This is a genomic window from Janthinobacterium sp. GW822-FHT07H10 (assembly GCF_058798675.1).
Genome location: NZ_JBXAKS010000005.1, coordinates 56,353 through 168,765, shown reverse-complemented (window position 1 = coordinate 168,765; position 112,413 = coordinate 56,353). Strand labels below are relative to the sequence as shown.

Genomic DNA, 112,413 nt, shown 5'->3' with positions numbered 1-112,413 from the left:
CAGCCTGGCGTCCCTGATCAAGCCGAATGCCGATGGCGCCGGCGCCACGCCGCGCGACAGCAGCGCCATGCAGGTCAACCAGCTGTTCTTTACGCGCCAGCTCGTGTGGCAGCCGCCCGATGCGGCGCAGCTGGCCGCTTCCTGGCGCGTGATGGTCAAGACATATGGCGAGCAATACGCGGCCCTGCAGGAACAGGCGCGCGGCCAGCATGTGCCGGGCAATCTGTTCATGGCCGAACAGCAGCCGGCCCTGCTGCGCGAAGGACCGCGTCCGCCCCTGAGCATCGACAGCGAAGCGTGGCGCTTTGCCGTCTACGGCTGGGGCGGGCAACGCTTGCTGCTGCGCGTGCTGGCCAGCGACGACGATGAAGACGCGGCACCGCCACGGCGCGGCGGCAAGGTGGCCCTGCGCGTGGAACTGATCATCCTCGGCATCGGCCGGGTCGTGATCCAGATGGAGCCGGCCGGCGACGGCGTGCTGCTGGAACTGGCCGCCGATGAAGAGGCCGCCCTGCGCCATCTGCGCCTGGCCCTGCCCGACATCGCCGACGCCGTGCGGCGCGCCGGCCTGCGCGTGCTGCGCTGCCGCCTGAACCGTCAATTGCATGCGCAGCGCGTGCATGGCAACTATCCGATGCAGGCGGCGGCCGCCTCGCTGTCGCTGCCCCTGTTCCGCGCCATGGCCGAAGTGGCGCTGCTGCTGACACGGCCGGAAACGGAAGCGGCCGCCGAACCCGACGCCGCCGCGCCGGCCGCCCACGCGGAAGCGGAGGAAGAAGTCTTTGTTTCGAAGGAAGTGGCGGCGCCGCTCGATTACGATTACGGCGACGAGGAAGAGGACGCGGCGCCAGGCGGCACCGTGCTGCTGCTGGCCGACGGCCAGGAGCACGAGCTGCTGCCGCCGATCGACGAGCAGGATTGAGGCAATACCCATAAAAAAACGGCGCCCTTAGCGCCGTTTTTTTTGCCTAGCCCACCGTGCCGATGATGCTCACTTCGCGGTTTTCCGGGATTTCGTTATACGACAGCACGTGCAGGCCCGGCGCGAACAGGCGCGCATAGCGGGCCAGCAGCGGACGGATCTGCGGCAGCACCAGCAGCAGCGGCGGCGTCGCCTGCTGCTTCATCTGTTCGCGCGCCACCGGCATGTTCACTTGCAGCTGGGACAGCAAATGCGGGTCGATCGGATAATTGTCCAAAGTGACCTTGCCCGACTGGCGCGCCTGGTTCAGCGAACCGAGCAGCATGTTTTCCAGCTCGCCGCCCAGGTTGAATGCCTGCATTTCCATCTTCTGGCCGAACAGGCTGCTGACGATCTGGCGCCGCAGCGCGCAACGCACTTCGGCCGCCAGCAGGATCGGATCCTTGGTCGTTTCCGAACTGTCGAGCAAGGTGGTGGCGATGGGCACGATATCCTTCAGTGACACGTTTTCAGCCAGCAAGACGCGGAATACGCGCAGCAGCTGCGTGTGCGTGAGCGCCTTGTCCAGCGCGCCGGCCAGCTTCGGCGACAGCGCCGTCAGGCGCTCCATCATGGCCGACACGTCTTCGTGGCGGAACAGTTCAGGCAGGTACTCGCGCACCATCTTCGACAAGTGCGTGGCGATCACGCTGGGCGCCTCGATGACCTGGTAGCCGAGGCCCAGCGCATGCGCCTTCTCGCTCGGCTCGATCCACGTCACGGGCATGCCGTAGGCGGGCTCGATGCCGGGAATGCCGTCGAGCTGGCCATACACGTTCGGCGACGGGATCGCCATCAGGCGGTCGGCCTGCACTTCCGCCTGCGCCACCACGGTGCCCGACAGCACGATCGCGTACTGCGACGGCTTCAGGGCCAGGTCGTCGCGCACGCCGATGTTCGGCAGCAGCAAGCCCATGGCCTCGGACAGGCTCTGGCGCACGCCCTTGACGCGCTTGTTCAGCGGTTCGCCCTGCGTTTTATCCACCATGCCGACCAGCTTATAGCCGAGCATCACCATCAATGGCTGCACGGCAGGCAGTTGCTGCCACTCCAGCTCGGCCGGACGCTCGTCGCGCAAGGCCGCCTCGATGGCCGCCATGCCGGCCGCGTCGGGCCCCTTCACGCGCTTGGTCAAGCGCCAGGCGACAAAGGCCAGCACGGCGGCGAAGGTCATGAACATGAACCACGGCATGCCCGGAATCAGGGCCAGCGCCACCATCATGCCGGCCGCGCTGAAGATCACCGTCGGCGACGTCAGCACCTGGCCCGCCACCTGCTGTTCGAAGTCGCCCGAATCGCTGATGCGGGTGACGAGGATGGCGGCGGCGGCCGACAGCAGCAGCGCCGGGATCTGCGCCACCAGGCCATCGCCAATGGTCAGCAGCGCGTACTGGCGGAAAGCGTCGCCGAACGACAGGTCGTGCATCAGCGAGCCGATGGCCACGCCGCCGACCATGTTGATGATCAGGATCAGGATACTGGCGACGGCGTCGCCGCGCACGAACTTCGAGGCACCGTCCATGGCGCCGTAGAAATCCGCTTCAGCAGCCACGTCCTTGCGGCGGATCTGGGCTTTTTCCTGGTTGATCAGGCCGGCGTTCAGGTCGGCGTCGATGGCCATCTGCTTGCCCGGCAAGGCATCCAGGGTAAAACGCGCCGACACCTCCGAGATGCGCTCGGCGCCCTTGGTGACGACGGCGAAGTTGATGATCATCAAGATCACGAACACCACGATACCGACGACGAAGTTGCCGCCGATGACGACGTTACCGAAGGCCTCGATCACCTTGCCGGCCGCGTCCGCGCCCGTATGGCCATGCAGCAGCACCACGCGCGTGGATGCCACGTTCAGCGTCAGCCTGAGCATGGTGGTGGCCAGGATCACCGTCGGGAAGACGGAGAAATCGAGCGGCCGCTTGGCCGAGACGCTGACCAGGATGATGATCAGTGCCAGCACGATATTGAAGGTGAACAGGATATCGAGCAGCACCGGCGGCAGCGGCAAGATGATCATCGCCAGGATCACCAGCAGGAACAGCGGCGTGGCGAACTTGTGGCGGCGCATTTCGGCAACCACGCGGTTCAGGAAATTCATGAAGGTACTACCTCGCTCAAATGAGATGGCACGACCACCTCGGTGGGAAATGGGGGCTGGGCGGCGCGCTGCCCAGAACGGAATGCTTTCAGCTGCAGGATATAGTTGAGCACCTGCGACACGGCCTGGTACAGCTGCACGGGGATCTGCTGCTGCACCTGGCTGGTGTTGTAGATGGCGCGCGCCAGCGGCGGCAACTCCAGCGTCTCGATATGGTGTTCCTTCGCCACTTGGCGGATGTACAGCGCCATCTCGTCGACACCCTTGGCGACGACGAACGGCGCCTCGGCGCGGTCCTGGTCATACTTGAGTGCCACGGCGTAATGCTCGGGGTTGACGATCACCACATCGGCGTCGGGCACGGTCTTGCGCACGCTGCGCCGGCCGATCTGCTGCTGCAGCTGGCGGATGCGCTGGCGCACTTCGGGCCGCCCTTCGCTGCTCTTGTGCTCTTCCTTGACGTCCTGCTTGCTCATGCGCTGGTTGCGGGCAAAGAAGAACGCCTGCGCCGGCACGTCGATGATGGCGAACAGGACGAAGACGGAAATGAGCGCCATCAAGCCGTCGAGCATCAGCGACGAGCCATCCAGCATGGCTTGCTGCAGGGGCCGGTGCTGCAAATCCACGTATTGCGCCAGGCTCGAGCGGCTCACGTGCACCAGCACCATGCACAGCACCACCGCCTTGGCGATGGAGATGACAAACTCGAACGCATGCTTGGGCGCGAACAGGCGGCCCAGGTTCTTGGCCGGGCTCAGGCGCTCCATCTTCGGCATCCAGTTCTTCGTGCTGATGACCCAGCCGCCGGGCACCATAGAGCCGAGCACGACAAACAGGGGCACGCAGAACAGCGGTATGACCATCTTGATCAGCAAACCCACCGAGGTGGTAAACGCCATCGACATGGCATTCTCGAGCGCGCCCTTGCTGTCGAGCGGCATGAAGGCCATGGCGAACAGTTCGCGGAAACTTTCCAGGTAGCCCGGCAGCAGGAAAATAAACACCTTCATGCTGATCAGGATGCCGAGCGCCGTCGACAGGTCGCGCGACCGCACCACCTGCCCTTCCTGGCGCGACTTCTTCAGCTTTTGCTGTGAGGCCTTTTCTGTCTTGTCGCCGGTGCTGTTATCCGCCATGGGCCACCCGCATCTGTTCCTGGATCATGTCCAGGACCCGGTTGGTCATGGCGATATAGTGCTCGGGCACGTAGCGCACGATCTGCGCCAGCATCAGCAGGCCGAACACGGTAATCATGGAAAACCCCAGCGAAAACAGGTTCAGCGACGGCGCCACGCGGTTCAGGAAGCCAAAGCCCAGCTGTACCACCATGGTGGAAAACACGATCGGCAAGGCCAGCAGCATGGCGGCGGCAAAGATCCACGCCACGTTGTAGGCCACCGCCTGCAGCAGCATGGGGCCGTAGCCCTGCCCCACGGGCCAGGCCGTGAAGCTGGCGCCGATCACGCCCGTCAGCACCAGGTGGCCGTCGATGGCGAAAAACACGATCATGCACATGATGGTGAGCAAGCCGGTGATGACGTCCGACGACGTGCCGTTCAGCGGGTCATTCATGACGGCCATGGAAAAGCCCACCTGGCTCGACACCAGGTAGCCGAGCACCGACATCACCGACATGGCGAAGTGAAACGCCAGGCCCAGGATGAAGCCGATGACGGCCTGCTCCAGCGTGGCGACGAGGGCGTGCAGGGAAAACGGATCGATCTTCAGCAAGTCCTGCGAGGCGCCCGAGGCTTGCATCACGGGCAGCATCAGGATCGCCAGCACCAGCGACAGCAGCACCCGCACGGGCACGGGCACCATGGCGTCGCCGATCACGGGCGACGCGCTGAGCATGGCCAGGATGCGGCAGAACGGCCACCACACGGCCAGCATGAACGGCAGCACCTGATTGAAAATCTGATCCATGGGCGCGCGGCGCTATCCGACCAGGGTGGCCGCGCGCTGAAAAATGGAAACGCAATAATCCATCAGGTAACCCGACATCCAGCGCCCGGCAAGGATCAGGGCCAGCAAGGTGACCAGCAGGCGCGGCAGGAAGCTCAGCGTCTGCTCGTTGATCTGCGTGGCGGCCTGTACCAGCGCCACCACCAGGCCCGTCAGCAGACCGGGCACGACCAGTATCACCACCAGCAGCATGACGATGTGCAGCGCTTCGATGACGAGGTCGACGGCGACTTCAGGGGTAAACATGCTTCAATAGCCCTGTATGCTGGTGACTAGGGTGTTGACGGTCAGGGTCCAGCCATCGACCAGCACGAACAGCAGCAGCTTGAACGGAAGGGAAATGACGAGCGGAGACAGCATCATCATGCCCATCGCCATCAGCACGGACGCCACCACCAGGTCGATGATGAGGAACGGTATGAACAGCATGCAGCCGATCTGGAACGCCGTCTTGAGTTCGGACAAGACAAACGCGGCCAGCTTGACCGTGAAACTGTGGTCTTGCGGGCGCATCGTCGACGGTTCGCCCGCCAGGTGGGCGATCTGCGCCAGCGCCGCCTTGCTCGTCTGCGCCAGCATGAAGCGCGAAATCGGCACTTCGGCGATCTTCAGCGCTTCCTGCATGCCGATCTGGTCGCGGTCGTAAGGCACGAACGCCTCCTTCCACACCTGGTCGCCGATGGGGCGCATGACCAGCAGGGTCAGGATCAGGGCGATGCCGGTGACGATACGGTTCGGCAAGCCCTGCTGCAGGCCCAGGGCCTGGCGCAGCAGGGACAGCACGATGACGAAGCGGGTAAAGCTGGTCATCATCATGACCATCACGGGCAGCAGCCCGAGCAGGGTCATGACGACGAGGATCTGCATCTTGACCGACAGGTCGGTCTTCGCGCCCGGCACGATGCCGGACAATAAATCCTGCGCGCCGGCGGCGCTGCAGCACAACATCAGGACGGGAACGGCCAGCGCAGCAGCCAGCGTGCCGCGGCGCCGGCTCAAACCGGGTACCGCCAGCTTCATGCTGTCATCATGTCGAGATTGAGGCCGTCGAGGTCGATGACTTTCAGGCCATAGTTCTCGCCGGCCACCACCACTTCGGCGCGGCCGATCGGCGTGCCGTTGACCTTGATCACCAGCGGTTCGCCGGCCAGCATGTCGAGTTCGATCACGCTTTCCGGGCCGATGGCCATCAGCTCCTCGAGCGAGATGCGGGCCGAGCCCACTTCCAGGGTCAGGGTGACGGGAATCTTGCGCATCATTTGCGGAATGTCGCGCCGCGCGCGGGTGCTGGCCACGTCGGAGACGTCGCCCTGGTCGATGATCATATCGTCGCCCAGGTCTTCCAGCAGGGTTTCGCTCTGGTTGGTATCGGTCATATTCATATTATTCGACATCTTCAAATGAGGTTAAACAGAGCTTGCCCTTGTGTTCGGAAACGGCTGCCGTAAACAGACGGGAATCGTCGAGCATCACATCGGTGCGGCTCAGGCTGACGGGGATCACGTCGCCCACGCGCAAGTCGAACAAGGCGCCCAGCTGCACTTGCTTGCTGACCAGGCGGCCTTCCAGCGTCACCTGCAGGCGCGAAGCCAGCGGACGCACGCTGCGCAGCGCCTTCTTCGCCTGCGCGCGCTCCGGCAGCAGGCCGCGCAGCACGTCGGCCATCAGGCGCTTGTCCAGCGAGAACCAGAAGGTACCGCTCTGCCCCGCCTCGACATCGCTGAGCGAGACGGTGACGATCCAGCTGCCGCGCGGCGGATGCACGCCCGACTGCACGGCCACCTCGGCGCTGGCGTCGATGCTGCTGCTCTTGCCCAAGGTGTGCAAATTCTTGTGGATGCGGGCGAACAGGCTGGTAACCAACTGTTGTCCGAGCACCACAGCCAAACGCTCTTCCGTGGCCGTCACGCGCACCTGCGCCGGATCGGGCAAGGCGCCCTTGGCGCCGGCACTACCATAGCGATAGTTCAGGACACTGAGCAATATCTGGCGTTCGAGGGTGAAGCCGGTCTGGCCCGCAGGCGTGGAAAAACTCAGCCAGCGATTCACGCTGTCCTCGTTTTCGACGCGCGACAAGGCGACGGCGTCGATCTGGAAATTACCCCAGTAGCGGCGGTTCATGGGCTGGCGCAGGGCCACGGCCAGGTCGTCGCGCAGCTGGGCGCCGAACACATGCAGCAAATGGACAGGACGTCCAAGCAGACAGGAATCCAGGACTTGATGGCGCACAGTTTGATCTGTCTTGGTAATGGTTGTCATGTAGTGGTCATGTCGGTATTGCGGTGGCAGAACAAATTATACGGATCGCCCGAAATTAAATACAGCATCATCTTGCCTATGTGAACGGCGGCGCAAGCAAACGATTGCGCATCGTATCGCATGCTGGATGACTACGGTGCTGAACAATACATGAAAATCATAAATATTGCCATGTATCAATATTCCTTGAGCCAATCCACTCTTTACTTTATAGTTGCCGCGAGGTAAGCTTATAGCGACATAATTTAGATTTGCAGTGCGCCATTCCGCTTACCTGATTCCGGTTTTTATGGCAGTTTCCAGCCCCTCTGATTGCCACCTGTAGAAACTTTTATCAGCTAGACATTCGTTGTCATGGCCTTGCAAATAGTGTGCGTTCGTCAGCGTGGGTTTGCTTGATACTGCTCGCAGCGGATGGTGTGGCAACTGATAAAACTGATGGGTCCAGGGGCATCGGACCAGGCAAAAAAGGCACCGTGGTGCCGCTTGCGCCGGAATGGCAACACCAGTATTTCTGATTGATACGTCACCGCATATTGAAAGTAGAGGGCAAGATGAGCAATGAACTCGCAGGTCTGATCAAGGCCGATCTGGCAGCACTGAGCAACGACGCGCGCGCCCTGGGCGCCAGCATCATGCCCGCCGCCCAATTCGGCGCAGGGGAAACATCGGGCTTCTCCTTCGCGCAAAGCATGAAAGACGCCGTCGGCAAGATCAACAGCGACGACCGCATGGCCGCGCAAAAAATGAGCGACGTCGACAGCGGCAAGAGCGACGACCTGGTCGGCGCCATGCTGGCCAGCCAAGAAGCGAGCCTGTCCTTTTCCATGTTGATGCAAGTGCGCAACAAGGTCATGGGCGCCGTCGACGAACTGATCAAACTGCCTTTGTAAGCTCCACGCCCCAGCCTCCCAGCGAAAGTTACCCCAAGTGATTACCACCATGAAGTCCGCATTTGCGCGCTGGCGCCTTGGCGCCCAGCCCGCCATCCCGCCTGCCCTGCTGAAAAACCTGGTTCCCATCGTCGTGCTGGCCATCGGCATCACCGCCATGGTGACCATGTATTTCTGGCGCGACCAGGCCAACTACAAACCGGTCTTCGGCGCACGCGAAAAAGTGGCCGTGACGGACATGATGGCAACGCTGGACGCCGAACACATCCCTTACCGCCTGCATCCGGACAGCGGCCAGGTGCTGGTGCCGGACGCCATGCTGGGCAAGGTGCGCATGCTGCTGGCCTCGAAAGGCGTGACGGCGCAGCTGCCGGCCGGCCTGGAGCTGATGGACAAGAACGACCCGCTGGGCGTATCGCAATTCGTGCAGGACGTGCGCTTCCGCCGCGGCCTGGAAGGCGAGCTGGCGCAAAGCATCATGACCATGGACGCGATCGCTTCGGCGCGCGTCCATTTGTCGATTGCGAAATCGACTTCTTTCGTCGCCAGCGACGGCGACAAATCGTCCGCCTCGGTAGTCGTGGCCCTGAAGCCGGGCCGCACCCTGGCGCCGGAACAGATCGCCGCCGTCATCAACATGGTGGCCGGCAGCGTCGCCAGCCTGGCACCCACGCGCGTCAGCCTCGTCGACCAGGGCGGCAACCTGCTGTCCTCGCACATCGACCTGACGGACGGCTTCGACGCCTCGGCCGCCGGCAACGAAGGCGCGAAACGTTTCCAGGATGACATCCGCCGCAACGTCACGGGCCTGCTCGGCCCCGTCATCGGCGAAGACAACTTCAAGCTCAGCGTGACGGCCGCCGTGAACAACGACCGCGTCGATGAAACGCTGGAAAAATACGGCGAAGCCCCGAAAGTGACCAGCGAAGCGATGCGCGAAGAACAGGAGCGCAACCGCACCGTGGCCGGCATTCCCGGCAGCCTGTCGAACCGTCCGCCGGCAGCCGCCGTTCCGGCCCCGGCCGATGCCGCCGGCGCCGCCCCGGCCGATGGCGCACCGAAGCCGTCCGACGATGGCACGGCACGCAAGAACGCCACCACGCGCCAGTACGCCTACGACCGCAGCATCACGCAGATCAAGCGCAGCCGTGGCCGCCTGGAAAAACTCAGCGTCGCCGTCGTCCTCAACAGCGCCGCCGCACCGAATCCAAAAACCGGCTGGACCCCTGCCGAACTGGGCAATATTGAAAAAATGCTCACCAGCGGCCTCGGCATCAACGCCCAGCGCGGCGACAGCCTGAGCCTGACGGCCTTGACCTTCCCCGCCAAGCCGCCCGTGGCGCAGTGGTGGGAAGAGCGCGACACGGTCGTCGACTTCAGCAGCTGGCTGCTGTACGCGCTCGGCGCCGTACTCGGCTACTTCCTGATCCTGCGCCCCCTGCTGCGCCTGCTGACTTCGCGCCTGGCACCGCCAGCGCTGAAACAGATCGATCCAGCCCTGGCCCTGGGTGGCAGCGCCGCCGGCGCCAGCGGCGTGACCGTTGCCGGCGCGCCAGCACTGGGCGTCAACGGCTTGCCGGCGCTGGAAGGCGAAACGGGCGCCGGCAGCATGCCGGTGGTGCCGCTGCTGGAAAACTATGACTTGCCGCCACCTGGCTCGGCAGTCGACGTGATGGTCGACCACCTGAAAGTGCTGGCTGAAAAAGAACCCGAGCGTGTCGCCGAAGTCGTCAAACAATGGATGCAGAAAAATGGCCGAACTCAACAACAATAATTCCCCTGACGCCAACGAGTACGAAAGCGTCAGCCTGAATCCCGTGGAACAGGCAGCCATCGTGCTGCTGAGCATAGGCGAAGAACAGGCGGCCAACGTGCTGCGCTGCCTGTCGCGCGAAGAATTGCTGGAAGTCACGCAAGTGATGTCGCGCATGAGCGGCATCAAGGTCGAGGCCGTGAAAACGGCCATGCAGACCTTCTTCGACGACTACCGCCAGCAAAGCGGCGTGCACGGCGCCTCGCGCAGCTACCTGAAGCGTTCGCTCGACATGGCGCTGGGCAACGATATCGCCAATAGCGTGCTCAACAACATTTACGGCGATGCCATCCGTCCCAAGATGGCGCGCCTGCAGTGGGCCTCGCCGAAATGGCTGGCCGAATACATCGTCAACGAACACGTACAGATGCAAGCCGTCTTCCTGGCCTTTTTGCCGCCCGCGCTGGCCGGACAGATCCTCGACGCCCTGCCCGTCGAAGGCCGCGACCTGGTGCTGCTGAACCTGGCCCGCCTGGACGAGATCGACCGCGACCTGCTGGTCGAGCTCGACGAACTGGTGGGCCGCTGCCTGGGCACGCTCGACACGCAAAGCACCAGCGTGGAAGGCATCCGCCAGGCGGCCGAGATCCTCAACCGCATGCCGGGCAACCGCGCCGCGCTGGTCGAACTGCTGCGCGCGCACGACCCGGACGTCGTGTCGGAAATCGAACTGAGCATGTACGACTTCCTGATCCTGGCCACGCAGAGCGACGTCACGCTCACGCGCATCCTGGAAGACGTGCCGATGGAACAGTGGGCCATCGCCCTCAAGGGCGCGGAACCATCGATCCGCGACGCCGTGCTGAAAACCATGCCGCGCCGCCAGGCACAGAGCTTCGAAGACATGATGCGCCGTTCCGGCCCCGTGCCGTTGAGCCGTATCGAACAGACGCGCCAGGAAATCATGGCCACCGTCAAGGGCCTCGCCGATGCGGGCGAGATTGAAGTGCAACTGTTTGCCGAAGCGGTGATTGAATGAAGCACTTTCGCTCGTATCGTTTCCCGCCGCTGTCGCAGTTCATCGCCGCCGGCCAGCGCAGCGCCAACGAGGATACGGATGGCCAGTGGCAGGCGTCCGTCTCGGAAGGCTTCGAACAGGGCCAGCGCGACGGCTATGAAGTGGGCCTGGTGCAAGGCCAGCAGGATGGCTACGACACCGGACGCAACGATGGCATGGCGCAGGGCCGCGAAGAGGGCCGCAATGAAACGCTGGTGGCGCTGGACCGCCTGGCGCGCCCCGTCGACGCCATTTTGCGCGACCTGAAAAAGGTGCGCGCCGACTACCGCGCCGCGCAGCGCAAGGAAGTGGTCGACCTGGTGGCCAAGGTGGCGCGCCAGGTGATCCGCGCCGAACTGGCGCTGCAGCCCGTGCAACTGCTGGCCCTGGTCGATGAAACGCTGGCGTCGATGCCGCCCACGCGCGAGGAAATCGACGTCTTCCTCAACCCGGAAGAATTGAAACGCATCAGCGAACTCGATCCGAAGCGCGCCAAGCGCTGGAACCTGATCGCCGACGCCCGCCTCGACGCCGGCGAATGCCGCATCAAGGCTGGCGACAATGAAGTCGATGCCGGCTGCCATCAGCGCCTGTCGGCCTGCATGGAACAGGTCAGCAGCCACCTGGCGCTGGCCGCCGAACACGCGGACCAGGGCGCGCCTGCATGATCGCCGACACGCTGCGCAGCTTCGAGATCGGCGACATCCCGGTCGCGACCCCGACCGGCCGCCTGGTCGGCGCTTCCGGCCTGCTGCTGGAAAGTGCCGGCTGCCGCCTGCACACGGGCCAGCGTTGTCAAATTGAAACTGTGAATGGCGAGTGGCTCGATGCGCAAGTGGTCGGCTTCCGCGAAAAACTGTCCTACCTGATGCCGTTCAAGAAGGCCACGGGCCTGACCACGGGCGCGCGCGTGCTGCCCCTGCCCGACAAGGCCAGCCTGCAGATCGGCCCCTCGTGGCTGGGCCGCATGGTCAATGGCCTGGGCGAGCCGATCGACGACCTGGGCCGCCTCGGTGGCGAACACATCCTGGAAGTGACGCCGCCGAAGGTCAATCCCCTGAAGAAACAACCGGTGGTCGAACCGCTGGACGTGGGCGTGCGCGCCATCAACAGCATGCTGACCCTGGGCAAGGGCCAGCGCGTGGGCCTGATGGCCGGTTCCGGCGTCGGCAAGAGCGTGCTGCTGGGCCTGATCACGCGCCAGACGGTGGCCGATGTCGTCGTCGTCGGCCTGATCGGCGAACGGGGCCGCGAAGTGCGCGAGTTCGTTGAAAAGTCGCTCGGTGCCGAAGGCTTGAAGAAAGCCGTGCTGGTGATCGCGCCGGCCGACGAATCGCCATTGATGCGCATCATGGCCACCGAGCTGTGCCATTCCATCGCTGCCCACTACCGCGACCAGGGCAAGCACGTGCTGCTGCTGGTCGATTCGCTGACGCGCTATGCGATGGCCTTGCGCGAAGTGGCGCTGGCCCTGGGCGAACCGCCGGCCACGCGCGGCTATCCGCCATCCGTGTTTTCGAACTTGCCGCAACTGGTCGAGAGCGCCGGCAACGGCGCCCATCCGGAAGGCAGCATGAGCGCCATCTACACGGTGCTGGCCGAAGGCGACGACCAGCAGGATCCCGTCGTCGACACGGCGCGCGCGATTCTCGACGGCCATATCGTGCTCACGCGCGAACTGGCCGAACGGGGCCACTACCCCGCCATCGACATCGCCGCCTCGATCAGCCGCTGCATGGCGCAGGTGATCACGCCCGGCCACATGCAGGCGGCGCGCGCGCTGAAGGCATCGATGGCGCGCCATGCGCGCGTGCGCGACCTGATTCCGCTGGGCGCCTACGTGCCCGGAGCCGACCCCATCACCGACCGCGCCGTGCAACTGCACGCGCCGATCGAGGCATTCCTGTGCCAGGGCACCAAGGAAGAGGCACCGATGGCGCCCTGCATCGAACAACTTGAACAAATCATGGCCTAGGAGCATTTGTGAGCGACTCGCATACCATCCGCAACCTGACCACGCTGGTCGGCCTGCGCAGCACCGAGGTGGAACGCCTGCAGGGCGAAATGGCGGCGCAGACGGCCGTGCGCGAACGCTACCAGAAGAACCTGGAGCGCCTGACGGGCCTGTACACGGATAGCGGCCCCAGCGGCGCCCTGCCCCTGGCCCTGTCCGTCAACTGCGGCAACTTCAAGCAGGCGGTCATGCAGATGGCCGACCAGCACCGTACCGACCTGCACTTGCATGAGGCCAACATGGCCGTGTCGCAGCGCGCGCTGAACACGGCCTGGGCCAAGCGCGAGGTGCTGGACCAGGTGCTGACGCAGAAACAGAAGCATGTTGCAAATGAGCAACAAAGAGTCGATGCCAAGCGCCAGGACGAACTGGCGACGCAATTCTGGTTCCGCGGGCAGGTAAAATGAAGCTTGTGTAAGTTTCTTTCAGGAAAACTTCACAAAACGGGAATGGGGGTCGCCTTGTACCGGTATATCCCTTTATTCAGGAGTCTGGCATGGCAAACGTAATTACTGCACCGCAATACGATCCGATCGTCACCGCAAAAAACCTGGCGACCAAGGCAGTCGCGGCGCAGCAGGACAAGTTGACTAAGCAGACCGCGCTGGCGAACAACACGGCCACGGCGCTGAACAACCTGAAGCTGGCCATGAGCGCCTTCCAGAGCTCGATGACGACCATGAGCAGCAGCACCAAGTCGCTGCTGAGCCAGTCCGCCACCTTCAGCAATACCGCATATGGCAGCGGCACGGCCGACGCCACCGCCGTCGCCGGCAGCTATTCCTTCTTCGTGCAGCAGCTGGCCACGGCCAGCCAGACCTCGTACGGCGGCCTGACCAGCAGCCCCGCCGCCGGCAGCGGCACGCTGGCCGTGCGGATCGGCGACCCGCTGGCCCCCGTCACCGCGGACAACAGCTTTGACATCGACCTGAGCGCCGCCGACAAGGATGCCGACGGCAACCTGACGCCGCAGGAAATCGCCGCCGCCATCAATGGCAACAGCAAGAACAATTCGCGCGTGACGGCGTCCATCGTCACCATCGGCAACCAGGCGCAGCTGGTATTGACGTCTAACCTGACGGGCAAGGAAAACGCCGTCACGCTGGATGCCTCGAGCGTGACGAATACGGCGCTGACCAAGGCGCTGGTGACCGATGCGGCCACCAACATCAAGGAAGTCGTCAAGGCGCAGGACGCCATCGTCTGGCTGGGCGCGAAAGACACGGGCACGCAAATCACCCAGGCATCGAACACCTTCACCAACGTGACGGGCGTGAAGATGACGTTCAGCAAAGCCATGAACACGGGCGACGCGCCGGTGACGGTCACGGTGGCCACCGACAGCGGCGGCACGGCAACCAATGTGCAAGCGTTCGTCGACGCCTACAACAAGCTGAAAAGCGTGCTCGACGGCCTGGCCAGCTCCGGCGATCCGGACAAGAACGTGGCGGCCGGCATCTTCGCCCACGATTCGGGCTTGAACGCGCTGCGCAGCAACATGAACAATCTGCTGCGCCAGAGCATCGGCGGCGTTTCGCTGGTGTCGTATGGCGTGACCGCCAACCGCGACGGCACGCTGAGCCTGAATACGGCCAAGCTGACGGCCAAGCTGGCATCGAACCCTGGCGACCTGGACAAGTTGTTTGGCAACAACAGCCTGTCGGCCCCATCGGGCGTGTTCGGCGGCCTGGACAAGGCGCTGAGCCAATGGAGCAACATCACCAAGGGCCAGCTGGTGCAGCGTCTCGACGCCAATACCAGCCTGCAGAAATCGCTGACCAAGAGCACCGATTTGCTGACGGCCCAGTACAACACGGCCTACAAGCGTTTCCTCGATCAATTTACGCGCCTGCAAGTGATGCAGGAGCAAATGTACAAGACGGTCGACATGTTCGACGCCATGTTCGGCAACGACAAATCCTAAGGCGAGCGTGCCTGCCGCGCCGCCGCAAGTTTAGACAGTGAGAAATAAGACATGTTAAACAATGAAGCTTACGGCAACTACCATGCAGTCAACCTCGATGCGCAGACGTCGCGCGCCTCGCCAGTCGAACTGGTGCTGGTGCTGACGGATGGCCTGCTGGAAGAACTGGCGCGCGCGCGCGGGCATATCGTGGGCAAGCGCTACGAACAGAAGGCGATCAGCCTGGATAAATGCACGCAGATCATCAACGGTCTGTCGAGCTCGCTCGATTTCGACAATGGCGGCGAAGTGGTGGTCAACCTGGCGCGCCTGTACGACTATTGCGTGGCGCGCCTGTACACGGCCGGCATCAAGCTCGACCCTGCCCTGATCGATGAAGTGACTACCTTGATGACCACCATCAAGCGTGGCTGGGTGGGCGTCCAGGCCAACAATGCCTAGGCGCGGCGTCCTGCAACAGCTGAACCGGCAATTGAGCGCCGCCATTGCCCAGAAGGACTGGGATGCGATGGGAAAACTCTCTGCCAGCCTGGCGAAAAACATTCCCCTGCTGGCAGAACGTGGCGCATGGAATGCGCTGGAACAAACAGAATTGTTGCAATTGCGCAAAATTCACGCGCAAGCGGTTAAAATTTGCTCTGAGGAAAAAGAACGCCTGGGTTTGCACCTGGGCGCATTACAGGCAAATAAGGAAGGTTGGGTCGCCTACGCCGCGCTCGGCGAATTCGACTCTGAAGGGTATCAAGCATGATCATGAGCTTCAACACAGCACCGGCGCAGCCTGCGCCGACGACCAACGCAGCACCGGCGCTGCCGGCACTCTTGCCCGGCTTGCCAGGCGGCGCCGCGCCCGCGGGCACGACGGCCAGCGCGCCATCGGCCCTGCCCCTGTTCGCGCAAGTGCTCGATGTGACGGGCGTGACGACGCAGGACACCGCTGCCGTCCCCGCCAACGATGGCGACACCGACACCGACACGGCCAGCAAACCCGACGGCGGCAGCCTGCCAGCGATGGCGCTGCCCGTCATCGGCTTGCCGCTTGCCCCCTTGCCCGTTGCCCTGCCGCAACAGGCGGACGCGGCGGCGGCAGAAGCGCGCGGCGCCGCGGCGCAGACGCAGGTGCAGGCCAGCGCGGCGCAAGCCAATCCGGCACTGAACATCAGCCTGCATCCGGCCGCCGTCACCCTCAGCAGCCAGGCTGTGCCGCAACCGGCGGGCCGCGACACGCGCGAACCGCTGGCCGCCGCCAACCCATTGCCGGCAGCCAAGGGCGGCGCGGACAGCGCCACGGCCCTGCCGTTTGAATCGCTGCTGAAACAAGCCGCCCCCGTCGCTGCCGCTGTCGCCGCCCCCGCGCGCGATGGCGAGCGGGCCGCCAGCCCTGCCGCATCGGCCGCGCCCAACCTGGGCCTGACGGGCGCCGTGGCGAACGCCACGCCGGCCGCCGCCGGCGGCGACACGATCAAGCTCAACGGTTCAGCCCAGCAATGGCAGGAACCGCTGCGCGAGGCGCTGGGCGAACGCCTGCAGACGCAGATCGGCCGCAACAGCGAGCACGCGACGATCCGCCTCGATCCCCCCATGCTGGGCCGCATTGAAATTTCCATCCGCCACACGGCCGGCGCGCTGCAAGTGAATGTCACGGCGTCGAACACGGAAGTGCTGCGCCAGTTGCAGGGCATCGGCGAAAACATGCGCAGCGACCTGGCGCAGCGCCAATATACCGACGTGGCCGTGAATATCAGCGCCACGCCGCGCAGCCCGGCCGCGCAGGCGTTTGCCGAAGGCGATGCGCGCGGCCAGCGTCAGCCGGGACGCCAGCAGGACGAGGCGGAACCGGGCCGCGCCCTGTCCGACGGCACGCCAGCAGGCACATCCTCCAGCAACACTTACGCCATGCATGAGCGAGAGTACAACTGATGAATATGAAAATGAAACTGATAGCCGGCTTTGTCGCGGTGGCCGTGCTGGCCGCCGGCGCGGCCGGTGGCGCCATCTGGTACCTGGCCAAGCCCGTGTCCGCGCCTGGCGCGGTTGCTGAAGCAAAAGCCCCGCCGCCGCCCGCCACGGGCAAGAAGGCGCGCAAGTTCATCACGCTCGACAAGGTCATCGTGATGCTGCGCCGCGGTCCGGGCGACAGCGACACGCACTACCTGTCGGCCGACCTGGTGATCGCCACCACCGAGGAAAAGGAAAAGCTGACCAAGGACCACTTGCCGCTGATGCGCTCGATCGCCGTCAGCACGCTGTCGAGCTTTCCCATGGACAAGGCGCAAACCATGACGGTGGAGCAGTATGCCGAGCAGATCAACAAGGCTTTCAATGTCAGCTATGAACGCGAACAGATGGAAAAGCCGTTTACCGAAGTCATGGTCGGCAAGCTGATCATTGAATAAGCCGACACGCCAGCCGACCTAGTGGGAGATCCCTTGGCCTATGTAGAGCAATACCAGGAAGCGTATGGCGCCGGCGAATATGCGGCCGCCAGCGCTTGCGCGGCCGTGCTCAGTGTTGCTGAAGAGCAACAACATCTGGTGGCGTATGCCCCCCTGGTGAAACGCATCGTGCGTCAGCTCAATTCGCAGGTATCGGGCGCCATCGACCGCGACGACATGGAACAGATTGGCCTGATGGGCTTGCTGGAAGCGCTGCGCCGCTACGGCGTGCCCGACCAGTCCTTCGGCAGCTATGCCAGCCTGCGCATCCGCGGCGCCATCCTCGATGAATTGCGGCGCCAGGATTGGCGCCCGCGCGCCGTGCGCCAGGAAAGCCACCGCCTGCGCGACAGCGTACGCGCCCTGACCCGGCGCCTGGGCCGCGAACCGCTGGATGCGGAAATCATGGCGGCCCTGAAGCTGACGCCGGAAGCGTTTCAAGAATACCAGCTGGCGGAAAACGCCGAGCTGATCGCCAGTTTCGACGAAGTGCTGCAGGAAAGCCTGGGCCAGGCCGACAGCGCACCGAGTCCGGAAGAGCAATTGATGGTGCGGCGCAGCCTGGAGCAGGCCCTGCGCGCGCTCGACGAGCGCGAACAGCGCGTGGTGCAGATGTATTACGAATTCGAATTGAGCTATAAGGAAATTGCCGCCGTGCTGGACCTGAGCGACGCCCGCGTCTGCCAGCTGAACAAGACGGCACTGGGCAAGATGAAAGCCATGCTGCAAGACGATTAACAGTGAAGCGCCAGTTCGGCAATAGTTTCAGTAAAACCCATCAAATTGATGCAGCACAATGACGCAGAAAGGCAGTTGACATGGTAATTATCGGTATCTTAATCGTGATGGGGTGTGTATTCGGAGGCTTCGCCCTGATGGGCGGCACCGTCCACGCGATCTGGCAACCGGTCGAGTTGATCATCATCATCGGCGCCGCCGTCGGCGCCCTGGTGCTGGGCAACCCCAAGCATGTACTCGGTGAAATGCTGCACCAGATGCGCAAGATCGTCACGCACAAGAAGCAAGGCTCGGAATTCCAGCGCCAGTTGCTGCTGCTCATGTATGAACTGCTGCAAACGGCGGCCGGCGGCCTGAAGGCGCTCGACGCCCACGTCGAGGCGCCGCGCGAAAGCGCCCTGTTCCAGCGCTATCCGCTGGTGCTGGAAGAGCCGAAACTGCTCGCTTTCATCGTCGACAACTTCCGCTTGATGGCGATGGGCAAGATCAACGCGCATGAACTCGAAGGCGTGCTGGAGCAGGAACTGGAAGCCATCCACGACGAATTACTGCAACCGTCGAAGTCGCTGCACAAGATCGCCGAAGCCATGCCAGGCTTCGGTATCCTGGCCGCCGTGCTCGGCATCGTGATGGCCATGAATTCCGTGGCCGACGGCGCCGATGCGGCGGAAATCTCGGAAAAAGTGGGCGCCGCCATGGTCGGTACCTTCATCGGCATCTTCTTTTGCTACGGCGTGCTCGATCCGATGTGCAATATGATGAAACAGCTGGTGGGCGAGGAAGGCTCGACCATGGAATGCGTGAAGGTCGTGCTGGTCACACACGTGGCGGGCAAACCGCCGCTGCTGGCCATCGATGCGGGCCGCCGCCTGGTGCAGCTGAACATCAAGCCAAGCTTCGCCCAGCTGGAAAGCTGGATCAATGCGCTGGAAGATGGCGGCGCGGAACAAGAGCAAGGCCAAGGCCGGGGAGGCCGCCGTGCTAAAGCCGCATGAGAAACATGAACAGGCCATCATTAAGCGGGCCGGTCGCAAGCATGACGACGACGGCCACGGCGGTGCCTGGAAGGTAGCGTTCGCGGACTTTTGCCTGGCCCTGCTGTCGCTGTTCCTCGTGCTGTGGCTGATGGCCGCGCGCGAACAGCAGGCGATGAAGGAAATCATGATGGATGCCAGCGCCGGCAGCCGCCAGGGCGAAGGCCAGGGCGTGATGCCGGAACAGAAAGGCGGCCCCCGCGGCAGCCTGATCGAGCGCTTCCCCATGCCCCGCAAGGGCACGGGCGACACGCGCACGGAAGGCAAGCAGATGCATGATGGCAAGGCCGGTTCGGCGCCGAAGAATGAAACCAAGGTCAGCTACCAGTCGCCGGAGGACTTGATGGCCCTGTCGCGCGCGCTTGACAAGCTCAGCGATGAAGCGGGCCTGAAGAGCAATCTGCAATCGGTGATCACGCCCTACGGCTTGCGCGTCATGCTGCACGATACGGACAAGCAAGGCATGTTCGTGCGCGGCAGCGCCGTGCCGACCGACCGCTTCCGCAAGCTGTTGCGCCAGATGGGCCCCGTGTTTGCGCAGATGGAGAACCAGATGCTGATCGTCGGCCATACCGATTCGATGCAGTACGCCAATACCGGCTATGAAGGCTATTCGAACTGGACCCTGTCGGCCAACCGCGCCATGTCGGCGCGCGCGCAATTGCTGATTGGCAGCATGAGCCCGGACAGCGTGCTGCAAGTGGTGGGCATGGCCGACCGCGCGCCGCTGGACGTGAAAAACGCCAGCGCCGGCATCAACCGCCGCATCGAACTGTTAATATTGACGCGTGGCCAGGCTGACAGCATCGCCGCCATGTTCGGCATGGCCGGGCAAAAGGCGCAAGGCGAAGAGCTGCAAGTGGGTGAGCCGGACTCGGGCACGCTGCAACGCCTGCGCGAGAAACTGGGCTTGCCCGCCAAGAAAGAACGGGACGAGCATGCAAATTAAGGGCAAGGGACAACGTATGAAAATCTCCTCCGGCAATACCGGTGCCACCGTGCGCAGCGGCGCCGTGGCCCCTGCCGAGGCAATCGCCGAGAACGCCGGCGCCGGCGCCGTGTCGCCCGGCTCCTCGGCCGGCACGGAAATGCAATCGGCCGTGCTGCAGCCTGCCATGGCCGCCCTGCGCGCCATGCCCGAGATCGACCACGAGCGCGTGGCCATGCTGCGCGATGCGCTGGCCAAGGGCGAATTGCCATTCGACCCGTCGAAACTGGCGGGCCTGATCCAGCGCTTCCATGGCGGCGAATCGTGACCGCGCCGCGCAAGGGCATCACGCGCCAGGAAGCCGTGCGCCGCGTCCTGCAGGGCATGGCCGATGACCAGCTCGGCTACGCCGCGCTGCGCACCTTGCTGGACGAACAATTCCAGGCCGCTTTGCAGCACCAGAGCGCCCAGCTGACGGCCCTGGCCGAACCCGTGATCGCCGCCGTCGAACAGCTCGATGCGCGCCGGCGCCAGCGCGTCAGCCTCGTCACTGCCCTGCTGGGTCCGCAAGGCGATATGGCGCAATTGTTTGCGTTATTGCAAGACGAAGCGCGCAGCAAGGCCCAGGACGACTGGGCGGCGCTGGAACAGATGGTGCTTGAATGCAAGCGCCTGAATGCCCGCAACAGCGAATTTTTAACAGAACAGTACAGCATCATGCAGCGCGTGCTGCATGGCGAGGAAGATACCTATGCGCCAGGCTGATTTTTCAGGCATCCGCGCCACGGCGGCGACGCCATCGACGGCGGCAACGAATGCCGTGCAGAGCAATATGCGCGCGACCAGCGGCACCGCGTCCACCGGCAGCTTTGCCAGCGTGTTCCAGCAGGTGCAGGGCGAAGTGGCCCGTTTCATCGAACAGGGCGGTGGCAACGCCACCACCCTGAACCCGCAGGGCCGCGCCTACCTGGAACAGGGCCAGCCCGTCAATGTGCTGGGCAGCATCAACCAGGGCGGCGAGATCGGCGAAGTACAGCAGCAATTCCTCGCTTCGATCAAGCCATGGACGGAAGAAACGGGCGCGCGCCTGGGCGTGGCGCCGGAAATCGTCGCCGCCCACGCGGCGCTGGAATCGGGCTGGGGCCAGCGTCCGCTGCGCCAGGGCACGGGCGCCGACACGAATAATTTGTTCGGCATCAAGGCCAGCGGCAAATGGCAGGGCGACGTGGCCAGCAATGTCACGACCGAATACGAAGCGGGCAGCGGCACGGCCCTGAAGAAGACCGAGCGCTTCCGCAGCTATCCGGACCAGGCCAGCGCCTTCCGCGACTATGCGCAGGTGCTGCTCGACAATCCACGCTACCGCGCCGCCCTGAACACGGGCGCCGACGCGGGCGCCTTCGCGCAAGGCCTGGCGCGCGGCGGCTATGCCACCGATCCCAACTACGCCGCCAAGCTGACCCAGCTGGCGACGCGCCTGCAGCGCACGGCCGCCGCAGACTGATCGTCCCTTAACGGCCGGGAATCTCGGCCGGCTCCACCACGCCCGCATCGACCACCCTGGCACGTATCACCGTGCCGCTGGTGGCGTTGCGCACGCGTATCACCTCTCCCAGCGCACCGGGATCCATGGCTTCGCCGGCCATGCTCACTTCCACCTGCTCCTTGCGCGCGACGATGCTGACCGCGCTGCCGCGCTTGATCAGCATGGGCGACGCCAGCTGTCCCTGGCGCAGCACTTCGCCGGCGCGCAAGCTGCGCCGGCTCGACAGGCCGACGGCGCCGGGCAAGGAGGAAATACTGTCCGGCACCATCGTCACGTCGCGCCGCGCCAGCACCACGTCGCCGGCCTGCAGCGGCGTATTCGCCGTCACGGGCGCGCTGGTGACGGCCACCTGGGCCGTGACGCTGCCGCGCACGAGCATTTCATAACGCCAACCGTTGCTTCCAGGACACACTGCCACGAAGCGCATGCGCTGTGCGGAGCGGCTGTCGGCCGCCTCCAGCGCGACGGGCGCCGCGCACGCCGGCACGGGGCGCGTGCTTTTCACGACGGCCACCTGGAATTGCGGTTCCAGCAACCCGGCCGTGGCCGCCTGGTGCGCCAATTGCTCACGCGCCAACTGTTCCACACGTGAAAATATATTGTCGGCTGGCAATTCTGCGCGTCCTGCACTACTATATAGGCTGGTCAGTAAAAATAGGCCCGGAAGCAGTATGTGAGGACGTGGCGCCTTGTTTCGGATCATCGTAATGCTGTTGAAATGAATCATTGCTAACCTTAATCAAAGATACTGAAGCGGCATGACCTTACCATGCGTCAACATGACCTGGCTGGGATTTTACCTCCGCACCACCTGTTTTCTGGCCCGAACTGCAAAAAGCACGATCGAATTCAACACAAAGGATGACCATGGGGATTAATTTCAAGGAAGCGCTGGGCGTGCATGCCGACGCACTCGGACTGCGTGCCGACCGCACGCGCGTGCTGGCAGCCAACATCGCCAATGAGAACACGCCTGGCTTCCAGGCCATGGACATGGATTTCGGCAGCGCCCTGCAGCAACTGCAGGACAATGAAGCTGGCCTGCTGTCGACCGATGACGATGCCAGCGCCCTGTACCGCGTACCTTTCCACCCCAGCCGCGACGGCAACACCGTCGAAATCGGCGTCGAACAGGCGGCATTCTCGCAGAATGCCACCGACTTCCAGACCAGCCTGACTTTCGTCAACATGAAACTGAGGGGTCTGTCCAAGGCCATCTCCGGACAATAAGGACCCGCATGAGCTTCCAGGATATTTCCAAGATCGCCGGTTCGGCGATGGCGGCGCAGACCGTGCGCCTGAACACCATCGCCAGCAACCTGGCCAACGCCGATTCCGTCGCCGGTTCCGAAGGCGAAACCTACCGCGCGCGCAAGCCCGTGTTTTCCGCCGTGATGGATGGCCCCGGCGCCAGCGGCGCCGGCGGCCGCGTGCAGGTGCTCGACGTGGTGCAGAGCGATGAACCGCTGCGCAAGGTCTACGAGCCGGGCCACCCGATGGCCAATGCCGACGGCATGGTGTACTACCCCAACGTCAATCAGGTGGCCGAGATGACCGACATGATGTCGGCCTCGCGCGCGTTTGAAACGAATGTCGAAGTTCTGGGCCGCATCAAGTCGATGCAGCAGTCGCTCCTCAAATTAGGTGAAGCATAAGCCATGGAAACGAATCTCTTTACAAACAACAGCAGCGGCAGCAACAGCGGCAGCAACGCCGTCAAGTCGCAAAGCAATGCCACGCAAGACATGTTCACCAAGCTGCTGGTGGCCCAGATCAAGAACCAGGATCCGCTGGCGCCGACCGACCCTAGCCAGTTCGTCAATCAGTTGACGCAGCAGGCGCAGACGGAAGCGATGCAGAACCTGTCGGCGCTGACCAGCGCCAATGCCAGCGTGCTGCAATCGATGCAGGTGCTGGCCCTGGGCGCGCAAGTCGGTTCCGAAGTGATGGTCAACAGCGACACCGTGCAGCTCGACAAGAGCAAGGTCAGCGGCAGCATCGCGCTGGCCGCCGGCACCACCAAGACCACGGTGACCCTGAAAGGCGTCGACGACAAGGAATACAAGATCGAACTGGGCGCCAAGTCGCCCGGTACCGTGCCCTTCACCATCGACCCCGTCGCGTTGGGCTTGCCTGCCGGCACCTATAAAATGACGGTCACCACCAATGGCACTGAAAAGCCGTCGGTCGACATCGCAGGCAAGCTCAACAGCGTGCGCCTGTCGTCCTCCGGCAGCATGATCTTGAGCGTGTCGAACCTGGGCGAAGTCAACCCTGGCGCGATCACCGGCTTCAACGGTAAGACGGCCTGATCCGCCCTCACCTTTCCTGAACACTAATCTCGTCCTTCACTAAAGGAAGTCAACATGAGTTTCGACATCGCCCTGTCCGGTATCCAGTCCATCAACCAACAGTTGAACAGCACCAGTAACAATATCGCCAATGCCGGCACCTACGGTTTCAAGAGCAGCCGCGCCAACTTTTCGGCCATGTACGCCGGTTCGCGCGCGACGGGCACGGAAATCGGCTCGGTCACGCAAAGCATGTCACTCAATGGCGGCGTGCTGAACACGGGCCGCGCGCTCGACGCGGCCATCGACGGCCGCGGCTACTTCGTCACGCGCGATGCGCAAAACACCATGAACTACAGCCGCGTCGGCATCTTCTCGGCCAGCAGCGACGGCAAGCTGATCGATTCGAACGGCCGCCTGGTGCAAGGCTATGCGTCGGTAAAAGGCAGCACCACCCTGGGCACCATGGGCGACATGGTCATTCCGACGGGCCAGATTCCCGCCGTGGCATCGACCAAGCTGGCGTATGCCGCCAACATGTCGTCCGAATGGACCATCAAGGCCGTACCCTTCAACAAGACCAACGAACTGAGCTACAACAGCGGCAAGTCCTCGATTGTCTACGATTCGCTGGGCGCCAAGCACTCGCTGGGCCAGTACTTCGTCAAGACGGCGACGGGCGTGGACGTGCATTACACCTTCGACAACGTCGACGTGACGCCGGTGACGAGCATGACGTTCGACACCTCCGGCAAGCTGGTGACGGGCACGACCGCCTCGCCAGTCCTGCCGACGCCGCCTGGCGCGGCAGCCATGACGGTCGCCATCGACTACACGGGCACCACCCAGTTCGCCGGCGAAGCAACGACCTCGACCGACCGCGCCGACGGTTATGCCTCGGGCACCTACACGGGCGTGGAACTGGCTGACGACGGCTCCGTCGTGGCGAAATACACGAATGGCCAAAAGCAAAGCATCGGCGTGATCGCCCTGGCCACCTTCCCTGACGAAGGCGCACTGACCGCCGTCAACGATACCAGCTGGGTCGCTTCGACCACGTCCGGCACCGCCATGTACGACCGTCCCGGCGTCGGCATGGCCGGCAAACTGGTGACGAGCTCGCTGGAACAGTCGAACGTCGACATCACCTCCGAACTGGTGGGCCTGATGACGTCGCAGCGTAACTACCAGGCGAACTCGAAGGTCATCTCGACCGAGAACGCCATGCTGCAATCGCTGATGCAAGCGCTGTAATCGCCACCACGCAAGGGTAAAGCATAATGGATGCGCTGATTTATACCGCCATGAGCGGGGCCGACCGGGCCCTGCGGGCACAGCAGGTACACGCCAACAACCTGGCCAACATCGAGACGGGCGGCTTCCGCGCCAACCTCGAGGTGTCGACCGCCCAGCCGCTGCAAAACGGCTATGGCTACGACGACCGCCACATGACGCAGACGCAGTCGAGCGCCATCGCCACGCGTACCGGCACCATCAAGGAAACGGGGCGCGAGCTCGACGTGGCCGTCACGGGCAACGGTTACCTCGCGGTGCAATGGCAAAACGGCGAAGCCTACACGCGCGCCGGCGCCATGGACCTCGATGAAACGGGCGCGCTGACCATCAACGGCCGGCCCGTGCTGGGCGAAGGCGGTCCCATCACGATTCCCGAGCACACCAGCCTGTCGATCGGCGGCGATGGCACGATTTCCATCCAGGTACCGGGCACGGCGCAGATGCAGACCGTCGACAAGCTCAAGCTGGTCAACGCGGAAACGGGCGAGCTGACCAAGAACGAGGCGGGCCTGATCGTGGCGCGCAGCGGCGAAGACTTGCAAGCCGACCCGACGGTGCGCCTGCGCGACCGCCACCTGGAAGGCAGCAACGTCTCGGCCGTCGAGGAAATGGTCGCCACCATGAGCCTGAACCGCAGTTTCGAGTTGCAGATGAAAGTATTCAAGGCCAGCGACTCCATGACTGAGTCCGGCAACCGCCTGCTGGGCGCCTAAGCCCAACGCCCATCAAATTATCAGGAGTAAATCATGAATCCAGCAATGTGGATCAGCAAGACCGGCGTGCAGGCACAAGATGCAAAACTGCAAGCCATCGCGAATAACCTGGCCAACGTCAATACGGTCGGCTTCAAGCGCGACCGCGTCGTCTTCGAAGACCTGTTCTACCAGGTCGAGCAGCAGCCGGGCACGCAGCGCGCCGACAACACCCTGTCGCCATCGGGCGTGCAGCTGGGTAACGGCACGCACATGGTCGGCACGCAAAAGGTGTTCACCACCGGCAGCCTGCAAACGACGAGCCGCGAATTCGACGTCGCCATCACCGGCAACGGCTTTTTGCAAGTGCTGCGCCCGAACGGCGAAGCGGCTTACACGCGCGCCGGCCAGCTGAGCCTGAATGAAAATGGCGTGATGGTCAACGCCCAGGGCTTGCCGCTGGTGCCGCAGATCACCGTGCCGAACAATGCCACGGCCATCACCATCGGCGAAAACGGCATGGTCACGGCCACGGTGCCGGGCAATGTGGCCGGCACGGAACTGGGCCAGCTGAACCTCTCCAGCTTCGTCAACCCGACCGGCTTGCTGGCACTGGGCGAAAACCTGTTCCAGGAAACGGCATCGAGCGGCACGCCGACGGAAGGCCGTCCCGGCGAAGGCGCACTGGGCAAGCTCAAGCAATACGCGCTGGAAGGCTCGAACGTGCAGGTGGTCGAAGAGATGGTCGACATGATCGCTGCCCAGCGCACCTATGAAATGAACACCAAGGTGCTGTCGGCCGCCGACAATATGCTGCAATACCTGGCGCAAGCGGCACGCTGATGAAGGCCGCAATGAAAGCTTCGGCGGCCCTGCTGCTGGTGCTGGCGGCCGGTTGCGCCAGCCGTCCGGCCGCGCCGCTGGCGCCCAGCTTTTCCGATACGCCGCTGCCGGTGGCGCCGCGCAGCACGGCGCGCGGCGGCGTCGCCGGCGGCGTCTTCAATCCCGATGCGGGCCTGGCCCTGACCTCGGACAGCCGCGCCTTCCGCGTCGGCGACGTCGTCACCGTGGCCCTGCAGGAAACCACGCAGGCGAGCAAGAAGGCCGGCACCTCGTTCAACAAGGGTTCGTCCGTCGGCGTCGCCGCCGCCGGCCTGCTGGGCAAGACTTTCCCGAAGACGGGCATCGACCTGTCCGCCGACCGCAACTTCGCCGGCGACTCGACCAGCACGCAGCAAAATGCGCTGTCCGGCGCCATCACCGTGATCGTGCAGGAAGTGCTGCCGAACGGCTTGCTGCGCGTGCAGGGCGAAAAAACCCTGACCCTGAACCAGGGCGAGGAATTCGTGCGCCTGCGCGGCTACCTGCGCTCGGCCGACATCGATTCGAACAACCAGGTGTCATCGTTGCGCATCGCCAATGCGCAGATCGCCTATTCCGGCCAGGGCACCCTGGCCGAAGCCAACAAGCCAGGCTGGCTGACGCGTTTCTTCGTCGGCCCATGGATGCCGTTTTAAGGTGACATCATGAAATTTCGCTCCGCCCTGCCCCTGGCAGCCATGCTCGCAGTGCTGTCCGGCCTGTCCCTGCCCGCCAGCGCCGCGCAAGTGCTGCGCAACCTGGTCAGCATCGAGGGCGTGCGCGACAACCCGCTGGTCGGCTACGGCCTCGTCGTCGGCCTAAACGGCAGCGGCGACACGACGCAGGTGAAGTTTTCCAGCCAGTCCGTGGTCAACATGCTCAAGCAGTTCGGCGTCAAGATGCCGGACGGCGCCGAATCGAAAAGCAAGAACGTCGCCACCGTCATGGTCAGCGCCGTATTTCCGCCCGGCTACCGCCGTGGCCAGGCCATCGACGTCACCGTGTCCTCGCTGGGCGACGCGAAAAGCCTGCGCGGCGGTACTTTATTGCTGACGCAGCTGCGCGCGGCCGACAATGAAACGTATGCGCTGGCGCAAGGCAACGTCGTCGTCGGCGGCCTCAACGCCACCGGCAAGAGCGGCTCGTCCGTCACCGTCAACACGCCCACCTCGGGCCGCATTCCGAACGGCGCCAACATCGAGCGTGAAATCCTCAGCGATTTCTCCACCAAGCCGACCGTCACCCTGAACCTGCGCCACCCGCACTTCGAGACGGCCATCAACATCGTCGAAGCCGTGAACCGCCGTTTCGGCGCCGTCGCCACCACCAGCGATGCCACCAGCGTGGAAGTGCTGGCGCCGGAAAACCCGACCCAGCGCGTGGCCTTCATGGCCAAGCTCGAAGCCTTGAGCATCGACGTCGGCGCCGATACGCCGAAAGTGGTCTTCAATTCGCGCACCGGCACCGTCGTCATCGCCGAAGGCTTGCGCGTGAAGGCGGCCGCCGTCACGCACGGCTCGCTGAAGGTCATCATTTCAGAAAGTTCGGCCGTCAGCCAGCCGGCGCCGTTCGGCCGCGGCCAGACCACCGTCACGCCGCAATCGAAGGTGTCCGTCGACCAGGGCAACGGCAATATGTTCAAATGGCCGGCCGGCGCCAAGCTGCAGGCGATCATCGACGTCGTCAACAGCCTGGGCGCCTCGCCCGACGACATCATGGCAATCTTACAAGCCCTCGACCAGGCAGGCGCCATCGAAGGCGAACTGGTAGTAATTTGATGATCAATATCAACGACAGCAGCAGCGCCCTGCCCTCGGCGCTCGACGACCGCTCCCCCGCGGCGGCCACGCCGGCCGATCCGCGCTACGCGGCCAAGGCCACCGAGGCGGCCGTCAAGTTCGAAGCCTTCTTCATCTCGCACATGCTGCGCCAGATGCGCTCGGGCACGCGCGAGATGGCGGGCGAAGACAGCGTCTTCAAGGACCCCATCAACAGCGACATGCTGGAAATGGCCGACAACCTGGTGGCCGACAAGATGGCCGGCCAGCGCGCCTTCGGCATCGCCGACGCCATCCTGCGCCAGCTGCTGCCGGCGGCCAGCGCCCCCGTTTCAGCCAAAGGCGCTGTCAAAACCGACAATATTGCAGCGGCGCTTAATAAATCCGTCTGAAGCGTCGCCTGTTGTAGGTAACAACGAATCCAGGCCTGTCCACCCGCACGCGCCACACTCTTCACGAAAGAACCTTGCCCAATGAGCATCATCAGCAATGCATTGTCAGGCAGTATCGCCGCCCAGGCCGCACTCAATGCGGCCAGCCAGAACATCGCCAACCTGCAAACGGCAGGCTATACCCGCCAGGGCGTGCTGCTGTCCTCGCTTGGCGCCGGCGTCGGCGTACGCTCGGCCGGCAATGGCGTGGAAGTGTCGGCCCTCCTGCGCTTTGCCGATGCCTACAAGAGCCAGCAAATGTGGCGCGCCGCGTCCGACCAGGGCGCCCGTTCGCAGACCCAGCCTTACCTGACGCAGCTCGAACGCGTGATGGGCGACGATGCATCGAGCATCAGCAACGGCCTCGACGGCTTTTTCGCCGCCCTCAACGCGGCCGCCGTCGACCCCACGTCGACGCCGCTGCGCCAGCAGATCATCACGGCGGCCGACGCCATGTCGCAGCGCTTCAACAGCATCAGCACCGTCATGGGCAACCAGTTGCTGTCGGTGCACCAGCAACGTGCCGCCATCGTGCCGCAGGCCAATACGGCGCTGCAGAATATCGCCGCGCTGAACCAGCGCATCAGCACCTCGACGGCCTCGGGCACGAACGTGTCGTCGCTGATGGATGCGCGCGACCAGCTGATCGACGGCCTGGCCGCGCAAATGGGCATCGAAGTGCTGGACCAGCCCGACGGTTCGCGCAATGTCTCGTTGAAATCGGGCCAGCCGCTGGTCATCGGCGGCATCGCCGGCTCCCTGAGCAGCACCATGACGGCGACGGGCGACCAGACCCTGAGCCTGGACTTCGCCAAGTCGACGTACACCCTCGACACCGTCGCCATCGGCGGCCAGATGGGCGGCCTCGGCGAATTCGAACAGAACACCCTGAAGCCGCTGCAGCAGTCGCTGCGCGACATGGCCAGCAGCGTGGCCAGCAAGGTCAACGCGCAGCTGGCCCTGGGCCAGACCATGACCGGCACGACCGGCGGTCCCCTGCTGGTGTACGCGAATGACAAGCTGAGCATCACCGCCGGCTTCAACGCCAAGGACCTGGCCCTGTCGCTGACGGGCGCTGCCGGCGACAGCGGCAACTTGCAGAAATTGATCGACATCAAGAATCAATCGATCAATGTCAACTGGGTGGGTTCGGTCCTGATCAGCGACGCCGACACGCAGCTGGTCGGCAAGCTGGGGATCTACAGCCAGCAGAACCAGGCCTTGCTGAAGACGGCCAATACGGTGCGCGCGCAAGCCATCGACGACTGGAAGTCCACCAGCGGCGTGAACAAGGACGAGGAAGCGATGAACCTGGTCGAATTCCAGAATATGTATCAAGCAAACATGAAGGTCATTTCCGTGGCGAATACCTTGTTTGACGCCACTTTGGCAATGATGGGTTAAGGAGAAGATCATGCGTGTCGCCAGTAGCCAGTACCAATCGCTGATCAATATTTCGCTTCAGCAAAATCAGGAACGCATCAATTACCTGACCCAGCAGATGTCGTCGGGCCTGCGCATCCAGCTGCCGTCGGACGACCCGATCGGCAACGTGCGCATTTCGCGCCTGACGCGCGAGCAAGCCATGGTCTCGCAATACCAGGACAATATCGCCACGGTAAAAGTGCGCCTGCTGAAAAATGAAAATTACCTGTCGAGCATGGTCACCGACATGGGGCAGGCGCGCGACCTGCTGGTCTGGGCCGCCGACGGCGGCAATGCGCCGGACGACCTGAATGCGATGACGCAATCGCTGACGGCCATGCGCGACAGCGTGCTGTACACGGCCAACCTGAAGGACCAGGAAGGCCGCTACATGTTTTCCGGCACCGCCACCGACCAGCCCGCCATCAAGTACGACCCGACGGCCGCCGTGGGCGCGCGCTACACATATATTGGCAACACCGACACGCAAACCGTGGTGGTGGGCAATGGCGTGACGCAGGCGGCCAACGTCGACGTGAAAAACCTGGAAGTGTGGCTGAACAAGATCGACCAGGCCATCACCACCCTCAGCGTCCAGGGCGTCAACGCCAACGATCCGGCCGTGCGCACGGTGGTGGGCGCCGCGCTCGACGGCACGGATGACGGCATGGATTTGCTGGCCGGCAAGATCGCCATCTTCGGCGGCGCGCAAAACATCCTGACCACGCTTTCCGGCAACCTGGACAACGTATCGCTGTCGAACAATACCGCCCTGCTGGACTTGAAAAAGACCGACATGGGCGCGGCCGCCATCGAACTGACCGGCTACCAGACGGCCCTGCAAGCGACCTACAAAGCCTACGCCAAGGTGGGCACCATTTCCCTGTTTGACCTTCTCTGACCATCATGCACATCGCTCAGACCTCTTCCTCCTCCGGCGTCAGCGCCAAGGGCGCCGGCACAGCCCGCGTCGTCGATGACGCGTCCGCCGCCATCAACGGCAGCGCCAGCTCCAGCGCGCGCCCTGAAGCGCCGGCGCCGGCGACGAGGAGTTCGACGGCGAGCCTGAAGCGTGGCCTGAGCAACTGGGATCACCAGCTGCAGGGAGAAATTTCCAACGCCCAGCAGACGCTCGACTACCTGGCGCGCAGCAGCAGCCAGCTGCAGGCGCTGAAAAGCGAGCTGGCCGCCAAGCTGGCCGCGCGCCAGGGCCGCGAGGGGCAGGTCGAGGCGCGCGTGCGCCAGTTCAGCAATACCTGGCGCCAGCGCGCCAGCGCCTCGGGCGGCACGCTCGATGCACAGCTCAGCTACACCAGCCCGCAGCCGGCGCAGCAAAACTTCAGCATCCGCGGCCTGACCATGGCCAGCCTGCAGGAAGGGCCGCAGGAAGTGCTGGCCTTCTCCGTGGGCGGCGCGAACCAGGCCTTGCGTTCCGTGAATATCGAACCTGGTCTCAGCGGCGAGCAGATCATCGCCCGCTTCGACCAGGCGCTGATGCCGTCGGGCATCCGCGTCAAGCAGGGCGAGAATGGCGAACTGGTGTTCAGCACGCCGGAAGCGGCATGGGCCAACGTGCGCGACAGCCTGTCCGTGCGCGGCAGCGGCATCCGCTACCCGACCGGCCAGATGAGCCGCGTGCGCACGGATGCGGAACCGGCCGCCATCGCGCCGGAAGAATGGAATACCGGCGACGTCGAAGCCCTGCGCGCCACCTTGCAGCAAGTGGTGCAGGCGCTGGCGCACCTGCAGCAGGCACGCAGCTCCGTCAGCCTGGCGCTGGCGCAAGCCACCGGGCGGGTGGCGCGGGCGCAGCCGGCGCAGGTCAGCGTCAGCATGGACACGCTGGCGGAAAATTTCACGGAAAAAGCCAGCAAGCCCGGCTATGAATCGCTGCTGGCGATCAGCTCGGCCCTGGTCGGCATCAGCCGCGAGCGCGTGGTCGCCCTGCTGGGACTGGGCTAGGCGCCGCCTGCGCGCCGCGCCGTCACACGGCGCGGCGCACATTAAAATCGGCCCTCCCCTATCTGCCGGCGGTGAAAATCCGTAAGATGCTGCTGGTGCGCCGACGCCATGCGATGGCCGCCAGCACATCCCCGTCATCCACACCCGGAGTTCCCTTGATTAAGACCGTCGCCCGGCTGATCAGTCATGCCCTGCTGGGCAAACGCGGCAAGCAGCCGCTCGATATCGCGCGCGTGCGCAAGGTATTGATTTTACGCAATGACAAGATCGGCGACATGATCGTCACCACGCCGCTGCTGCGCACCTTGAAGCAGCATTATCCCCACTGGCAGATCGACGTGGCCGCCAGTAGCGCCAACCGCGCGCTGCTGGTCGGCTGTCCGCATGTCGACGACGTTGTGATCTGGGACAAGCAATCGCTGCTGCGCGATCTGCGCACCACCATCGCCGAGCTGCGACGGCGCCGCTACGACGTCATCTTCAACCCCTACAACCGTTTTTCGATTCCCTTGCTGTTGCGCATCAAATGGCTGGGCGCCCGCTATTTGACGGGCTTTGCCATCCCCAAGTACGGCACCTCGACGGCCAGCCTGGGCATGTTCGACCATACGGTGCCGTGCGACCGCAACGCGCACATCCTGCGCAGCTACTTCGCCGCGTTTGCCGCCTTTGGCTTGCGCGACATCGATGAGCGCTACGAACTGTATGGCGTCGATGCGCATGCGGCGCCGGTCGATGCGGCCTGCGACGCCCTGCTGCGCGACTACGCGGGCCTGTTTTGCCTGAATTTCCAAGGAAGCAATACGCAACGCACGGTCAGCGTGGCCGACGCCCAGCGCTGCTGCGCCGCGCTGGCGGCGCGCTATCCGCGCCATGCCTTGCTGGTGATCGCCGCGCCGGGCGGCGAAGCGCGCGCCGGGGAAATCGTGCACGGCGCCGCCCGGCCGAATGTGCTGCTGGCGCCCGCGACCGGTCATATCCTGGCGCTGGCGGCCCTGATCCGCCGCTGCGAACTGGTGGTGTCGCCCGACACGTCGGTGATCCACCTGGCCTCGGCCTACGACAGGAAAATCGTCGGCTACTATATCCGCACCGACAATTACCGCTGGTTCTACCCGGCCAGCAGCCGCTACCGCGTCCTGCTGGCGCCCGGCCTGACCCTGGACAGCGTCAGCGCCGCCGACACCGTGGCGGCCGTCGAGCAGCTGATGGAAGGCGATGGCGAGGCAGGCCAGCCCCGTCAGGCAGCCGGCTGAGCAGCCAGCATGGCGCCCAGCTGCGGCGCCGGCAAGGCATCGGAAAAGAAATAGCCCTGCGCATAATCGCAGCCGGCCGCGCGCAGCAGGTCGCGCTGCACGGCCGTCTCCACGCCCTCGGCCACCACTTTCAGGCCCAGCCGCTGCGCCAGCGCGATGATCGCTTCGCACAGGGCCAGTTCGGCATCGCCCTGCCCCAGTTCGCGCACCAGCGAACGGTCGATCTTGAGAAAATCGATATCGAACTTCTTCAGGCAGCCCAGCGAGGCCTGGCCGCTGCCGAAATCGTCGAGCGCCAGCGCCAGGCCCATGGCGCGGAACTGGCGTAGCCGCTCGCTCACCTGGCGCGCCTCGTCGAGCAGCACGCCTTCCGCCATGTCGATCACGATGGCGCCCGGCGCCAGTCCTTCGCGCGCCAGGTGCGCCGTCCAGTCCTGGTACAGCGCCGCATCGCAGCGAAATTCCACGGCGGACTTGTTGATGCTGATCTGGAATGCGGCGCCGGACGCGGCCTGCCACTGCCGGGCCTGGCGCACGGCCTGGCGGAAGACCCAGTCGCCGATATCGATGATCAAGCCATTGGCTTCCGCAAACGCCATGAATTCGGCGGGTGCGAGCAGGCCGCGCTGCGGGTGGCGCCAGCGCAGCAACGCCTCGGCCCGCGCGATGCCGCCGCCCTGCAGGCTGACGATGGGCTGGTAATGCAGCTCGAACTGTTCCAGCGCCAGCGCCAGGCGCATGTCACGCGCCGTGTTGCGGCGCAGTTCGGCCGCCTGCTGCAAGGCCGGCGTGAAATAGCTGTAGCAGTTGCGCCCCGCATTCTTGGCCGCATACATGGCCTGGTCGGCATGGCGCAGCAGGGTTTCCGTTTCCTCGGCGTCGGCCGGATACAGCGCCACGCCCACGCTGGCCGACACTTGCGCGCTGTCGCCATCGAGCATGAAAGGCGCGGCCAGCGCCGCGATCAGCCCCTGCAGCACGCGTTCGATGCCGCCCAGCTGGCCCACGCCGGCCAGGAGGACGGTGAATTCATCGCCGCCCAGGCGCGCCACCGTATCCGTCGAGCGCACGCGCTCGCTGATGCGCCGCGCCGCCAGGCGCAGCAGCTGGTCGCCCTTTTCGTGCCCGAAGCGGTCATTGACTTGCTTGAAATGGTCGAGGTCGATGAACAGCAAGGCCAGGCAAGCACCTTCGCGCTTGGCGCGGCGCGCCTCGTTATGCAGGCGGTCGAGGAACATGTGGCGGTTCGGCAAGCCCGTCACCTGGTCGAAGTTGGCTTGCTGCCAGATGCGCTCGGACGCCTCGCGGTGGGCCGTGATATCGCTGACCAGCGCCAGCGCGCCCAGGTAGCCGCCGCCGGAATCGAAGATGGGATTGGTGGCCAGGGTGGCCCACAGCGCGCTGCCGTCGCGGCGCAGGAACTTGAATTCATGGCGCTCGGCGATGCCGTCCTGGCGCCGCGCGATGTTGCGCTCGAGAATGGCACGCCCCTCGTCGTCCATGAAGGCCACCAGCGGCTGGCCCAGCATGTCCTCGATCTGGCAGCCCAGCATGTGCGCCATCTTCGGATTGACAAAGCTCGTCAGCGCCTGCGCATCGATTTCCCAGATGCCCTCCTCGGCGCTGTGGACGATGCGCCGGAAGCGCTCCTCGCTGCGTTCGAGCGCGGCCAGCTTGCCTTCGGCCTGCTCCAGCACCAGGCGCAGCGTCTGCCCGCCAGGATCGGCGCTGCCCAGCAGGCTGACGGGCAAGCCCGGTTCCGGCGCATCCGGGCGCAGCCGCACTTGCAGCTGGATGCGCTCCGGTTCATCGCTGTTGAGCACGCGCTGCACGAACTGCGCGTAATCGTGGCGGAACGCCTCGTGCACGTAGGAACGGAACAGCACATGGCCGGGGCAGCCGCGCGCCAGGCCGAACAGTTCGGCGGCGACCAGGTTCAGCTGCAGGATCACGCCATCGAGGCCCAGCACGAAATAGGCGACGGGCGCCAGCAGGTACAAATCGTTGAAATACGCCTGTTCGCGCTCGACCCGCACGCGCGCGGGGCTGAAGACGCCGTCGTCGAGCAGGGGGGCGTCAGGCCGCGGCGCGCCGTCGTCGGGACGCGCGGAGGAATCCAGTCCAGGTACCGCATGCGGTGGTTTGTCCATGGCTATCCTTTGCAGCGCCGCCCAGACAATCAGGCGGACACTGCCCCGAGACTAGCACTTAGCCGGCCCAGTGTCGAGCCATGCGCGCCATGGATAACTTTTCTACAACAAGCGCCTCAGCGTCCGTGCGCCATGGGGCGCCGGCGCAAGCCGAAGTCGTGCCCCACCACCAGCAGGGTGCTGGCCACCAGGCTGGACAGGCCCACGATCAGCTGGATCAGCTTATCGTCAGGCAAGATCCACAACGAGGATGCGGGCGTCTCGCAGCCGGTGGCGGCGCTGATCAGGGGCGCCACCCAGGCCGCGTCCGGCGTCACGTCGAGCACCACCGCGCCATCGGCGCTGGTCTGCATGTAGATGTCGCCGCCTTCGGCCAGGGTGAAGCAGATGCCGACGCCCGTTTCCGTGGCGCGGATATTGTCCTGCATGCTGCGGTTATGTTCCTCGATCCACACTTCCACGTCATACGGCGTTTCCAGGTGCTCCCAGGGGCGGGGGCGGAAACGCGGGCGTTCGTCCGGCGTGGCGGGGGACTCCGGGATATTGCTGTCTGCTGCGCCTTGCATGCTCTTGACCTCATCTGCGGTGATACGGCGGAACCAGTTGCCCGCCAGCCCACATTATCCACCGTCTGCCCGTTGCGCGGTATGCCGGCGTGCGCCTTCATTCCATGGAGCCATCAGAAAAACTGACAGCTATCAACTTCAAACATCAGCATGACTGACTTAAAATATGCGCCACTTCTTCTTTACAGGCTTTACATGCAAGGCATCAAGCGCAAAATCGTCTACGTCACCGCCTTTGAAATCATCGGCATGGCCATTTCCACACTCTGGCTGACCCTGCTTTCGGGCGAATCGCCCACCAGCACGGGGCCGCTGGCGATCATGATCACCACCATCGCCGTCATCTGGAACCTGCTGTACAACACGGCCTTCGAATACTGGGAAATCCGGCAAGTATCGCGCACGCGCACCGTGTGGCGCCGCATCCTGCATGCGATCGGCTTCCAGATCACCCTCGTCATCTACCTGATCCCGCTGATCGCCTGGTGGCTCGATATCAGCCTGTGGCAGGCGTTCGTGCTCGACTTCGCGCTGATGCTGATCATTCCCTGCTACAGCTTCATCTTCAACTACTTCTTCGACGGCCTGTTTGGCGTGCCCCTGTCGGCGCAGCAGCCGAAAGAAGAACCCACCGACGTTCAGGCCGCTTCGCTGAGCAACTGAAGAAAGGACCGCGCCGCCATGCCCAGCGGCCGGTCCTTGCACCACACGAGGTGGATAGGCAGCACCAGGCCATTGCCCGTATTCTTGAACGCGACGCGGCGCACACGCCCCGCCGCCAGCGAATCGGCGATGGCCGAGGCGGCGAAATTGCCCCAGCCCAGGCCCGCCTCGACCATGGACAGCGCCATCGGCAAGCTGTCCGTGCGCCAGTAGGACAGTCCCACCACGGGGCGCGCATCGGCCAGGTCCAGTTCGCGGCTGGCCACGATGATCTGGCGCAAATTCACCAATTCCTCGATATACAGGGGCCGGCCCGCCTCGCTGGGTGCATGCTGCGTGGAAATAATCGCCAGCAAGGCATCGCTGCCCACCAGCTGGAACTGCTCTTCATGGTTGATGCGCCCGCCGCCGAAGGCCATGCAGGCGCTGATGCGGCCCCGGTGCAGCATGTCGAGCACATCATCCTGCGGCGCCGTCAGCACCTCGATGTCGAGCAGCGGGTGGCGCTGCGACAAGGCCCGCACGGCGCGCAAAAAAGGCGCATGATCGAGTTCTGCCGCGATGCCCAGCGAAATGCGGCTTTCCAGGCCTTGCGACAATTGCTGCGCATGCAAGTGCAACTGTTTCAGCTGGTCGGCGATCAGGCGCGCATGGGGTATCAGGGCCACGGCGGCCGGCGTGGGCACGGCTTCGCGCGCACCGCGGTCGAACAGGACGATCCCCAGTTCCGCCTCGATATTCGCGATGGCCATGCTGACGGCCGACGGCGCCCGCCGCAAGGCGCGCGCGGCGCTGGAAAAGGAACCGCCGTCGACGACGGCCAGGAACAGTTCGATGTTATGGCTGGACAGTTTCATGGGGCAGGAAGGGAAAAGCGGCACTTTTGCGCGCGCCGGCGGTCAAACAGCAAGGACAAGCACAGGAGCAGCCATGCATCATGCACTCACCTACCGCCGCGGCGGCTATGTATCGGACTTTACCCGCTTTATCGATGGCTATCTGCAAGCGCATCCCGAGGTGCAGGCCAGCCAGCGCCGGGGCTGGCGCATCTTCTGGGAGCGCCCCGTGAATTTCGACGCATGGCGGCGCGCCGGCAACGATAGCGTGCCGGAGCCGCCCTACCACTACGATTAGCGAGCAAGCGCCTGACAACATCGTCGTGGCATCGTCGTGGGCGGCAGCGACTTGCGGGCAGGACTGCAGTCGTACCAGGGCACGGCTGCAGTGGCCATCGCAGGCCGCGCAGCGCGCCGCGCGCGGTTGGGCCTGGCGCTTAGCCTTTCCAGGTGCGCTGCAGCCCCGTATCGGCATGGATCCAGCCGCCACGGGGGCCGGAACGGTAATAGAAGCCCACGCCGCCCTGCTTGAAGCTGCGCACGAGCGAACCGAGCACTTCCGCGTTCAGGTTGGCCACGCGGATGTCGGCGGCACGGCCCGAGATGTGCAGCGACTGGCGCGCGGCCGGCACGCCCGCTTCGCGCAGCCGGCTGTTCGACTCGGCCGTGCGGTAGCCCGACAAAATCTCCAGCGGCTGCTCGATGCCGTAGCGGGCCACGAACGCTTGCGTGCCCCACAGGGTTTCCAGCAGTTTCGGGTCGATCGGCGCCGTCTTCTTGCCGTTGACGTCGCGCAGCAGATGGCACAGCTCCTGATAGGCTGAATCGATGACCTCGCCATCTTTCCAGTACAGCAGTTTCGCCTTTTCATTGCTGGCCGGGCGCACCACTTCCAGCGTGCGCGGCTTGAGCCAGAATTCCAGGTCCAAGGCCTGCGCGTCGAAGATGTCGGGTGGCGGTTCCAGCTCCGTGATGGGCTGGCGCGTCTGCGAGGTGACGGAGCGGTCGATGCTGGCCAGCTGCGTCGGCTGCGGCGGCACGCCCGTGCGCGGGGCGCGCGGCTTGGCGCTGGCCGTGGCCGAGGCGGGAGCGGCCGTGCGCGAGGCGCAGCCGATGAGGGGAGTGGCAACCAGGCCCAACGCGGCCAAGCTCATACCGTGGTGTAGAAAATTTCTGCGCGATGCCATAGTCATTCCAATATAACGATACGAATACTATAGCGTATTGTGCTGCGAAGAAAAACCCTCAATGCCTATCGTACGGGCCTGATTGCGGCCCATGGCGCCTCAGGCGGCAAAAGCGACGGGCGCGATCGCCCCTTTTGCCTGTGCCAGCGCCGTCAGGGGCTTGTCCAGCAAATAGCCCTGGGCCACGATGGGCAAGCCCGTGGCTGCGGCGATGCGCTGCAGCGCGGCCAGCGCGGCCGGCGTGTCGAGGCGCTTGAAGACGACGCGTATCTTGGCCGCATGGCACAGGGTGACGAAATTGGCGGCCGCGTCCTCGTCGCTGAGGTTGCCCGCGTCGAGCTTGAAGGCGTGCGGATGCAGGCGCTCCAGCATGCCCGTGGCCTCGTGCACGCTGGCCACGTTGATGGCCAGGCGGAAACCGTTGCGGCGGTAGTTGTCGGCCACGTAATTGAGCAGCCAGCCCTGGTTCGGCGTAACGGCCGGCAATTGCAGCACGATGCGCTCGATCGGCAAGCCCAGCGCGTCGAGGATGCGCTGGAAGGCGTGGCCATGGTTGCTGCTGACGGCGCTCAGCAGGCGGTCATGCACGTTCAGGTACAGGTCCGACTGTTCCGCTTCCGGCTGGCGGAAGAAATTGATGGCGTGCAGCATGCGGCACAGGCGGTCCAGCTCCACGGATTCATCGTCGCTGGCCGCGTGGTCGAGCAAACGCCACAGCGACAGGCCCTCATCGGCCCTGGAGACGCTGCGCGCCAGGCCTTCGAAGGCCACCAGCTTGCCGCTTTCCAGTTCGCGCAGCGGCTGGAAGGCGCTCGTCATGGTGCAATTGAAGAAGCGCCCCAGCGCCCTGCCCTCGTCATCGAGCCAGACGCTGGTGCCGGCCTGGGTTTGGTGCGACAGGCGGGCCAGGTAGTTTTTCAGGACGGGAAACGGCATGGAGGGCTCCTTCATCGGGCTGCACCAAAGCCCCTCATGGGGACGGCGGTGCCAAAGTGTGCAGACTAAGGCAAGGCGAATCGCAGGAGAACGAATGGTTTCGCCGTTTGATATGCGCCCAGCGCATAAGGGAAAGACAACGGCCGGCGCATAACGATAGTCAGAAACATTCCTTCCCGCCCCCTGGTCCAGGCTTTACTGTTGCCGTGTACCGATATCATCAGGAAGGGCCGCCATGTGCCAGTTACTCGCTATGAACAGCAGCAAGCCCGCCGCGCTGGGTTTTTCATTCGCCGGCTTCGCCGAACGGGGCGGACGCACGGACGAGCACCGCGACGGCTGGGGCATCGCCTATCATTCCAGTAGCGGCTGCACCCTGCTGACGGACCACCTGGCCGCCATCGATTCGCCGCTGGCGGCCACGGTGCAGCAGCATCCCGTCAAGGCGAAGAACATCGTCGCGCACATCCGCAAGGCCACGCAGGGCCGCATCGCGCCGGAAAACACGCACCCGTTCGCCCGCGAGCTGTGGGGCAAGACCTGGTCCTTCGCCCATAACGGCGACTTGAAGACGTGGGCCGCGCCCGCCAATGCGCATTACCGCGCCAGCGGCGACACGGACAGCGAACAGGCGTTCTGCCACTTGCTGGCCAGCCTGCGCGCGCGCTTTCCCGGCGGCGAACCGGCGCGCGGCCTCCTGCGCGCCGCCATCGCCGAGGTCGCCACGGAGATCGCCGCGCATGGCAGCTTCAATTTCATCCTCTCCGATGGCGAGGTGCTCTTCGCCCACTGCTCCACGCATCTGCACTACGTGATCCGCGAATACCCATTTTCCGTGGCGCAACTGATCGACTGCGAGCGCAGCATCGACTTTCGCCAGCACAACCATCTCGACGACCGCATCGCCGTCATCGCCACGCATCCGCTGACGGAAAACGAGGACTGGGTGGCGTTTGCGCCCGGCGAATTGAAACTGTTTGCCGGCGGCACCCTGCTGCAGGCGAGCGAGACGGTGCCGCAAGGCGTGTATATCCAGATCAGTTACTGAAGGGAAATTGTGAGGGAGATGCTCAAACGGAGGAAAAGGCCCGCCGCCGGATGGGCGGGCTGAGGGGAATGGCCGTCAGGCCGAGTTGCAGTTGCAAAAGCGCTTGCGCTTGGGATCGCCGCTGGCCAGGCCGGCCGGGTCGATCTGTTTCCAGCAAAAAATGGTTTCCACGCCATACGGCGAGCGCACATTGCCCGCCTCGACATAGCCCTGCTTGACGAAAAAGGCCTGGCTGCTGGCCGTGCTGTGCAGCTGCAGGGCCTTGATGCCCCACTCCCGGGCCTGCTCTTCCAGGCGTTCCACGAGGGCCTTGCCCGCGCCCCGGCCTTGCGCCTCGGGCAGCAGGTAGCACAGGGCCAGCTTGCCGGCGCGCGTCAGCAGGCCGACGCCGACGACGGCGCCCCGGTCGACGGCGACCAGCGAAAAATTGGTGGGCGAGGCAAACCAGCACGCCACCATCTGCGGTGTTTTATTGCCCAGCCAGGCTTCCAGGATGGCCGGATCATCGCGATGATCGAGGCTGCAGCATTCGACGATCGAGCGTCGTAATACATTGCACGCTTCGAATGCGTCAGTCGATGTTGCAATACGAATTTCAAGACTCATGTACGCTCACAAAATATTCCAGTTGCCGATACAGGCGGTTTTCACCCTGTAGCGCGCAATTCGACTATACACCAAGCGGCGCTTTCGGGTTTTTTCGCGCCACGCCACGGGTCGGTTTTACCCATGGCATGGCGTTGCAGATCAGCGCCCATCCCCGTAGATGAATACGCCCCCTGCCGGGATAAACTCTAGGCCCTGCCACGCATCTTGCCCACGAATGTTTCCAAAAAACGATATCTGTTTTTTAGAGGAAACGGGAATCGGATCTAAGCATATTACGAAAAATTCGTTTCTTTTCCGGCCGGAATTTTAGACTATGTCTATCTATTCTCACAACAAGAGTTCAACATGACCCATACCAACGCCGTATCGACGACCGTATCGACGCTCAGCCAACGCTCGCGCCGCTGGTTCCTGGCCAGCGCCCTGGCCGCCTCCGCTGCCGCCATGAGCCTGCCGATGTCCGCCAGCGCGGCCGAACCGGTGGTCTTGCTGAATGTCTCGTATGACGTCATGCGCGAACTGTTCAAGGACGTGAATCCCGCATTTATTGCTGAATGGCAAAAGAAAACGGGCGAAACCATCACCATCAAGCAATCGCACGGCGGCTCCAGCAAGCAGGCGCGCTCCGTCGCCGATGGCCTGGAAGCGTCCGTCGTGACCATGAACCAGGCCAACGACATCGATCTGCTGGCCGACCGCGGCCTCGTGGTGGCCGATTGGGCAAAAAAATTCCCGAATAACGCGGCGCCGTTCTATTCGACCATGGTGTACCTGGTGCGCAAAGGCAACCCGAAACAGATCAAGGATTGGGACGACCTGGCCAAGCCCGGCATCAAGGTCATCGTGCCCAACCCGAAAACCTCGGGCAATGGCCGCTACACCTACCTGGCCGCGTGGGGCTATGCCGTGAAAAAAGGCGGCACTGAAGCGCAGGCGCGCGACCTCGTCACCAAGCTGTTCAAGAACGTGCCCGTGCTCGACGGCGGCGGCCGCGGCGCCACCACCACCTTCACGCAGCGCGAAATCGGCGACGTGCTGGTGACGTTTGAAAATGAAGTGCAACTGGTGCGCAAGGAATTCGGCGACAACTTCGAAGTCGTGTATCCAAGCATCTCCATCCTGGCCGAGTCGCCGGTGGCCGTCGTCGACAAGGTGGTCGACCGCCGCGGCATCCGCAAGGAAGCCACGGCCTACCTGCAATACCTGTACTCGGAACCGGGCCAGGAATGGGCCGCGAAGCACTTCCTGCGCCCGCGTTCGGCCGCGGTCGCGAAGAAATACGCGGCCAGCTTCAAGCCGATCACCCTGTTCACGGTCGACGATGTGTTTGGCGGCTGGAAACAGGCGCAAAAGAAACACTTTGACGATGGCGGCGAATTCGACAAGATTTATCAGAAGTAAGTTTGCGCCAAAACAAAAAACCGGGACATGTCCCGGTTTTTTTATTGCCACCACGCCGTCACTGTTTCTTCAGCAGCAGCTTAAATTGCGGCAGCCAGCGCTCGCCCGACTGGATTTCGCTGTGCGCCTCGTAGGCGTCGCCCGACGGCGTCCAGCGCGCGCGGTACGTCAGGGCCTCGCCGCTGGCGCCCACGTACTGCGTGGCGGGAAAGTCGAGGCCACCATCGGCCGGCAGCATCGTGCCACGGCTGTAGCCGCCGCTGTTTTCCACGTACAGGAAAGCCACCTGGTTCGCCGCGGCGTCGTGGTAATACGTGGTTTCGCCCACGTAATCGGGCTTGCCGGGGCTGCGCACCGTGTGCACGTCGCGCAGCATCTTGCCGCCATATAGCCACTGGAAACAGTGCTCATCCGTTTGCCTGCCGCCAGGGAACTCGCCCTTCCAGCAATGCCCGGCCAGGAAGGCCATCGGCTGCAGCGCCGCGACGGCTTGCGCCTGCACGGCGGACGAGGATAACAGCAGCAGCGGCAGCAGGATGCGCATGGAGGAACTCCCGTTGGTAAGCGTCCAGTATAGGCGAATAATATGTTTGCGTCAGCGCTGGCGCACGCTTTGCGCATAACGATATGCGCATCGATTCGTGGTCAAAACGGCGCGCGGGCCGTACTCTGGCCATGTCGCGCCGCACGGCGTATTACGGGAATAAAGGAAACATCATGGCTATCTCGGAAGTGAACGTACGCAACCAGTTCCGCGGCAAGATCAAGGAAATCATCTTCGGCCCCGTGGTGTCCGAGGTGGACGTGGAAACGCCGCACGGCATCGTCACCTCGGTGATCACCTCGCGCTCGATCAAGGACCTGGACCTGAAAGTGGGCAGCGAAGTCATCGCGCTCGTGAAATCGACGGAAGTGTCGATCGCCAAGATCCAGTAAGCGCCATCTCCCCATGCGCCGCGCCCCGCCATCCTGGCGGCGGCGCGGTTTTTTTGTCTTACGGCTTGATATACACATACCCTTCCTGCGCCTGCAGGCGGGTCACCTCGGCCACGCCCGACGGCACGATGACGGCTTCGGGCAAGACGCGCTGGCGGTCGATCTTGCGGCCTTCGAGCGTGTTATTGCAGACACGAAATCCCACGCCGCGCCGCGCCAGCTCGCGCACCGCGACGTCGTACGGCGTCCCATCCTTGGCGATGGCGCCATCGAGCAGGAAGTCGATGCCGGGGCCATGCGCGACGAGCACGATGGTCGCCTGCGGACTGGCGTCCAGGTGATTGCGGATATTCCTCAGCGCAGCCGTGGCATTGCTGGCGTCATTGACGTGATAGACGACTTTTTCCGCCTTGGCCTGCGCCTGTGCCGCGCTGGCGGCAGTGCAGGAAAACAGCGCGAGGAGGACGGTGGCGAAGCAGCGGCGAAACATGTTCATGAGATTCCCATTCAGTGGCAGATTAAAAACATTGCCATCATATCAATCCCTGAACAAATACGTAAAGGTCCGGCTGACGGGCAGTTTTTCCGTGCTGCCCCGCAGCAGCACCTGCATGCGCTCGGCGTCGATGCGTTCGGCCGCCAGGATGGCGCTGACATTGACCATGGTGCCGCGGTGGATTTGCCAGAATTGCTCAGGATCAAGCCCGCCCAGTAAATCCTTCAGCGGCGTGCGCACCAGCGCTTCCGCGCCGGCCAGCACGACGCGCGTGTACTTGGTATCGGCCTGGAAGAACAGCACGTCATTGACGTCGATCAAGCGGATCTGCTTGCCCACGCTGGCCTTGATCCATTTCAGTTTTTCGCGCGGCGGCGCCGGCAGCGCCGCGCGCAGCGAGTGCAGCAGGCTGGCCATGTCGGCCGGCTGCGCGTCGAGCTTGTCGCGCAGGCGGGACAGCGCGCGCGCCAGCCGTTCGCCCTGCACCGGTTTCAGCAGGTAATCGACGGCGCCCGCGTCGAACGCGTCGACGGCATACTGGTCATACGCGGTGACAAACACCACGTGCGCCCGCGTGCCGATGCGCTCGGCCACTTCCAGGCCCGACAGGCCGGGCATGCGGATGTCGAGGAACACCACCTGCGGTTCATGCTCGAGGAAGCCGTCCCAGGCATCGTTGCCGTTTTCCGCCACCAGCACGATGCGCGCCTCGGGCCAGGCCAGCGCCAGCATGGCTTGCAGGCGCTCGCGCATCAGCGGCTCGTCTTCGGCGATCAGGATGGTGGCGTTCATGCGGCCAGCTCTTTCGTCATGACATTGATCGGCAACACAATCTCGGCCACCACCCCGCCCTCGTCCCCATCGCGCACCTGCAGGCTGGCGGCGGCCGTGGCCAGCCGCAGCCGGCCGCGCACATTCTCCAGGCCCAGGCCGCCGCCGGGCACGCCGCCCGCGCCCAGGCCCACGCCCGTATCCCGCACGCGCAGGCGCATGGCGCCATCCGCGTCCAGCACGGCCGAGACGGCGATCTCGCCGCCGCGCAGCGACGGTTCGATGCCATGCTTGATGGCGTTTTCCACCAGCGTCAGCAAGATCATGCTGGGCACCGGCGTCCGCGCCAGGCCGGGCGGCAAGTCGAGCCGGAAGGACAGGCGCGCGCCCATGCGCACCTGCATCACTTGCAGGTAGGCTTGCACCACGTCGAATTCCGTTTGCAGCGGCACCTGGTCGGCGCGCATCTCGGCCAGGCTGGCGCGCAGGAAGGCGATCAGGTTGGCCGTCAGCGCGGCCGCCTGCGCCGCACCCTGGGCTCCCTGCTCGGCCAGCTGCTGCACGGCGCCCAGGGTATTGAACAGGAAATGCGGTTCGATCTGCGCCCGCAGCAGCCGCAGCTGCGATTCGCTCAATTCGCGCGCCAGGCGGTCGCGCTCGGCATCCTGCTGCAGCTGCAGGGCCAGCGCCTCGTACTCCCTGTTGCGCCAGACGACGACGATCATGACGGGCACCAGATACACGAGGCCGGAAACGAGCGCGGCCCAGGCGCCCACGCGCGCGCCGCGCTCGAGCGCCGCGCCGACGGAACTGTTGCCCTCCAGCATAGAGCGCAGGATGCCGATGCCGACGCCGGCCACGGCGGGCAAGACCAGCAGCAACAGCGCCTTGAGCTTCTGTTGCGCCAGCTTGCGGTAATTGAACCAGACGCCCAGCACGCCCCACGCCATCGCCAGACCGAGGACATTGCTGAGCACCACGGCCTTGGCCCAGCCTACCCTGTCGGGCAGCAGCAGGTGCAGCGCGACGCCGATCAGGCTGAACAGCAGCACCAGCCTGGCCGCCGCCAGGTAAAAGCCGGCGCCCCGGTACTTGAGCATGAAGGCATGGAATTGCTGGCGCTCGATCGGCGTCAGGGTAACCAGCCGCAAGGCCACCCAGCGCCGCCAGCCAGGCGGCAGCTGGGCCGCCGTATCCGGATGCGCGAGTACCCTGAGGGTTTCATCGTCGTAACAGCGATACCATCCAGCAAATTTTTTCCACATGCTGCGTTCTCCCAGTCGCGTTAATCAGGCATGAACGCAGTCTACGGCGCGCCGTTTCCAGGGCACAGCGTCGGGCGACGAAACACGAAGCGGCAGGCATCAACGACGAAGCGCGCGGCGCGCATCGGGGACGTGCCGGCCAATATTGCTGAAATAATACGAAGTTTCCATAGCGAAATCAATAATTGCGTAACAATTTTCACTCCGGCAAGAATAAGCGCTTTTATTTGCCAAATTGGCCGCAACGCCGCCTGTGGCGCGCCTGTACCGTAGACATCGCTTGATCTTTAATGGTATTGTCTACACTTGGCAAATATTGCCTCCGAGATACATGCCGCGTTCCCTCGCGGCCCTGTCCCGGCTTTGCGCGCAGCGCCCACGGTGGCGCCCCAAAACTGCTTTCCCACATACGATCCCATGCTCAAAAAAATGTTCGCCGCGGTGCTGATGACGCTTTCGACAGCGGCCATCGCCGTGCCTTTCGGTTCCCAGTCGATACTGGTGGTCGAAGACGGCACAGGTAAAGTCTTGCTTGAAAAAAATTCCAACGTGGTGGTGCCCATCGCCTCGCTGACCAAACTCATGACAGCCATGGTCGTGCTCGATTCCAAGGCCAATATGCAGGAAGAGATCAGCATCGACCGCGAAGACGTCGATACGCTGAAACACAGCACCTCGCGCGTGCCCGTGGGCGCCACGCTGAGCCGGCACGACGTGCTGCAACTGGCGCTGATGTCGTCCGACAACCGCGCCGCCGCCTCGCTGGCGCGCACCTTTCCCGGCGGCCCGACCGCGTTCGCCGTGGCCGTCAACGCCAAGATCAAGGCGCTGGGCATGCACCAGACCGTGATCGAAGAGCCGACGGGCCTGTCGCCGAACAACCAGTCGACGGCGGCCGACCTCGTCAAGATGGCCGTGGCCGCCTCGCGCTACCCGGAAATCAGCCGCATCACCACCGATTCGAAGGACGTGATCCAGATCAAGGGCCGCGACGTGGAATACCACAACACGAACCGCCTGGTGGGTGCCAAGGGCTGGGATATCGGCTTGTCGAAGACGGGCTACACGAATGAGGCGGGACGCTGCCTGATCATGCGCATCAAGTCGGCCGGCAAGTTCGCCACCATGATCCTGCTCAACGCGCGCGCCAATTCCGTGCGCGCCATGGACGCCGTCAATATCCGCCGCATGCTGGCGGCCGAGAACGGCATCGAAGAGCCAAAGGTGATGCGCGCCTCCGTCAGCCGGCACAAGAAGGCGCCGGCGAAGCCATCGAAGCGCCGCCGCGCACGTTAAGCACGGCTGAGAAAACGCCCATGGCGGCGTTGCAGTGCCTGGCCGTACTAGTCGTACTGCCTGCGGCACTGCGCCTTGCCCTGAACGTTTTTCAGGCGTGCTTTCATACCGGAAAAATACTTATTTCGCTTGCCGGTTGGTCATCACCACGCCGGCTATCGTCACCGCGCCGCCCACCAGCATCGAGGCCAGCACGGGTTCGCCCAGCAGCGCCGCCGCCAGCACGATGCCGAACACGGGCACGAGGTTGTTGAAGACGGCCGTGCGCGACGGGCCCAGCGCCTTGACGCCCTCGTAATACCAGACAAAGCCGATCACCGTGCCGAACACGCCCAGGTAGCCGATGGCGGCCCACACTTGCCAGCCGAAGCTGCGCCACGGCACGCCCGGAAATTCCACGGCAGCGCCCACCAGCAGGAAAGCCAGGCCCCACATCGATGCATACGTGGTGGCGGCGATCGGGCTCAGGCCCTTCAGCGCGACCCGGCCGATCAGGGTGTAGGCGGCCCAGCTGGAGATGCCGCAAAACATGAAGACCTCGCCGGCGCCGATGCCGCCGCCCGTGCCGTGCAGCACGCCGGCGATATCGCCGCGCGTGATGACGATGGCCGTGCCGCAGAATGCCAGCATGATGCCCAGCCACTTGAAGGAACCGAGCCGTTCGCGGAACAGCATGGCCGAGGCCAGCGCCGTGACGATGGGGTTCAGGGCCACGAACAGGGCCGTGCGGCCGGCCGGCATGCGCGACAGCGCCGCCAGGAAGCACAGGTTATACAGGAAGATGCCCGTCAGGCCCAGCGCCGCCGTCGTCGCCAGCTGCTTGCGGTCCAGGCGCGGCAAGCCCCCTTCGAGTTTCCATGCCAGCACGACCAGCAGCAGCACGGCGACGCCGAAGCGTCCGCTGGCTGCCGTCATCGGCGGCATCTGCTGCGCCAGCACGCGGCCCGCGATAAAGGTGCCGCCCCAGAACAGGGCGACGAAAATCAGTTTGAGGTAGACGAGCGGCGATTGCACGGAAGGCAAGGCGGCTGACGGTACGGCGGTAGTGCGCATGGAAAGTCCTATGATGTCGCTTGTGCAGCGGACGCTGTACGTATATATTAATACTAATATCAACTCATGAAATAATGAGCAAATACTCATAGCTCAACAAAACCACACCATGACCTTCACGCAACTGGAAATTTTTACCCTGGTGGCCGAACTGCACGGCTTTTCCGCCGCCGCCGCGCAGCTGGGCATCAGCCAGTCGGCCGTCTCGCATGCGCTGAAAGCGCTGGAAAAGGAGATGGGCGTGGACCTCATCGTGCGCCACCAGGCCTCGGCCGAGCTGACGGACGTGGGCCGCCAGCTGCTGGTGCGCGCGCGCGAAATCCTCGGCCTGTCGGAAGCCATGCGCCAGGAGGCGGCCGACGTGCTGGGCCAGCGCCAGGGCACCTTGCGCATCGGCTCGTTCGGCCCCACCTCCTCGCTGAATCTGCTGCCCGCCATCACGGCGCAGTTCCGCCTGCGCTATCCGGGCATCGACCTGCGCATCGACGAGGGCGCCGACCATGAAGTGGTGCAATGGATACGCGAGCGCAGGGTCGACGTGGGCTTCGTCGTGCTGCCCGACGAGCGTTTCGACACGGCGCCGCTGGTGGAAGACCAGATGATGGCGCTGGTGCCGCGCAGCCACCCATTGGCGCAACTCGACACCATCACCCTGGCGCAGCTATGCGAAGGGCCGTTCATCATGTCGGAAGCGGGTTGCGCCTGCCTGATCGAGCCGCTGTTCGCCAACGCGGGCCTGCAGCCGCACGTGCCCTACCGCATCAGCCAGGTGATCACTATCCTCGACATGGTCAGCCGCGGCGACGGCCTGTCCATCGTCGCCGAGCTGGCCCTGCCGCAGCGCCTGCGCGAGCAGTATCCGGAGCTGGTCGCCCTGCCATTGAACCCGCCCGTCAGCCGCAAGGTGGGCCTGGCCGTGCGCGACCGGCGCCAGAACACGCCGGCCACCAACGCCTTCTTCGACGTGGCAAAACAGATGGCGCCGACCCTGGCGCCCCGGCGCGCCTGACACCCGACTTAAAAAGTCTCCCACTCCTCGCTGCGCTCCGCCTTGACGGCGGCCATCCTTGCCGGACGGCTGGCGAGGCGCGGCGCGACGGGCGCGCGCACCACGGGCCTGGCTGGCGGCGACATCTGCTGCGCCGGCGCCGGCCCGTCATCGAGCTTGAACACGCTGACCACCTGCGACAGGGTGCTGGCCTGGTCTTGCAGGCTTTCCGCCGCGGCGGCCGCCTCTTCCACCAGGGCCGCGTTCTGCTGCGTCACCTGGTCCATCTGCGCGATCGCCTGGTTCACCTGTTCGATACCGGAACTCTGTTCCACGCTGGCGGCCGTGATTTCGCCCATGATGTCGGTAACGCGCCGCACGCTGTCGACGATTTCCTGCATCGTCGCTCCCGCTTCGCCGACGAGCCGGTTGCCCGTGTCGACGGCGCTCACGGAATCGTCGATCAACAGCTTGATTTCCTTGGCGGCGGCGCTGGAACGCTGCGCCAGGCTGCGCACTTCCGTGGCGACGACGGCAAAGCCGCGTCCCTGCTCGCCCGCGCGCGCCGCTTCCACGGCCGCATTCAAGGCCAGGATGTTGGTCTGGAAGGCGATGCCGTCGATCACGCTGATGATGTCGACGATCTTGTGCGACGAGGCATTGATCGAAGTCATGGTCTCGACCACTTGCGCCACCACTTGCCCGCCCTTGCTGGCCACGCTGGAGGCCGAACCGGCCATCTGGTTGGCCTGGCGCGCATTGTCGGCATTCTGCTTGACGGTGCTGGTCAGTTCCTCCATCGAGGCGGCCGTTTCTTCCAGCGAGCTGGCCTGCTGCTCCGTGCGCGACGACAGGTCCTGGTTGCCGGCGGCGATTTCCGACGACGATATCCGCACCGATTCGCTGGCCGTGCGGATCTTCACCAGCACCACGGCGATCTTGTCGACGAAGCGGTTGAAGGCGCCGGCGATCTGCGCCAGTTCATCGGCGCCGGAAGCGTCGAGGCGGCGCGTCAGGTCGCCCTCGCCCGAGGCGATGTCGTCGAGCGCGTCGCGCACCAGTTCCAGGCGCTTGAGCATCTTGAATACCAGCAGCGACAGCAGCAGCGCCGCCGCACCCGTCAGCAGCAAGGCCGTCACCGTGGCCGTCGTCAGCATCGTCTGCAAGGCTTGCATGGCTTCCTGCTGGTCGAGCACCACGGCCAGCAGCCAGTCCGTGCCCGCCACGCGCGTCACATACAGCTTGCCGTCGCGCCCGCCCAGGCGCACGGCGTCGCTCTGGCGCGCGCTTTCCAGCCGGTTGATCTGCGCGGCCGACAGCGCGGCGTCGAGTTTCGATACCGGCTGCAGGCTCAGTTCCTTGTCGGCGTGGGCGATGATGGTGCCGCCCTGGTCGATCAGGAAGGCAAAGCTGTGCGGCGTCGGCTTGATCGCCACCACGTTCGCGATGACGGTATCGAGCAGCACGTCCGCGCCCGCCACGCCCGTCGGCACGCCCTTGGGGCCCACGGGCGCCGTGAACGACACCACCAGCTTGTGGCTGGCCGCATCCACGTACGGCGGCGTCAGCATCGGCACGCCGGCCTTGACGGTATCCGTGTACCAGGCCCGCGCCGTGGGATCGAAATCGGCAGGACGTCCGGGATGGGTGAACACCGAGCGCTTGTCCGCGTAGCCGATGAACACTTCCGCAAAGTCGCCCGCCTGCTCGGCGATCTGGAAGGCGCGCAGCGGATCGGGCGTCTCGGCCGACATCACGACGGAGGCCATGACCTTTTTCTTGCCATCGACCCATTGCGCCAGCACGGCCGACTGGCTTTGCAGCAGTTGCTGCATCTGCTGGTCCGATGAGGCCAGCATGCTGCTGCGCGTGGTGACGTAATTGGCGACCGAGAGGGCCAGCATGGACAGCACGACGATGGCAACGCAAATCAGCACCAGCCGCGTGCGCAACGATGAAAACATGGTGTACTCCTTGAGTGTGATTTTGATGGTGTAAGACGGCAATGCTGCCGTGAATGCCCGCCCCAGCATTCTCACACAAAAAATTGGAACATTATCACTCAATATCTGGAATACACAATATTTATTACCTCATAGCAACACCCTCGGTCATTAATATAACTGCCATGATTGCATCCTGGTCAAGTTTTCGGCCAGGGGATCGCTCAGCCTATCAATGCGCGCAGCCCGCTGGCGCGCTGCGTGCGGCGCAAGATCGCGTCGAACAGCACGGCTTGCGTGGGCGAGACGAGGGTAAAGAACTCGCGCGCGCGCGTGATGCCCGTGTAAACCAGCTCGCGCGCCAGCATGGCGCCGCCTTCCTGCGGCAGCACCAGCACCGTGTGGCGAAATTCCGAGCCCTGTGACTTGTGCACCGTCATGGCGAACGCCGTTTCCACATGGCGCAAGCGCGTGGCCAGCACGCTGCGCACGTTGTCGCCTTCCAAGAAGTACACGCGCAGGGAACCGGGCCGCGCCGGGTCGCGCAGGGTCAGGCCGATGTCGCCATTGAACACGCCCGTGCCGTAGTCGTTGCGCGTGACCATCACGGGACGGCCCACATACCACTCGCTGCGGCGGATCCAGCCTTCCTTTTCCAGGCGCAGCTCGATGGCCGCGTTCAGGCCCGCCACGCCCCACTCGCCTTCGCGCACGGCGCACAGGATGCGGAACGACTCGAACGCGTGCAGCACGGCGCGCACCCAGTCGTCATGCCGCGCATGCGCTGCTACACCGGCATGCACCAATTCCAGATAGGGCTGATAGCCACCCGGCGCCTCAGGACGTCCGCGCAGGGCCAGGCGCAGCACGTCTTCCTGCTGCGCGGGCACGATCCACGCCACCTTGCCGCCGCTGTCGCGCGCCAGGCACTCTTGCGCGGCGCGGGGCTGGCCCGCATTCACGGCCAGCGCCAGCTCGCCGATCGGGCCGCTGAAGCGGTGGCTGTGGCGCAGCATCACCGTCTGCTGTGCCAGCGCACCGGCCGCCCCCGCAAAACCGGCGGGTATGGTCACGCCGCTGGCCGCCAGCGCGTACGCGATGGTGTCGGGCGCATAGCCGCCCGCCTGCGCGTCGTGGCACAAGTCGCCCAGCACGGCACCCGCCTCCACGGACGCCAGCTGGTCCTTGTCGCCGAGCAGGATCAAAATGGCCGTGGGCGGCAAGGCGTCGAGCACGGACGCCATCATCTCCAGGTGCACCATCGACGCTTCATCGACGATCAGCACGTCGACGTCGAGCGGATTGCCCGCGTGGTGGGCGAAGGCGCGCGTATCCGGACGCGCGCCCAGCAAGCTATGCAGGGTGCGCGCGGCGCCCATGCGCCGCGCCAGCTCCAGCAAGGGCAGCTCTGCGCCCGCCTTCGCCGCCAGGCCTTCCAGGGCCTTGTCGATCGACTGCTTCAGGCGCGCGGCCGCCTTGCCCGTGGGCGCGGCCAGCGCGATGCGCAGCTGTTCCGGCTGTGGCGAGACGGCAAACAGCAAGGTCAGAAGGCTCGCCACGGTGTACGTCTTGCCCGTGCCCGGGCCGCCCGTGATGATGGCCACCTTGCCGCGCAGGGCGATGGCGCACGCCACCTTTTGCCAGTCCGGAGCGCCATCGCTGGTGGGATGGTCGAACAGGATATCGAGCCATTGCCGCACCTGCGCCAGCGGCGGATTCGCCAAATCCTGCGCGCGCGCGGCGATTTTCCCGCCCACCAGGGTCTGGTCGCGCCAGTAGCGGCGCAAATACAGGCGCGCGCCATCGAGCACCAGCGGCTGGCGCACATCGGCGGCGCCCACCTGCCACACCTGCGGCGCAGCGGCCAGCAGCGCGCACCAGCCATCGACAGTGCCCGGCAGCGGGCCCGATACGGCCAGCACGGCGTGCCACAGCTCCTCGCTCCAGCCCAGCAGCTGCGACGGTTCGCTCGCCAGGTCGGCCAGCATCAAACAGCTGTGGCCCCGCCCTTCCAGCTCGGACAGCACCACGCACGCCACACCCACGGCGGCCATATCGGGGCCGGCGGGCGCATCTTCGTCCAGGGTGACGATGAAACGGGCAAAGGCGGCGCTCAGGCGGCGCAGGTGGCCCGCCTCGGCGACGCCGTCGAAATGGGTGAACAAGGCGTCCAGGGCCGCGTCATGCTTCATGGTGTTCCGTTTCTTCCAACAGTTGATCGAGGCCGTCCAGCAGTTCCAGCTGCGGCGCCAGCCAGTAGCAGCCGTGCGTGTCCGCATTCGCGATGCCGCGCAGGAACAGGAAGATGGCGCCGCCCAGGTGCTGGCCGGGGTCATACTCCGCGCCGAGCCGGCTTTTCAGCAGCCGGTGCAGCGCCAGCATGTAGATGGCGCCCTGGATATCGTAGCGGTGCTGCGCCATGCCGGCCGCCAGCGCCGGCGTGTGGTAGGCGGCGTCATTGCTGCCCAGCGCATTCGACTTGTAGTCGAGCACCCAGTAGCGGCCCGCCCTTTCGATGACCAGGTCGGCAAAGCCTTTCAGCATGCCGTGCAGCTGGCGCCGCGGCAGCACGGGACGCGGCGCGCCATCGAGCAGCAATCGCGTGCACAGCTTATCGAGCGCCTCGGTCGACAGGTGCTCGCTGGGGAACCAGAACTCCATCTCCGACAGGGTGCTGTCCAATTCGGACAGCGAAGCGCCGAGCAGCGGCAGCGGCGTGACGGCCACTTCGCGCAGCCAGGCGATGGCGTCTTCCTGGCGGTGGCCCCAGCCGGCCCGCTCGCAGCGCGCGGCCAGGCGCGCGTCGAAACTGGCCGCGTTGACGCAGTCGAAGCCTTCGCTGCCCATCCATTCGAGCTGCTCGTGCAGGAAATTGCCAGGCACGGAACCGCGCGGGAAACGGTGCCATGGCGCGTCGCCCGTTTGCAGCGACGGCACGGCGGCCACGCCCGTGCCATCTTCCAGCAGGGTCTCTTCCAGCGCCCGCTGCGGCACGTGCACGCTGGCCACGGCGCCGATCTGGCGCGTCAGCGAGGTAAAGCTGCCCACCGACCAGTCGCGCTCGAACTCCCCCGCAAACACGGGCGCCGGGCGCAATTCGGGACGCCGCTCGACGCGGTCGAGCACCGTACAGGCGTCGGGCTGCGCCAACGACCCGACGCAGATGGCGTCGCAGCTGCCCGCCACCTGCTGCCAGCGCAGCAGCAGCTGGTCGGTCGGCAGCCTGTCGCCGCCCGTCAGCAAGTAGCCGAGCGCCGATTCGTGCAGGGTGTTGTCCCCTGCCTTGCGCGCCGCCAGCGCCGCCACACCCAGCCACAGGAAGTGGCGCGCGCGCGTCAGCGCCACGTACAGCAGGCGCAAGTCTTCCTCGATGCGCGCCTCTTCCACCAAGGCCATGGCCTCGTCGGACAGCGACAGGTCGAGGCGGCGTTCGCCGTCCTCGCCCGCATACTCGAAGAAGCTGCGGTTGCGTTTATCCACCTTGCGTGCCGTGACGGCGAACGGCAGATACACGAGCGGGTATTCGAGGCCCTTGGACTTGTGCACGGTGATGACCTTCACCAGTTCCGCATCGCTCTCCAGGCGCAGCACGCGCTCGTCACCGCTCTCGCCTTCGCCGGCGATCTGCTCGGCCAGCCAGCGTATCAATGCCTGTTCGCCATCGAGCTGGCGGCTGGCCGACTGCAGCAGTTCAGCCAGGTGCAGCAGATTCGTCAAGCGCCGCTCGCCGCCCGTCTGCTGCAGCAGCATGGCCGGCAGCTGCAATTCATGGATGAAGCGGCGCAGCATGGCCAGCACGCCCTGGCGCTGCCAGATCAAATGCAGGGCTTTGAGCTGCTCGACCCGGCGCTCCCATTCCAGCTCGTCGCTGGACAATCGCGCCAGCTCGCCCAGCGGCAAGCCGATGGTGCGCGTGGCAAACGCGGCGCGCGCCAGGCCGCCGTCGAGCGGGTTGGCCAGCGCCGCCAGCCAGCGCAGCACGTCCTGCGCCTCCTCGCTGTCGATGACGGAATCCTTGTCGGACAGGTACACGCTGGCGACCCTGCGGCGCGCCAGCGCGCGGCGGATGGCCGCCGCTTCCTTGCGGTCGCGCACGAGGATGGCGACATCGGCCGGCTGCAAGCGCGTAAAACCGTCGGGGCCGGCGAAGCCCGCCTGCGGATCGCCCAGCATGGCGACGATGTGTTCCGCGCAGTGCTGGGCGAAATATTCGCGGTAGCCGTCGCCGCGCAGCGCTTCGTCGCTGGCGCAGGCCGCCAGCAGGGCCGGCAGCGGACCGCCGGCGTTCACCAGCCGCTCGTCGCGGCCCTTGGCGTCAACAGCCTCGAACGGCAGCGGATTTTCATCCCCTTTGCGGTAGCGGAAGGCGCCGGCCGGCACTTCGGCGCGCTCGGCGTGCAGGAACAGCTGGTTGACGGCCGCCACCAGCGGCGCCGTCGAACGGTAATTGGTGCCCAGCTGGTAGTGGCGGCCGTTCGTCGCGCGCCGCGCCGCCAGGTAGCTCTGGATGTCGGCGCCGCGAAAGCCGTAGATCGACTGTTTCGGGTCGCCGATCAGGAACAGGCCCAGCGACGCATCGTTGTCGGCGATGCGGTACAGCAGATTGAAGATCTGGTACTGCGCCGGCGCCGTATCCTGGAATTCATCGACCATGGCCAGCGGATACTGGTCGACGATGCGCTGGCGCAGGGCCGCGCCATTCTCGCCGGCCAGCGCGTCGTGCAGGCGCTGCAGCATGTCGGCAAAGCCGAACTGGCGCGACTGGCGCTTCAATTGATCCATGCGCCGCGCAATCGCCGCCGCCGCATGCAGGTGCAGCTTGTGCGCCAGCGGCGTCAGGGCCGCCAGGGCGATCCCCAGCGCCTCCGTATGTTCGAAGCACTCGGGCACCTGCGCCGTGAAACTCTTGGCAAACGCATCCTCGATGCCGAACGGCGTCAGGCGCTCCCACGCCTTGGCCGTGATGGCCGGCTGCAGCAGCAGCGGATCCTGCGCCCACTTGCGCAAGCCATCGAACCATTTCGCCAGGTTTTCCGGCTTCATCTTGACGCCATTAAAACACTTGGGATTGACGGCGCGGTGCTCGTTGATCCACGCCGCCATCCGGTCGGCGCGTTCGACCCAGCCCGCCTTCAAGGTGGCCAGCTGCGCGGCCAGGGCCCGCTGTTCGCGCGCGATCAGGGCCGACAGCGGCTCATCGTCGGCGATCCGCATGGCGCCGGCGCGGCGCGCCAGGTCGCGCACGCCTTTCTTCAGGACGCCGACGTCGGGCCAGCAATCGAGCAGCACCTCGAGCGCCTGCGGCGCCAGCGGATAGACTTGCTGGCGCCAGTAATCGTGGGCCGCATCCTCGAACAGGGCCTGCTCGTCGCTGACCAGCTCCTCGTCGAACAGGCTGCCGCTGTCGAACGCGTGCTCGCGCAGCATGCGCTGGCACCAGGCGTCGATGGTGAAAATGGCCGCCTCATCCATCGTCTCGGCGGCCAGCATCAGCCGGTGCGCGGCCTTTTGCCGTTCGCTCTCGTCCGGATAGGACTCGAGCAAGGCATCGAGAAAGGAGTCGCTGCCGCCGGGCTCGTGGCGGAAATACGCGGCCGCCTCGATCAGGCGCTCGCGCACGCGGTTCGACAGCTCGCGCGTGGCGGCGCGGGTAAACGTCATCACCAGGATATCTGCCGGCAGCAGCGGGCGCACGAAACGGCTAGCGTTGTCGCCATGCCCCAGCACGAGGCGCACGTACAGCGCGGCGATGGTCCAGGTCTTGCCCGTGCCGGCCGAAGCCTCGATCAGGCGCGAGCCATGCAGCGGGAACGCCAGGGGGTTGAGCAAATGGCTCGTCATGCTTCTTCTCCGGCGCCATCGACAGGCGCGCTGATCGGGTCGAGGGTGATGTGTTCGCGCAGCCATTCGGCCAGCGGGCCATACAGCTCGCGCGTGCAGTCCTGCCACGCCTCCTCGAGCGCCAGCGCGGAAAAATCGGGCCACAGGCGCGCCAGGCACAGTTCCTCGCGTTCGCCCGAGACTTCAAAGCCGCCATCGTAGACGGCGCGCGGGTCGCCATCCTGCACCAGCGCCAGGCCCGTCTTGCAAGCCGTCGGCAACGGATGGTTCATGCCTTCGCGCCATAGCGCCAGCAGGGTCGCCAGCGCCGCGCGCGAACTGGCGGCATCGAGCGGCGCCATGCAGACGATGGCGTCGCGCGCCACCAGGTAGCCGGTGACGGAAAGGCCGAGGGCGGCGGCGGCCAGCTGGCGCAGCCACATCAGCATCAGCTTGTCGCCGCGCGCCTGGCCGGCCTTGTTCATCACTTTCGAGGAAATCTGCATCAGCCAGGCCGTTTCCTGCCCGTTGCTGCATAATTTGTCGAGCCAGTCGTCGATCTGCACGTCGCCGAACGCCAGGTTCACGGCGCGCTTGTCGGCCGCCAGCGGGAACGAGGCGCGCAGCGACAGCCAGGCGCTGCGCACGGGCAGCAGCGCCTCGACCAGCTGCTCCTGCACCTGCTGCCCGATCAGGCCGATCGGCAGCACGCCCTCGCGTGCCAGGCGCTGCGCCCGGCCCTGCAGGCTGGCGCGCACGTCGTCGAGCGCTTCCACGGCGCCCGCGTCGTCGAGCATGGTGTCTTCCAGCAGATAGCGCTCGAGCGCATTCAGGCCAAACGGTTCCTCATCCTCACCCAGCATGGCCGCATCGGCAAAATGCACGCTGAGGCGGCGGCGGAAGAAATACTTGACGGGCTGGCGCAGGAAGCTGGCCAGCTCGCCCAGTTTCAGGCGCGTGCCGGGATCGAGTTCGTAGGGCCCCAGCGGCAGCGCCTCGGCCTGCGCCTGCGCGTCGGCATGCGCCACGCGCCATTCGCGCGCATACGTGAGCAGGCCGCCGGCCTCGAAATAGCGGCGGCTGAACGGCTGCAGCGCATGCACGGTCGTCAGGCTGGCCAGGTGGCGGTCCAGCGACCAGCCGGCCGCCAGATAATCGCGCAGCTGCGACACCAGCACGGAGGGCGGCTGTTCGGAATTGTCGCGCACATTGCGCCCCACCCAGCTGACGTACAGCTTGTCGCGCGCGGCCAGCAAGGCTTCCAGCATCAGGTAGCGGTCGTCGTCGCGGCGCGAACGGTCGCCCGGGCGCGCCATGCCCGGCAGCGCCAGCAGGTCGAAATCGGCTTTCTGCGCGCGGCGCGGGAAGTCGCCATCGTTCATGCCCAGCAGGCAGACGACGCGGAACGGCACGGCGCGCATCGGCATCAGCGTGCAGAAGGTGACGCCGCCGGAGACGAATTGATGGTTCAGGGTCGGTTCGTCGAGCGCGCCCAGCCACGCCACGCGCAGCACGGACAGCGGCACCGGCTCGATGAAGCCCGCGTGCTCGCAGGTTTCCAGCCAGCCCTGCAAGGCGCCTTCCAGCTGCGCCAGGGTCAGGCGGTCGCCCTCGTCGTCGGCGTCGAAAAAGGCCGCCAGCAGCGCGCGCGCCTGCTCGCCCCACTCGGCCGGCGTGCGCGCGCCGGCCAGCACGCCGCGCCAGTGCAGCAGCGCCTCGACCAGCTGCGCCAGCGAGCCCGCCAGCGCCGCATCGAGGCCGCCCACTTCCGCATACGGCTCGATGCCGCCAAAGCTGACGCCAACGCCGCTGGCGTAGCCGAGCAGCATGCGCCGCACGCCGAAGATCCACGCATTCTGTTCGCCGGCCGCGCCCAGTCCCAGGCCGCTGCGGTGATGCTGGTCCAGGCCCCAGCGCACGCCGGCCCCTTCGATCCAGGCGCCCAGGGTGACCAGGTCGTCCGGCTGCAGGCCGAAACGGGCCGCCAGCGCCGGCACGTCGAGCAGGTCGCGCACCTCGCTCTGGCGGCAGCGCTGCTGCGGCAGCTGCAGCAGCCACTCGAGCGCGACGAGCAGCGGATTGACGCTGCGGTCCTTCACGTCGCCGATCTCGAACGGGATAAAACGCTCGTCGTTGCGCCGGTACTGGCCAAACACGGCGTGGATGGCGGCCGTGAAGGTGTCGATGTCGGGCACCATCACCACCACGTCGCGCGGGCGCAGGCCCGTCTCGCCGCTATGCGCAAACATGGCAAGCAGCTGGTCGTGCAGCACCTCCACCTCGCGCTGCACGCTGTGCGCCACGTGGAATTCGATCGAGCGGTCGGCCGCCTCGGGCGGCGTTTGCGCGTGTTCGGCCAGCGGGCGCAGTTCGCGGATGGCCACCTGCACCTGCTGCAGCAGGGTCTCGCCCGTTTCCTCGCCGAACAGGTCGATGCGCAGGCTGTCGTCGCGCCCTTCGGCTTGCGCATGCTCGTCGAATTCATCGAGCATGCGGATGAAGTCGCGCCCCTGCCTGCCCCAGCTGGCCAGCAGCGGATGGCTGTGCGCATGCAGTTCTTCGAGCGGAATCTCGGCCAGGTCGGTGCCGTTGCGCTGGCGCTGGCGCTTGTTTTGCGCGCGCAGCAAGTCGCGCCCGTCGATGATGTCGCCCCAGTAGAACTGGCACGGATTGGGCACGGCCAGCACCACCTGCGTGTGGCGCGCCAGCGCGGCCAGCGCCTGCAGGGTTTGATACGGCAGGGCCGACACGCCGAACAGCACCACGCGGCGCGGCAGCTTGCCGACCGCTTCCTCGCCGGCGGCAATCGCCGCCAGGAAGGCGTCATGGATGTCGGCGCGGCCCGTGTCGCGCTCGGCCGCGTCGACATCGAGGCCCACGGCGCGCCACAACTGCGCCTGCCAGCGCTGGTCTTCCCTGAGCGCGATGGACTCGCCGCGCGCCGTGCGTAGCAGGTCACGTCCCGCCGTCCAGTCGGCCAGCCAGTCGGCACGGTAGACCTGGTACTGATCGAACAGGTCGGCCAGGCGCTCGGCCAGCTGCAGCCGGCGTTCGGCGTCGCCATCGGCCAGAAAGTAGCGCAGCGGCGCAAAGACGGGATCGGCCAGCAGCGACGGCAGAAGCCGCATCAGGCGCCACGTCAGCGGCGACTTGTCGAACGGCGACACGCGCGGCACGCGTTCGCGGCCCAGCATGCCCCGGTAGCTTTCCCACAGCAGGCGCGCCGGCAGCGCGATGCGCGTGGCGGCGCACACGCCCATCTCCTCGGCCAGCGCGATCTTCAGCCATTCGGCCACGCCATTCGACTGCACCAGGAAGATGTCGGTCTCCAGCGGCGCCAGCGGATGGTTGCGCAGCCACTGGAAGACGGCGGCGCGCAGCTGCTCCAGCTGGTTGCCGTGCAGGATGAGGAGGCCGGGCGTGACGGGAGTTTGCATGCTGTTCCGATGAATTGGCGCGCCTGCGGCCATCGTGGCGCAGGCGCAAAACGCGTATTATCGCCGCTCCCGCGTCAGGGGGCGTCGCTGGCGGCAAATTCCAGTGAAATTTGTTCGGCCACCTGTGCCAGCGCCGGCTCCAGCGCCGCCAGCAGCGCGCGCGCCTGCTCCATGCCGCCATCGCGGCGCAAGCCTTCGATCGACTGGCACAGCGCGGCAAACGCATGCGCGCCCACGGCCAGCGCCGACGACTTGCTGCGGTGCCCCAGGTCGGCCAGGCGCCCCAGGTCCTGCAGCGCCATCGCCTGCTCCATTTCGGCGATGCCGTCGCGCGCCGTATCCAGGAACAGCTGCGCGTACTTGCGCATCTTGACGCTGTCGTTGCTGAAGGTCAGGGCCAGCGTGGCCAGGTCGAGGATAGCCGTGTCGCGCCGCTCGGGCGCCGCGCGCGGGACCGGCGCCATGCCGTCCGCCCGGGTCGCCAGCTGTCCATGGCCGATGCCGCCACGCAGGCGGAACCATTTCGCCAGCAGGTGGAACAGCAGGTTGGGCGCGATCGGCTTGGTGACGAATTCGTCCATGCCCGCCTCGAGGCAGCGCGCGCGGTCCTCGCTGCCCGCGTTGGCCGTCATGGCGATCACCAGCAGGCCGGACAAAAGCGGGTCGGCGCGGATGCGGCGCGTCGCCTCGAAGCCGTCCATTTCCGGCATCTGCACATCCATCAGCACGCAGTCGTAGCGCTGCCGGGACAGCAGCTCGAGCGCTTCGCGGCCATTGCCGGCCACGCAGACGGTGGCGCCCGCGTCTTCCAGCAGTTCGCAGCCCACCTGCTGGCTGAAGACGTTATCTTCCACCAGCAGGATGGAGGCACCGCGGATCACGCCCAGCACCTCCGGCTCCACCTGGGCGATGCTGTCGTCGCTGGCCGGCACGCTTTTTTCCAGGCGCGCCGTGAACCAGAAGGTGCTGCCCAGGCCCGGCTGGCTGTACACGCCCACCTTGCCTTTCATCAGCTCAGCGAGCTGCTTGCTGATCACCAGTCCCAGTCCGCTGCCGCCATACTTGCGCGTGGTCGACGGGTCGGCCTGGTGGAAGGAGCGGAACAGCTGCGCCACCTCCTCCTGGTTCATGCCGATGCCGCGGTCCTGCACCTCGAAGCGCAGCATGCTGTGGCTGCCGCGCTCCTCGGACTGGCGCACGCGCACGAAGATGCTGGCATTGTCGGAAAACTTGATGGCGTTGCTGACCAGGTTCAGCAAGACCTGCTCCAGGCGCAGCGGATCGCCGCGCCAGCGCTGCGGCAGGTCGAGCGCGATATCGAACTGCAAGGTCAGCCCCTTGACGGCGGCCGCGTCGCCCAGCTGGCTGGCGATATTCGCCAGCAAGGTATCGAGGCGGAAGTCCAGCACTTCCAGTTCCAGCTTGCCCGCCTCGATCTTGGAAAAATCGAGGATGTCGTTGATCAGGCCCAGCAGGTGCTGGCCCGAATGGTAGATTTTTTGCAGATAGTCGCGCTGGCGCACGTCGGCCACCGACTTCAGGGCCAGGTGCGCCATGCCGATGATGCTGTTCATCGGCGTGCGGATTTCATGGCTCATGTTCGACAGGAAGTCGCTCTTGGCCTGGCTGGCCGCGTCGGCCTGCTCCTTGAGCCGGTGCAGCTCCGTGACGTCGGTGGACAGGCCGATCAGCCCCGTCACGGGACCGGGCAAGCCGAGTGGCACCTTCACGCTCCACAGGTGGTGCACCTGGCCTTGCGCGTCGACGAAGCGCTCCTCGCCGACGAACTTGGCGCCGCTGTCGAAGACCTGGCGTTCCGTGCGCTGCGCGGCGGCAGCCGCATCGCCGACCATCAATTCCCCATCCTGGCGGCCGATCACCTGTTCCGCGGAACGCCCCAGGATCGTCGCCGTGCGCGCGTTCACGTAGCGGTAGCGCAGGTCGGCATCCTTCATGTAGACGTAGGCGTCGACGCTGTCGAGCACCGTATCGAGCAGGACGCGCTGCGCCACCGCGCGACGACGCGAGCGGTACAGCGTGTAGATATAGCCATAGATCAGCAGGGTGCCCGCCATGCCGACGGCCAGCGCCAGCCACGGAAAATAGCGGTCGAAGCCGCTGTACAGCTCCGCCTTGCGGACGCGGAAATGGGCTTTCCACAGGCCGCCCTGGTAGGCCACCGGCAGCACCTGGTCGAAATACGCGGCATCGCTGCCGGGCCGGGGCGGCGCCGCGGCCAGGTCGCCGTCATCGTTGAACAGCAGGCGGTCCTGCGGCGTGATACGCAGCACGCCATCGGCGGGCAGCGCTTCGGCGGCGCTGTACAGGGTCAGGTGCAGCGGTTCGAGCGCGCTGCGTTCGAGCGCGCTGTGCACGAGCTGCGCCACGCCGAAGCCGATGCCCACGGACCCCTGGTAGGCGGCGCGGCGCTCGGCCACGCTGCCCTGCGGCATGCCGTTGCGGTACACGGGCAGGCGCATGCCCAGGCCCACGTGCGCGGGCGGCCCCTTGATCATGATTACCTGTCCCGACGCGCTGATTTCGCCGCTGTCGCGCGCCTGGTTCAGGGCCCGCGCCACCAGCGGATTGGCGCCGATATCGACGCCCATGCGTTCACCCAGCAGGGAATCGGGTTCCAGGTAGGTCAGCACCGTGTATTCGGGCCGCTCGCCGGCGGGCCGGATGGTGAAGGCCGGATAGCCGCCCGGCGCCAGGCTGCGGTCCTGGCGCACGGCCTCGATAAAGGCCGCGCGCTGCGCCTGCGTGACCGCCACGGCATAGTTGACCGATTCGATGGCGGGAAACTGGCGCGCGATATCGAGGCCGCCGACATAGTCGTGGAACTGCCGGCGCGTCAGCGGGTCGCTGGTGCGGAACAGGGCTTCGAGCCCGCGCAGCAGGTCGGAATAGCTTTTCACGCGCGTGGCCAGGCTGTGCTGGGCGCCGTGCGTGAGGTTGTCGAAACGCTGCTCGGCATCATCGTTGACGGTGCGCGCCGCCCCCGCATACAGCGCGCCGCCCACCGCCAGTGCCAGCAGCAGTCCTCCCGCCCAGATTCCGATGCCTGATACCGCCCCGCCCTTGCTCAAAGTGTGCATTGTCGATCGCTTATTCCGGTTCCTCGAATGTGGGGCGCAAGTGCGCACAGCACGAGGATACTATCAAAGCCCCCGCCCCACGCGTTTGCGGACGAAAAAAAGCCCGCGCGATGGTTGCCCTGGAAAGCACCTGGTAGCTAGCCCGCCTGCAGCGCCTCGCCCAGGAAATCGCAAAAGGCGCGCACCTTCTGCGGCACATGGCGGCCGTCCGGGTACAGCGCATACACGCCGCGCTTGGCCATGCCGTGCGACGGCAGCACGCGCGCCAGGGCGCCGCTGGCCAGCAGCGGCGCGGCAACGAAGGACGGCAGCGCGCCCACGCCCATGCCGGCCACCAGCATGTCGGCCAGCAGCAGGCTGCTGTCGGCGGAAAAGCGCACGGGCAGCACGATGCTGCTCACCCCTTCCGGGCCGTCGAGCTGCCAGATGCCGGGACTGTCGGCCAGCCGGTAGGCCAGGCAATCGTGGCCGTGCAGGTCGAGCGCCTGCCGGGGTGTGCCGCGCCGCGCCAGGTAGGCGGGCGCCGCGCAGATCATCTGCTCGACTTCGCCCAGGCGGCGCGCCACGAGGGTCGAATCGGCCAGCGCGGCGCGGATGCGCAGCGACACGTCATAGCCCTCGCCGACGACGTCGCGCAGCCGGTCGTCGAGGGTCAGCTCCAGCTTCACCTCGGGATAACGCGCCATGAACACGGGCAGCAGCGGCGACAGCACCTTCAGGCCGAACGACAGCGGCACGTTGACGCGCAATCGCCCCGCCACCTTGCCGGCGCAGCCGCGCGTGGCCAGTTCCAGCGCGGCGATCTCGTCAAGCAGGCGGCAGCATTCGAGATAGTAGACGCGGCCGCTGTCCGACAAGCTCATGCGCCGCGTCGTGCGCACCAGCAGCAGGGTGCCCAGCCGTTCCTCGAGCTGGCGCACCTGCTTGCTGATGGCGGCCGCCGACTGGTTCAGCTCCAGCGCCGCCTTGCTGAAACTGTCGCGTTCTACCACGGCGCGAAATACGCGCATGTGCGCGAGGACATCCATCATTCTTTCCTTCTGGTTAAATATCTTATTATTTTATCGCTGATTATCATTGAAATGGAAAACAATATGATGGTGGCTTCTTCATACACCACTAGCAAGGAGTTCCCATGTCCCCATTCTCTTCCTCCCTGAAAACCCTGCCCTTGCTGCTGGCCCTGCTGGCTGGCGCAGCACACGCCACACCGGTCAGCCCGGCCGTCGCCCTGCCCGAAGTGGGCATCAGCCCCTGGGGCCCGAAAGACGAGATCGGGCGCCTGAACCTGATGACGCCGGCCTCGCGCGCCGCCATCCTGGCCCGCATCGACGGCGGCAGGAGCTATGACCTGGCCGTCGATTTCTATATCGGCATGCCCAGCTGGCAGGCGGCAGGCGACCCGCCCTACCTGATGTGGATGACGCACACGCCGAAAGGCAATGTGGTGGCCGACTCGATGAACGTGGGCGAGCAGATGAACCGCCACGTCAGCTACACGGGCTCGGCCGTCTCCATGTATGCACACATGGGCACGCATATCGACGCCCTCAACCATTTCGGCTTGAACGGCAAGATCTGGAACGGTTTTACGGAAGAGCAATACCTGGGCGACCGGGGCTGGACGGTGACGGGCGCGGAAAAGCTGCCGCCCATCGTCGCGCGCGGCGTGCTGATCGACGTGGCCGTGGCCAAGGGGCTATCGCAGCTGCCCGACAATTACCGGGTCACGCGGCAGGACTTGCGCGCCGCGCTGGCACGCCAGAAGGTGACGCTGGAAAAGGGCGACGTGGTGCTGATACGCACGGGCCGCATGCAGGACTATGAGCAGGCGCAAGCGTACATGGCCAATCCGCCCGGCCTGTCGCTCGATGCCGCCAAATTCCTCGTCGAAGATGGCGGCGCCATGGTAGTGGGCGCGGATAACCTGAGCTTTGAAGCGTTTCCGTCCGAAGTGGCCGGCAACTACCTGCCCGTGCACACTTATCTGCTGGCGCAGCAGGGCACGCCCATCATGGAACTGGTCGACCTGGAAGCCTTGTCGCGCGACAAGGTCTACCAGTTCGCCTTCATCGGCGCCTCGCTGAAATTCCGTGGCGGCGACGCGGCGCCCATCCGCCCCGTGGCCCTGCCGATCCGCTAAGCCGTCCGCTTCAGGCGGAAACGGCCAGCGGCCGGCCCGCGCCATGGTCATCCCAGGCATCGGCGCAGCGCACCACGTCGCCCACGACGATGATGCTGGGACTGCCCAGGCCACTGGCCAGCAAGTCGCCGGGCAGGCTTTGCAAGGTGCCCAGCAACTGGCGCTGCGCCGGCAGGCTGGCCGATTGCACGACGGCCACCGGCGTGCCGGGCGCCATGCCGCCGGCCAGCAAGCCGGCCTGGATGGCCGCCACCCTGGCCACGCCCATGTAGATGACGAGGGTGAGGCCGCTTTGCGCCAGCGCAAACCAGTTCGGCTCGGACGCGCCATCCTTGCCATGTCCCGTGACGAAAATCGCGCCCTGGCTCCAGCCGCGGTGCGTCAGCGGCACGCCGATGCCCATTGGTGCGGCCAGGCCGCTGCTGATGCCGGGTATGACCTCGACGGCCACGCCATGGCTGCGCAGATAGGCGCGCTCTTCGCCGCCGCGCCCAAACAGATAGGGATCGCCCCCTTTCAGGCGCACTACCTGCTGGCCGGCGCGCGCTTCGGACAGCATCAGGCGCTCGATGAACGCTTGCGGCGTCGAGGCGCAGCCGCCCCGCTTGCCCACCTCGACCACGCGCACGCCGGGCGCCGCATGCGCCAGCACGGCGGGATTGACCAGGTCGTCAATCAGCACCACGTCGGCCCGCGCGATGGCTTTCACGGCTTTCAATGTCAGCAAGTCCGGGTCGCCGGGACCGGCGCCCACGAGGGTAACGCAGCCTTGTCGTGCCATGATGCACTCTCCAGTCAGAAAAAATGGCCGATGGCGAACGACGCCGCATACGCTTCCGGCGCGCTGCCGTCCCACAGCACGCCGTCGCACAGGGTCGAGCTGCGCATGAGCACCGTCGGCACGGGCGTCTGCGTCATTTCCGCCGCCTGGCGGTACAGGTCGATGCGGTTCACCTGCCGCGCCACGCCCAGATAGTCGGGTTCGTCGCGCAGCAAGCCCCAGCGCCGGTGCTGGCTCATGAACCACATGGCGTCGGACAGGTAGGGAAAATTGACGGCGCCGCCGTCATGGAACTTCAAACCGTGCGCATCGTTCCAGGTCTTGCCCAGTCCATCCTGGTAATGGCCGAGAATGCGCGGCGCCAGCAGGTCCTGCGACGTATTCAGGTAGGCCGGCTCGGCCAGGATGGCCGCCATCGCCAGCCGGTTGGCATCGCTGGCGTCGATCCAGCGCCCCGCCTCGAGCACGGCGGCGATGAGGGCGCGGCAAGTATTCGGGCAGGCGCGCGCGAACGCGGCGCTGGTGCCCAGCACCTTGCCCGGATGGTCGGGCCAGATATCCTGGCTGGTGACGGCCGTCACGCCCACGCCATCGACGATGGCCTTGTAACCCCACGGCTCGCCCGCGCAAAAGCCATCCATCTGGCCGGCGCGCAAGGCCGCCACCATCTGCGACGGCGGCACCGTCATCACGCGCGCGTCGCGCAGCGGGTCGATGCCGTGCGCGGCCAGCCAGTATTGCAACAGCATCGCATGGTTACCTGTTGGAAAAGTATGCGCAAACGCAAGCGGTCGCCGCATGGCGCGCATGGCTGTCGCCAGCGACGGGCCATCGACGGCGCCCTCGCGCGCCAGCGCCGCCGACACGGTCACGGCCTGGCCGCTGTGATTGAGGTTCATCAGCACGGCCATGTCGCTGGGCTGGCCGCCGATGCCCATCTGCACGCCATACACGAGGCCGTACAAGACGTGGGCCGCATCGAGTTCCCCGCTATGCAATTTGTCGCGCACGCCGGCCCACGACATCTCGCGGCTCAGTTCGATCTTGATGCCGTATTTCTCATCCAGGCCCAGCCTTGCCGCCATGACCAGCGAGGCGCAATCGGTCAGCGGCAAGTAGCCGATGCGTATCGTCTGTTTTTCCGGATGCAGCGATCGCATCACGTGGGCGCTGGCGCCCGTTTGCTCTGTCATACCATTCCTTACTGATAAGTACTGTTTTGCCGCGCCGGCAGGGGCAAGGCCATGCCCATCCAGCAGCAAGGAACGTGCCTGTGCACGCCCTGTCCGCTGAAGCTGGAAACGCACCGGAATGGTGCATTGCACCACCATGTATCAGGAAAGGCGCGATTCATCCCAGCAAGTCTTCCACGTCGAGGATGCGCTGGGCAATGTCCGCCAGTTTCAACTTCTTGTTCATGGCCATGCTGCGCAGGCGCTGGTAAGCCTGCTCTTCCGTCAAGCCGTGGTGCGTCATCAACAGGCCCTTGGCCCGTTCGATGACCTTGCGCTCCTGCAACTTGTGCCGCGTGTCGAGCAATTCCGCACGCAGTTTTTCTTCCTGGCGAAAGCGCGCCAGCGCCACGTTCAGCACGGGCTGGATGCGCTCGGCTTGCAGGCCGGCCACGATATACGCGGACACGCCGGCCGCCATGGCCGCATCGATGCTGGCCGTGGCGCCGTCTTCCGTGAACAGCACGATGGGGCGGCGCTCATCGCGCGTGGCGATGACGATGTGCTCGAGCACGTCGCGCGCATCCGATTCGGCGTCGATGATGATGAGGTCCGGCTGCAGTTGCGCGATGCGCTCAGGGAGGTAGAGGTCGGCTGGCAGCGAGGCGACGATGTCGAAGCCCGATTCCAGCAAGCCGATACGCAAGGCATTGCCACGCCGGGCTTGCGCCGCCAGGGCCACGTCCGCGTGCACGCCGTGCTCGACGATGGGATTGACGACAACAATGCGCAAGGGGCGATCCGGCGCTGGCGGGGTACGGCTGGACGTCATGGGGGCGATCTGCAGTGGCTAAACGATTAACCACTACAGTAAGCAAGAAGCGAACCAGATGGAATTATTTCAGGGTCGGCATGGCAAACTCGGCGCCCGCCGCCGTCGACGCCGGCCAGCGCTGCGTCACGGCCTTCTGCTTCGTATAGAAACGCACGGATTCCGGGCCATGCGCATGGTGGTCGCCGAACAGGCTGCGCTTCCAGCCGCCGAAACTGTGGAAGGCCATCGGCACGGGGATCGGCACGCTGACGCCGGCTTTTTCCATCCCTGCCCGCCTGCGCACGGTGCGTGTACCCGCGCGCCGCGTGCAGTCTGGAGCGGTTTATTTCAGGGTCGGCATGGCAAACTCGGCGCCCGCCGCCGTCGACGCCGGCCAGCGCTGCGTCACCGCCTTCTGCTTCGTGTAGAAACGCACGGATTCCGGGCCATGCGCATGGTGGTCGCCGAACAGGCTGCGCTTCCAGCCGCCGAAACTGTGAAAGGCCATCGGCACGGGGATCGGCACGTTGACGCCTACCATCCCCACCTGCACGCGGTGCGTGTATTCGCGTGCCGTATTGCCGTCACGCGTGTAGATGGCCGTGCCGTTGCCGTACTCGTGCGCGTTGACCAGGTCCAGCGCGGTGGCAAAATCGGGCACGCGCACGATGCACAGCACGGGGCCGAAGATTTCTTCCTTGTAGATCGTCATTTCCGGCGTGACATGGTCGAACAGGCTGCCGCCGAGGAAAAAGCCCTTTTCATGGCCAGGCAGGACGAAGCCGCGCCCATCGCTGACCAGCTTGGCGCCTTCCTTGACGCCGGTGGCGATGTAGCCGGCGATCTTGTCCTTGTGCACTTGCGTGACGACAGGGCCCATTTCCGCCTTCAAATCCATGCCCTGCGTAATCTTTAACGCCGCGATGCGCGGCACGAGCGCCTCGACCAGCTGGTCGCCCACATTGCCCACGGCCACGACAACGGAAATGGCCATGCAGCGCTCGCCGGCCGAGCCGAACGCCGCGCCCATCAGCGCATCGACCGTTTGCGCCATATCGGCGTCGGGCATGACCACCATGTGGTTTTTCGCCCCGCCCAGCGCCTGCACGCGCTTGCCCTGCGCGCAGCCCGTGGCATAGATGTATTCGGCAATCGGCGTGGAACCGACAAAGCTGACGGCGCGCACGTCCGGGTGGTGCAGCAAGCCGTCCACCGCCTCTTTATCACCCTGCACCACGTTGAAGACGCCGTCGGGCAAGCCCGCATCTGTCAGCAGCTGCGCCAGCAGCAGGCTGGCCGACGGGTCGCGCTCGGACGGCTTCAAGACAAAGGTATTGCCGCAGGCTATGGCCATCGGGAACATCCACATCGGCACCATGACGGGGAAATTGAAGGGCGTGATGCCGACGCACACGCCCAGCGCCTGGCGGATCGACCAGGCATCGATGCCGCCCGCCACCTGCTCCGAATACTCGCCCTTCATCATTTGCGGAATGCCGCAGGCGAACTCGACCACTTCGATGCCGCGCGTCACTTCGCCCTTGGCATCCGTGAACACCTTGCCGTGCTCGGCCGTGATCAGGGCCGCCAGCTGGTCCGAATGTTCTTCCAGCAATTCCTTGAACTTGAACATGACCCTGGCGCGGCGCAAGGGCGAGGTTTGCGACCAGGCGGGAAAGGCCGCGTGGGCGGCGGCCACGGCCGCGTTCAGTTCCGATGGCGTGGCCAGCGCCACTTTCGCCGTCACTGCGCCCGTGGCGGGATTGAAAACGTCGCTCGTGCGCTCGGAGCGCGAAGCCATGGGGTTGCCACCGATAAAGTGGCCAATCTGCTGCGTCGTCATTGTGATTCCTTTTATTTGGTGTTCATCAGCCATTCATGGGCCGGGTCGTTCTTGAAGTGCCACACGCGTTTCGGGCCGGCCATCACGTTCAGGTAGTAGCCGTCATAGCCATACGGCACGGTGACGGGGTGGTAGCCGCGCGGTACCATCACGACATCGTGGTTTTCCACGGCCATCGCTTCGTCGATGCTGCGGTCATCCGTGTAGACCCGTTGATACGCGAAACCCTGCTCTGGATTGAGGCGGTGGTAATACGTTTCCTCCAACGAACTTTCCAGCGGCACATTGTCGCTATCGTGCTTGTGCGGCGGATAACTCGACGAGTGGCCGGACGGCGTCAGCACTTCCACCACCAGCAAGCCATCGGCCTCTTCCGTTTGCGGCAGGATGTCGCACACATAGCGCGTATTGGCGCCCTTGCCACGCACGGAGCGCGTCATCGACTGCGGGTCGATCAGCCGCGCCGCACGCTGGGTCGTGGCCGGCGCGCTGCACAGCGCCACTTCGGCTGCGGTCACGGCCGTGATGCGCACTGGCATGCCGCACGGCACATACACGGCATACGGCGAGCGCTCCTCGAAGACGCTGGCGCGTTCGCCGATGTCGCGCCACTCCTGTTCACCGGCCTTGACGGTGACCGTGCCCGTCAGCACGACGATGCACAGTTCGCGCATCCCCGTTTCCAGGCTCAACCGTTCTCCGGCCGCCAGGCGGTGGGCGGCAAAGCCCACATGCGTCCAGCCGGCGGACTCGGGGGTGACTTCCACGATCTTGCCGCCGGCCTGGCTGGCCTTCACCAGCAGCGGGCTCATGCCGCCTCCCGGCCCAGGCGGGGAATCGCCTCGACGAGGTTGGCAAGGTAATCATGGCCCATCTTCGCGTACTGGTAGCTGGGGGCGACGGCCGGATCCTGTTCCGCTTCCACCACCAGCCAGCCTTCATAGCCGTGCAGATACAAGCGCGTCAAAATCGCCGGAAAGTCGATGCTGCCGTCGCCGGGCACGCTGAACGCGCCGTTGATGACGGCTTGCAAAAAGCTCCAGTGGCCGTTACGCGCCAGTTTCACCACGTTGGGCCGCACATCCTTGCAATGCACGTGGCAGATGCGTTCGATATGCTTGTTCAACACGGCCAGCGCGTCGCCGCCGGCGAACGTGATATGACCGGTATCGAACAACAGTCCCACTTCCGGCCCCGTCAAGGCCATCAATTGATCCACGTCCGCCGGGGTTTCCACGTAAGCGCCCATGTGGTGGTGGTAAGCGAGGCGCACGCCGTGCGCCAGCAAATGCGCGGCAAAGGCCGTCAATTTATCGGCATACGCCTGCCATTGCTGCGGCGACTGGAAACGCGGACGCTTATACAGCGGGCGCGCTTCGCCCTGGATGGCGTCCGCCACTTCGCCATACACCATGACGGTGGCGCCGCTGTCGGCCAGCAAGCGTAAATGCGCTGCCACGGAAGCGATCTCTTCTTCCACAGAGTGCTGCGCCAGGCGGCCCGAATACCAGCCGGAAACGCATGCCAGGCCATACTTGCCCAGCACCGCATTCAGGGCGGAAGCTTCCTTCGGGAACTTGTTGCCCAGCTCGAAACCGGCATAGCCGATCTCGGCGCCCTCCTTCAGCGCCGTTTCCAGCGGCGTCTCTCCGCCCAGGCTCGGCAAATCGTCGTTCATCCACGAGATCGGGTTGATGCCGATCTTGACATTCCATGTGTTCATTTCAATTCCTTTGTTTCTGGCGATCGGTTTCATAACGGGCGCGGGCAAGCTGCACGCCAGCCTGGGTCGACACTTCCGGCACGGCCACTTCCCACCAGCAGCCGCCCTCTTCCGTGGTGCGCGTATCGTCCGTATTGATGCAGATCACATACGTGCGCGGCGCGGCGCGGGCGCGCAGCATGGCTTGCTCCAGTTCGGCAATGGAAGCCGCATGTTCGCTGAGGGCACCCAGCGCGCGCGCATGCAGGGCAAAGTCGATGACGGGAGCGCCCTCGCCCGCCTGCAGGCAGTCGGCCAGCATATTGTTGAACGGCGCATTGCCGCAAGCCTGCTGCAGGCGGTTGATGCAGCCGTAGCCACGGTTGTCGAGCACGACGATGATGAGTTTCTTGTCCAGCATGACGGAAGTGGCGATTTCCGAATTCATCATCAGGTAGCTGCCATCGCCCACCATGACGATGACTTCCGCCTGCGGTTTCGCCATCTTCACGCCGAGGCCGCCGGCTATTTCATAGCCCATGCACGAATAGCCGTATTCCATGTGGTAGCCGCCGGGCGTACTCGTCCGCCACAGCTTGTGCAGTTCAGCCGGCAAGGTCCCTGCCGCGCAGACGACGATGTCGCGCGACGTCGACTCCGGCGACGAGCGCTGCACGGCGCCGATGACTTCGCCGTCATACGGCAGACCGGCGACTTCGCGCTGGCCCGTGATGGCCAGCACGGTGTCGCGCCATGCCTGGCCCGCCTGCTGCGCGCGGTCCATCCACTGGCCGGCGCTGTTCCAGCCGTCGAGCCGGCGCGACAGGCCCTGCAATCCCAGAGTGGCGTCCGCCTGCAAGCCCAGGCCACGGCCCTTCAGCACGTCGAAACTGTTCACGTTGACGCTGATCAGTTGCGCTTGCGCAAACAGCGAATTCGACCCCGTCGTAAAGTCCTGCAAACGCGTGCCGACGGCCAGCACCACGTCCGCCTCCGCTGCCAGCGCATTCGCGGCCGGCGACCCCGTCACGCCGATGGCGCCCAGCTGCAGCGGGTGATTCCACGGCAAGGAACTTTTCCCCGCCTGGGTTTCCGCGACCGGTATGCCATGGCGCTCGGCAAACGCCTGCAAGGCGGCGCTGGCCTTGCCGTACAGCACGCCGCCACCGGCCACGATCAGCGGCTGTTTCGCGCCCTGCAGCAAGGCGGCCGCCTCGTCCAGTTCGCATTCGACCGGCGGCACGGCGCGGAAACGCACGATTCTCGGTTCAAAAAAATCGGCCGGATAGTCATGCGCCATCGTCTGCACGTCTTGCGGCAAGGACAAGGTGACGGGGCCGCAGGCGGCCGGGTCCGTCAAGGCGGCGATGGCGCGCGGCAAGGCCGTCAGCAACTGTTCCGGATACACGATGCGGTCGAAGTAGCGCGACAGCGGCTTGAAGGCGTCATTCACCGTCACGCTGCCGTCGCCCATGTCTTCCAGCTGCTGCAAGACCGGGTCCGGTGCGCGCGAGACGAACACGTCGCCGGGCAACAGCAGCACGGGCAGACGGTTGACGTGGGCCAGGGCGGCGGCTGTGAGCAGATTCGTGGCGCCGGGGCCGATGGACGTGGTGACGGCCATCATGCGCCGGCGCATGTGGGCCTTGGCATAGGCGATGGCCGAGTGCGCCATCGCCTGCTCGTTGTGGGCGCGGTAGGTGGGAAATTGCTCCCGATACTGGTACAGCGCTTCGCCCAGGCCGGCCACGTTGCCATGGCCAAAGATGGCGAAGGCGCCGCCGAACAAGGGAATCAAGCCCCCCTCGCCATCGTCCGTGCGCAGGGCGGCCAGGTAGCGCACCAGGGCCTGCGCCATGGTCAGGCGGATGGTCTTGTGCAGGGTCGCGCTCATGCCGCACGCTCCAGGCGGTTGCGCGTGCGCTGCCACAGGGAAATCAGCTGCTCGAAGTTGGCGCGCACGGCGGCGATCAGGCCCGCATCGTCGAGTTCGCCGGCCAGCCAGCGGCGGCTCGGCTCCTGGAAGATCGTGCGTCCCACCATGAAGCCACGGCAAGTGGTGCTGGCACTGGCCTGTTCGAAACTGGCGGCCAGCGCAGCGATAGGGGCATTCAAGCCCAGCAGCACCACGCCACGGCAGTACGGATCGCGCTCGTGCACGAGGGCATCGATCGCTTGCCACTGCTTGGCTGTCATGCTTTCCAGCTTCCACCATTCGGGATAGATGCCCAGGTTGTACAGGCGCTTGACGGCGCGCAAGACCGTATCGTCGCCGTGCGGCAGCGAATCCGGCGGTATGACTTCGAGCAAGAGTTCGTGACCGCTCACTTGCGCCGCGTCATACAGGGCCTTGATCTGCGCTTCCTGTTCCAGGCGGTTTTCCACGGCGTCGTCCGGATGCAGCTGCACCAGGCACTTGATCACGTGTTCCTTCGGCCAGCTGACGAGATGCGAACCGATGGAGCGGCCCCAGTCGAATTGCAAGGGATTCGAACCGGGCAATTCCACGGGACGGCCTATCCACCAGCCGCGTCCCGTCGCATCGTTGAGGGCGTCGACGCCATAGCGGCCATCGATCAGCACGCCCGTCTTGCCGGCCAGCTGCAATGCCGTTTCCGTCTGCGCCACGGCTTGCACCATCAGCTGTTTCAAGGCGGAGATACGCGATTCGGGTGCCCCCGTCTGTTGCGCCAGCTCAAAGAACTGCGTGCGGTGGTCGAAGGCGAACACGCACAGTTCTTCCCACTGCGGGCGCGCCACCGTCGTGCGGTGCAAACGGGACAAGGTGGCGTCCTGGTCCGGCTGCGTGAGTTTCGCCGCATTGGCGAGGAAGTAGTCGAGTTCGACGGGCGACGGCATGGCCGGCGCGCAACCGTGGCGCGACACGACCAGCGCGCCGCAGCCATTCGCATAGCGGCAGCACGCTTCGTAATCCTCGCCGCGCAGCCAGCCTTTCAGGAAACCGGAAAGGAAGGCATCGCCCGCGCCCAGCACATTGAGCACGTCGACGCGCACGCCACGGTAGTTATACGCATCGTCGAGGCTGGCCGGCACCACGCTGTCGATGACGGCGCTGCCCAGCGGACCGCGCTTGACAACGAGCGTGGCCACGGTGGCGGCCCGCACGGCGCGCAGGGACGCCATGATGTCGGCGCCGCCGCCGGCGATCATGAATTCCTCTTCCGTGCCGACGATCAGGTCGAACTGCGGCAGGATGGCCTGCAGGTGGCGGGTCACGCCCTCGTTCGAGACGAAACGCGTTTCGCCATCGGCCTTGCCCGACAAGCCCCACAGCACGGGCCGGTAATCGATATCGAGCACGGTGCGCACATTGCTGGCCCGCGCCAGCGTCAGCGCCTGCGTGCTGACGCCATGCATGGCAGCCGTGGAGAAATGCGTGCCGGTGATCAACAAGGCTTTGCTCGAAGCAATGAAGGCCACATCCACCGACGCCGGGTCGATGGCCATGTCGGCGCAATTGTCGCGGTAAAAAATCAGCGGAAAGGTATTCTTGTCCTTGATACCCAGCATCACCAGTGCCGTCAGGCGGTCGCGGTCGATGCCGACATGGCTGACGTCACAGCCTTCCTTCGACAAGGTATCGGTGAGGAATCGTCCCATGTGGTCGTCGCCCACCTTCGACAGCATGGCCGATTTCAGGCCCAGGCGGGCCGTGCCGAAGGCGATGTTCGCCGACGAGCCGCCCAGGTACTTGGCGAAGCTGGTGGCGTCTTCCAGCGGACTGCCGATTTGCTGCGCGTACAGGTCCACCGCCAGGCGGCCCAGGCAGATCACGTCGAGCGCGCGGCCCTGGGCAAATTGTGTGGAATTATTCATGGCTATCCTTAAATCGTGACACCGTCGAGTTCACTCATCAGCGTTTGCATTTCCGCGCCGCCCGCCATCATGTCCAGCAAGGCATCCTTGGTCACCGTCTCCTTGGTGAACGTGCCCAGCGACTTGCCCCGGTTCAACAAAGTGAACGAATCGCCGACCGGATATGCATGGTGCACATTGTGCGTAATGAAGATGACGGAAATGCCCCGTTCGCGCGCCTTGTAAATCAGTTTGAGCACGTTGAACGATTGTTTCACGCCCAGGGCCGCCGTTGGCTCGTCGAGGATCAGCACGCGGGCGCCGAAATGGATGGCGCGCGCAATGGCCAGGCACTGCTTCTCGCCGCCCGACATGGTGCCGATGGCCTGGTGCGGGTCGCGCACCATGATGCCCATCTCGGCCAGCTTGGCGCGCGCCGTCTCGGCCGCATACTCGATATCCATCACCGGCACCAGGCCCAGCAGCTTTTTCATCGGCTCGCGGCCCATGAAGAAATTGCGCGCCACGGACAGCAGCGGCACCAGCGCCAGGTCCTGGTAGACGGTGGCCACGCCCATGTCCAGTGCTTCGCTCGGCGAATTGAAGACGACGGGCTGGCCATCGACCAGGTATTGACCGTCGGTCGGCTTGTGCACGCCGGCCAGGGTCTTGATCAGGGTGGACTTGCCGGCGCCGTTGTCGCCCAGCAAGCAATGAACTTCCCCCTCGCGCAAGCGCATGGTGATGTTTTGCAGCGCCAGCACGGAGCCGAAACGCTTGCTGACATTCTCCAGAGCAAGAATATAGTCGCTCATGATTTACCTCGCTTCCGTGACGCGTGAGCGTACAAAGTTATTGAACAGCACGGCGATCAGCAGCATCACGCCGAGGAACACGCGGAACCAGTCCGAATTGATATTGGTGTACGTAATGCCGATCTGCACCACGCCGAAGATCAGCGCGCCGAAGCAGGCGCCGACGACGGAGCCGTAGCCGCCCGTCAGCAGGGCGCCACCGATGACGGCCGCGATGATGGCTTCGAATTCCTTCTGCATGCCGCGGTCGGCGGCGGCCGAACCCACGTCGCACACTTGCAAGGTAGCAAACAGGCAGGCGCAGAAGGCCGTGAAGACGAACAGCGAGATCTTGACCTTGCGTACAGGCACGCCCACATTCTTGGCCGCGTTGGCGTCGCCGCCGACGGCAAACATCCAGTTGCCGAAGCGGGTGCGCGACAGCACGAAAGCGGCACCGGCGGCCAGCACCAGCCACCAGGCGATGACTTTCGGCACGCCCTTGACGAGCGGCGAACCGTCGTCGAGCACGGCGATCCAGCCGTGTGTTCCCATCCACTGGAACAGTCCCGTGGCGAAGTTACCGTGGAACAGCAAGCTGGCCAGCCAGTCCTGCGCCGCCAGGTCGCCCACGCCGCTGACGATGGTGCGGTTGGCGAACATGATCGACAGGGCCAGGGTCAGGCCGCGCAGGATGAACAGGAAGGCCAGCGTGACGATGAACGATGGCAGGCGCGTCTTGATGACGATATAGCCGTTGAGCCAGCCCAGCGCCATGGAACCGGCGAAGGCGAAGATGATGGCGGCCCACAGGGGCCAGTGGAAATAAATCGTCGGGATGGCGATCATCATGCCGGCAAAGCCGATCATGGAGCCGATCGACAGGTCGAATTCGCCGGCGATCATCAACAGGCAGGCGCCGATGGCGATGATGCCCAGGTAGGACGCCACCTGCATCCAGTTGACGACACCGTCGAGGTTGAACATGCCGGAATCGCCGGCCGTGATGACGAAGAAGGCAAACACGAGCACCGCGCCGGAAATGGAGGCGAACTCGGGACGGCCGAAAAACCGTTTGACCCAGCTGGTCGCGCCCACGCGCTCGTCGGCGGCGGCGGCTGGTTTGCTGGGGGCGCCGGAAGGCGGGGGAGGATTCATGCCGGGGCTAGCCAGGCTGGATTTGAGCGCAGTCATACAAATTCCTTTTAGTAATACTTGCAACAATTCCTGCTACCGATGTCAATTACTTTCCTGCCAGCATCGCTGGCGCCAGGCGTGTTCAGTCCCGCCCGCCGCCAGCCCGAGGGCGGCGGGCGGCGGGCCGGAACACTCTGGAACGCGATGAATTAACGGTATTGACCGGCGTACTTTTCGACCTTGGCGATGTTTTCCTTGGTCACGAAACCGGGGCCGGAGCTGATGTGGCGCGGTCCATAAATGGGCGTCAGGCCGTATTCCGCCAGGCGCGCCTGGTATTTCGGATTGGCAATCAGGATTTCCTTGACCTTGGCCAGGTCCGTGATCTTTTGCTGTTTCATGATGGCCATCACGGCGACGGGAATGTAGCCTTGCAGGTAGGGTTGCTGGTCGATGGCAAACTGGATGCTGCCATCCTTGATGCCCTTGGCAATTTCTTCCGACAGATCGAAACTGGCGAAGTACATCTTGCCTTTCAGGCCCAGTTTCTCGACGGCGCGCATGGCGGCCGGCGCCGAATCCGGTCCCAGCGCCAGCACGGCCTGGGTCTTCGGATTGCTGCGCAGATAGGCGCTGACCTTGCTTTCGATCACGCCAGGGTCGACGCCGTTGGTATCGAGCGTGGATGACTTGAAGTCGACGCCCAGCGCATCGGCAAAGCCGCGGCAGCGTTCGAACGACGAGGCATTCATCGCATAGTGATTCACGCACACGAACGATTTGATGCCCGCTTCCTTGGCCCGCTTGCCGGCGCCCAGGCCCGCGTCATACTCGGGCTGGCCCACGTGCATGATGGCTTTCAACTGTTCGCTTTGCGCCAGGGTGCCCGAATTGATGGTCACGAGCATGATTTTCTTGGCCACCACCGTGCCCAGCGGCTTTTGCAGCACGCTGAAGTCGGCGATGTCGGCGATCAGGCCATCGTAATTGCGCGCGGCCGACTGCTCGATCAGGCGCGCCATGTCGGCCAGGTCGCCATTCGGCGGATTGCGGTAGTCGACCGTGACGTTGAAATCTTCGCCGGCTTGCTTGATGGAATTTTTGATCGTGTTCCACCAGGAATCGGAATCGGGCGCATGGCTGACCATGACGAATTTCTCGCCGGCAGCGTGGCTGGCGCCGCCGCTCAGGCCCAGGCCCAGTCCCAGGCTGGCGATGGCCAGGCACTTCATCAGACCCTTGCTTTTATTGCTATGCATGAATGTCTCCTAGACGGATTAATTTTTATAGTTGCGAGCTTTTATGAAGGGTGACACCGGCCTGGCCTTGCGGCACGCAAACCGATGCACTGCGCACAGCTTAGGCCACAAAAAAGACAAATGCAATAAAATTTTCAAAATAAATTTAAATAGAAATTCATTTCTATTTTCAGGATTCCCTCCTATAATTCTCGCCAGAACCAGCCGCCGGACAAATTGATATGCCAGCGCGGCCCCGCAAGCACACAGAGGAAAAAATCATGGCAGCCACCGCCCCCATCGAACAATTGATGCAGCACATTGCCGCCGAGTACGACAACCTGTCGCGTCAGCTGAAAGTCATCGCCCAGTACATCGAGAAGCACCGGGCCAGCCTGATGCTTGAGCGCATCAGCGACATCGCGGCCGCCTGCGACGTGCAGCCGTCGGCCATCGTGCGCTTCGCGCAGCGCTTCGGCTATACGGGCTTTTCCGAGATGCAGGACGTGTTCCGCCAGGCATACACGGACCAGGCCAGCGCCACGCCCGACTACCAGCAGCGCATCCGCAAGCTCATTTCCACGCGCGACACGGCCCTCAGTGCGGGCGACCTGACGCGCGAATTCGTCGGCGCCAGCCGCGCCGGCCTCGACGACCTGGCGGCCGGCCTCGACGACGCCCAGCTGGAAGCGGCCGTCAACCTGCTGCTGAAAGCGGACAACATCTATGTGATCGGCGTGCGCCGGTCGTTTCCGATCGCCTCCTACATCGCCTATGCGCTCGAGCATACGGACAAGCGCGTGCACCTGATCAGCGGACTGGGCGGCATGCACCGCGAACAGATGCGCAGCGTGCGCGAACGCGATGTGGCGATCGCCATCAGTTTCTCGCCTTACGGCAAGGAAACCCAGCAGTGCATCAAGGCGGCGCAAGACAAGGGCGCCAAGGTTCTCGTGATTACCGACAGCAAGCTGGCGCCGCTCGCGCGGGCCGCCGACGCGCTGTTGACCGTCACCGAGGGCAGCGCCTTCGCCTTCCGCTCGCTGACCAGCACCATCTGCCTGTGCCAGGCGCTGTTCATCGCGCTGGCTTACAAATTAGAGCTCGACATCGAAGAAATCCACACCCCAGGAGAACATGATGATTGAAGTAGCGTTGTTCGGCGCCGGACGCATCGGCAAAATCCACGCGGCCAACCTGGCTGCCCAGCCGGGCGTCCGGTTCAAGTACGTGGTCGACGTCAACGAGGAAGCGGCATCCGCGCTGGCCGTCTTGCATGGCGGCAGCAGCGCCACGGTGGAAGCGGCGCTGGCCGACCCGGCCATCAAGGCCGTCGTCATCGCTTCCAGCACGGACACGCACGCGGACCTGATCCTGCGCTCGGCCGCCGCCGGCAAGGCCATCTTTTGCGAAAAACCCGTCGATCTGACGATAGACCGGGCGCGCGCCTGCGCCGCCGCCGTCAAGGAAGCCAAGGTCATGTGCATGCTGGGCTTCCAGCGCCGCTACGATCCCACCTTCAATGCCGTCAAGACACGCATTGAAGCGGGCGAGATCGGCACGCCCGAATTGCTGATCGTCACCAGCCGCGATCCCGGGCCGCCGCCGGTCAGCTACATCAAGGTGTCGGGCGGCATCTTCAAGGATATGCTGATCCACGATTTCGACATCTTCCGCTGGATACTCGACGACGAGGCCGTCAGCGTGCACGCCACGGGCAGCTGCCTGGTGGACCCGGCCATCGGCGAGGCGGGCGACCTGGACACGGCCGTCGTCACCATCCGCACGGCCAAGGGGCGTTTGTGCCAGATCAATGCCTCGCGCCGCGCCGCCTACGGCTACGACCAGCGCTTCGAAGTGCTGGGCAGCGCCGGGATGCTGCAGGCGGGCAACCACAAGCCGACGGAAGTGACGGCCTATGGCGCCGTCAACGTCAGCGTGGACAAGCCGGAAGATTTCTTCCTCGAACGCTATCGCGTGGCGTACGCGCAGGAAATGGCGCACTTTTTTGACGCCCTCAGCCACGGCACGCCGCTGCGCACCACGGTGCACGATGGCTTGAAGGCGCTGGAACTGGCCGAGGCGGCCACCCTGTCGTGGCGCGAACAGCGCGTCGTGGCTGTGTAAAAAGACAATAACAAGATACTGGAGACCAGATGTCATCCCCAACATTGAAAGTAGGCATCGTCGGCCTGGGCCGCCTGGGCCAGCGCCATGCCATCAACCTGGCGCAGCGCGTGCCGAATGCGCAAGTCGTGGCCGCCTGCAGCCCCGTGCAAGCGGAACTGGACTGGGCCGCCGGCACGCTGGGCATCGCCACCGGCTACGCCGACTACGACGCGCTGCTGGCCCACCCGGGCCTGGACGCCGTGTTTCTCGTCACGCCCACGTCGCTGCATGCGGACCAGATCATCGCCGCCTTGCGCGCCGGCAAGCACGTGTTTTGCGAAAAGCCGCTGTCGCTGGACCTGGCCGACTGCCTGAAGGTGGAGGCGGAAGCGGCGCGCCATCCGCACTTGACGGTCATGATCGGCTTCGTGCGCCGCTTCGACGCCAGCTACCATGACGCGCAGCAAAAGATCGCCCAGGGCCTCGTCGGCAAGCCCTACTTGGTGCGTTCGCAGACGTGCGACCAGAACGACCCCAGCGGCGCCTTCATGCGCTTCGCGCCCACCAGCGGCGGCATCTTCCTCGATTGCAGCGTGCACGATATCGACCTGGCGCGCTGGCTGCTGGGCAATCCCGTACCCAAACGCGTGTATGCGAGCGGCACCAACGCCATCCACACGGGCTTGCAGGCGTTCGGCGACGTCGACAATGGCCTGGCGACGGTCGAGTTTAGCGATGGCAGCATGGCCAGCTTCATGGCCTCGCGCACCATGGCGCATGGCCATGAAACCCTGACGGAAGTATTCGGCACGGGCGGCAGGCTGGCCGTGGGCAGCAATCCGCGCCTGAACAGGGTGGAAATTTCGGATGCGCATGGCGTGCGCAATGAATGCACGCCGGACTTCTATGCCCGCTTCGCCGACGCCTTTTTGATCGAGGCGCAGGAATTCACGGACGCGGCACTGGGCCGGCGCACCCTGTCGCTGACCCTGCACGACGCGACGGAAGCGACGCGTATCGGCCTGGCCATGACGCAAGCCATGCGCGAAGCGCGGCCGGTGGAGTTCTAGCCATTTGCAAACAGCCCAGGCGGCCGGTGCGGGAAACGGCTACCTGGGTTCCATAGCCAGCCGCAAGCCCATGGCGCCGAGAATGGCCGTGAGCGTGCTCAGCGAGGGATTGCCATCGGCCGACAAGGTGCGGTACAGCTGGGTAGGATTGAGCCGGGCCGCCTGCGCCACGGCGGGCACGCCGCCAAAGGCGCGCGTCAGCTGGCGCAGCACGCTCAGCAGTTCGCCATGGTCGCCATCGACGAGGATATTGTTGATCAGTTCAAGGGCGAAATCGGCATCGCCGCGGTACAGCTCAGCCATCGCCTCCTCATGCGAGCGGTCTCTCGGTGGCTTGCGGATATCCTCTTTCATGTCCCCTCTCCTTCCAGTCGTGCCAGCAGGCACAGGCACGCCATTGCGCTATACAATAAGTGCCTGCCCAACCGCGAAAAGCCCTGCCACCATGACGCATACCGACAGCAACTCCCCTTCCCTTGCCGGCGTGGCCGAACGCTACGTCAAGCTGGTCCTGGCCATGGGCCGGCACGACGCGTCATATGTCGACGCCTATTACGGCCCGCCGGAATGGCAGGCAGCCGCGCTGGAACAGCAACAGGGCTTGCGCGATATCCAGGCAGCCACGAACGAGGCGCTGGCCCTGCTGGGCGACGAATCTTGCCTGCGCGCCAACAACCTGCGCAAGCAATTGCAGGCCGTGCTGGCCAAGGCGGAGATGCTGCAGGGCGTGCGCCTGGATTTCGACACGGAAAGCGCGCGCCTGTACGACGCCGTCTCGCCCCATCACAGCCGTGCCCACTATGAACAGCTGGTGGGCGAAATCGACGCCCTGCTGCCTGGCGCCGGCACGGTGAGCGACCGGATCAACGCCTTCCGCAGGCAATTTATCATTCCCGCCGACAAGCTGCGCGCCGTGATGGACGCGGCCATCCGCGCCGGCCGCGAGCGCACCCTGCAGTACATCGCCCTGCCGGAAGGTGAAGATTTCGTGCTGGAATTTGTCACCGACAAGCCGTGGAGCGGCTACAACTGGTACAAGGGCAACTACCAGAGCGTGATCCAGATCAATACGGACTTGCCCATTTATATAGACCGCGCCGTCGACCTCGGCTGCCATGAAGCGTATCCGGGCCACCACGTCTACAACGTGCTGCTCGAACGCGACCTGGTGCGCGGCAGGGGCTGGATCGAGTACTGCATCTACCCGCTGTACTCGCCGCAATCGCTGATCGCCGAAGGCACGGCCAACTACGGCATCGAACTCAGTTTCACGGAGGCGGAACGGCTCGAATTCGAACAGCAGGTGCTGTACCCGCTGGCCGGCATCGATCCGGCGCTGGCGCCCCGCTACGCGCAGCTGAACAGTCTGCTTGCCAGGCTCAGCTACGCCGACAACGACATCGCGCGCCAGTACCTCGAAGGCGGCCTGACGCGCGAGGAGGCGCTGGAATGGCTGGTCAACGTGCGCCTGTACCCGGCCGAAAAATCGGCGCAGCGCCTGCAGTTCTACGACGCCATGGGCGCGTACGTCATCAATTACAACCTGGGCCAGGACATGGCGAAAGCCTATGTCGAGCGCCAGGGCGCCACGCGCGCAGCGCGCTGGGCCGCGTTCCGCGATTTGATGTCCTCGCCGCGCGTGCCCAGCGCTTTGCGGGCCTGAGCCTTACTTCGGCGGCAGGCGGTACAGCGGCACGGCCACGGCCAGGCACGCCAGTCCCGCCAGCAGCATGGCCAGCTGAAAACCGCCTGCCAGGGCCGCAACCTGGCCCGCCCGCTCCAGCAGCGCGGCGGCGCGCAAGCTCATCACGCTGCCCAGCACGGCCACGCCCAGGGTCATGCCCGCCTGGCGCAAGGCATTCATGATGGCCGAGGCCATGGCGGCACGCTCGCTCGCCACGGACGCCATCGCCAGCAAACCGGTGGCCGGAACGGCCAGTCCCATGGCCAGGCCCAGCAGGCCGAACAGGCTGCCGACGATGGCGTAGGGCGTCCGCGGCGCCAGCATCGCCGTCGCCAGCAGCACCAGCCCCGCCAGCACATAGCCACCCAGCATCAAGCGCCGCAGGGACACGTGGCGGCTGAGGCGGCCAAAGCACATGGAAACGACGCCCATGGCCGCGAATTGCGGCAACATGCGCCAGCCGCTGGCGCCCGCCGGCCAGCCCTGGATTTGCTGCAGGTACAGCGAGAAGAAGAACAGGCTGCTGTAACAGGCAAAGCCCAGCACCAGCGACGCCAGGTTGATCGACGCAAAGGCCCTGTCGCGAAACAGCCGCAGCGGCAACAGGGGGCGCGGCGCGCGCGCTTCGACGGCAAGGAAGGCGATGAAGGCCAGCAGCGCCACGCCCAACGACGCCCAGGCGGCCGCGCCGCCCGCCTCGCCCAGCGCGATCAAGCCATAGGTGAGCGCGCCGAGCCAGACGATGCTGAGCACCTGCCCGGCACCGTCCAGCGCCGCCTGCTCACGGTAGTGGCGTTCCGTGATGCCCCAGGCGCCCAGCAGCATGGCCAGCACTCCCAGCGGCAGATTGATCAGGAAGATGCTTTGCCAGCCCGTGGCCTCGAGCAGCATGCCGCCCAGCAGCGGCCCCAGGATCAGCGCCAGCGCGCTGAAGGCCGACCAGCCGCCGATCACGTGCGCCCGTTCGCGCGGGTCGGGAAACGCGTGGCTCAGTATCGGCATGGCGCCCGGTATCAGCAAGGCCCCCGCCACGCCCTGCACGGCCCTGCCCGCCAGCAGCAGCGGCAGGCTGGCCGCCAGCGCGCACAGCAGCGAACCGGCCGTAAACAGCGCCACGCCCAGCAGCCAGATGCGCTTGTGCCCATGCCGGTCGCCCAGCGGTCCGGCCGACAGCATGCAGGCCGACAGGCAGAGCGCATAGGCGTTGACCACCCACTGCAAGCCTGCCATGTCCGTCGCCAGCGCCGTTTGCAAGGTGGGCAAGGCGACGTTGACGATGCTGATGTCGAGCGAGGCGAGAAAGGTGCCCAGATAGGCGGCGGCCACCAGGGCCGCGCGGCGATAACGTTGCATGGAGTCGCTCCAATTCATGAGTTCGCCTTCATCATATCCATCGACTGACCGTCAGTCAATTGAAAATGATAAAGCGCTCTTGCCATGTCTGGGAATCGAGCGCCGCGTCATTTATACTGCAGCCATGTCTCCATCCCGCCCAGCAAGCCCCGCCATGCCCGATGCCGCCCCTGCCACGGACGCGCCGGCGCGTCCCCGCACCAAGCCAGCCGAAGTGCGCCTCGATGAATTGATGGCCGCCGCCGAACGGCTATTCCTCGACAAGGGTGTCGAGGCGACCACCGTCGGCGACATCACCAGCCTGGCCGGCGTGGCGAAAGGCACCTTCTATCATTATTTTCCATCCAAGCACGAGATGCTGGCGGCGCTGGCCGGGCGCTATACACAGCACTTCCTGGCCAGCCTGGAAGCGGCCATCGGCCTGTGCATGCCCAACGACTGGGAAGGCCGGCTGCGCGCCTGGGTGCAGGCGAACGTGGCCACCTACCTGCGCACCTGGCAATTGCACGACATCGTCTACACGAGCCACCGCCGCAGCATCGGCATCGATCCCGCGGACAATCGCGACAAGGATGCCATCCTGGCCCAGCTGGGCGCCATCCTGGCGGGCGGCGCGGCGGCGGGCGCGTGGCCTTTGCCGCAGCCGCGCCTGGCGGCCCTGATGATTTACTCGGCCGTGCATGGCGTGACGGACGACGCCATCGCCGCGCAACTGCAGGACAGCAGCGCCTTCGCCACCGACGTGGCCGACGCCTGCCTGCGCATGCTGGGCACGCAGCGCTGACGCGGGCGGCCTGGCGACAGCTCAGTGCGCCGGCAGGCGGATGGTCGCTTCCAGGCCACCGTCGCGGTGGTTGGCCAGGGTCAGCTCGCCGCCGTGGGCCTGGACGATGCTGCGCGCGATGCCGAGTCCCAGCCCCATGCCGTGCGCGTTTTGCTCGCGGCCATGTTCCAGGCGCACATACGGCTGGAACAGGCTGGCGAACGCCTCTTCTGCCACGCCGGGGCCATCGTCGCGGATGCGGATGACCACGTGCCCTCCTTCGCGGCATGCCGACAGATGGGCCGTCTTGCCGTAAAACAAGGCATTGTCGAGCAGATTGCCGATGGCGCGCTTCAGCGCCAGCGGCTTGGCCTTCACGCTCAGGCCCGTCTCCACGTAATGCACGTCGTGGCCCGCCAGCTGGGTACCGCGCACCATGCGCTGCAGCAAGGCGTCGAGCCGCACCTCGGTGGCGTTTTCATGGATGTCGCTATCCTTCACGCATTGCAGCGCGCCCTTCACCATCATGTCCAGCTCATCGAGGTCATCGTGGAATTCGTTGCGCTGCACATCGTCGTCGAGCAGTTCCGTGCGCAGTTTCAGGCGCGTGATGGGCGTGCGCAAATCGTGCGAAATCGAGACGAACAGCCGTTCGCGGTCTTCCAGGTAGCGCTGGATGCGTTCGCGCATGGCGCTGAAGGCGCGCGCCGTCTGCACGAATTCGCGGCTGCCCGTCTGCGGCAGCGGCGGCGGCGTCTCGCCACGGCCAAACGCTTCGGCCGCGTCCGACAGGGCCGCCAGCGGCCGCGTGGTCCAGCGCACGACGAGGATGGACAGCAGCAGCACGGCCGCCAGCGACAACGCTTGCAGCAGCACCCGGTCCAGGGTCCACGGGTTACTGCTTTGCAAGAAATACGGGTTGGGCATCAGTGCCGCCAGGTACAGCCAGTTGCCCGGCTCCAGCTCGGCCTGGATCACGAGCACGGGCGCGGGATTCGGTTTCAGCAGCAAGATATGCTGGACCCAGTTTTCCGGCAAGTCGCCGATGTGCGCGCCGCTGTCGGCCACCACCAGGTCGCTCGGCCAGGCGAAGCCCACGCGGTAGCCGGCCAGCTGCGGCAAGTCGCTCTTCAGCGCCGCGCCCACCGTGGCCACCACCGTATCGGCCAGCGCGTGCGGCGCGATTTCGCGGATGGCCAGCGGCCCCTGGTTGACGTTGACAAAGAAGCGCGTGCCGCCCATCTCGCGAAATTGCTGGATCAGGATGGGCCGGTAATTGGCCGGCAGGCTGAGGAAAAAGCGGATGGTGCTGGCGGCGCTGCGGGCCAGGTGCTGCGAAGCCATGCGCGCCTCCACCGCCGAGTCGCGGCGCAGCTGCGTGGCCCAGATCAGGTTGCCCACCAGTTGCGTAGCCAGCACGCCGGCCACCATCACCACGGACAGGCGCCCCAGCAGCGATGGCGGCAGCAGGCGCCCCAGCAGCCAGCGCATGCCGCGCTCAGGCATGCCCACTGCTCACGTCGGCCGAAAACACATAGCCGGCGCCGCGCACCGTCTTGATCAGCATGGGCTGCTTGCCGTCATCCTTCAGGCGCAGGCGCAGCCGGCTCACCTGCACATCGAGCGAGCGGTCGAGCGGCCCCGCGTCGCGCCCCCGTGTCTGTTCGCACAGCACGCTGCGGTCGAGGATATCGCCCGGATGCTCGACGAAATAGCGCAGCAGCTGGAAATCGAGGCCCGTCAGCTGCAGCGCTTCGCCGTCGGCATCCGTCACCGTGCGCTCCAGCGTGTCGAGGGTAAAGCCGACGAAACGGTAGTAGCGGGGCGGCGCGGCCGCGTCGATGCCCGTGCGGCGGTGGATGGCCTTGATGCGCGCCAGCAATTCGCGCGGGCTGTAGGGCTTGGCGATGTAGTCGTCGGCGCCCAGCTCCAGTCCCACCACGCGGTCCGTCTCGTCGGAACTGGCCGTCAGCATGATGATGGGTACGTTCGAGCGGGCGCGCACCACCTTGCACAGGGCGAAACCGTCCGTGTCGGGCAGCATCACGTCGAGGATCACCAGCGACAGGCTGTCGACGTGGCGGTGGAATTCGGCCAGGAAGGTGGCGCCGTCGTGCGCCAGGCCCACCTCGTACTGGTTCTTTTCCAGGTAGGCCTTCAGCAGCATGCGGGTCTTTTGATCGTCGTCAACGACCAGGATTTTGCGCGACATGGTCTCGTCCTTTTTTATTCAGTGCCTGCAACATGCTGCCGATGCGGCGCTGTGCGTCGGCCGCGCTGATCGTCTCGTCCAGGAAATAGCGGTGCACTTCGGCGATGATGGCGTCCTTGCTGGTTTCATCGGTGGCCATGCGGTGCACGAGGCTGGGTGCCTGGAAGGCGGCGCCGCGCGCGAATGCCTGCGCCGAGGCGCGCCCGCAGCTGTCCAGGCGCGACAGGTCGGCCTGGCGCAAGGCGGGAATCGAACCCTTCACCTGGCTGTATTCGAGCTGCACGGGCGGCGAAGCGACCACCTGCGCCAGCTTTTCCTGCGCGCCCTGGTGCGTGTAATCGGATGCGAACATGGCCAGGGTATCGATGCTGTACAGGTGGTAGTCGCCCGTGTCGGGTGCGGCGGCGCAGCCGAACACCTCGTCCGTGACGCGGCCCCAGGCGTTCAGCTCGCCTTTCGCCCAGTCGCCCATGATGTACATGGCCGCCTCGCCATCGCCCACCTGGCGCGCCATTTCGGGCCAGCCCTGTTCGCGCAGCGGCGCGCCCATCCATTGCTTCAGCGACCTCAGCCGCTGCAAGGCGTGGCGCAGGCGCGGGTCCGCATACGCCTCGGCCTTCTTCTCGACAAACAGGGCGCGGTAATACGCGGGCCCCGATTCGGCCAGCACCAGCGTTTCAAACAGCGTGGCCACCTGCCACGCTTCGCTGCTTTGCGCCAGCGGCGTGATGCCGGCCTGGCGCAGCTTGCCGGCCACGCGCTCGAAGTCGCTCCAGCTGCGCGGCACGGCCAGGCCCAGGCGCTGGAAGATCTTGCGGTTGTAAAACAGGGTGTTGATGCGGTGGATGCCGGCCGGCACGCCCATCGTATGGCCGCGGTTCTGCAGCAAGCCCCACACGGTGGGATACATGGTGGCGCGCCAGTTGTTGCTGGCGGCGACGCTGTCGAGCTGCAGCAGCAAGCCCAGGTCGCTCCACTCGCCCAGCGTGTAGCCGATCAGCTGCATGACTTCCGGCGAATTGCCAGCCAGCACGCGGCTCTTCAAGACCTTGCCCGCGCCGACGCCGGCGCCGCCCGCGATGCCCGCGTCGCGCCATTCGATGCCCTCCTGCGCCAGGCGCGCCACCAGTACGTCGGCGGCGCGGCGCTCGCCGGCCGACGTCCACCAGTGCAGCACTTGCAGCGCTTCGGCCCGCACGGGCACGCTGCCAAACAGGGTCGCCAGCAGCGCCAGCGCCGCCACGCCGCGACGGCGGGCGGCCCCGGCATGGCGGTCGGCGGTGCTGCGCGGTGGCGTCTTCAATCCTGTCCCCTTTTTCTTGTCGCGACAAACTATAGCCCAACTACAAAACAGCATGTTGGTAATTTAGTACCTTGATTTGTAAAGAAATGTGAGCTTTTGTTGCCCTATCTTGTGCGACTCATCAACCAGCGCGGCCGCCTGACGCCCCGCGCGGCGCGCCACGGCAGTGAACGACGGTAAGGAAAGGTAAGCAGGCGCGCCTGCGCACTTCGACATTTCCCTTTTGAATCAATGACATGCGCGATGCAGGCCGGCGCCATGCCGGGTGCTGGCGTCACATTTTCCCCGATGCTACTGTCCGCCAACTGCAGCGTAACAGGCAGCCAAACAAGACCAACACCAACAAGGAGACGACATGCAACAGCATGCAAAAGGCGGCGTGGCCGCGCGCAACACATTGCTGGCCCTGCTGCTGGCCAGCGGCACGGCACAGGCGGGCACGCTTACCATCGAAAGCTGGCGCGTGGATGACAAGACGCTGTGGGAAACGGTGCTCATTCCCGCCTTCCAGAAAAAGCATCCTGGCATCGACGTCAAGTTCTCGCCCACCGCCCCCACCGAATACGATTCCACCCTGAATGCGCGCCTGAGCGGCGGCACGGCCGGCGACTTGCTGGCTTGCCGCCCGTTCGACGTCTCGCTGGCCCTGTACAAGCGGGGCCAGCTGGAAAAGCTCGACGGCAAGGCCGGCATGGACAACTTCCCCGCCTCGGCCAAAGTGGCGTGGCAGACGGACGATGGCAAGGATACCTTCTGCATGCCGATCGCTTCCGTCATGCATGGTTTCCTGTACAACAAAAAAATCTTCCGCGAACTGAAGCTGCAGCCGCCCGCCACGGAAGAGGAGTTCTTCAAGGTGCTGGAAACGGTCAAGAAGAGCGGCAAATATGCGCCGCTGGCGCTGGGCACGGCCGACCAATGGGAAGCGAACCAGGTAATCTTCACCAGCATCGGCGCCAATTACTGGAAGGGCGAGGATGGCCGCAAGGCGCTGATCGCCGGCAAGGCCAAGTTTACCGATCCGCAATTCATCGCCGCCTGGGAATATGAAGCACGGCTGGGCAGCTATCTGTCCAAGGGCGCCAGCGCGCAAACCTATGGCGACAGCCAGAACCAGTTCGCGCTGGGCAAGGCCGCCATCTACCCGTCCGGCTCCTGGGACATCGCCTATTTCAAGCAGGATCCGGAGCTGGAACTGGGCGCCTTCAACCCGCCCGTGCGCAAGGCCGGCGACAAGTGCTACATCTCGGACCACACGGACATCGGCATGAGCGTCAACAAGAAGTCGAAGAACAAGGAAGACGCCTACAAATTCCTCGCCTGGCTCGGTTCGCAGGAATTCGCCGACATCTATACCAACAAGGTGACGGGTTTCTTTTCGCTGTCGAACCATTTGATCTCGATCAAGGACCCGCTGGCCAAGCAGATGAATGGCTGGCGCGCCAGCTGCGCCTCGACCATCCGCCTGAACGCGCAAATCCTCAACCGTGGCGAACCGAGCATGGAAAACGAGCTGTGGAACGTCAACGCCCAGGTCTTGAACGGCAAGCTGGCGCCGAAGGACGCGGCGCGCCAGATCCAGGCCGGCTTTGCCAAGTGGTACAAGCCGCAGCAGTAATCCTCCCCGCCATCCTCCCCGCGCGACCGGTCCGAGCAGTGCGATGCGGCAGCCGGCGGCGCGGTTTTGCCGGCGGCCCCGCCGCCGGTGCTTTTCTTCGTCTGGAGTTTCGCCGTGAAAAAAGCTTTCCCGTGGCACGTGCTCGTGTTCCTGGCCCCGGCGCTGGTCATCTACTCGCTGTTCAGCGCCCTGCCCCTGGCCGATACCCTGCGCCTCGGCCTGTACACGACCGATGAGGGCGGCCAGCACCATTTCGCCGGCCTGGCCAACTACGCCACCATCCTGTTCGACCCGCAATGGTCGCAAAGTTTCTGGAATGCGATGTGGAACAACTGCAAGTTTTTCCTCATCCACATGCTGCTGCAAAATCCCATCGGCCTGCTGCTGGCCACCCTCTTCAGCCTCAAGGGGCTGAAAGGCGAACGCAGCTACCGCACCCTGATCTTCCTGCCCACCCTGCTGTCCGTCGTCATCATCGGCTTCATCTGGCAACTGATTCTGTCGCCGCTGTGGGGCGTGGGCCAGTCGCTGATGGATGGCGTGGGCATCGGCAGCCACTTCGCGCCGTGGCTGGGCCAGGAATCGACGGCCCTGCTGACCATCGCCCTCATTTCCGTTTGGCAATATATCGGCATCCCCATGATGCTGATCTATGCGGCCCTGCTGGCCGTGCCCGAAGAAATCATCGAGGCGGCCCACGCGGAAGGGGCCAGCGCCATGCGCATCTTCTGGCAAATCAAGCTGCCGCTGATCTGGCCCACGCTGGGGCTGGTGACCATCCTCACCTTTGTCGCCAACTTCAATGCCTTCGACCTCGTGTATTCCTTGAAAGGCGCGCTGGCGGGGCCGAACTATGCCACCGACATCCTCGGCACCTTCTTTTACCGCACCTTCTTCGGTTACCAGGCCCAGCTGGGCAGTCCCACCATGGGCGCCGCCGTGGCCACCATGATGTTCCTCGTCATCCTCGCGGGCGTGGGCGTGTATTTCTTTTTCGTGCAGCGCAAGCTGACACGCTACGAACTGTAAGGGCCGCCATGCGCAACGTTTCCACCCGCCCCCTGGGCCGCGCCGCCGTGCATGCGATCCTGGCCGGCTATACCATCATCGCCCTGTTCCCCATCGTCCTGATCCTGATCAACTCGGTCAAGACGCGGGCCGCCATCTTCGACAATCCGCTGGCCCTGCCCACGCCCGCCACCTTTTCCCTCGTGGGCTTTCACAAGGTGCTGGCCAACTCGGACTTCCTGCTGTATTTCGGCAACAGCCTGTTCGTCACCTTGCTGTCGCTGCTGCTGATCGTGCTGTTCGGCGCCATGGCTGCCTGGGCCTTGTCCGAATACACGTTTACGGGCAACCGCCTGCTGACCCTGTACCTGGCGCTGGGCATCATGATCCCCATCCGCCTGGGCACGGTCTCCATCCTGGAACTGGTGGTGCGGCTCGACCTGATCAACACCCTGACGGCGCTGGTGCTGGTCTACACGGCGCAGGGCCTGCCGCTGGCCGTGATGATTCTGTCCGAATTCGTGCGCCAGGTGCCGCGCGAACTGAAGGATGCGGCGCGCTGCGACGGCGTGGGCGAGTTTGCCATCTTCTTCCAGGTGATCCTGCCGCTGATCCGCCCCGCCATCGCCACGGTGGCCGTGTTCACCATGATACCCGCCTGGAACGACCTGTGGTTCCCGCTGATCCTGGCGCCGTCGGACCGCACCAAGACCGTCACGCTGGGCGTGCAGCAATTCATCGGCCAATACGTGACGGACTGGAACTCCGTGCTGGCGGCACTGTCGCTGGCCGTCATTCCCGTGCTCGTCATGTACGTCATTTTCTCTCGTCAACTGATCCGCGGCCTGACGTCCGGCGCGGTCAAATAATAGGTGCGCCATGGCCCATGTAAGCCTGCAACAACTGACCAAATCCTATGACGGCCACAACAATGTGCTGGCCGGCATCGACCTCGACATCCGCGACGGCGAGTTCGTCGTGCTGGTGGGCCCTTCCGGCTGCGGCAAGTCAACCCTGATGCGCATGCTGTGCGGCCTGGAAAGCATTTCGCAAGGCACCTTGTCCATCGGCGGCAAGGTCGTCAACGACTTGCCGCCGGCCGAACGGGGCATCGCCATGGTCTTCCAGAGCTATGCGCTGTATCCGCACATGAGCGTATTTCGCAACATGGCCTTCGGCCTGAAGATCGCCGGCGCCAGCAAGGACGCCATCGCCCGGCGCGTGCGCCACGCGGCCGCCATCCTGAAGATCGACCACTTGCTGGAACGCCTGCCGCGCGAACTGTCGGGCGGCCAGCGCCAGCGCGTGGCCATCGGCCGCGCCATCGTGCGCGAACCGCAGCTGTTCCTGTTCGACGAGCCGCTGTCCAACCTCGACGCGGCCCTGCGCGTGCAGACGCGGCTGGAAATTGCCAAGCTGCACCGCCAGCTGAACGCCACCATCGTCTACGTCACGCACGACCAGGTCGAGGCGATGACCCTGGGCGACAAGATCGTCGTCATGCATGGCGGCCATATCCAGCAGGCGGGCACGCCGCTCGAGCTGTACCAGCAGCCGGCCAACCGCTTCGTGGCCGGCTTCATCGGCGCGCCGATGATGAATTTCTTCGAGGGCAAGGTCATTGCCGCGCAGGATGATGGCGTGCGCGTGGCGCTGGCTAGCGGCCAGGAAATCACGGCCCTCGTCGATCCGGCCGGCCTGCTGGCGGGCGACGCCGTCACGGTGGGCCTGCGCGCCGAACACGTCCTGGAAAACGGCACCGGCAGCGCCCGCTTCCAGGGCGTCGTCAGCCTGGTGGAACACCTGGGCGAAGCCAATTTCATCTACCTGACGCTGGACAACGGCCAGGAACTGGTGATACGCGGCGACGGCAACAACCGCGTGCCGCTGGGCCAGCCATTCACGGTCTCGGCCGCCAGCAGCGCCTTCCATCTGTTCGACGCGCAAGGCGTGGCGCGCACGCGGCGCCGGCCCGGCAACCTGGTTTCATCGAAACAGATACTGGCCGCCTGAGCATCGCGCCCAGGCAGTCCCCCGATTGGATCGGCAGCGATCCGGTACGACGTGCCCAAGCACGCATTTTTATAACGACAAGGAGACTCCATGCAACACCCGATCAAGACCTCGCTGGCCCTCGCCTGCACTGTACTGCTGGCCTGCGGCGCGGCCCGCGCCAGCGATGCCGAAGGCGAATACCACGGCTACTTCCGCGCCGGCCTCGGCTCGAGCACGGACAGCCGCGGCCCGCAAAGCTGCTACGGCCTGGGCGGCAATACCATGCGCTACCGGCTCGGCAACGAATGCGACACCTATGGCGAGTTCGAATACCAGAAGGAAATGGCCAGGTCGGCCAACGGCGTCAGCTTCGTCGGCCATATCATGGTGGCCGCCTACACGCCCAGCTCCGCCGTCAGCGATGCGGACCTGAGCATGTCGAAGATGTATGTGGAAGCGAAAAACATACCCGCGCTCAATGGCGGCACGGCCTGGATCGGCAAGCGCTACTACATGCGTCCCGACATCCACATGCTGGATCTGCAATACATCAATATGAACGGCACGGGCGGCGGCATCGACCAGTACAAGCTGGGGCCGGGCCGCATCAGCTATGGTTTCTTCAAGGATAACGACAAGCCGGGCAACTCGGCCATCCGGCAAAACCTCGTCTACCAGGGCATCCCGATCAACCAGGATGGCACGCTGGAAGTGCTGACCACGCTCATCACGCCCGACAAGAAGGACAGCACCTCGCACAGCGGCTGGCAAGCGACCGTGCTGCACAAGCAGGATAAGGTATGGGGCGGCGCCAATACCTTCGGCATCCAGTACGGCGTCGGACCGGGCACGGGCGCCGGCGGCCAGTGCTGCGACCGCATGGGCACCACGGGTTCGATCCGCAACGGCAGCGACGTCACGCGTTTGCGCATCTTCAATTCGCTGTGGATACAGCCGACGCCGGAATGGAGCGCGGAAATGATCGCCATCGTGCAGCGCGACAAGTCCGACGCCTCGGGCGGCAGCTCGACCTGGACCACCCTGGGCGTGCGCCCCGTGTATGCCGTCAACGACAACTTCAAGCTGCAGTTCGAACTGGGCACGGACCGCGTGACCTCGCCCACGGGCGGCGCCGCGCAGCGCCTGACCAAGCTGACCTTCGCGCCCACCCTGACGGCGGGCAAGGGCTACTGGTCGCGCCCCGAGCTGCGCGCCTTTGTCACTTACGGCAAATGGAACGATGCCGCCACGCCTGCCGTCAACAAGGCCAATGAATCGGGCCCCGTGTACGGCAACGCCACCAGCGGCACCTCGTTCGGCCTGCAAGTGGAGACGTGGTTTTAAGCGCCGGTTTCAAGCCTACATCTTGATATGGCGCAGTGCATGCGCCTGTCGGACTGCGCGAAATCGCGTGCCGCGCTATGCTGCACGCCATACCGCACACTTCGGAGGTCGCATGCACGCCGCATTTCCACGAGTCGCCGCCGCGCTGGCCCTCGCTTTCGCCAGCATGGCCTGGGCCCGCGATGCCGCCGTGGCGCCCGTCCTGAGCACGCGCCAGCAGGCGCTGATGGCCACCGTCGTCGGCAGCGCCGCCCAGCCGCGCATCCTGCAGGTGAGCCTCGATGAACTGCATCCGACCCAGCCGGCCATCGGCTACGACCAGGTGTATTACAAGCTGGGACGCTATGCGGCCGAAGAAAAGCACATCGCCGACATCGCCAAGCCGAAGAAATTCGCCGACCTGTGCGAAGCCAATGGCCAGGGCGACGTCCTGTCCGGCACGGCCAATGTGGCCGGCGCCACCCTGGGCGCCCCACCGCCCGGCTACCGCTGCAAGGCGGCCGTGGGCAGCCGTCCGGACGACATGAAGACCGTCGTCATCGGCCCGCAAGGCAAACTCTACCTGACAGATGGCCACCACACGTTTTCCACCTTCTGGGAGGCCGATGGCGGACGCAACCACCGGTTGAAAGTCTGGGTCAAGGTCAGCGACAATTTCAGCGCCCTGGACGAATCCGCGTTCTGGACGCGCATGCGCGCGGAAAACAAGGTGTGGCTGAAGGATGGCCGCAACCAGCCCGTCGCGCCGCAGCAGCTGCCGGCCGCCATCGGCCTGCAGTCGCTCGGCGACGACCGCTACCGCGCGCTCGTCTACTTCACGCGCGAAGTCGGCTACGAGCCGCCCGACCATGCCACGGAATTCCTCGAATTCTATTGGGCCGACTGGCTGCGCGGCAAGCCGGCGCTGGACCTGGCACGCATCGACCTGCTGAACCCCGCCGCGTATGCCAACGCGATTTTGCAGGCGGCGCAGGCCATGGTGGCGCTGCAACCGGCCGATATCGTCAGCGGCGGCAAGCGCGCGGCGGACCTGGGCGCGCTGGACGAGGTCGACCATGAAACGCTGGCTGAATTGACGCAGGACAAGGGCAAGCTGCGCTACGCCATCGACTACCGCAAGTCGCTGGGCAGGCAGGGCCGCATGCGAGGGAGCGTGCCGCGGACCTCAGTCCGGCCGCTCCACCAGGTAGCCCTTCCCTTGCAGCTCCGTCAGGTAGCCGTCCGGCCGCAGCAAATCGGCCAGGCGCAAGGTGGCGAAGGTGCTGGCATTGGCCGATAGCGCTTTCTCGGCGGCGGCGATCCACGCCGTCTGAATGCGCGCCTTCACATTCTGCAGCCCCGCGTGCTTGCGGGTGAACTCGGCATTGCGCATGGCGTCGCCGCAGGCGCTTTCCTGGTCCTCGAAGCCGAGTTTTTCGATGCCTTCCAGATCGCCCTTGGACCAGGCGCTGGCCCGTACCCGCATGGCGTCGATATCGCTTTCGAGCCGGGCCAAGGTACGGGAAAAGCACTCGACATCGGCCAGCGCCGATTTTTTGAAGTCGCTCATGACCTGCGCGGGATTGTCCATCTCCAGATCGATGCGGGTCTTGACTCTTTCCAGCTTGTGCTGTTTGACCATGGCCGATATCTTACGCTCCACCTCGTATCCCTTGCCCAGTCCCGCATGCTTCAAGCCGGCCTGGAACAGGGCATCGGCCGCGAAGATGGGACGCTCGCGCTCGATACCGTCGTCATCGCCCAGATATTTGGCCTTCAAGGGCTGCCAGCGCGCATAGACATCGGCAGGCAACACGTCATGCAAGGTGGCGCCATCGGGATTTTTCTTCAAGCCGATGACGCCGGGCAGCAGCGTCAAGCCGCGAAAGAAGCCGACACTGGTGCTGGCGCCCGGCGGCTCCAGGTATTGCTGCGACTGTCCAAGCACGCTTTCCACCTGCTGCGAGCGCCACTGCATCTTTTCAGGCAGCGGCGAATACGTGGCGAATACCCACAGCACATGGCCATCCTTGCTGACCTTCCACAAGCCCGGACCGGGACGCTGCGCACTCACCACGATACGCTCCGTTTCCCGCTCCGTTTCCCGCTCCTGCACTTGCGCCTGCTCGGCCTCGGGCGCCTCCTGCGCCCAGGGGGACGACGCGCACAAAAACACCGGGAGCGTCATTGCGGAGACGGCTAGCAGGCGCAGCAACATGATGGTCTTCCTTGTAAAGTTTTCTAAACAATAACACGCCGTTTGCCGTACCGGGGCAGCGCAGGCGCAAAAAAGCCCGCCGGCTCCGTGGAGCGGGCGGGCCCGGATGACGCAGCGGCGCTTACGCGATGCGCTCGCCGTTGGCCGGATCAAACATGGCCGCTTTCGACAGGTTGAACGACAGCTGCATGGTCTGCCCCGGCAGCACCGCTTCGCGCGGGTGCGTGCGGCAAGTGACTGCCGCGCCGTTCAGGCGCGTCGTCAGCAGGGTGTCGGGACCGGTCGGCTCGACCAGGTCGATCAGGCAGCCCAGTTCCTGGCCGACGTCGCCGTGCGCGCTGCTCATGTCCGTGATCTGTTCCGGACGCACGCCCAGGATCACCTCGCGGCCAGCATGGCTGCGCAGCTTGTCGGCGGCGAATGGCAGGGCCAGGCGCATGCTCTTGCCCGCGTTCTCGATGGCGGCAAACACGTCATTGCCTTCGATGACAGGCTTGACGGTGATGAAGTTCATCGACGGCGAGCCGATGAATCCTGCCACGAACAGATTGGCCGGATTGTCGTAGATTTCCTGCGGCGTGCCCAGCTGCTGCACCACCCCATCCTTCATGACGGCGATCAAATCGCCCATCGTCATCGCCTCGATCTGGTCATGCGTGACGTAGACGATGGTGGCTTTCAGGCGCTGGTGCAGCAGCTTGATCTCGGCGCGCATTTCCACGCGCAGCTTGGCGTCCAGGTTCGACAGCGGTTCGTCGAACAGGAACAGCGACGGCTTGCGCGAAATGGCGCGGCCCATGGCCACGCGCTGGCGCTGGCCGCCCGACAGCTGCGCCGGACGGCGGTCCAGCAAGTGCGTGATCTGCAGCGTTTCGGCGACGCGGGCGACGATTTCCTCCTGCTCGGCCTTTGGCACTTTTTTCACATTCAGGCCAAAGGCGATGTTCTCGCGCACCGTCATCGACGGGTACAGGGCGTAGGACTGGAACACCATGGCGATGTCGCGGTCCTTCGGCGGCAAGTCGTTGACGACCTTGCCGTCGATGAGGATTTCGCCCGAAGTGACGCTTTCCAGGCCGGCCACCATATTGAGCAAGGTCGATTTGCCGGAGCCGGAGCCGCCGACGAGGATCAGGAACTGGCCATCCTTGATCTCGATGTCGATGCCTTTCAGGACTTCGACGCCATTCGTGTATACCTTGCGGATGCTGCGTATCGATAAACTGGACATATTCTTTCCTTAACCTTTGACTGCGCCTGCGGTCAGGCCGCGCACAAAATAACGGCCTGCGACCAGATAGACCAGCAGGGTCGGCAGCGCGGCAATCACCGCGGCCGCCATGTTGACGTTGTATTCCTTCACGCCCGTGGACGTGTTGACCAGGTTATTCAGGCCCACCGTGATCGGCTGCGAATCGCCGCTGGCGAAGACGATGCCGAACAGGAAGTCGTTCCAGATCTGCGTGAATTGCCAGATGATGCAGACGACGAAAATCGGACCCGAAATCGGCAGCACGATCTTGCGGAAGATCAGGAAGAAGCCGGCGCCGTCGATGCGGGCCGCCTTGATCAGTTCTTCCGGCACGCCGATGTAGTAGTTGCGGAAGAACAGGGTCGTGAAGGCCGTGCCATACACCACGTGCACGAAGACGAGGCCCGTGGTGGTATTGGCCAGGCCGAATTCGCCCAGCAGGCGCGCCATCGGCAGGATCACCACCTGGAACGGGATGAAGCAGCCCACCAGCAAGGCAGCGAACAGCGCTTCGGAACCGCGGAAACGCCAGTGCGCGAACACATAGCCGTTGAAGGCGCCCAGGAAGGTCGAGATCAGCACGGCGGGAATCACCATCTTGATCGAGTTCCAGAAGAACGGCTGCATGCCGTCGCAGGTGACGCCCGTGCAGGCCGATGACCAGGCCTTGGACCAGGAATCGAACTGCCACACGTGCGGCAGCGCCAGCAGGTTGCCGCTGCGGATCTCGTCGAGCGACTTGAACGACGTCGACAGGGTCACGTACAGGGGCACGATGTAGTACACCGCGAACAGAATCAGCAGCAGGTATACAACCACCCGTCCGAGGGTGAGCCGGTTATTGCGTGTGTGTGTCATCTCATCGCCTTTGCGCTGCGCGTTTCCAGGTACATCAGCGGCACGAGCACGGCCACGATGGTGGCCAGCATCATCATTGCCGATGCCGAGCCCAGGCCCAGCTGGCCGCGGGTGAAGGAAAACTGGTACATGAAGATGGCCGGTACGGACGACGAGTTGCCAGGTCCGCCAGCCGTCAGTGCGATGACCAGGTCGAAGCTCTTGATGGCGATATGCGCGAGGATCAGCAGCACGCTGAAGAACACGGGACGCATGGCGGGAATCACGATGCGCCAGTAGATCGTCGGCAGGGACGCGCCGTCGACTTGCGCCGCCTTGATGATTTCGTCGTCGATGCCGCGCAGGCCGGCCAGGAACAGGGCCATGACGAAGCCCGACGACTGCCAGACGCCGGCGATCACCACCGTGTAGATGGCCATGTCGGAGTTCACCAGCCAGTCGAAGGTAAACGAGGTCCAGCCCCAGTCATGCATGACCTTTTCCAGGCCCAGGCTGGGATTGAGCATCCATTTCCAGGCCGTGCCGGTAACGATGAAGGACAGCGCCATCGGATACAGGTAGATGGCGCGCAGCGCGCCTTCGGCGCGGATTTTCTGGTCCAGCAGGATCGCCAGGAACAGGCCGATGGCAATGCTGCAACCGATGAACAGGACACCAAAGATGCCGAGGTTCTTGAGCGAGGTCCACCAGCGCTCATTGTCGAACAGCTCGTAGTATTGCACCAGGCCGGCGAACTCGTAGTTCGGCATCAGCCGCGATTCGGTCAGCGAGAGCCAACCGGTCAGAAAGATAAAACCATAGACGAATACCAGGCTGGCGATGAGCGTCGGGCCCAGCACCATCTGCGGTATCCATCGGTCGAATTGCTTGCGTATGGACATAGGACAGCCGTAGAAGTAAAACTGCGTGTGGCACGCGCCTGGGCGACTGCCAGGGTGCGTGCCTGCGATGCATGCGATGCAGAACGCGCCGGCGGGGACGCCGGCGCTATCGTGATTACTTCACTTTTGCCGCTTTGGCCAGTTCGGCAACGGCGTCTTTCGAGCTCATGTTGGTGTTCATGAACTTGGCGACGACGTCGAACACGGCGCCTTGCGTGGCCGATGGCAGGGCCATGCCGTGGGCGAACGACGGCAGCAGCGCGCCGGTCTTGTTGGTGGCGTCCATGTCTTCCATCGATTTCAGGGCGCAAGCGTCGAACTTGTCCTTGGAAACGCCGGTGCGCACCGGGATGGAACCCTTGTTCAAGTTGAAGATCGACTGGAACTTCGGATTCATGATGGCGTTGGCCAGGGCGATCTGCCCTTTCTTCGCATTCGCATCCTTTTGCGTGAACATGGCAAACGAATCGATGTTGAAGGTGTAGGCTTTTTCGGTGCCTGGCGCGGCCACGCACAGGTAGTCCTTGCCTGGCACCTTGCCGGCGGCCGTGAACTCGCCCTTGGCCCAGTCACCCATGAACTGGAAGCCGGCCTTGTTGTTGATGACCATGGCTGTCGCCAGGTTCCAGTCGCGGCCTGCCGCATCCTTGTCGATATAGGTCTTCACCTTGCCCAGGGTGTCGAACACCTTGAGCATGGTCGGGCCGGTCAATTCCTTCTGGTCCAGCTTGAGGATGGCCTTCTTGTAGAATTCCGTGCCGCCCACGCCCAGCGCGACCGATTCAAACACGGTGGCGTCCTGCCATGGCTGGCCGCCGTGGGCAATCGCGATGCCGCCCGATTTCTTGATCTTCTCGGCCGCTTCGAAGAAGGCTGGCCAGGTGGTCGGGGTGGTGGCGACGCCGGCTTTTTTCAGCACTTCCGGATTGACCCACATCCAGTTGACGCGGTGGACGTTGACGGGAGCGGCGACGTAGTGGCCCTTGTATTTCATGATGTCGGCGACGACTTTCGGCAGCACGGCATCCCATTTGCCTGGAATGGCGGCATCATCGATATTGGCCAGCACGCCTTCCGCGCCCCACTCCTGGATCGACGGGCCCTTGATCTGGGCGGCCGTTGGCGGATTGCCGGAAATGACGCGGGTCTTCAGCGCGGTCGCGGCGTTTTCGCCAGCGCCGCCAGCCACGGCGAAGTCTTTCCAGCCGAAGCCGCTTTCTTTCACGATTTGCTGCAACTGGCCCACGGACTTCGCTTCGCCGCCGGACGTCCAGTAGTGCAGCACTTCCACGTCGGTCGCGAATGCGCTGCCAGCGAATGCCAGGGTGGTCAGTGCGGCCAGTTGGGTAATCTTGAATTTCAGTTTCATCTCCACATTCCTTTTTTGATCAAGCTTTTAGGGGGCTTCGGCATACGGGGGCCGAAAAAGGTGAAAAATGCGCCTGTGCCGGCGCTCTTGTGCTCAGACCCGCTTGCAAACGGGCATCATCTTCAGTGAAAAGACGGCGCCGTGATCCATGACATAGTCATAACACGATTTATATCACGGGACGGCGCCAAAAACGCATCCGCGAAGGATGCGCCAGGTTGATCTGCATTTAAAACCAAATAAACCCCGGACAAAACCGTCGCGGAGGGCTGTGATGCGTGGCCGCGAAGCGCAGCCGTGCTGGACAAGGGGGTACCCAGCCGGTGCGCATCGCAGGCCACATTCACGGCGCGCGACAGCCTGGATCCGTGGGTTTAGAACCAGGTTTCCACTTGGAAACCGTACGAGGTGCCGCTGGTATTGTTGTTGTAGATCGGGCCGCCGTTGTTCGACGCATTGACCGAAGCGGTGGCCGCATCGTTCCATTTGCCGTAGGTCACGAAGGCGCGCAGCTCGGGACGCGACCACAGGCCAGGGCCGGCCGAGATCGTCGGCGCGATGGTCAGCTTGGTCAGGCGCTTGGCCGGCAGGCCGCCCGCTTGCGTCACGCGGTCCGTGCCCAGTTCCGTCACCAGCTTGAAGTTGTTGGTGAAGGCGTACACAGGACGCACGCCGATCGAGGTCCAGGTCGAGGAACCGGTGACGTTCGACTCGTCTTTTTGCCACAGGGCGACGAACTCCATGCCGAAGTTTTCCATTGGCTGGATGGCCATGTCATTGAAGATGCGCGTGCGCTTGCGGTCCGAACCGTAGGAAGTGCTGCCCGAGGCGCCCATCTGGCCGTTGCCGTCGCCGCCGATGCCGGGGCCGACGCCGTATTGCACGCCGAAGGTGTTGCCGCCGCCGAAGACTTTGCCTTGACGGTGGAATGCCGACAGTTGCCAGCCGTTATGTTTCGGGCCGTAGATGTCGTTGTCCTTGCCTTCGGCCGTGATGATGGTGGCCGCCAGGTCCAGCGTGCCGTTGACGTTGACGGGAATGTCGCCGTAGATGAAGTTCTGGCGCACGGCCGAACGGGTGCCGAGGATGGCGCCCGTGTTCTTGTCGCGGGCGTTGACGTCGTTGTCCTTGAAGAAGGCGTACGAGAATTTGCCGGGGCCCACTGGAATGCGGTCGAGGCCGGCGCCCGTGCCGTTCATATTGATGTACTGCAAGTCCAGCATGTGGATGTCAGGACGGTAGTAGAAACGCTTGCCGACCCAGGCCGTGCCGCCGTTGAGGAAATCGAGTCCCTGCGCTTCCACGTAGGCCTTGACGATGCCCAGCTTGTTGTCGCCGAAGTCCGAGTTCGGCGCATACGCGTTGACCCAGATGGTGGCCAGGTAGTTCACGCCGCCGGACTTGGCGACGGACTTGGTGTAGCCGAATTCCGTGTAGGCGTCGCACTCATTGCCCAGACGATATTTCATGGTATTGCCGCCCAGACCGAAGCAACCTTGCGAACCGCCGTCGCCGGAGGTATTGCTGCCGGCGCCGGCGCGCAGGTAGCCGTGGAAGCCTTCGGAATCGGATGGATACATGGGGTCGGCAGCAGCAGAACCGCTGGCGATGGCTAAGACGATGGCAGCTGGCAGCGTTTTCAACACGGCCTTCAACATGGTGCGATGCAGCATGGTAAGTCTCCTCAGTAATTTGTTTTTATCTAGTCATTCGTGGCCGAATGTACTGGCCAGAATTCTTTCCAGCAGGGACATAGTAACTATACTACGAACAAATATCAACATATTATGTTGTAATCCTACGACTACTCTGCGACACTTTATTTGCGTCCTGATTTGCCGTTTTATCGGCCTGCTTTTTTCTCCTGCGCTGCCGATTCCTGGCGCCGCAGACCACAATTGCGCGGGCATCCCGCATTTTTCGGCACGCGGGACGTATACGAATTAAAATCCTTGGTTTTTGCCCATAACGACAGTGCGCCGCCATGACAGCGCACGCATACGAGATAAAGCACCGCCATGAAAATTGATGAAAAAATGGAAGTAGCAGGCAGCGATCCGGCGGAGCGCTTCACTGACGGGCCGCGCCTGCTGGCCGACATCGGCGGCACCAATGCCCGCTTCGTGCTCGAAACGCGCCAGGGCCACCTGGAAGCCGTGGCCGTGCTGCCCTGCGACGACTACGCCTCGCTGCTCGACGCCATCACCGCCTACATGGACAGTGCCGACGCGCGCGCCGCCGGTTCGGCGCGCGTGCGCCATGCGGCCATCGCCATCGCCAATCCCATCGACGACGACAATATCCGCATGATGAACCACCACTGGTTCTTCTCGATCGAGGCGATGCGCGAAGCGCTGGGCCTCGACACGCTGCTGGTGGTGAACGATTTCACGGCGCTGGCCATGGCTTTGCCCTATCTGCGCCCCGACCAGCGCCTGCAGATCGGCGGCGGCATGGCGCGCGCCGACAGCGTCATCGGCCTGCTTGGCTCGGGCACGGGCCTGGGCGTGTCGGGCATGATCCCCGCCGAAGACCGCTGGATCGCGCTGGGCAGCGAAGGGGGCCACGTCAGCTTCGCGCCGTGCGACCAGCGCGAGATGGACGTGCTGTCCTATGCCTGGCGCGAACTGTCGCACGTCTCGGCCGAGCGCCTCGCCTCCGGGCGCGGGCTGGAACTGATCTACCGCGCCCTGTCCGACCGCGCCGGCCACCCCGATGCGGCACCGCTGCTGGCGGCCGAAATCACCAGCCGCGCCCTGAACAATGAATGCGAAGTGTGCCTGGAAGCGGTGGACTGCTTCTGCGCCATCCTCGGCTCCATCGCCGGCAACGTGGCCATGACCCTGGGCGCGCTGGGCGGCATCTATATAGGCGGGGGCATCGTGCCGCGCCTGGGCCCCCTGTTCGAGCGGTCGCAGTTCCGCGCCTGCTTCGAGCAGAAGGGCCGCCTGAACGAATACCTGGCGCAGATCCCCACCTTCCTGATCACGGCCGAACTGCCGACCTTCCTCGGCATCGCCGCCATCCTCGCGCAAAAGCTCAAGCGCGCCCATTCCGGCGCGCCCGTGCTGGAATCCGTGCGCCAGGCGCGCGGTCGCATGAGTCCATCGGAATGCAAGGTGGCCGACTGGGTCTTGAAAGAGCCGAATGCCATGCTGACCCTGCCGATTGCCGAAATCGCCCAGCGCGTCGGCGTGAGCCAGCCCACGGTGATGCGCTTCTGCCGCTCGATCGGCGTGCAGGGCCTGGCCGATTTCAAATTGAAGCTGGCGTCCGGCCTGACGGGCGGCGCCATCACGGTGGCGCACTGCCACGTGGAGATATCGGACTCCGACGCCGAACTGGCGCGCAAGGTGCTGGGCAACAACGCCTCGGCAGCCCTCGCCATGCGCGACATGCTCGACGTGAAGGCGCTGACGGCCGCCATCGAACTGCTGCGCGGCGCGCAGCGCGTGGAATTGCTGGCCGTGGGCAGCGCCCGCGTGGTGGCCGACGACATGCAGCAGAAATTGCTCAACCTGGGCATCGTCAGCAGCTTCTTTGCCGACCCGCAGGCACAGGAAATGAGCGCCGCCATGCTGAAGCCGGGCGACGTGGCGCTGGTCATTTCGCGTTCGGGCGCCCTGCCCGAGCTGCTGCGCACCGTCAAGGTGGCGCAAGGCTGCGGCGCGCGGGTGCTGGCGATTACGGCCAGCGGTTCGCCGCTGGCCAAGCTGGCCGACGTGCTGCTGACCCTGAACCACCCGGAAGGCAACCTCAATTTCGTGCCCATGATCGTGCGCCTGCTGCAGCTGATGATGCTCGATATCCTGTCGGTGGGACTGGCGCGGCGCGACACGGCGCAGCGCACCAGCGCCGCCGAACTGGAAGAGGGCCAGTTGCACGGCATGCGCATCAGCGGCAAGCTGAAATTCGGTGGCCACCTCGAATAAGGCGGCACAAGCCGCCCTCGACACCGCCAGCGGCGCTACCGTGCACGACGTGGCGCGCCTGGCCGGCGTGTCCGCCATGACGGTGTCGCGCGTGATCAACGGGCGCGCCAGCGTCAGTACGGCCACGCGCGACAAGGTCGAGGCGGCGATAGCCGCCCTGCGCTACCAGCCCAACCTGGCGGCGCGGGCGGCGCGCACGGGCACCCTGCGCATCGGCCTGCTATACAGCAACCCCAGCGCGGCCTTCCTCAGCGAATTCCTCGTCGGTGCCATGGACCAGTGCCGCCAGGGCGGCGGCCGGCTGCTGCTCGAACGCTGCGGCGACCTGGCCAGCCAGCGCGCCGCCATCGACTGCCTGGTGGCGGCCGGCGTGGACGGCATCCTCGTGCCGCCGCCCCTGTGCGATTCGCCGCAAGTGCTGGCGCAGCTGAACAGGATGGGCATCCCCGCCATCGCCGTGGCCACGGCGCGGCCCTCGCCCGATGTATCGGCCGTGCGCATCGACGACTACGAGGGCGCGCTGGCCATGACGCGCCATTTGATCGGGCTCGGCCACCGCGACATCGGCTTCATCGAGGGCGACCCGGAACACACGCCCGCCCTGCTGCGCCGCCAGGCCTTCGAAGACGCCATGCGCGCGGCGGGCCTGGGCGTGCCGCCGCAGCGCGTGGCGCAAGGCTATTTCACGTATCGTTCGGGACTCGACGCGGCGCGCCAGCTGCTGGCCGCCAGCCCGCGTCCGAGCGCCATCTTCGCCAGCAACGACGACATGGCCGCCGCCACCCTGGCCGTGGCGCACGGCATGGGCTTGCAGGTGCCGCTGGAATTGAGCGTATGCGGCTTCGACGACACGCCCGTGGCCACCACCGTCTGGCCCGAGCTGACCACCATCCACCAGCCCATCGCCGACATGGCGCGCGCCGCCGTCAATCTCGTCATCGACGAGATACGCCAGCGCCGCGCGGGCGAAGCGGCGCCCGCCACGCACCACCTGATGGCGTTCACACTGATGGAACGGGCGTCGTCGGGACAATGTGCTCCGGGGGCGCACATGCCGGCCGCGAAACGACTCCCCCGCTAGGCCGCTGAGCGTGCCTTAGCGCACCACGGTGCGCTGCGCCAGCGACTCCACCAGCGCCACGGACGGCGGCGATCCGCCCGCCGCCAGGCAGGCGCCCGCGCCCGCCGCGACGGCAAAGCGCAAGTGCTGGCCGCCGTCCGCATCGGGCCGGTACATCAGGCTGTACAGCAAGCCGCCGATGCTGGCGTCGCCCGCGCCCACGGAATCGACCACCTCGATCCGCGGCGGCGCCGCCTGCCAGACCTGTTCGCCCCGGTACAGGGCCGCGCCCTGCGCGCCGCAGGTATACAGATACGTGGCCTGCGGGTTCCAGCTGCGCAAGGCGGCAAACGCGCCATTGACGTCATCGTGGCGGAACAGGCCCGCCAAATCCTCGTCGGACACCTTCACCACGTCGGCCAGCTCCGTCATGCGGCGCAGGGTGGCGTCGTAGCGCTCATCCATCATGACGCGGAAATTCGGGTCGTAGCTGATTTTCACGCCGGCCGCCTTCAGTTCCTGCGCCAGCGCCACCAGCTTGCCCGCCAGCGGTTCGCGGGCCAGGCTGATGCCGCCGAAATGCACCCACTGCGCCGCCTGCATCCAGCCGGCCGGCAGCAGGGCCGCGTCGAAATGCAGGTCGGCGCTGTCGTCGCCGATGAAATAATAGGTGGGCGGATGCAGTTCATGCACGATGGCCAGCAGCGGCGACTTCGCATAGCGCTGCAGGAAGCGCATGTCCAGGCCCGCCACGTCGGTCGCTTGCGCCAGCGCGTCGCCGAACACGTCGCGGCTGACGCCACCGGCAAAGGCGCTGGGCACGCCCAGGCGCGCCATCACGCGCGCCACGTTCCAGGTCGAACCGCCCACCTGGCTGCTCCACTGGTCGGCGCCGGTGCGCAGCATGTCCGTCAGCGCCTCGCCGGCCGAGACGAAAGCAGGGAAATTGGGAAAAGCGGCGGCGCTCATGCGGCACCGCCAATCACGTTCAGCACTTCATAGCAGGCGCCCATGGTGTGGTAATCGACCTTGCCGGCCGGGCTTTTCTCGTTGCTGATTTTCTGGTTTTCCGGCGTGAGGATGCGGTACCAGGCGCCGTGCTCGTGGTCGACGAAGTGGCTCCAGCTGTAGTCCCAGATCCTGTCATAGCTGTGCCAGTACGCTGCGTCGCCCGTGCGCGCGGCCAGCACGGCGGCGGCGGCGAAGCTTTCGGCCTGCACCCAGAAGTATTTGTCGCCATCGCAGATCTCGTCCTGCGGGCCGAAACCATAGAAAATGCCGCCATGCGCCTCATCCCAGGCCTTGGCCAGCGCCGTGTCGTACAGTTCGCGCGCGCGCGGCAGCAGCCAGCTTGAGGAGCCGGCCATGAATCTGGCGTGGCGCTCCATGATCAGCAGCAGCTTGGCCCACTCCGTGAAATGGCCGGGCTGGTAGCCCCAGGGGCGGAAGATATTGCTCTTGTCGTGCAGGTTGTATTCCCAGTCGATCGACCAGTCGGGCTTGTAGTGTTCCCAGATCATGCCGCCGGCCAGTGCCGCCTGGCGCACGGTGATGTTGTGCGCGAGGGTCTCCGCGCGGTGCAGGTAGCGCGCCTCGCCCGTCGCCTCAAACGCGGCCAGCATGGCTTCGCAGGCGTGCATATTGGCGTTCTGGCCCCGGTAGCCGTCCAGCGTGGACCAGTCGGCGCTGGCCACGTCCGCATACAGGCCGTGCTCGGGCAGCCAGAAGCGCTGCTCCATCAATTCGAAGGTTTCGTCCAGGTAGGCGCGTGCTTCCGCCACGCCCGCCTGCAGGGCGTGCGCATACGCGAGCAGCACGAAGGCCAGGCCGTAGCAGTGATTGGCGCCGTCTTCGACCGTTTTGACGCCATCTTGCCACCGCAGTTGCCAGGCATAGCCGCCCGTGACGGGGTCGCGGTGCACGTCGCGCAAAAAGGCCACGCCGTGGCGCAACGCCGCCTGGTAATCGTCGTCGCCAAAATGGCGGTAAGCCATGGCGTAATTGAAGATGAAGCGCGTGCTGCTGACCAGGTGGCGCGTGCCGGCGTCGTAGACGGTGCCGTCGTCGAGGAAGAAGTGATAGAAGCCGCCACTGGAATCGATGGCGCGCGGGTGATAGAAACGCATGGTGTGCAAAATATGCGCTTCGAGCATGTCCTTGGAGCGAAAATCGGGATTCATGAATGTCTCATCGTCATTGTTATCGATAACAACGATGATAGCATGCCGTTTTTGCGCCGTCTCGGTCTATCAGGGGGCGGGCGCCACGCGCAGCTTTTCGCGCCACAGCGCCGCCCGCATGGGACTGGCCGGCTGCCCCAGTTCGCCGTTCTCGAACACGTGCACCAGCCTTTGCATCGCCTCTTCGTCGCCCTGCTTGGCTGCCAGCAAATACAGTTCGAACGGCTGCGGCGCCGGGCCTTGTCGCGTGGGGCCGCCCCGGCCCTGCTCCAGCAGGCGCGCAAAACCCGTCTGGCCGGGCGGGCTTTTCGCGATGGCCGCCAGCTCATACCAGCCCAGGGCCGCCTCGTCGCTCTGCTGCACGCCCTGCCCCACTTCATACGAATAGGCGACATTGTTCAAGCCGGGCGGATCGAGCGCCTTGGCCGCCAACATGTACCAGCTGAACGCCTCCTGGCGCTGCGCCTCGTCCTTCGCCGTCATCATCAGGCGGTAGCCGATTTCATTGTAGGCGGGGATAAAGCCGTTCTCGGCGTAGAACTTCAGCCAGTGCAGCGCGTGCGCCTGTTCCTCGGGGCTGCTGTGGATATTTTCAAAGTGCATGGCCACCGTGAAGTTGGCCAGTTCCACGCCTTGCGCGGCACCCTTGCGCGACCAGTACTCGCCCAGCCTGCGGTCCACCGCCATGCCCTGGCCCAGCGTCAAGGCCACGCCGAGGAAGGCTTGCGCCGGACCATGGCCGCCTTCGGCCGATTTCTTCATCCACGCCAGGCCGGCGTCGTAGTCGCGCGGCGTGCCTTCGCCTTCGTGCAGCATCTGCGCCAGCTCCAGCTGGGCGGCGCTGTCGCCCCCTTCCGCGGCCAGCCGGGCCTTGCCGAAGGCGGCGACTTTTTCCGGCGACAGGTCGGCCGGGCGGCTGACCACGGCCTGCACGCGCGCGCGCATCTCATCGAGTCCCCGGGTATCGAAGTCGGCCAGCGCCGGATGCTGGCGCGGCGCTTGAGCGGACACCGGCTGCGCCAGCGCCAGGCTCAATACAAACAGGATCATCTTCATTTCTTTTCCGCCTCTGCCAGCCTGTCACGCCATTCGGCGGCGTCTTCGGCACTCGCCTGTTGCCCCAGTTCGCCTTTGACATACACCTCGATCATGCGCCGCATGGCGGGCTTGTCTCCGCTCCATCCCGCCCGCTCGTACCAGACCAGGGCCCACTTGTCCGACTGCGCCACGCCCAGGCCCAATTCGTGTGCGCGGGCCAGGTTGCGCATGCCGGCCGGCTCCTTTTCGCGCGCCGACCTGTAATACCAGTGGAAAGCCTCGCCGCGATCCTGTTCATCGACGGCGGCGCGCATCAGGTGCTCGCCCAGCGCATTGTAGGCGGGCACAAAGTGCTGCTCGTTCGCCGCCGCCTTCAGCCAGGTGATGGCCAGCGCCTGTTCTTCGGCAGGGCTGGCGCCGTCGATGAATTCCAGCGCCAGGATGGTTTGCGCCTCTGCATCGCCCTGCGCCACGCCCTTGCGCAGCCAGTATTCACCCTGCACGCGGTCGACGGGCACCTTGCCACCCACCGTGTAGGCCACCCCCATGGCCGCTTGCGCCGGCGCATAACCGCCTTCGGCCGACTTGCGTATCCAGGCCATCGACTGCGCCGTGTCTTGCGGCGTGCCGACGCCCAGCTGCAGCATGCGCGCCAGTTCCAGCTGCGCCTCGACGTCGCCCGCTTCGGCCGCGCGCCGGGCCTGCTCAAACTCGGCGATGCTTTCCGGGCTGCTGGTCCGCGCCTCGGCCCTCGCCTCGGCCCTCGCTTCGATGGCGATCAGCTGCAGGTCGAGCAAGGTGGGCGAGGTTTGCGCCAAGGCGGGCAAGGGCAGTAGAAAAGGGATTAGCAACAGTAATTTCTTGGACATGCGGCGGAATCGGGAAGCAGAAACACGCATGGTAGCCGATGCCACGCTGGGGAGGCGCGCACTGCACGGGAAGTTTGACAGGGCACGCTGGCAGGCTTACATTGCACGAGCCCACCACTTACACAGGAATGCCATGAACCGTCTATCGAAAACCGCCCTGACCTTGCTCATCGCCCTCGCCGCCAGCGGTGCCGCCAGCGCCGCCGACACCCAGTTGACGGGCTGCGCCGCCAAGCGCGAAAGCATCCGCAGCGAATTGCGCCAGGCGCAGGAACAGGGCTTGTCCGACAAGGTCGCCGGCCTGACGCGCGCGCTCGACGAAGTCAACGCCCACTGCCGCGACAGTACCCTGGTCGAGCGCCACAACAAGAAAATCGTCAAGGCACAGGCCAAGGTAAACCAGACGGAGCGCTCGCTGCGCCTGGCCCAGGAAGCGAACAAGGAGCCGAAGAAAATCGCCAAGCTGGAAGGCAAGCTGGAAAAAGCCAGGGCCGAGCTGGCGGCTTTGCAGGCCCAGCAGCCTTAAGCCTTACGCCTTTTCGCCCAGCATCTGGTAGATGCTGGAAAAATCCAGCGCGCCCGACCCCGCCTTGCTGTGCATGCTGTACAGATTGCGCGACAAGGCGCCCAGCGGCACCGCGGCGCCGCTGGCCAGCGCGCTTTCCACGGCCAGGCCCAGGTCTTTCAGCATCAGATCCACGCCAAAGCCGCCCGTGTAGCCGCGCGACGCGGGCACGTTCTCGGCCACGCCCGGACACGGGTTGTACACCTCCAGGGTCCAGTTG

The 112,413-nt window shown here is 64.9% G+C and carries 106 protein-coding genes (2 of these 106 cut by a window edge); 53 read left to right on the top strand and 53 right to left on the bottom strand.

Features of this window, described 5'->3' with window-relative positions; all coding sequences use genetic code 11:
• Positions 1-922, top strand: the 3' portion of a protein-coding gene (locus tag AC1RDJ_RS14030) for a hypothetical protein (protein WP_493027755.1). Its footprint begins 182 nt before the window's first position; 922 of the gene's 1,104 nt are visible here — the last part of the coding sequence; the start codon falls outside the window, past its left edge; its stop codon occupies positions 920-922.
• Between the two features lie 46 nt (positions 923-968).
• Here the strand turns inward: AC1RDJ_RS14030 and AC1RDJ_RS14025 are convergent, their stop codons facing one another.
• Genes AC1RDJ_RS14025 through AC1RDJ_RS13995 form a run of 7 tightly spaced genes read right to left on the bottom strand, consistent with a single transcriptional unit; the run spans position 969 to position 7,280 of the window.
• Positions 969-3,056, bottom strand: a complete 2,088-nt coding sequence (locus AC1RDJ_RS14025) for a flagellar biosynthesis protein FlhA (protein ID WP_071324088.1) — start codon at positions 3,054-3,056, stop codon at positions 969-971.
• A complete protein-coding gene (locus AC1RDJ_RS14020) occupies positions 3,053-4,192 on the bottom strand; it encodes an EscU/YscU/HrcU family type III secretion system export apparatus switch protein (protein WP_071324089.1) in 1,140 nt (379 codons plus the stop codon). The genes AC1RDJ_RS14025 and AC1RDJ_RS14020 overlap by 4 nt, the downstream gene beginning before the upstream one ends.
• A complete protein-coding gene (locus tag AC1RDJ_RS14015) occupies positions 4,182-4,982 on the bottom strand; it encodes a flagellar biosynthetic protein FliR (protein WP_071324090.1) in 801 nt (266 codons plus the stop codon). Before AC1RDJ_RS14015 ends, AC1RDJ_RS14020 begins: the two co-directional genes overlap by 11 nt.
• A 12-nt stretch (positions 4,983-4,994) precedes the next feature.
• Positions 4,995-5,267, bottom strand: a complete 273-nt coding sequence (locus AC1RDJ_RS14010) for a flagellar biosynthetic protein FliQ (protein WP_071324091.1) — start codon at positions 5,265-5,267, stop codon at positions 4,995-4,997.
• A 3-nt stretch (positions 5,268-5,270) separates the two neighbouring features.
• Positions 5,271-6,041, bottom strand: coding sequence for a flagellar type III secretion system pore protein FliP (gene fliP / locus AC1RDJ_RS14005; RefSeq protein WP_071324092.1), 771 nt, complete (start codon positions 6,039-6,041; stop codon positions 5,271-5,273).
• Positions 6,038-6,403, bottom strand: coding sequence for a FliM/FliN family flagellar motor switch protein (locus AC1RDJ_RS14000; protein ID WP_071324093.1), 366 nt, complete (start codon positions 6,401-6,403; stop codon positions 6,038-6,040). The genes fliP and AC1RDJ_RS14000 overlap by 4 nt, the downstream gene beginning before the upstream one ends.
• 1 nt (position 6,404) lies before the next feature.
• Positions 6,405-7,280 (bottom strand): FliM/FliN family flagellar motor switch protein, encoded by an 876-nt coding sequence (locus tag AC1RDJ_RS13995; RefSeq protein ID WP_071324094.1) that lies wholly within the window; start codon positions 7,278-7,280, stop codon positions 6,405-6,407.
• A gap of 554 nt (positions 7,281-7,834) precedes the next feature.
• Here AC1RDJ_RS13995 and fliE point away from each other — a divergent pair.
• The 17 genes from fliE to AC1RDJ_RS13910 all read left to right on the top strand — a co-directional run bounded on the left by fliE (position 7,835) and on the right by AC1RDJ_RS13910 (position 21,560).
• On the top strand, positions 7,835-8,173 hold the full coding sequence (fliE, locus tag AC1RDJ_RS13990; protein ID WP_493027754.1) for a flagellar hook-basal body complex protein FliE: 339 nt from the start codon (positions 7,835-7,837) through the stop codon (positions 8,171-8,173).
• Positions 8,174-8,222: 49 nt separating this feature from the next.
• The gene (gene fliF / locus AC1RDJ_RS13985) at positions 8,223-9,947 is read left to right on the top strand and encodes a flagellar basal-body MS-ring/collar protein FliF (RefSeq protein ID WP_493027753.1); all 1,725 of its coding nucleotides are present in this window, start codon (positions 8,223-8,225) and stop codon (positions 9,945-9,947) included.
• On the top strand, positions 9,925-10,965 hold the full coding sequence (locus AC1RDJ_RS13980; RefSeq protein ID WP_071324097.1) for a flagellar motor switch protein FliG: 1,041 nt from the start codon (positions 9,925-9,927) through the stop codon (positions 10,963-10,965). The genes fliF and AC1RDJ_RS13980 overlap by 23 nt, the downstream gene beginning before the upstream one ends.
• Positions 10,962-11,651 carry a flagellar assembly protein FliH gene (gene fliH, locus AC1RDJ_RS13975; protein WP_071324098.1) on the top strand — a complete coding sequence of 230 codons (690 nt, stop codon included), beginning with the start codon at positions 10,962-10,964 and terminating at the stop codon, positions 11,649-11,651. Before AC1RDJ_RS13980 ends, fliH begins: the two co-directional genes overlap by 4 nt.
• A complete protein-coding gene (gene fliI / locus AC1RDJ_RS13970; RefSeq protein ID WP_071324099.1) occupies positions 11,648-12,958 on the top strand; it encodes a flagellar protein export ATPase FliI in 1,311 nt (436 codons plus the stop codon). The genes fliH and fliI overlap by 4 nt, the downstream gene beginning before the upstream one ends.
• 8 nt (positions 12,959-12,966) lie before the next feature.
• Positions 12,967-13,404 carry a flagellar export protein FliJ gene (locus tag AC1RDJ_RS13965; protein WP_071324100.1) on the top strand — a complete coding sequence of 146 codons (438 nt, stop codon included), beginning with the start codon at positions 12,967-12,969 and terminating at the stop codon, positions 13,402-13,404.
• Positions 13,405-13,493: 89 nt separating this feature from the next.
• The gene (fliD, locus tag AC1RDJ_RS13960; protein WP_071324101.1) at positions 13,494-14,921 is read left to right on the top strand and encodes a flagellar filament capping protein FliD; all 1,428 of its coding nucleotides are present in this window, start codon (positions 13,494-13,496) and stop codon (positions 14,919-14,921) included.
• A 51-nt stretch (positions 14,922-14,972) separates the two neighbouring features.
• Entirely contained in the window at positions 14,973-15,362 is a 390-nt protein-coding gene (fliS, locus tag AC1RDJ_RS13955; protein ID WP_071324102.1) for a flagellar export chaperone FliS, read from the top strand.
• A 31-nt stretch (positions 15,363-15,393) separates the two neighbouring features.
• The gene (locus AC1RDJ_RS13950; RefSeq protein ID WP_232250907.1) at positions 15,394-15,672 is read left to right on the top strand and encodes a hypothetical protein; all 279 of its coding nucleotides are present in this window, start codon (positions 15,394-15,396) and stop codon (positions 15,670-15,672) included.
• A gap of 2 nt (positions 15,673-15,674) precedes the next feature.
• Positions 15,675-16,841, top strand: coding sequence for a flagellar hook-length control protein FliK (locus AC1RDJ_RS13945; protein WP_493027751.1), 1,167 nt, complete (start codon positions 15,675-15,677; stop codon positions 16,839-16,841).
• Positions 16,842-16,852: 11 nt separating this feature from the next.
• Positions 16,853-17,317, top strand: a complete 465-nt coding sequence (locus AC1RDJ_RS13940; protein ID WP_335589221.1) for a flagellar basal body-associated FliL family protein — start codon at positions 16,853-16,855, stop codon at positions 17,315-17,317.
• A 33-nt stretch (positions 17,318-17,350) separates the two neighbouring features.
• Positions 17,351-18,094: a FliA/WhiG family RNA polymerase sigma factor gene (locus tag AC1RDJ_RS13935; RefSeq protein WP_071324105.1), complete on the top strand. Its 744-nt coding sequence runs from the start codon at positions 17,351-17,353 to the stop codon at positions 18,092-18,094.
• Positions 18,095-18,174: 80 nt separating this feature from the next.
• Entirely contained in the window at positions 18,175-19,089 is a 915-nt protein-coding gene (gene motA / locus AC1RDJ_RS13930) for a flagellar motor stator protein MotA (protein ID WP_034757817.1), read from the top strand.
• Positions 19,073-20,077 (top strand): flagellar motor protein MotB, encoded by a 1,005-nt coding sequence (locus AC1RDJ_RS13925; protein ID WP_232250908.1) that lies wholly within the window; start codon positions 19,073-19,075, stop codon positions 20,075-20,077. The genes motA and AC1RDJ_RS13925 overlap by 17 nt, the downstream gene beginning before the upstream one ends.
• Positions 20,078-20,093: 16 nt before the next feature.
• Positions 20,094-20,384: a flagellar biosynthesis anti-sigma factor FlgM gene (flgM, locus tag AC1RDJ_RS13920; protein ID WP_493027750.1), complete on the top strand. Its 291-nt coding sequence runs from the start codon at positions 20,094-20,096 to the stop codon at positions 20,382-20,384.
• Positions 20,381-20,821 carry a flagellar export chaperone FlgN gene (gene flgN / locus AC1RDJ_RS13915; RefSeq protein ID WP_493027749.1) on the top strand — a complete coding sequence of 147 codons (441 nt, stop codon included), beginning with the start codon at positions 20,381-20,383 and terminating at the stop codon, positions 20,819-20,821. The genes flgM and flgN overlap by 4 nt, the downstream gene beginning before the upstream one ends.
• A complete protein-coding gene (locus AC1RDJ_RS13910; RefSeq protein ID WP_493027748.1) occupies positions 20,808-21,560 on the top strand; it encodes a glycoside hydrolase family 73 protein in 753 nt (250 codons plus the stop codon). Before flgN ends, AC1RDJ_RS13910 begins: the two co-directional genes overlap by 14 nt.
• A 7-nt stretch (positions 21,561-21,567) precedes the next feature.
• Here AC1RDJ_RS13910 and flgA read toward each other — a convergent pair whose 3' ends face one another.
• Positions 21,568-22,188: a flagellar basal body P-ring formation chaperone FlgA gene (flgA, locus tag AC1RDJ_RS13905; RefSeq protein ID WP_232250909.1), complete on the bottom strand. Its 621-nt coding sequence runs from the start codon at positions 22,186-22,188 to the stop codon at positions 21,568-21,570.
• Positions 22,189-22,469: 281 nt separating this feature from the next.
• Between flgA and flgB the strand changes: the two genes are divergently transcribed.
• The 13 genes from flgB to AC1RDJ_RS13840 all read left to right on the top strand — a co-directional run bounded on the left by flgB (position 22,470) and on the right by AC1RDJ_RS13840 (position 33,594).
• Positions 22,470-22,832, top strand: a complete 363-nt coding sequence (flgB, locus tag AC1RDJ_RS13900) for a flagellar basal body rod protein FlgB (RefSeq protein WP_071326523.1) — start codon at positions 22,470-22,472, stop codon at positions 22,830-22,832.
• An 8-nt stretch (positions 22,833-22,840) separates the two neighbouring features.
• On the top strand, positions 22,841-23,257 hold the full coding sequence (gene flgC, locus AC1RDJ_RS13895; RefSeq protein WP_289887204.1) for a flagellar basal body rod protein FlgC: 417 nt from the start codon (positions 22,841-22,843) through the stop codon (positions 23,255-23,257).
• A gap of 3 nt (positions 23,258-23,260) precedes the next feature.
• Complete coding sequence (locus AC1RDJ_RS13890; RefSeq protein WP_071324111.1) at positions 23,261-23,914, top strand: flagellar hook capping FlgD N-terminal domain-containing protein; 654 nt, start codon at positions 23,261-23,263, stop codon at positions 23,912-23,914.
• 54 nt (positions 23,915-23,968) lie between these two features.
• Positions 23,969-25,147 carry a flagellar hook protein FlgE gene (locus AC1RDJ_RS13885; RefSeq protein ID WP_071324112.1) on the top strand — a complete coding sequence of 393 codons (1,179 nt, stop codon included), beginning with the start codon at positions 23,969-23,971 and terminating at the stop codon, positions 25,145-25,147.
• Between the two features lie 26 nt (positions 25,148-25,173).
• The gene (locus tag AC1RDJ_RS13880) at positions 25,174-25,902 is read left to right on the top strand and encodes a flagellar basal body rod protein FlgF (RefSeq protein ID WP_071324113.1); all 729 of its coding nucleotides are present in this window, start codon (positions 25,174-25,176) and stop codon (positions 25,900-25,902) included.
• A 33-nt stretch (positions 25,903-25,935) separates the two neighbouring features.
• Entirely contained in the window at positions 25,936-26,724 is a 789-nt protein-coding gene (gene flgG, locus AC1RDJ_RS13875) for a flagellar basal-body rod protein FlgG (RefSeq protein WP_198043695.1), read from the top strand.
• An 11-nt stretch (positions 26,725-26,735) separates the two neighbouring features.
• Positions 26,736-27,398: a flagellar basal body L-ring protein FlgH gene (gene flgH, locus AC1RDJ_RS13870; RefSeq protein WP_442905823.1), complete on the top strand. Its 663-nt coding sequence runs from the start codon at positions 26,736-26,738 to the stop codon at positions 27,396-27,398.
• Between the two features lie 9 nt (positions 27,399-27,407).
• Positions 27,408-28,520 (top strand): flagellar basal body P-ring protein FlgI, encoded by a 1,113-nt coding sequence (locus tag AC1RDJ_RS13865; RefSeq protein WP_071324116.1) that lies wholly within the window; start codon positions 27,408-27,410, stop codon positions 28,518-28,520.
• The gene (locus AC1RDJ_RS13860) at positions 28,520-28,912 is read left to right on the top strand and encodes a rod-binding protein (protein WP_442905940.1); all 393 of its coding nucleotides are present in this window, start codon (positions 28,520-28,522) and stop codon (positions 28,910-28,912) included. The genes AC1RDJ_RS13865 and AC1RDJ_RS13860 overlap by 1 nt, the downstream gene beginning before the upstream one ends.
• Before the next feature lie 81 nt (positions 28,913-28,993).
• Positions 28,994-30,355 carry a flagellar hook-associated protein FlgK gene (gene flgK, locus AC1RDJ_RS13855; RefSeq protein ID WP_071324117.1) on the top strand — a complete coding sequence of 454 codons (1,362 nt, stop codon included), beginning with the start codon at positions 28,994-28,996 and terminating at the stop codon, positions 30,353-30,355.
• 10 nt (positions 30,356-30,365) lie between these two features.
• Complete coding sequence (gene flgL / locus AC1RDJ_RS13850) at positions 30,366-31,277, top strand: flagellar hook-associated protein FlgL (protein WP_493027746.1); 912 nt, start codon at positions 30,366-30,368, stop codon at positions 31,275-31,277.
• A gap of 5 nt (positions 31,278-31,282) precedes the next feature.
• Positions 31,283-32,338, top strand: coding sequence for a hypothetical protein (locus AC1RDJ_RS13845; protein ID WP_493027745.1), 1,056 nt, complete (start codon positions 31,283-31,285; stop codon positions 32,336-32,338).
• Positions 32,339-32,493: 155 nt separating this feature from the next.
• Positions 32,494-33,594 carry a glycosyltransferase family 9 protein gene (locus AC1RDJ_RS13840; protein WP_493027743.1) on the top strand — a complete coding sequence of 367 codons (1,101 nt, stop codon included), beginning with the start codon at positions 32,494-32,496 and terminating at the stop codon, positions 33,592-33,594.
• On the opposite strand, the gene AC1RDJ_RS13835 is transcribed toward AC1RDJ_RS13840, so the two are convergent.
• Both AC1RDJ_RS13835 and AC1RDJ_RS13830 read right to left on the bottom strand, forming a co-directional pair.
• On the bottom strand, positions 33,579-35,744 hold the full coding sequence (locus AC1RDJ_RS13835) for a putative bifunctional diguanylate cyclase/phosphodiesterase (RefSeq protein WP_493027742.1): 2,166 nt from the start codon (positions 35,742-35,744) through the stop codon (positions 33,579-33,581). The two genes, AC1RDJ_RS13840 and AC1RDJ_RS13835, sit on opposite strands and share 16 nt — an antisense overlap.
• Positions 35,745-35,860: 116 nt before the next feature.
• Positions 35,861-36,310, bottom strand: a complete 450-nt coding sequence (locus AC1RDJ_RS13830) for a hypothetical protein (protein WP_493027741.1) — start codon at positions 36,308-36,310, stop codon at positions 35,861-35,863.
• Between the two features lie 195 nt (positions 36,311-36,505).
• Here AC1RDJ_RS13830 and AC1RDJ_RS13825 point away from each other — a divergent pair, with 195 nt between their 5' ends.
• Complete coding sequence (locus tag AC1RDJ_RS13825) at positions 36,506-36,973, top strand: PACE efflux transporter (RefSeq protein WP_071324122.1); 468 nt, start codon at positions 36,506-36,508, stop codon at positions 36,971-36,973.
• Here the strand turns inward: AC1RDJ_RS13825 and AC1RDJ_RS13820 are convergent.
• Positions 36,949-37,830: a LysR family transcriptional regulator gene (locus tag AC1RDJ_RS13820; protein WP_071324123.1), complete on the bottom strand. Its 882-nt coding sequence runs from the start codon at positions 37,828-37,830 to the stop codon at positions 36,949-36,951. The two genes, AC1RDJ_RS13825 and AC1RDJ_RS13820, sit on opposite strands and share 25 nt — an antisense overlap.
• Before the next feature lie 73 nt (positions 37,831-37,903).
• On the opposite strand from AC1RDJ_RS13820, the gene AC1RDJ_RS13815 reads away from it, so the two are divergent.
• A complete protein-coding gene (locus AC1RDJ_RS13815) occupies positions 37,904-38,107 on the top strand; it encodes a DUF3460 family protein (RefSeq protein ID WP_071324124.1) in 204 nt (67 codons plus the stop codon).
• Between the two features lie 139 nt (positions 38,108-38,246).
• On the opposite strand, the gene AC1RDJ_RS13810 is transcribed toward AC1RDJ_RS13815, so the two are convergent.
• Together AC1RDJ_RS13810 and AC1RDJ_RS13805 are read right to left on the bottom strand one after the other, a co-directional pair.
• Entirely contained in the window at positions 38,247-38,963 is a 717-nt protein-coding gene (locus AC1RDJ_RS13810; protein WP_071324125.1) for a YcbK family protein, read from the bottom strand.
• A gap of 132 nt (positions 38,964-39,095) precedes the next feature.
• Positions 39,096-39,932, bottom strand: a complete 837-nt coding sequence (locus AC1RDJ_RS13805; protein ID WP_493027740.1) for an EAL domain-containing protein — start codon at positions 39,930-39,932, stop codon at positions 39,096-39,098.
• A 235-nt stretch (positions 39,933-40,167) separates the two neighbouring features.
• Here AC1RDJ_RS13805 and AC1RDJ_RS13800 point away from each other — a divergent pair, with 235 nt between their 5' ends.
• A complete protein-coding gene (locus AC1RDJ_RS13800; RefSeq protein ID WP_493027739.1) occupies positions 40,168-40,980 on the top strand; it encodes a class II glutamine amidotransferase in 813 nt (270 codons plus the stop codon).
• Positions 40,981-41,055: 75 nt separating this feature from the next.
• On the opposite strand, the gene AC1RDJ_RS13795 is transcribed toward AC1RDJ_RS13800, so the two are convergent.
• On the bottom strand, positions 41,056-41,586 hold the full coding sequence (locus AC1RDJ_RS13795; RefSeq protein WP_071324128.1) for a GNAT family N-acetyltransferase: 531 nt from the start codon (positions 41,584-41,586) through the stop codon (positions 41,056-41,058).
• A 348-nt stretch (positions 41,587-41,934) separates the two neighbouring features.
• Between AC1RDJ_RS13795 and AC1RDJ_RS13790 the strand changes: the two genes are divergently transcribed.
• Positions 41,935-42,990, top strand: coding sequence for a sulfate ABC transporter substrate-binding protein (locus AC1RDJ_RS13790; protein WP_071324129.1), 1,056 nt, complete (start codon positions 41,935-41,937; stop codon positions 42,988-42,990).
• Between the two features lie 58 nt (positions 42,991-43,048).
• On the opposite strand, the gene AC1RDJ_RS13785 is transcribed toward AC1RDJ_RS13790, so the two are convergent.
• The gene (locus AC1RDJ_RS13785; RefSeq protein ID WP_493027738.1) at positions 43,049-43,534 is read right to left on the bottom strand and encodes a hypothetical protein; all 486 of its coding nucleotides are present in this window, start codon (positions 43,532-43,534) and stop codon (positions 43,049-43,051) included.
• 173 nt (positions 43,535-43,707) lie between these two features.
• Here AC1RDJ_RS13785 and AC1RDJ_RS13780 point away from each other — a divergent pair, with 173 nt between their 5' ends.
• Complete coding sequence (locus AC1RDJ_RS13780; protein ID WP_034757699.1) at positions 43,708-43,926, top strand: TOBE domain-containing protein; 219 nt, start codon at positions 43,708-43,710, stop codon at positions 43,924-43,926.
• 58 nt (positions 43,927-43,984) lie between these two features.
• On the opposite strand, the gene AC1RDJ_RS13775 is transcribed toward AC1RDJ_RS13780, so the two are convergent.
• From AC1RDJ_RS13775 to AC1RDJ_RS13765, 3 genes are read right to left on the bottom strand one after another with little or no spacing between them, the layout of a single operon-like run.
• On the bottom strand, positions 43,985-44,422 hold the full coding sequence (locus AC1RDJ_RS13775; RefSeq protein WP_493027737.1) for a DsrE family protein: 438 nt from the start codon (positions 44,420-44,422) through the stop codon (positions 43,985-43,987).
• 42 nt (positions 44,423-44,464) lie between these two features.
• Positions 44,465-45,214, bottom strand: coding sequence for a LytR/AlgR family response regulator transcription factor (locus AC1RDJ_RS13770; protein ID WP_493027735.1), 750 nt, complete (start codon positions 45,212-45,214; stop codon positions 44,465-44,467).
• A complete protein-coding gene (locus AC1RDJ_RS13765; protein WP_493027733.1) occupies positions 45,211-46,458 on the bottom strand; it encodes a sensor histidine kinase in 1,248 nt (415 codons plus the stop codon). Before AC1RDJ_RS13765 ends, AC1RDJ_RS13770 begins: the two co-directional genes overlap by 4 nt.
• A 417-nt stretch (positions 46,459-46,875) precedes the next feature.
• Between AC1RDJ_RS13765 and AC1RDJ_RS13760 the strand changes: the two genes are divergently transcribed.
• A complete protein-coding gene (locus tag AC1RDJ_RS13760) occupies positions 46,876-47,754 on the top strand; it encodes a serine hydrolase (RefSeq protein ID WP_071324134.1) in 879 nt (292 codons plus the stop codon).
• 120 nt (positions 47,755-47,874) lie between these two features.
• Here AC1RDJ_RS13760 and AC1RDJ_RS13755 read toward each other — a convergent pair whose 3' ends face one another.
• Entirely contained in the window at positions 47,875-48,807 is a 933-nt protein-coding gene (locus AC1RDJ_RS13755; protein ID WP_071324135.1) for a DMT family transporter, read from the bottom strand.
• A 109-nt stretch (positions 48,808-48,916) separates the two neighbouring features.
• Between AC1RDJ_RS13755 and AC1RDJ_RS13750 the strand changes: the two genes are divergently transcribed.
• Complete coding sequence (locus AC1RDJ_RS13750; protein WP_071324136.1) at positions 48,917-49,816, top strand: LysR family transcriptional regulator; 900 nt, start codon at positions 48,917-48,919, stop codon at positions 49,814-49,816.
• A gap of 8 nt (positions 49,817-49,824) precedes the next feature.
• On the opposite strand, the gene AC1RDJ_RS13745 is transcribed toward AC1RDJ_RS13750, so the two are convergent.
• The 6 genes from AC1RDJ_RS13745 to AC1RDJ_RS13720 all read right to left on the bottom strand — a co-directional run bounded on the left by AC1RDJ_RS13745 (position 49,825) and on the right by AC1RDJ_RS13720 (position 65,121).
• Entirely contained in the window at positions 49,825-51,759 is a 1,935-nt protein-coding gene (locus tag AC1RDJ_RS13745; RefSeq protein ID WP_493027732.1) for a methyl-accepting chemotaxis protein, read from the bottom strand.
• Between the two features lie 203 nt (positions 51,760-51,962).
• Positions 51,963-53,930, bottom strand: a complete 1,968-nt coding sequence (gene recD, locus AC1RDJ_RS13740; RefSeq protein ID WP_493027731.1) for an exodeoxyribonuclease V subunit alpha — start codon at positions 53,928-53,930, stop codon at positions 51,963-51,965.
• On the bottom strand, positions 53,920-57,579 hold the full coding sequence (recB, locus tag AC1RDJ_RS13735; protein ID WP_493027728.1) for an exodeoxyribonuclease V subunit beta: 3,660 nt from the start codon (positions 57,577-57,579) through the stop codon (positions 53,920-53,922). The genes recD and recB overlap by 11 nt, the downstream gene beginning before the upstream one ends.
• On the bottom strand, positions 57,576-60,995 hold the full coding sequence (gene recC / locus AC1RDJ_RS13730) for an exodeoxyribonuclease V subunit gamma (RefSeq protein ID WP_493027727.1): 3,420 nt from the start codon (positions 60,993-60,995) through the stop codon (positions 57,576-57,578). Before recC ends, recB begins: the two co-directional genes overlap by 4 nt.
• Positions 60,996-61,069: 74 nt before the next feature.
• Positions 61,070-64,093 carry a CHASE domain-containing protein gene (locus tag AC1RDJ_RS13725; RefSeq protein WP_493027726.1) on the bottom strand — a complete coding sequence of 1,008 codons (3,024 nt, stop codon included), beginning with the start codon at positions 64,091-64,093 and terminating at the stop codon, positions 61,070-61,072.
• Between the two features lie 137 nt (positions 64,094-64,230).
• A complete protein-coding gene (locus AC1RDJ_RS13720; protein WP_493027929.1) occupies positions 64,231-65,121 on the bottom strand; it encodes a LysR family transcriptional regulator in 891 nt (296 codons plus the stop codon).
• 107 nt (positions 65,122-65,228) lie between these two features.
• Here AC1RDJ_RS13720 and AC1RDJ_RS13715 point away from each other — a divergent pair, with 107 nt between their 5' ends.
• Positions 65,229-66,236, top strand: coding sequence for a cyclase family protein (locus AC1RDJ_RS13715; RefSeq protein ID WP_493027725.1), 1,008 nt, complete (start codon positions 65,229-65,231; stop codon positions 66,234-66,236).
• Between the two features lie 10 nt (positions 66,237-66,246).
• Here AC1RDJ_RS13715 and cobA read toward each other — a convergent pair whose 3' ends face one another.
• The 12 genes from cobA to AC1RDJ_RS13655 all read right to left on the bottom strand — a co-directional run bounded on the left by cobA (position 66,247) and on the right by AC1RDJ_RS13655 (position 79,554).
• The gene (gene cobA, locus AC1RDJ_RS13710) at positions 66,247-67,017 is read right to left on the bottom strand and encodes a uroporphyrinogen-III C-methyltransferase (RefSeq protein ID WP_493027724.1); all 771 of its coding nucleotides are present in this window, start codon (positions 67,015-67,017) and stop codon (positions 66,247-66,249) included.
• A 14-nt stretch (positions 67,018-67,031) separates the two neighbouring features.
• Complete coding sequence (locus AC1RDJ_RS13705; RefSeq protein ID WP_493027722.1) at positions 67,032-68,210, bottom strand: CmpA/NrtA family ABC transporter substrate-binding protein; 1,179 nt, start codon at positions 68,208-68,210, stop codon at positions 67,032-67,034.
• Between the two features lie 157 nt (positions 68,211-68,367).
• Positions 68,368-69,021, bottom strand: a complete 654-nt coding sequence (locus AC1RDJ_RS13700; RefSeq protein ID WP_071324145.1) for an ANTAR domain-containing response regulator — start codon at positions 69,019-69,021, stop codon at positions 68,368-68,370.
• Positions 69,022-69,085: 64 nt separating this feature from the next.
• A complete protein-coding gene (locus AC1RDJ_RS13695; RefSeq protein ID WP_071324146.1) occupies positions 69,086-69,289 on the bottom strand; it encodes a hypothetical protein in 204 nt (67 codons plus the stop codon).
• A 57-nt stretch (positions 69,290-69,346) separates the two neighbouring features.
• Positions 69,347-70,846 carry a CoA-acylating methylmalonate-semialdehyde dehydrogenase gene (locus tag AC1RDJ_RS13690; protein ID WP_493027721.1) on the bottom strand — a complete coding sequence of 500 codons (1,500 nt, stop codon included), beginning with the start codon at positions 70,844-70,846 and terminating at the stop codon, positions 69,347-69,349.
• Positions 70,847-70,857: 11 nt separating this feature from the next.
• A complete protein-coding gene (gene iolB, locus AC1RDJ_RS13685) occupies positions 70,858-71,658 on the bottom strand; it encodes a 5-deoxy-glucuronate isomerase (protein WP_289887241.1) in 801 nt (266 codons plus the stop codon).
• Positions 71,655-72,569: a myo-inosose-2 dehydratase gene (iolE, locus tag AC1RDJ_RS13680; protein ID WP_493027720.1), complete on the bottom strand. Its 915-nt coding sequence runs from the start codon at positions 72,567-72,569 to the stop codon at positions 71,655-71,657. The genes iolB and iolE overlap by 4 nt, the downstream gene beginning before the upstream one ends.
• Before the next feature lies 1 nt (position 72,570).
• The gene (gene iolD / locus AC1RDJ_RS13675) at positions 72,571-74,442 is read right to left on the bottom strand and encodes a 3D-(3,5/4)-trihydroxycyclohexane-1,2-dione acylhydrolase (decyclizing) (protein ID WP_071324150.1); all 1,872 of its coding nucleotides are present in this window, start codon (positions 74,440-74,442) and stop codon (positions 72,571-72,573) included.
• Positions 74,439-76,385: a bifunctional 5-dehydro-2-deoxygluconokinase/5-dehydro-2-deoxyphosphogluconate aldolase gene (locus AC1RDJ_RS13670; protein ID WP_493027719.1), complete on the bottom strand. Its 1,947-nt coding sequence runs from the start codon at positions 76,383-76,385 to the stop codon at positions 74,439-74,441. The genes iolD and AC1RDJ_RS13670 overlap by 4 nt, the downstream gene beginning before the upstream one ends.
• Before the next feature lie 8 nt (positions 76,386-76,393).
• Positions 76,394-77,179 carry an ATP-binding cassette domain-containing protein gene (locus AC1RDJ_RS13665; protein WP_071324152.1) on the bottom strand — a complete coding sequence of 262 codons (786 nt, stop codon included), beginning with the start codon at positions 77,177-77,179 and terminating at the stop codon, positions 76,394-76,396.
• 3 nt (positions 77,180-77,182) lie between these two features.
• Entirely contained in the window at positions 77,183-78,316 is a 1,134-nt protein-coding gene (locus AC1RDJ_RS13660) for an ABC transporter permease (protein WP_289887365.1), read from the bottom strand.
• A 188-nt stretch (positions 78,317-78,504) separates the two neighbouring features.
• Positions 78,505-79,554: a sugar ABC transporter substrate-binding protein gene (locus AC1RDJ_RS13655; protein ID WP_071324153.1), complete on the bottom strand. Its 1,050-nt coding sequence runs from the start codon at positions 79,552-79,554 to the stop codon at positions 78,505-78,507.
• Between the two features lie 260 nt (positions 79,555-79,814).
• Between AC1RDJ_RS13655 and AC1RDJ_RS13650 the strand changes: the two genes are divergently transcribed.
• Genes AC1RDJ_RS13650 through AC1RDJ_RS13640 form a run of 3 tightly spaced genes read left to right on the top strand, consistent with a single transcriptional unit; the run spans position 79,815 to position 82,712 of the window.
• On the top strand, positions 79,815-80,681 hold the full coding sequence (locus AC1RDJ_RS13650) for a MurR/RpiR family transcriptional regulator (protein ID WP_071324154.1): 867 nt from the start codon (positions 79,815-79,817) through the stop codon (positions 80,679-80,681).
• Positions 80,674-81,660: an inositol 2-dehydrogenase gene (gene iolG / locus AC1RDJ_RS13645; protein WP_493027928.1), complete on the top strand. Its 987-nt coding sequence runs from the start codon at positions 80,674-80,676 to the stop codon at positions 81,658-81,660. The genes AC1RDJ_RS13650 and iolG overlap by 8 nt, the downstream gene beginning before the upstream one ends.
• A 29-nt stretch (positions 81,661-81,689) precedes the next feature.
• Complete coding sequence (locus tag AC1RDJ_RS13640; protein WP_071324156.1) at positions 81,690-82,712, top strand: Gfo/Idh/MocA family oxidoreductase; 1,023 nt, start codon at positions 81,690-81,692, stop codon at positions 82,710-82,712.
• 39 nt (positions 82,713-82,751) lie between these two features.
• Here AC1RDJ_RS13640 and AC1RDJ_RS13635 read toward each other — a convergent pair whose 3' ends face one another.
• Complete coding sequence (locus tag AC1RDJ_RS13635) at positions 82,752-83,066, bottom strand: helix-turn-helix domain-containing transcriptional regulator (protein ID WP_493027718.1); 315 nt, start codon at positions 83,064-83,066, stop codon at positions 82,752-82,754.
• 91 nt (positions 83,067-83,157) lie between these two features.
• On the opposite strand from AC1RDJ_RS13635, the gene AC1RDJ_RS13630 reads away from it, so the two are divergent.
• On the top strand, positions 83,158-84,375 hold the full coding sequence (locus AC1RDJ_RS13630) for a hypothetical protein (RefSeq protein ID WP_493027717.1): 1,218 nt from the start codon (positions 83,158-83,160) through the stop codon (positions 84,373-84,375).
• Between the two features lie 3 nt (positions 84,376-84,378).
• Here AC1RDJ_RS13630 and AC1RDJ_RS13625 read toward each other — a convergent pair whose 3' ends face one another.
• Entirely contained in the window at positions 84,379-85,749 is a 1,371-nt protein-coding gene (locus tag AC1RDJ_RS13625) for an MFS transporter (RefSeq protein WP_493027715.1), read from the bottom strand.
• A 124-nt stretch (positions 85,750-85,873) separates the two neighbouring features.
• On the opposite strand from AC1RDJ_RS13625, the gene AC1RDJ_RS13620 reads away from it, so the two are divergent.
• Positions 85,874-86,533, top strand: a complete 660-nt coding sequence (locus AC1RDJ_RS13620; RefSeq protein ID WP_493027714.1) for a TetR/AcrR family transcriptional regulator — start codon at positions 85,874-85,876, stop codon at positions 86,531-86,533.
• 21 nt (positions 86,534-86,554) lie between these two features.
• Here AC1RDJ_RS13620 and AC1RDJ_RS13615 read toward each other — a convergent pair whose 3' ends face one another.
• The 3 genes from AC1RDJ_RS13615 to AC1RDJ_RS13605 are packed head-to-tail and all read right to left on the bottom strand — an operon-like array spanning position 86,555 to position 90,027.
• Entirely contained in the window at positions 86,555-88,018 is a 1,464-nt protein-coding gene (locus AC1RDJ_RS13615; RefSeq protein ID WP_493027713.1) for an ATP-binding protein, read from the bottom strand.
• Entirely contained in the window at positions 88,011-88,724 is a 714-nt protein-coding gene (locus AC1RDJ_RS13610; protein WP_034757625.1) for a response regulator, read from the bottom strand. Before AC1RDJ_RS13610 ends, AC1RDJ_RS13615 begins: the two co-directional genes overlap by 8 nt.
• Entirely contained in the window at positions 88,699-90,027 is a 1,329-nt protein-coding gene (locus AC1RDJ_RS13605; protein WP_493027712.1) for an ABC transporter substrate-binding protein, read from the bottom strand. The genes AC1RDJ_RS13610 and AC1RDJ_RS13605 overlap by 26 nt, the downstream gene beginning before the upstream one ends.
• Positions 90,028-90,382: 355 nt before the next feature.
• Here AC1RDJ_RS13605 and AC1RDJ_RS13600 point away from each other — a divergent pair, with 355 nt between their 5' ends.
• From AC1RDJ_RS13600 to AC1RDJ_RS13575, 6 genes are all read left to right on the top strand, one after another.
• On the top strand, positions 90,383-91,645 hold the full coding sequence (locus AC1RDJ_RS13600) for an ABC transporter substrate-binding protein (RefSeq protein WP_071324160.1): 1,263 nt from the start codon (positions 90,383-90,385) through the stop codon (positions 91,643-91,645).
• A gap of 114 nt (positions 91,646-91,759) precedes the next feature.
• Complete coding sequence (locus AC1RDJ_RS13595; protein WP_493027711.1) at positions 91,760-92,674, top strand: carbohydrate ABC transporter permease; 915 nt, start codon at positions 91,760-91,762, stop codon at positions 92,672-92,674.
• 8 nt (positions 92,675-92,682) lie between these two features.
• Positions 92,683-93,522 carry a carbohydrate ABC transporter permease gene (locus tag AC1RDJ_RS13590; RefSeq protein WP_071324161.1) on the top strand — a complete coding sequence of 280 codons (840 nt, stop codon included), beginning with the start codon at positions 92,683-92,685 and terminating at the stop codon, positions 93,520-93,522.
• 10 nt (positions 93,523-93,532) lie between these two features.
• The gene (locus tag AC1RDJ_RS13585; RefSeq protein WP_493027710.1) at positions 93,533-94,666 is read left to right on the top strand and encodes an ABC transporter ATP-binding protein; all 1,134 of its coding nucleotides are present in this window, start codon (positions 93,533-93,535) and stop codon (positions 94,664-94,666) included.
• A 90-nt stretch (positions 94,667-94,756) separates the two neighbouring features.
• Positions 94,757-95,992 carry a maltoporin gene (locus AC1RDJ_RS13580; protein ID WP_493027709.1) on the top strand — a complete coding sequence of 412 codons (1,236 nt, stop codon included), beginning with the start codon at positions 94,757-94,759 and terminating at the stop codon, positions 95,990-95,992.
• 112 nt (positions 95,993-96,104) lie between these two features.
• Complete coding sequence (locus AC1RDJ_RS13575; protein ID WP_493027708.1) at positions 96,105-97,271, top strand: ParB/Srx family N-terminal domain-containing protein; 1,167 nt, start codon at positions 96,105-96,107, stop codon at positions 97,269-97,271.
• Here the strand turns inward: AC1RDJ_RS13575 and AC1RDJ_RS13570 are convergent.
• The 6 genes from AC1RDJ_RS13570 to AC1RDJ_RS13545 form a co-directional block, all read right to left on the bottom strand.
• Positions 97,158-98,189 carry a TraB/GumN family protein gene (locus AC1RDJ_RS13570; RefSeq protein WP_493027707.1) on the bottom strand — a complete coding sequence of 344 codons (1,032 nt, stop codon included), beginning with the start codon at positions 98,187-98,189 and terminating at the stop codon, positions 97,158-97,160. The genes AC1RDJ_RS13575 and AC1RDJ_RS13570 overlap by 114 nt on opposite strands.
• A gap of 121 nt (positions 98,190-98,310) precedes the next feature.
• On the bottom strand, positions 98,311-99,420 hold the full coding sequence (locus tag AC1RDJ_RS13565; RefSeq protein WP_071324166.1) for an ABC transporter ATP-binding protein: 1,110 nt from the start codon (positions 99,418-99,420) through the stop codon (positions 98,311-98,313).
• A gap of 9 nt (positions 99,421-99,429) precedes the next feature.
• Positions 99,430-100,299 (bottom strand): carbohydrate ABC transporter permease, encoded by an 870-nt coding sequence (locus tag AC1RDJ_RS13560; RefSeq protein ID WP_071324167.1) that lies wholly within the window; start codon positions 100,297-100,299, stop codon positions 99,430-99,432.
• Positions 100,296-101,180: a carbohydrate ABC transporter permease gene (locus AC1RDJ_RS13555; protein WP_034777935.1), complete on the bottom strand. Its 885-nt coding sequence runs from the start codon at positions 101,178-101,180 to the stop codon at positions 100,296-100,298. Before AC1RDJ_RS13555 ends, AC1RDJ_RS13560 begins: the two co-directional genes overlap by 4 nt.
• Before the next feature lie 115 nt (positions 101,181-101,295).
• Positions 101,296-102,549: an ABC transporter substrate-binding protein gene (locus AC1RDJ_RS13550; protein ID WP_071324168.1), complete on the bottom strand. Its 1,254-nt coding sequence runs from the start codon at positions 102,547-102,549 to the stop codon at positions 101,296-101,298.
• A 374-nt stretch (positions 102,550-102,923) separates the two neighbouring features.
• The gene (locus tag AC1RDJ_RS13545; protein ID WP_083411881.1) at positions 102,924-104,222 is read right to left on the bottom strand and encodes a maltoporin; all 1,299 of its coding nucleotides are present in this window, start codon (positions 104,220-104,222) and stop codon (positions 102,924-102,926) included.
• Between the two features lie 345 nt (positions 104,223-104,567).
• On the opposite strand from AC1RDJ_RS13545, the gene AC1RDJ_RS13540 reads away from it, so the two are divergent.
• Positions 104,568-106,481, top strand: a complete 1,914-nt coding sequence (locus AC1RDJ_RS13540; RefSeq protein ID WP_493027706.1) for a glucokinase — start codon at positions 104,568-104,570, stop codon at positions 106,479-106,481.
• On the top strand, positions 106,465-107,562 hold the full coding sequence (locus AC1RDJ_RS13535; RefSeq protein ID WP_493027705.1) for a LacI family DNA-binding transcriptional regulator: 1,098 nt from the start codon (positions 106,465-106,467) through the stop codon (positions 107,560-107,562). Before AC1RDJ_RS13540 ends, AC1RDJ_RS13535 begins: the two co-directional genes overlap by 17 nt.
• 15 nt (positions 107,563-107,577) lie before the next feature.
• Here the strand turns inward: AC1RDJ_RS13535 and AC1RDJ_RS13530 are convergent, their stop codons facing one another.
• The 4 genes from AC1RDJ_RS13530 to AC1RDJ_RS13515 form a co-directional block, all read right to left on the bottom strand.
• A complete protein-coding gene (locus AC1RDJ_RS13530; protein WP_493027704.1) occupies positions 107,578-108,510 on the bottom strand; it encodes a carbohydrate kinase family protein in 933 nt (310 codons plus the stop codon).
• Entirely contained in the window at positions 108,507-109,721 is a 1,215-nt protein-coding gene (locus AC1RDJ_RS13525; RefSeq protein WP_493027703.1) for an AGE family epimerase/isomerase, read from the bottom strand. The genes AC1RDJ_RS13530 and AC1RDJ_RS13525 overlap by 4 nt, the downstream gene beginning before the upstream one ends.
• 69 nt (positions 109,722-109,790) lie before the next feature.
• Entirely contained in the window at positions 109,791-110,777 is a 987-nt protein-coding gene (locus tag AC1RDJ_RS13520; RefSeq protein WP_493027702.1) for a tetratricopeptide repeat protein, read from the bottom strand.
• Complete coding sequence (locus tag AC1RDJ_RS13515; protein WP_493027700.1) at positions 110,774-111,610, bottom strand: tetratricopeptide repeat protein; 837 nt, start codon at positions 111,608-111,610, stop codon at positions 110,774-110,776. Before AC1RDJ_RS13515 ends, AC1RDJ_RS13520 begins: the two co-directional genes overlap by 4 nt.
• A gap of 151 nt (positions 111,611-111,761) precedes the next feature.
• On the opposite strand from AC1RDJ_RS13515, the gene AC1RDJ_RS13510 reads away from it, so the two are divergent.
• Positions 111,762-112,154, top strand: a complete 393-nt coding sequence (locus AC1RDJ_RS13510) for a DUF1090 family protein (protein WP_071324173.1) — start codon at positions 111,762-111,764, stop codon at positions 112,152-112,154.
• Between the two features lie 3 nt (positions 112,155-112,157).
• Here the strand turns inward: AC1RDJ_RS13510 and mmsB are convergent, their stop codons facing one another.
• Positions 112,158-112,413, bottom strand: partial view of a 3-hydroxyisobutyrate dehydrogenase gene (gene mmsB, locus AC1RDJ_RS13505; protein ID WP_493027699.1) — the end only. 638 nt of this gene lie beyond the right edge of the window; only the last 256 of its 894 coding nucleotides appear in the window; the start codon falls outside the window, past its right edge — the gene reads right to left on this strand; its stop codon occupies positions 112,158-112,160.

What these genes read in the sequence shown, in the direction of transcription:
- AC1RDJ_RS14025 (WP_071324088.1), bottom strand. Translation starts at nt 3,056, where the DNA reads ATGAATTTCCTGAACCGCGTGGTTGCCGAAATGCGCCGCCACAAGTTC.
- AC1RDJ_RS14020 (WP_071324089.1), bottom strand. Translation starts at nt 4,192, where the DNA reads ATGGCGGATAACAGCACCGGCGACAAGACAGAAAAGGCCTCACAGCAA.
- AC1RDJ_RS14015 (WP_071324090.1), bottom strand. Translation starts at nt 4,982, where the DNA reads ATGGATCAGATTTTCAATCAGGTGCTGCCGTTCATGCTGGCCGTGTGG.
- AC1RDJ_RS14010 (WP_071324091.1), bottom strand. Translation starts at nt 5,267, where the DNA reads ATGTTTACCCCTGAAGTCGCCGTCGACCTCGTCATCGAAGCGCTGCAC.
- fliP (WP_071324092.1), bottom strand. Translation starts at nt 6,041, where the DNA reads ATGAAGCTGGCGGTACCCGGTTTGAGCCGGCGCCGCGGCACGCTGGCT.
- AC1RDJ_RS14000 (WP_071324093.1), bottom strand. Translation starts at nt 6,403, where the DNA reads ATGAATATGACCGATACCAACCAGAGCGAAACCCTGCTGGAAGACCTG.
- AC1RDJ_RS13995 (WP_071324094.1), bottom strand. Translation starts at nt 7,280, where the DNA reads ATGACAACCATTACCAAGACAGATCAAACTGTGCGCCATCAAGTCCTG.
- fliE (WP_493027754.1), top strand. Translation starts at nt 7,835, where the DNA reads ATGAGCAATGAACTCGCAGGTCTGATCAAGGCCGATCTGGCAGCACTG.
- fliF (WP_493027753.1), top strand. Translation starts at nt 8,223, where the DNA reads ATGAAGTCCGCATTTGCGCGCTGGCGCCTTGGCGCCCAGCCCGCCATC.
- AC1RDJ_RS13980 (WP_071324097.1), top strand. Translation starts at nt 9,925, where the DNA reads ATGGCCGAACTCAACAACAATAATTCCCCTGACGCCAACGAGTACGAA.
- fliH (WP_071324098.1), top strand. Translation starts at nt 10,962, where the DNA reads ATGAAGCACTTTCGCTCGTATCGTTTCCCGCCGCTGTCGCAGTTCATC.
- fliI (WP_071324099.1), top strand. Translation starts at nt 11,648, where the DNA reads ATGATCGCCGACACGCTGCGCAGCTTCGAGATCGGCGACATCCCGGTC.
- fliD (WP_071324101.1), top strand. Translation starts at nt 13,494, where the DNA reads ATGGCAAACGTAATTACTGCACCGCAATACGATCCGATCGTCACCGCA.
- fliS (WP_071324102.1), top strand. Translation starts at nt 14,973, where the DNA reads ATGTTAAACAATGAAGCTTACGGCAACTACCATGCAGTCAACCTCGAT.
- AC1RDJ_RS13945 (WP_493027751.1), top strand. Translation starts at nt 15,675, where the DNA reads ATGAGCTTCAACACAGCACCGGCGCAGCCTGCGCCGACGACCAACGCA.
- AC1RDJ_RS13940 (WP_335589221.1), top strand. Translation starts at nt 16,853, where the DNA reads ATGAAACTGATAGCCGGCTTTGTCGCGGTGGCCGTGCTGGCCGCCGGC.
- motA (WP_034757817.1), top strand. Translation starts at nt 18,175, where the DNA reads ATGGTAATTATCGGTATCTTAATCGTGATGGGGTGTGTATTCGGAGGC.
- flgM (WP_493027750.1), top strand. Translation starts at nt 20,094, where the DNA reads ATGAAAATCTCCTCCGGCAATACCGGTGCCACCGTGCGCAGCGGCGCC.
- AC1RDJ_RS13910 (WP_493027748.1), top strand. Translation starts at nt 20,808, where the DNA reads ATGCGCCAGGCTGATTTTTCAGGCATCCGCGCCACGGCGGCGACGCCA.
- flgB (WP_071326523.1), top strand. Translation starts at nt 22,470, where the DNA reads ATGGGGATTAATTTCAAGGAAGCGCTGGGCGTGCATGCCGACGCACTC.
- flgC (WP_289887204.1), top strand. Translation starts at nt 22,841, where the DNA reads ATGAGCTTCCAGGATATTTCCAAGATCGCCGGTTCGGCGATGGCGGCG.
- AC1RDJ_RS13890 (WP_071324111.1), top strand. Translation starts at nt 23,261, where the DNA reads ATGGAAACGAATCTCTTTACAAACAACAGCAGCGGCAGCAACAGCGGC.
- AC1RDJ_RS13885 (WP_071324112.1), top strand. Translation starts at nt 23,969, where the DNA reads ATGAGTTTCGACATCGCCCTGTCCGGTATCCAGTCCATCAACCAACAG.
- AC1RDJ_RS13880 (WP_071324113.1), top strand. Translation starts at nt 25,174, where the DNA reads ATGGATGCGCTGATTTATACCGCCATGAGCGGGGCCGACCGGGCCCTG.
- flgG (WP_198043695.1), top strand. Translation starts at nt 25,936, where the DNA reads ATGAATCCAGCAATGTGGATCAGCAAGACCGGCGTGCAGGCACAAGAT.
- flgH (WP_442905823.1), top strand. Translation starts at nt 26,736, where the DNA reads ATGAAAGCTTCGGCGGCCCTGCTGCTGGTGCTGGCGGCCGGTTGCGCC.
- AC1RDJ_RS13865 (WP_071324116.1), top strand. Translation starts at nt 27,408, where the DNA reads ATGAAATTTCGCTCCGCCCTGCCCCTGGCAGCCATGCTCGCAGTGCTG.
- AC1RDJ_RS13860 (WP_442905940.1), top strand. Translation starts at nt 28,520, where the DNA reads ATGATCAATATCAACGACAGCAGCAGCGCCCTGCCCTCGGCGCTCGAC.
- flgK (WP_071324117.1), top strand. Translation starts at nt 28,994, where the DNA reads ATGAGCATCATCAGCAATGCATTGTCAGGCAGTATCGCCGCCCAGGCC.
- flgL (WP_493027746.1), top strand. Translation starts at nt 30,366, where the DNA reads ATGCGTGTCGCCAGTAGCCAGTACCAATCGCTGATCAATATTTCGCTT.
- AC1RDJ_RS13845 (WP_493027745.1), top strand. Translation starts at nt 31,283, where the DNA reads ATGCACATCGCTCAGACCTCTTCCTCCTCCGGCGTCAGCGCCAAGGGC.
- AC1RDJ_RS13835 (WP_493027742.1), bottom strand. Translation starts at nt 35,744, where the DNA reads ATGGACAAACCACCGCATGCGGTACCTGGACTGGATTCCTCCGCGCGT.
- AC1RDJ_RS13830 (WP_493027741.1), bottom strand. Translation starts at nt 36,310, where the DNA reads ATGCAAGGCGCAGCAGACAGCAATATCCCGGAGTCCCCCGCCACGCCG.
- AC1RDJ_RS13825 (WP_071324122.1), top strand. Translation starts at nt 36,506, where the DNA reads ATGCAAGGCATCAAGCGCAAAATCGTCTACGTCACCGCCTTTGAAATC.
- AC1RDJ_RS13820 (WP_071324123.1), bottom strand. Translation starts at nt 37,830, where the DNA reads ATGAAACTGTCCAGCCATAACATCGAACTGTTCCTGGCCGTCGTCGAC.
- AC1RDJ_RS13815 (WP_071324124.1), top strand. Translation starts at nt 37,904, where the DNA reads ATGCATCATGCACTCACCTACCGCCGCGGCGGCTATGTATCGGACTTT.
- AC1RDJ_RS13810 (WP_071324125.1), bottom strand. Translation starts at nt 38,963, where the DNA reads ATGAGCTTGGCCGCGTTGGGCCTGGTTGCCACTCCCCTCATCGGCTGC.
- AC1RDJ_RS13805 (WP_493027740.1), bottom strand. Translation starts at nt 39,932, where the DNA reads ATGCCGTTTCCCGTCCTGAAAAACTACCTGGCCCGCCTGTCGCACCAA.
- AC1RDJ_RS13800 (WP_493027739.1), top strand. Translation starts at nt 40,168, where the DNA reads ATGTGCCAGTTACTCGCTATGAACAGCAGCAAGCCCGCCGCGCTGGGT.
- AC1RDJ_RS13795 (WP_071324128.1), bottom strand. Translation starts at nt 41,586, where the DNA reads ATGAGTCTTGAAATTCGTATTGCAACATCGACTGACGCATTCGAAGCG.
- AC1RDJ_RS13790 (WP_071324129.1), top strand. Translation starts at nt 41,935, where the DNA reads ATGACCCATACCAACGCCGTATCGACGACCGTATCGACGCTCAGCCAA.
- AC1RDJ_RS13785 (WP_493027738.1), bottom strand. Translation starts at nt 43,534, where the DNA reads ATGCGCATCCTGCTGCCGCTGCTGCTGTTATCCTCGTCCGCCGTGCAG.
- AC1RDJ_RS13780 (WP_034757699.1), top strand. Translation starts at nt 43,708, where the DNA reads ATGGCTATCTCGGAAGTGAACGTACGCAACCAGTTCCGCGGCAAGATC.
- AC1RDJ_RS13775 (WP_493027737.1), bottom strand. Translation starts at nt 44,422, where the DNA reads ATGAACATGTTTCGCCGCTGCTTCGCCACCGTCCTCCTCGCGCTGTTT.
- AC1RDJ_RS13770 (WP_493027735.1), bottom strand. Translation starts at nt 45,214, where the DNA reads ATGAACGCCACCATCCTGATCGCCGAAGACGAGCCGCTGATGCGCGAG.
- AC1RDJ_RS13765 (WP_493027733.1), bottom strand. Translation starts at nt 46,458, where the DNA reads ATGTGGAAAAAATTTGCTGGATGGTATCGCTGTTACGACGATGAAACC.
- AC1RDJ_RS13760 (WP_071324134.1), top strand. Translation starts at nt 46,876, where the DNA reads ATGCTCAAAAAAATGTTCGCCGCGGTGCTGATGACGCTTTCGACAGCG.
- AC1RDJ_RS13755 (WP_071324135.1), bottom strand. Translation starts at nt 48,807, where the DNA reads ATGCGCACTACCGCCGTACCGTCAGCCGCCTTGCCTTCCGTGCAATCG.
- AC1RDJ_RS13750 (WP_071324136.1), top strand. Translation starts at nt 48,917, where the DNA reads ATGACCTTCACGCAACTGGAAATTTTTACCCTGGTGGCCGAACTGCAC.
- AC1RDJ_RS13745 (WP_493027732.1), bottom strand. Translation starts at nt 51,759, where the DNA reads ATGTTTTCATCGTTGCGCACGCGGCTGGTGCTGATTTGCGTTGCCATC.
- recD (WP_493027731.1), bottom strand. Translation starts at nt 53,930, where the DNA reads ATGAAGCATGACGCGGCCCTGGACGCCTTGTTCACCCATTTCGACGGC.
- recB (WP_493027728.1), bottom strand. Translation starts at nt 57,579, where the DNA reads ATGACGAGCCATTTGCTCAACCCCCTGGCGTTCCCGCTGCATGGCTCG.
- recC (WP_493027727.1), bottom strand. Translation starts at nt 60,995, where the DNA reads ATGCAAACTCCCGTCACGCCCGGCCTCCTCATCCTGCACGGCAACCAG.
- AC1RDJ_RS13725 (WP_493027726.1), bottom strand. Translation starts at nt 64,093, where the DNA reads ATGCACACTTTGAGCAAGGGCGGGGCGGTATCAGGCATCGGAATCTGG.
- AC1RDJ_RS13720 (WP_493027929.1), bottom strand. Translation starts at nt 65,121, where the DNA reads ATGGATGTCCTCGCGCACATGCGCGTATTTCGCGCCGTGGTAGAACGC.
- AC1RDJ_RS13715 (WP_493027725.1), top strand. Translation starts at nt 65,229, where the DNA reads ATGTCCCCATTCTCTTCCTCCCTGAAAACCCTGCCCTTGCTGCTGGCC.
- cobA (WP_493027724.1), bottom strand. Translation starts at nt 67,017, where the DNA reads ATGGCACGACAAGGCTGCGTTACCCTCGTGGGCGCCGGTCCCGGCGAC.
- AC1RDJ_RS13705 (WP_493027722.1), bottom strand. Translation starts at nt 68,210, where the DNA reads ATGACAGAGCAAACGGGCGCCAGCGCCCACGTGATGCGATCGCTGCAT.
- AC1RDJ_RS13700 (WP_071324145.1), bottom strand. Translation starts at nt 69,021, where the DNA reads ATGACGTCCAGCCGTACCCCGCCAGCGCCGGATCGCCCCTTGCGCATT.
- AC1RDJ_RS13695 (WP_071324146.1), bottom strand. Translation starts at nt 69,289, where the DNA reads ATGGAAAAAGCCGGCGTCAGCGTGCCGATCCCCGTGCCGATGGCCTTC.
- AC1RDJ_RS13690 (WP_493027721.1), bottom strand. Translation starts at nt 70,846, where the DNA reads ATGACGACGCAGCAGATTGGCCACTTTATCGGTGGCAACCCCATGGCT.
- iolB (WP_289887241.1), bottom strand. Translation starts at nt 71,658, where the DNA reads ATGAGCCCGCTGCTGGTGAAGGCCAGCCAGGCCGGCGGCAAGATCGTG.
- iolE (WP_493027720.1), bottom strand. Translation starts at nt 72,569, where the DNA reads ATGAACACATGGAATGTCAAGATCGGCATCAACCCGATCTCGTGGATG.
- iolD (WP_071324150.1), bottom strand. Translation starts at nt 74,442, where the DNA reads ATGAGCGCGACCCTGCACAAGACCATCCGCCTGACCATGGCGCAGGCC.
- AC1RDJ_RS13670 (WP_493027719.1), bottom strand. Translation starts at nt 76,385, where the DNA reads ATGAATAATTCCACACAATTTGCCCAGGGCCGCGCGCTCGACGTGATC.
- AC1RDJ_RS13665 (WP_071324152.1), bottom strand. Translation starts at nt 77,179, where the DNA reads ATGAGCGACTATATTCTTGCTCTGGAGAATGTCAGCAAGCGTTTCGGC.
- AC1RDJ_RS13660 (WP_289887365.1), bottom strand. Translation starts at nt 78,316, where the DNA reads ATGAATCCTCCCCCGCCTTCCGGCGCCCCCAGCAAACCAGCCGCCGCC.
- AC1RDJ_RS13655 (WP_071324153.1), bottom strand. Translation starts at nt 79,554, where the DNA reads ATGCATAGCAATAAAAGCAAGGGTCTGATGAAGTGCCTGGCCATCGCC.
- AC1RDJ_RS13650 (WP_071324154.1), top strand. Translation starts at nt 79,815, where the DNA reads ATGGCAGCCACCGCCCCCATCGAACAATTGATGCAGCACATTGCCGCC.
- iolG (WP_493027928.1), top strand. Translation starts at nt 80,674, where the DNA reads ATGATTGAAGTAGCGTTGTTCGGCGCCGGACGCATCGGCAAAATCCAC.
- AC1RDJ_RS13640 (WP_071324156.1), top strand. Translation starts at nt 81,690, where the DNA reads ATGTCATCCCCAACATTGAAAGTAGGCATCGTCGGCCTGGGCCGCCTG.
- AC1RDJ_RS13635 (WP_493027718.1), bottom strand. Translation starts at nt 83,066, where the DNA reads ATGAAAGAGGATATCCGCAAGCCACCGAGAGACCGCTCGCATGAGGAG.
- AC1RDJ_RS13630 (WP_493027717.1), top strand. Translation starts at nt 83,158, where the DNA reads ATGACGCATACCGACAGCAACTCCCCTTCCCTTGCCGGCGTGGCCGAA.
- AC1RDJ_RS13625 (WP_493027715.1), bottom strand. Translation starts at nt 85,749, where the DNA reads ATGCAACGTTATCGCCGCGCGGCCCTGGTGGCCGCCGCCTATCTGGGC.
- AC1RDJ_RS13620 (WP_493027714.1), top strand. Translation starts at nt 85,874, where the DNA reads ATGTCTCCATCCCGCCCAGCAAGCCCCGCCATGCCCGATGCCGCCCCT.
- AC1RDJ_RS13615 (WP_493027713.1), bottom strand. Translation starts at nt 88,018, where the DNA reads ATGCCTGAGCGCGGCATGCGCTGGCTGCTGGGGCGCCTGCTGCCGCCA.
- AC1RDJ_RS13610 (WP_034757625.1), bottom strand. Translation starts at nt 88,724, where the DNA reads ATGTCGCGCAAAATCCTGGTCGTTGACGACGATCAAAAGACCCGCATG.
- AC1RDJ_RS13600 (WP_071324160.1), top strand. Translation starts at nt 90,383, where the DNA reads ATGCAACAGCATGCAAAAGGCGGCGTGGCCGCGCGCAACACATTGCTG.
- AC1RDJ_RS13590 (WP_071324161.1), top strand. Translation starts at nt 92,683, where the DNA reads ATGCGCAACGTTTCCACCCGCCCCCTGGGCCGCGCCGCCGTGCATGCG.
- AC1RDJ_RS13585 (WP_493027710.1), top strand. Translation starts at nt 93,533, where the DNA reads ATGGCCCATGTAAGCCTGCAACAACTGACCAAATCCTATGACGGCCAC.
- AC1RDJ_RS13580 (WP_493027709.1), top strand. Translation starts at nt 94,757, where the DNA reads ATGCAACACCCGATCAAGACCTCGCTGGCCCTCGCCTGCACTGTACTG.
- AC1RDJ_RS13575 (WP_493027708.1), top strand. Translation starts at nt 96,105, where the DNA reads ATGCACGCCGCATTTCCACGAGTCGCCGCCGCGCTGGCCCTCGCTTTC.
- AC1RDJ_RS13570 (WP_493027707.1), bottom strand. Translation starts at nt 98,189, where the DNA reads ATGTTGCTGCGCCTGCTAGCCGTCTCCGCAATGACGCTCCCGGTGTTT.
- AC1RDJ_RS13565 (WP_071324166.1), bottom strand. Translation starts at nt 99,420, where the DNA reads ATGTCCAGTTTATCGATACGCAGCATCCGCAAGGTATACACGAATGGC.
- AC1RDJ_RS13560 (WP_071324167.1), bottom strand. Translation starts at nt 100,299, where the DNA reads ATGACACACACACGCAATAACCGGCTCACCCTCGGACGGGTGGTTGTA.
- AC1RDJ_RS13555 (WP_034777935.1), bottom strand. Translation starts at nt 101,180, where the DNA reads ATGTCCATACGCAAGCAATTCGACCGATGGATACCGCAGATGGTGCTG.
- AC1RDJ_RS13550 (WP_071324168.1), bottom strand. Translation starts at nt 102,549, where the DNA reads ATGAAACTGAAATTCAAGATTACCCAACTGGCCGCACTGACCACCCTG.
- AC1RDJ_RS13545 (WP_083411881.1), bottom strand. Translation starts at nt 104,222, where the DNA reads ATGCTGCATCGCACCATGTTGAAGGCCGTGTTGAAAACGCTGCCAGCT.
- AC1RDJ_RS13540 (WP_493027706.1), top strand. Translation starts at nt 104,568, where the DNA reads ATGAAAATTGATGAAAAAATGGAAGTAGCAGGCAGCGATCCGGCGGAG.
- AC1RDJ_RS13530 (WP_493027704.1), bottom strand. Translation starts at nt 108,510, where the DNA reads ATGAGCGCCGCCGCTTTTCCCAATTTCCCTGCTTTCGTCTCGGCCGGC.
- AC1RDJ_RS13525 (WP_493027703.1), bottom strand. Translation starts at nt 109,721, where the DNA reads ATGAATCCCGATTTTCGCTCCAAGGACATGCTCGAAGCGCATATTTTG.
- AC1RDJ_RS13520 (WP_493027702.1), bottom strand. Translation starts at nt 110,777, where the DNA reads ATGAAGATGATCCTGTTTGTATTGAGCCTGGCGCTGGCGCAGCCGGTG.
- AC1RDJ_RS13510 (WP_071324173.1), top strand. Translation starts at nt 111,762, where the DNA reads ATGAACCGTCTATCGAAAACCGCCCTGACCTTGCTCATCGCCCTCGCC.